Raw genomic sequence first — 115,343 nt, forward strand, 5'->3', positions numbered from 1 at the left:
TATCTGCCGTGGACGTTTGAGATTTGAGAGGGGCTGCTCCTAGTACGAGAGGACCGGAGTGGACGAACCTCTGGTGTTCCGGTTGTCACGCCAGTGGCATTGCCGGGTAGCTATGTTCGGAAGAGATAACCGCTGAAAGCATCTAAGCGGGAAACTTGCCTCAAGATGAGATCTCACTGGGATCTTGAATCCCCTAAAGGGCCGTCGAAGACTACGACGTTGATAGGTTGGGTGTGTAAGCGCTGTGAGGCGTTGAGCTAACCAATACTAATTGCCCGTGAGGCTTGACCATATAACACCCAAGCAATTTGCTAGCGCAGATTGCGGTGGTGAAGATGACATGAACCGAAAGTTCGCAACGCATCACAAACATCACATATCCGAATTCGCTGGGCTGTCCATCTGGACATTCTGGCTACAGAATTTCTTGACGACCATAGAGCATTGGAACCACCTGATCCCATCCCGAACTCAGTAGTGAAACGATGCATCGCCGATGGTAGTGTGGGGTTTCCCCATGTGAGAGTAGGTCATCGTCAAGATTCATTTCGCAAAACCCCTATCTGCACATGCAGGTAGGGGTTTTGTCTTTGTGCTCCAAAAAAGTCCCCTGGCCTCACAACAATCCCTGTGGGAGCGGGCGCGCCCGCGAACACCGGCGCAGCCGGTGCCATTCACCGCGTCGTGCGCTTCACCGGCACGCCGGCTCCCACAATTCGAGCCAGAACACTAGAATAGGCCCACGCACCTACTCAGAAGTACTCCATGTCCAATCCCGTCGAACCTGAATCGCTGGCCCGGTTGCCGCTGGAAGAGCTTGTGGCCTGCCACGAATGTGACCTGCTGCTGCGCAAGCCCGTGCTACAACACGGTGAAAAGGCCCTCTGCCCGCGCTGCGGTTACGAGCTGTATGCTCACCGGCACAATGTGGTCAATCGCAGCCTGGCCCTGGTACTGACGGCCTTGTTGCTGTTCGTGCCAGCCAATTTTCTGCCCATCATGCAGCTGCACCTGCTTGGCCAAACGTCTGACGATACTGTCTGGAGTGGTGTGCTAGGCCTGTACAACTCGGAAATGCGTGGCGTGGCGGTGGTGGTTTTCCTTTGCAGCATGGCCATTCCATTAACCAAGTTGCTGTGCCAACTGGCTGTATTGCTGAGTATTCGCCTGAACGTGGGGCGCAGTTTGGGCCTGCTGTTCTACCGTATCTATCACCACCTGCGCGATTGGGGCATGCTCGAGGTCTATTTCATGGGTGTACTGGTGGCCATCGTCAAGCTGGTCGACCTGGCTGAATTGACCGTAGGGTTGGGGTTGTTCTGTTTTATCAGCCTGTTGTTGATCCAGGTTTGGCTGGAAGTGGTGATGTCACCGCACCAGATCTGGAGTGCGCTATCGGGGGAGGACCTGCATGCGGGCGATTGATGCGGGCATTCTGGTCTGCAATGAATGCCATGAGCTGAACCGGCAGGCGCCGGACAGTAAATCGCAAAGCTGCACACGTTGTGGCGCTGTAGTGCATGCGCGGCGTCCGAACAGCATCGTGCGCACCTGGGCGCTGCTGATTGCCGCGTCGATTCTGTACATTCCGGCCAACGTGTTGCCCATCATGACCGTGAGTACCCTCGGCCAAGGCAGCCCGGACACGATCATGTCCGGGGTCATTACCTTGCTCAAGCACGGCATGGTGCCGATCGCTGCAGTGGTGTTCATTGCCAGCATCCTGGTGCCGACCTTCAAGCTGGTAGGCATCGGTTTGCTGCTGTACTCCGTACAACGGCGGCAGCCGCTTTCGGCCCGGCAACGGATATTCATGTACCGCTTCATCGAATTCATCGGGCGCTGGTCCATGCTGGATATCTTCGTCATTGCCATTCTCGTGGCAGTGGTGAATTTCGGCCGAATAGCCAGTGTCGAAGCCAATTTGGGCGCCGTCGCCTTCGCAACTGTGGTGATCCTGACAATGTTTGCTGCTTTAACTTTCGATCCCCGACTGATTTGGGATAACACGGAGTCGGATGACGACCATGAGTGACCTGCCAACGGCTAAAACCCGCCCAGCCTCGAACTGGTCGGCCATCTGGATCCTGCCTTTGATCGCCTTGATGATCGGTGGTTGGCTCGCTTGGCAGGCTTACCGCCAGGCCGGTGTGGAGATTGAAGTGCGCTTCGAGTCGGGCGACGGCATCGTCGCCAACAAGACCGAGGTGATCTACAAAGGGATGCCGGTTGGCAAGGTGAAGAGCCTAGTGCTCGATGCCGAGGGTGAGAACCAAGGTGTTATCGCCACGATCGAAATGAACAAGGATGCCGAGCCGCATCTGACCAAGGGGACGCGCTTCTGGCTGGTGAAGCCCAGTGTCACCCTGGCGGGCATTTCAGGCCTGGAAACCCTGGTGTCTGGTAACTACATCGCAGTCAGCCCGGGCGAAGGTGAGCCTACCAAGCGCTTCACCGCGCTTAAGGTGGCGCCGCCGCTGTCGGACAGCGAACCTGGCCTGCATCTTGTGCTAAAGGCTGAACGGTTAGGTTCGCTCAACCGTGACAGCCCAGTGTTCTATAAACAGATCCAGGTCGGCCGGGTGAAGAGTTATCGCCTGTCCGAAGACCAGAGCACGGTGGAGGTAAAAGTATTCATCGAGCCGGCTTACGCCAGCCTGGTGCGCAAACACACGCGCTTTTGGAATGCCAGCGGGGTAAGCATCGACGCTTCGCTTTCGGGTGTGAAAGTGCGTAGCGAGTCGCTGTCGAGCATCGTTGCCGGTGGTATTGCCTTTGCAACCCCGGAGTATCGCAAGGACAGCCCGCCAACCGACCCCAGCCTGCCGTTCCGCCTGTATGAAGACTTCGATGCAGCTCAGGCGGGGATCCGGGTCAAGGTCAAGCTCACCGATTACGAAGGCCTGCAGGCGGGCCGTACCCCGGTCATGTACAAAGGCATCCAGGTTGGCTCGCTGAAAACGCTGAAGATGGAAGACAACCTGGCCAGCGCTTCGGCCGAGCTGACACTGGACCCGCTCACCGAGGACTACCTGGTGGAAGGGACCCAGTTCTGGGTGGTCAAGCCTTCGATTTCCCTGGCGGGTATCACGGGGCTGGAGGCGCTGGTAAAAGGTAACTACATCGCCATTCGCCCCGGCGAAAAGGGCGCGCGGCCAGAGCGCGAGTTCGAGGCGCGTGCCAAGGCGCCGCCGCTGGACCTCAAGGCGCCTGGCCTGCACATGGTGCTGTTTGCCGACACCCTCGGTTCGCTGGAGGTCGGCAGCCCGGTGATGTATCGCCAGGTCAAAGTGGGGAGCGTGCAAAGCTATCAGTTCGCCCGCAACAGTAACCGCATCCTCATTGGTGTGCACATCGAGAAAGAATACGAAAAACTGGTCAACGGTTCGTCGCGCTTCTGGAACGCCAGCGGTATTACCCTGACTGGCGGCTTGTCGGGCATCAAGGTGAAAAGTGAGTCGCTGCAAACGCTGATGGCCGGTGGCATTGCCTTCGACACGCCGCGTGCGGATGTTCCGCTGAAGCGGCACATTCCGCGCTTCCGGCTGCACGAAAGCCAAGAGGCGGTGAACCGTGCGGGCACCTTGATCACCATCCGTGTCGACCGCGCGGATGGCCTGAAGCCAGGCACAGCGATTCGCTTCCGGGGCCTGGATGTGGGCAGCATCGAGAGCGTCGACTTGACCAATGACCTGCAGGCGGTGCTGCTGCGGGCGCGTATCACCGAAGCGGCGAATCGCATCGCCCGGGCCGGGACGCAGTTCTGGGTGGTCAAACCTGCGTTTGGCCTGGTGCGCACTGAGAACCTGGATACCCTGGTGACCGGCCAGTACCTGGAGGTGCAGCCGGCTACCAAAGACCGCGGGCCGCAGAGTGACTTCATTGCGCTGACCGAGGCGCCGCAGGTGGCAGGGCCAGAGGTCGGCCTGCCGTTGACCCTCAGTGCACCACGCCGTGGCTCGATCAAGCCTGGGGTACCGGTTACTTACCGCGAGGTAGCCGTGGGTAAGGTGACAGGCTTCGAGCTTGGGCAGAGTGCTGACCGCGTGCTGATCCATATCCTGATCGAGCCGCGTTATGCCGCGCTGGTGCGCAGTGGCAGCCGCTTCTGGAACACCAGCGGCTTCGGCTTCGACTGGGGGCTGTTCAAAGGCGCGACCGTGCGCACCGAGTCGCTGGAAACCGTGATCGATGGTGGCATCGCCTTCGCGACGCCGGATGCCGAGCGGATGGGTAACCCGGCCAGGCCGCAGCAGACCTTCGCCTTGTTCGACAAGGCCGAGGACGAGTGGCTGCAATGGGCGCCGAAGATTCAGATAGGCAAGTAACAGCAGGCAAACACAGTCACTGGGGCTGCTTTGCAGCCCGGTGGCGACCAAAGCCGCCCCTGCAAAATTGCGGTTACACCTTGGCGCATGCCCAAATCGCAGGCAACAAAAAGCCGACCCTAGGGTCGGCTTTTCGACTTTAACGTCGCTTAGGCAGCTGCAGCTTCTTTCAGCGCCTTGATGTGGCCATTCAGACGGCCTTTGTGACGAGCAGCCTTGTTCTTGTGGATGATACCTTTGTCGGCCATACGGTCGATTACAGGTACAGCCAGAACATAAGCGGCTTGTGCTTTTTCAGCGTCTTTTGCGTCAATGGCTTTAACTACATTCTTGATGTAGGTGCGGACCATGGAACGCAGGCTGGCGTTGTGGCTGCGACGCTTCTCAGCCTGTTTTGCACGTTTCTTGGCGGAAGGTGTGTTGGCCACCGTCGAGCTCCTCGAAAGACTTTAGGTAAATAGCAAACAAAATAGGCCGCGAATCATGCCGATCAGTCGAGCGGATGTCAAGGCCACCTGCAAGGTTCCGCCGAGCGGTGCGCCAACAAGCTGGAAAGATTCCTTTCTGCTGCGCGACCTGTACACTCGGGAATTTTTGGCTCCCCTGCGAAGGCGCGGGAGTATCGCACATTCGGATGCTGTCTGGCAGCGTCCTCTGTCATTGGCGTGAATCTTTTCGATGAACCTGCTCAAATCCCTGGCTGCAGTAAGCTCGATCACCATGATTTCGCGGGTGCTGGGCTTCATTCGCGACACCATTCTGGCGCGTATCTTCGGTGCAGGCATTGCCACCGACGCTTTCTTCATCGCTTTCAAGTTGCCCAACCTGCTGCGGCGCATTTTCGCCGAAGGTGCATTCTCCCAGGCCTTCGTGCCGATCCTGGCCGAATACAAGACGCAGCAAGGCGAGGAGGCGACCCGCACTTTCGTTGCCTATATCACCGGTTTGCTCACCCTGGTCCTGGCCCTGGTGACCGCCATCGGCATCCTGGCGGCACCCTGGGTGGTGTGGGCCACGGCCCCGGGGTTTGTCGACAGCACGGAAAAGTACGAACTGACCACGGCCCTGTTGCGGGTGACCTTTCCTTATATATTGCTGATCTCCCTGTCGTCCCTGGCCGGGGCGATCCTCAATACCTGGAACCGTTTCTCGGTACCGGCCTTTACCCCGACCCTGCTCAACGTGGCGATGATCGCCTTCGCGGTGCTGCTCACGCCGTACTTCAACCCGCCGATCATGGCCCTGGCCTGGGGCGTACTCGCCGGTGGCCTGGCGCAACTGTTGTACCAGTTGCCGGCGCTGAAGAAGATCGGCATGCTCGTGCTGCCCCGCCTGAACCTGCGCGATACCGGCGTGTGGCGGGTGCTCAAGCAGATGCTGCCGGCCATTCTCGGGGTGTCGGTGAGCCAGATCTCGCTGATCATCAACACCATCTTCGCCTCGTTCCTGGTGGCTGGCTCGGTATCCTGGATGTATTACGCCGACCGCCTGATGGAGCTGCCTTCCGGCGTGCTGGGCGTGGCCTTGGGTACCATCCTGCTGCCGACCCTGGCCAAAACCTACGCCAACAAGGACCGCGAGGAGTATTCGCGGATCCTCGACTGGGGCCTGCGCCTGTGCTTCCTGCTGGTGTTGCCGTGCACCCTGGCACTGGCCATTCTGGCCGAGCCGCTGACCGTGGCGCTGTTTCAGTATGGCAAGTTCAGCGCGTTCGATGCCGCCATGACCCAGCGGGCGCTGATGGCCTACTCGGTGGGCTTGCTGGCGATCATTCTGGTCAAGGTACTGGCACCCGGCTTTTATGCGCAGCAGAATATCCGCACGCCGGTGAAGATCGCGGTCTTCACCCTGGTCTGCACCCAGCTGTTCAACCTGGCCCTGGTCGGCCCGCTGGCGCATGCCGGGCTGGCCTTGGCCATCAGCCTGGGTGCCTGCCTGAATGCCGGCTTGCTGTTCTGGAAGCTGCGCAGTCAGCGCCTGTTCGAGCCGCAGCCGGGCTGGGCGATGTTCCTGGCCAAGCTGGTGCTGGCCGTGGCGCTGATGTCGGCAGTGCTGCTGGTGGGCATGCACTACATGCCGGCCTGGGAGCAGGGCATCATGCTGCAGCGCTTCATGCGCCTCGGCGTGCTGATCGTGGCGGGGGTCGTGACCTATTTCGGCTGTTTGTTCCTGTGCGGTTTCCGCCCCCGGCATTTCGCTCGCAAGGCCTTGCACTAGGACTACCTGCGGGTCAGGCGTCGGTTTTTCGCATTCCACGCCGCCCCTGGGCGCTGCTGCCTGTCACCGGCGCCCGGGTGTGGTTATAATCGGCCACTTTATGAGCAAGAAGCGCGTTATGCAGCTGGTTCGAGGTCTTCACAACCTGCGCCCCGAGCACCGGGGCTGTGTCGCCACCATTGGCAACTTCGACGGGGTTCACCGTGGCCACCAGGCAATCCTGGCGCGCCTGCGCGAGCGCGGCCAGGCCTTGGGCCTGCCGACCTGCGTGGTGGTCTTCGAACCGCAACCGCGCGAGTACTTCGCGCCCGATACCGCACCTGCGCGCCTGGCCCGCCTGCGCGACAAGCTCGAGCTGCTGGCCGCCGAAGGCATCGACCGGGTGCTGTGCCTGGCCTTCAACCAGCGCCTGAGCAAGCTCGGCGCCGATGCGTTCGTCAAGACCATCCTGGTCGATGGCCTGAGCGTGCGTCACCTCGAAGTGGGCGACGATTTCCGCTTTGGCTGCGACCGCGCCGGCGACTTCGCTTTCCTGGTCGAGGCCGGCAAGCAATATGGCTTTACCGTCGAAGCTGCCAACACCGTGATTCAGGACGGCCTGCGGGTCAGCAGTACCGAAGTGCGCCAGGCCTTGGCCGACGGCAACTTCGAGCTGGCCGAGCACCTGCTGGGCCGCCCGTACCGCATTACCGGCCGTGTGTTGCACGGCCAGAAGCTGGCTCGCCAGCTTGGCACGCCCACTGCCAACATCCAGCTCAAGCGCCGCCGCGTACCGCTGTCCGGGGTCTACCTGGCCAGCATCGAAATCGACGGCAAGGCCTGGCCGGGTGTCGGCAACATTGGCGTGCGCCCCACCGTTGCCGGTGATGGGCGCCCGCACCTGGAAATTCATCTGCTGGACTATGCCGGCGACCTTTACGGCCGGCGCCTTACGGTGGAGTTCCACCACAAGCTGCGTGAAGAGCAGCGATTCGCCTCCCTGGAGGCGCTGAAGTCGGCGATCGATGCGGATATCGCCGCCGCACGTGCACATTGGCACGCTCAACCGCTAACGAAGAGCCTGAAATGACCGACTACAAAGCCACGCTTAACCTTCCGGACACCGCCTTCCCCATGAAGGCCGGCCTGCCTCAGCGCGAACCGCAGATCCTGCAGCGCTGGGACAGCATTGGCCTGTACCAGAAGCTGCGCGAAATTGGCAAGGATCGTCCAAAGTTCGTCCTGCACGACGGCCCGCCCTATGCCAACGGCAAGATTCACATCGGTCATGCGCTGAACAAAATCCTCAAGGACATGATCGTCCGTTCCAAGACCCTGGCCGGTTTCGACGCGCCGTACGTGCCGGGTTGGGACTGCCATGGCCTGCCGATCGAGCACAAGGTCGAGGTTACCCACGGCAAGCACCTGTCGGCCGACCGCACCCGTGAGCTGTGCCGCGAGTATGCTGCCGAGCAGATCGAAGGGCAGAAGACCGAGTTCATTCGCCTGGGCGTGCTGGGTGACTGGGACAACCCGTACAAGACCATGAACTTCGCCAACGAGGCGGGTGAAATCCGTGCCCTGGCCGAAATGGTCAAGCAAGGTTTCGTGTTCAAGGGCCTGAAACCGGTGAACTGGTGCTTCGACTGCGGTTCGGCGCTGGCTGAGGCGGAAGTCGAGTACGCCGATAAAAAATCCCAGACCATCGACGTGGCCTTCCCGGTTGCCGATGAAGCCAAGCTGGCTGCCGCTTTCGGCCTGGCGTCGCTGGCCAAGCCTGCCGCCATCGTGATCTGGACCACCACCCCGTGGACCATTCCAGCCAACCAGGCGTTGAACATCCATCCCGAGTTCACCTACGCCCTGGTCGACACCGGTGAGCGCCTGCTGGTGCTGGCTGAAGAACTGGTCGAGTCGTGCCTCAAGCGTTACAACCTGGAAGGCTCGGTCATCGCTACCGCCCAAGGCGCGGCGCTGGAGCTGGTCAACTTCCGTCACCCGCTCTACGACCGCCTGTCGCCGGTGTACCTGGCCGACTACGTCGAGCTGGGCGCCGGTACCGGGGTGGTGCACTCCGCGCCAGCCTACGGTGAAGACGACTTCGTCACCTGCAAGCGTTACGGCATGGTCAACGATGACATCCTTACCCCGGTGCAGAGCAACGGTGTGTATGTCGAGTCGCTGCCATTCTTCGGCGGCCAGTTCATCTGGAAGGCCAACCCGGCCATCGTCGAGAAACTCGGTGAAGTCGGTGCGCTGATGCACACCGAAACCATCAGCCACAGCTATATGCACTGCTGGCGCCATAAAACCCCGCTGATCTACCGCGCGACCGCGCAGTGGTTCGTGGGTATGGACAAGCAGCCGACTACCGGCGAGCCGCTGCGTGAGCGCGCGCTGAAAGCCATCGAGCAAACCAAGTTCGTTCCGGCCTGGGGCCAGGCACGCCTGCACGCGATGATCGCCAACCGCCCAGACTGGTGCATTTCGCGTCAGCGCAACTGGGGCGTACCGATTCCGTTCTTCCTGCACAAGCAGACCGGCGAGCTGCACCCGCGCACCGTCGAACTGATGGAAGAAGTGGCCAAGCGCGTCGAGCAGCAGGGCATCGAAGCCTGGTTCAAGCTGGACGCTGCCGAACTGCTGGGCGCTGAAGCCGAGCAGTACGACAAGATCGCCGACACCCTCGACGTGTGGTTCGATTCGGGCACCACCCACTGGCACGTGCTGCGTGGCTCCCACAACATCGGCCACGACACCGGCCCGCGCGCCGACCTGTACCTGGAAGGCTCCGACCAGCACCGCGGCTGGTTCCACTCGTCCTTGCTGACCGGTTGCGCCATCGACAACCATGCGCCGTACCGCGAGCTGCTGACCCACGGCTTCACCGTGGACGAAAACGGCCGCAAGATGTCCAAGTCGCTGGGCAACACCATCGAGCCGGAGAAAGTCAACAACACCTTGGGCGCCGACATCCTGCGCCTGTGGGTTTCGGCTACCGACTATTCCGGTGAAATGGCCGTTTCCGAGCAGATCCTGCAGCGCAGCGCCGACGCCTACCGGCGTATCCGCAATACCGCACGCTTCCTGCTCTCGAACCTGTCCGGTTTCGACCCGGCCCGCGACCTGCTGGCCCCGCAAGACATGCTGGCGCTGGACCGCTGGGCCGTGGACCGCACCTTGTTGCTGCAACGCGAACTCGAAGAGCACTACAGCGAGTACCGTTTCTGGAACGTGTACTCCAAGGTGCACAACTTCTGCGTGCAGGAGCTGGGCGGCTTCTACCTCGACATCATCAAGGACCGCCAGTACACCACCGGCGCCAACAGTGTCGCCCGCCGTTCCTGCCAGACTGCGCTGTATCACATCAGCGAAGCGCTGGTGCGCTGGATCGCACCGATCCTGGCGTTCACCGCCGACGAAATCTGGCAGTACCTGCCGGGCGAGCGCAACGAGTCGGTCATGCTCAATGGCTGGTACCAGGGCCTGAGCGAACTGCCGGAAGGCACCGAGCTTGACCGTGGCTACTGGGACCGCGTCATGGCGGTTAAGGCCTCGGTCAACAAGGAGCTGGAAAACCAGCGTACCGCCAAAGTCATCGGCGGCAACCTGCAGGCTGAAGTGACCCTGTACGCCGATGAGGGCCTGAGCGCCGACCTGGGCAAGCTGGGCGACGAGCTGCGCTTTGTGCTGATCACCTCCGCTGCCAGCGTGGTGCCATTTGCCCAGGCGCCTGCCGAAGCGGTTGCCACCGAAGTCGAGGGCCTGAAACTGCAGGTGGTCAAGTCCGGCCACGCCAAGTGCGGCCGTTGCTGGCACTTCCGTGCCGACGTTGGCAGCCACCCGGAGCACCCGGAAATCTGCAGCCGTTGCGTCGACAACCTGACCGGCTCGGGTGAGGTGCGCCACTATGCCTAACCCTGCAGCGGGCCGCTTCGGGCGCCTCGCATGGCTGTGGCTGAGCTTGCTGGTCCTGGTCATCGACCAGGCCACCAAGCTGTATTTCAACAACGCCCTGACCATGTACCAGCAGATCGTCGTCATACCTGACTACTTCAGCTGGACCCTGGCCTACAACACCGGCGCCGCGTTCAGCTTCCTGGCCGACGGCGCCGGCTGGCAGCGCTGGTTGTTCGCCCTGATCGCCGTGGTGGTCAGCGCAGTGCTGGTGGTGTGGCTCAAGCGCCTGGGGCGCAATGAAACCTGGCTGGCCGTGGCGCTGGCGTTGGTGCTCGGTGGGGCGATCGGCAACCTGTACGATCGCATCGTGCTGGGCCATGTGGTCGACTTCATCCTGGTGCACTGGCAGAACCGCCACTACTTCCCGGCTTTCAACGTGGCCGACAGCGCCATCACCGTTGGTGCGGTAATGCTGGCGCTGGATATGTTCAAGAGCAAGAAGTCCGAGGATCCGGTCCATGACTGACACCCGTATCGGCCAGAACACCGAAGTCACCCTGCACTTCGCGCTGCACCTGGAAAACGGCGACACCGTAGACAGCACGTTCGACAAGGCCCCGGCAACCTTCAAGGTAGGCGATGGCAACCTGTTGCCGGGCTTCGAGAACGCCCTGTTCGGCTTCAAGGCCGGTGACAAGCGTACGCTGCAGGTTGCGCCAGAAAATGCCTTCGGCCAGCCCAACCCGCAAAACGTGCAAGTCATGCCGCGGTCCAACTTCGAAGGCATGGAGCTGTCCGACGGGCTGTTGATCATCTTCAACGACGCCGCCAACGCCGAACTGCCAGGTGTTGTCAAAGCGTTCGACGACGACCAGGTGACCATCGATTTCAATCACCCACTGGCTGGCAAGACCCTGACTTTCGAGGTGGAGATCCTCGAGGTGAAGGCCCTGTAAGCCTGGAGCCGAGCATGCAAATCAAACTCGCCAACCCTCGCGGCTTCTGCGCGGGGGTCGACCGGGCGATCGAGATCGTCAACCGCGCGCTGGAAGTCTTCGGCCCGCCGATCTACGTGCGCCATGAAGTGGTGCACAACAAGTTCGTCGTCGAAGACCTGCGCAACCGTGGCGCTGTCTTCGTCGAGGAGCTGGACCAGGTGCCGGATGATGTCATCGTCATCTTCAGTGCCCACGGTGTTTCCCAGGCTGTGCGCCAGGAAGCTGCTGGCCGTGGCCTGAAAGTGTTCGATGCCACTTGCCCACTGGTGACCAAGGTGCATATCGAAGTCGCCAAGTACAGCCGCGATGGCCGTGAGTGCATTCTCATCGGCCACGAAGGGCACCCGGAAGTCGAAGGCACCATGGGCCAGTACGACCCCAGCAACGGTGGCGCCATTTACCTTGTCGAAGACGAGGAAGACGTGGCCAAACTGCAGGTGCGCGACCCGGACCACCTGGCTTTCGTCACCCAGACCACCCTGTCGATGGATGACACCAGCCGTGTGATCGACGCCCTGCGTGCGCGCTTCCCGAACATTGGTGGCCCGCGCAAGGACGACATTTGCTACGCCACGCAAAACCGCCAGGACGCCGTCAAGCAACTAGCCGATGAAAGTGACGTAGTGCTGGTGGTTGGCAGCCCGAACAGCTCCAACTCCAACCGGCTGCGCGAGCTGGCCGAGCGCATGGGCACCCCGGCCTACCTGATCGATGGCGCCGAGGACCTGCAACGCGGCTGGTTCGACCAGGCTGCGCGTATCGGCATCACCGCCGGTGCGTCGGCCCCGGAAGTGCTGGTGCGTGGTGTGATCGAACAGCTCAAGGCCTGGGGTGCTACCGGCGCTGAAGAGCTGGATGGGCGGGAAGAGAACATCACGTTCTCGATGCCCAAAGAGCTGCGGGTTCGCTCGCTGATCTGACCGGCCAGGGCTTAGGTGCACGAGCGGCCTTGCGCGACGCAAGGCTGCTCGATAAGCGCGTTAGCCGGGGCAGCGCTGATTGTCGCGGTGCTCAGCCAGCAAGTTGACCCTCCCTGAAGAGGCCATCACCACTTGGTGGCGGCTGCTGGCCGCCGAGCGCTCGCACACCTCCAGGGTGATGGCGAACCAGCCGTTGCCCAGCTTCATTGGCACACCCAGGGCACTGAACTTGAACTGTTCGTCGCTGTTGCCCACGATTACCAGCGGCCTGGCCAGGCGCTGCTCACGCAGTACCTGCCGGTTGTGCTCCAGGGCTACACGCCAACCATTTCCCCAATTGCCATCCAGCGCCTGCACCAGCACCGGTTGCCCCTGCAACAGCGCGTGGCTACGGGCGCTACGCAGTGCCTGGGCCAAGTCGCGCGCCACCGCCGCCCGCTGCAGGTCATCGCTCATCCTGGCGTAGGCCGGTAGGCCGATCTGTGTCAGCAATGTCGCCACAGCCAAGGCCGACAACATCTGTATCAGTGTTACCCCACGTTGCTTCACCGTGCATTCCTCCCAGGAAGTGCTTCGCTAATAGCTTCTCGGTGGCTGGCCAGGAGGTCCAGTCGCTCAAGTTGAAGGCTATAGCGGGAAAAATCGCAGGAGGTGCAGGGATGCACGCATGGCAAAAGGGCATGACGCTGCTGGAGGTGTTGTTGGCGGTGGTGGTCGTGGCCGTGGGCATGTTCGCCGCTGCGGGGCTGCAACTGCAGGCCTTGCAAGCCACAGACAGTGCGCGCCGCGATGGGCAGGCGGCAATGGCGGCACACAGTGAGTTTGAAAGGGCACGGCGATGAGGCGCCGGCAAACGGGTGCTGGTTTGCTTGAGTTGCTGCTGGCGCTGACCATCGGGTTGATGGTGCTGGTGGCGGCCAGCCAGCTATTCGCCTCTGTGCACCAAGCATGGCGGCTGCAAGGCGCCGCGCTGCGCATGCAAGGGGAGGCGCGCCAGGCGCTGCTGCGCATGGCCCAGGATATTCGCATGGCGGGCATGTTTGGCTGTTTGCGCCTGAAACCTGGCGACTTTCCGGCCCAGGCTGTGCCGCCTGGCTTCGCCCGGCCAATGGAGCTGGGGCCGTCCAGCTTGAGCCTGATGGTCGCCGAGTTGCCGGGGCATACCGGCGACCCGGACTGGACCTTGCTGACCAACTGTATCGACGAGGTCAAGGTGCTGAGCCGCCGGGCACAGGCTAGCGCCACACAGATGGCGGTGCCCATCAGCCATCACCATTATGCGCACAGCGGCGGCAGGCTGTATTTCAAGCGCCGGGGCAACAATCAGCCGCTGGTCGAGCATGTGCGGGAGCTGCGCATCGTGCAGGTTGCCGGTGAGCGGGTGGATATTCAGCTGACCTTGTATGAGCCCACGCTGCAACTTGAGCAGCACCACGCGTTGAGCGTGGCATTGCGCAACCCGGTACCGGCTTCATGAGCCGCCAGCGGGGTGTGGTGCTGCTGTTGGCCTTGGTCCTGAGCCTCCTGCTCGGCCTGCTGGCCGCATCGGCGCTGCGCGACGCGCTGGTCGAAACGCGTATGAATGGTTACCTGAGCGATGGCCTGCACGCACTGGAAGAGGCCGAGGCCGCCTTGCAGGCCGGGGTGCGCAAGCTGGAACAGGGCCCGCCGCCGCCCTCGTGCAATGCCTGCCTGCCGCCACCACAGCCACACGACCTGGCTGGCCAGTGGCAAGCCACCCCGACCGGCTATTTCCAGCTACAAAACCTGGGCATCAGCCAGCGCGCTGCCCACGTGCCCGAAGGGCAGGCGGTCACCCTGTTGCGCATTACTGCCGTCAGCAAGCGAAGCCAATCCCGGCATGTACTGGAGGCGGTCTACGCCGCAGCCGACGGCACAGTCCAGCGCATCACCTGGCGACAGAGACTGAGAGGAGACTGACATGCAGCAAGGTTTGAGCCTGATGGAGTTGTTGATTGTCCTGGCCGTGACCGGCATTCTGGCAGCCATTGCCTACCCCAGTTACAGCGACCAGCTTCGGCGAGCCGCGCGCAGCGAAGTGGTTGGCCTGCTGCACGATGCCGCCCTGCGCCTGGAGCGCCACCGCGTACGCACCGGCCAATACGCCGAGGGCGACCCGGCGCTGCCCGGCGGCACCCGCCATTACAGCCTGCAGGCGCAACGCGACAGCGACACCTTCACGCTGCGGGCCCGGCGCTTGCCGCATGGGCTGATGGCGCAGGATGGCTGTGGCGACTTCCAGCTGGACCAGGCAGGGGTGCAGCGCAACCCGGGTGCCGTTGAGCCCAGCGCGCACTGCTGGGGGAGCTGAAGGTTGAATGGTGCCCGGCGCATCGCGGTTTTACTTCAGGTGTTGGATCGACAGATGAGCAAGCAAGTAGTGGTGGTTGGCGGCGGGGTGATCGGCCTGTTGACGGCGTTCAACCTGGCGGCCAAGGTCGGCCATGTGGTGGTGTGCGATCAGGGCGAGGTCGGCCGTGAGTCGTCGTGGGCCGGTGGCGGCATCGTTTCGCCGCTGTACCCGTGGCGCTACAGCCCGGCAGTGACTGCCCTGGCGCACTGGTCACAGGACTTTTATCCGCAGTTGGGCGAACGCTTGTTCGCCAGCACTGGTGTCGACCCCGAAGTGCACACCACTGGCCTGTACTGGCTGGACCTGGATGACGAAGCTCAAGCGCTGGCCTGGGCCGAGCGCGAACAGCGGCCGTTGAGTGCGGTGGATATCTCGGCAGCCTATGACGCGGTGCCGGTACTGGGCCCGGGTTTCAAGCGCGCCATCTACATGGCGGGCGTGGCCAATGTGCGCAACCCGCGCCTGGTGAAATCGCTGAAGGCGGCGTTGCTGGCAATGCCGAACGTGACTTTGCGCGAGCACTGCCAGATCACCGGTTTCGCCCAGCAAGGCGGGCGTGTGGTCGGGGTGCAGACGGCCGACGGTGTGCTGGCGGCGGATGAGGTGGTGCTCAGTGCTGGCGCCTGGAGTGGCGACCTGTTGGCTACGCTTGGCCTGGCGCTGCCGGTGGAGCCAGTGAAGGGCCAGATGATTCTGTTCAAATGTGCCGAAGCCTTCCTGCCGAGCATGGTGCTGGCCAAGGGGCGCTATGCGATCCCGCGGCGTGATGGGCACATTCTGGTGGGCAGTACGCTTGAGCATGCCGGGTATGACAAGACCCCGACCGGGGATGCACTGCAGAGCCTGAAGGCTTCGGCGGTGGAGTTGTTGCCTGAGCTGGAAGGGGCCACCGTGGTGGCGCACTGGGCCGGGCTGCGGCCGGGGTCGCCTGAGGGCATTCCGTATATCGGGCCGGTGCCGGGGCATGCGGGGTTGTGGTTGAACTGCGGGCACTACCGGAACGGGTTAGTGCTGGCGCCGGCTTCGTGCCAGCTGTTTACCGATTTGCTGACCGGTGCCGAACCGATCATCGACCCGGCGCCCTATGCCCCAGCGGGGCGGTTGGGCTGAGAATGCCGGGGCCGCTGTGCGGCCCTATCGCAGGCAAGCCAGCTCCCACAGGTATTGCACAAGGCTCAAGGCCTGTGAGGGACCTGTGGGAGATTCTATGGTTCCTGGCAAGGGTAGCCGCAGCATCTTCAGCGCCTGTGAGATCGAGCGCCGCCCGCGCGGCGCTCGATCTCACAGGCGCTGCATATCTTCTGACAAACACCTGTCAGCGCTGATGCGATCCCTGTGGCTTGCCTGCGATGAGGCAGGGGAGGCCAGTAGCGATATCAGCCTGTAATCGGCGCCTGTAAATGCCGGCTCGGGTAATGCTGCTCATACGCCTTGCACACCCGCAGCACCTGATCATCGGCAAAGCGCCCGGCCACGACCTGAAGCCCCACCGGCAAGCCTTCGCGGGTGAACCCGCAAGGCACCGATGCTGCTGGTTGTTGGGTCAGGTTGAAGGGGTAGCTGAACGGCGTCCATTCCATCCATTGCCCCATCCCCGACCCAGGCGGCACGTTGTGCCCGGCCTCGAACGCCACCAGCGGCAGCATCGGCGAAACCAGCACGTCATAGCGCTGGTGGAAGGCATTCATCTTCGCAATCAACTCCGCCCGTGCCTCCAGCGCCTGGGTGTACTGGCTCAAGCTGATGCGAGCCCCCTGTTCGGCAATCCAGCGCAGCCCAGGGTCAAGCAGCGCTCGCTGTTCATCACTCAACGCACCGGCCAGCCGCGCTGCACCGGCAAACCACAGGGTATTGAACGTTTCCAGCGGGTCGCTGAAGCCGGGGTCCACTTCTTCGACCTGCGCTCCCAGCCGGGCCAGGCGCTGTACCGCTTGCGCCACCAGCGCCTCGATCTGCGGGTCGACCTGCACGTAACCAAAATTGGCACTGTAGGCGATGCGCAGACCATTCAGGTCTTGCAGCTGGCCCAGCCACGGAGCCTGTCGTGGCGCACCGGCCAGCCCGTCACGTGGATCGGGGCGGGCGACACAGTCGAGCATCAGCACCGCGTCGTCCACCGTGCGCGTCATCGGCCCCAGGTGCGACAGTACGGTCATGGCACTGGCCGGCCATTGCGGCACATAGCCAAACGTTGGCTTGATGCCGAAGGTGCCGGTAAAGGCGCAGGGTATGCGGATAGAGCCCCCGGCATCGCTGCCCTGGTGCAGTACGCCCAGGTTCAATGCGGCAGCGGCGGCGGCACCACCCGACGAGCCACCGGCAGTCAGCCGTGTGTTCCAGGGGTTACGGGTGATGCCGTACAGCGGGTTGTCGGTTACGCCCTTCCAGCCGAACTCGGGGGTAGTGGTCTTGCCCACCAGGACTGCACCGGCCTCACGCATGAAGGCGCTGAACGGGGCATCGACCTCCCATGGCCCGGCCGCAGACGTGGTGCGCGACCCTTTGCGGGTAGGCATGCCACGGGTCAGGGTCAGGTCCTTGATCGAGGCGGGTAGGCCATCGAGCCGGCCACAAGGCTCGCCCCGTTGCCAGCGCTGTTCGCTGGCCCGGGCAGCGGCGCGGGCGCCTTCGCCGTCGACGTGGCAATAGGCGTTGACCGCCGGGTTGTGCTGGTCAATGCGCGCCAGCACATCGTCGACCACCTCCACAGGCGACAACTGGCGGCGCTGGTACAGTTCGAGCAGTTCGGCAGCGGTGAACTCGCCAATCGCGGTTTTCTGAGGCATTTCAGCAGGCTCCTGGGTTGGCGGCCTGGAACATGGCGCGCAGCAACACGTCGCAACCATCGGCCAGGTCCTGCGGCGCGGCATTTTCGATTTCGTTGTGGCTGATGCCGCCTTCGCACGGTACGAATATCATCCCGGCCGGGCCCAGCTCGGCGAGGAAAATCGCATCGTGGCCGGCACCACTGACAATATCCATGTGGCTCAGGCCCAGCGCATGCGCCCCTTGGCGCACGGCATCCACGCACTGCTCGGCGAAGTACAACGGCGGGAAGTCGGCCGTCGGGGTGAGCTGCCAGGCAAGGCCGTGTGCCGTTGCGCTGGTTTCGATGGCCGTGCGCACTTCACTGACCATTGCAGCGAGGTGCCCAGGGTCGAGGTGGCGCAGGTCGATGGTCATGTGCACCTGGCCGGGGATGACGTTGCGCGAGCCCGGGTGCAGGGTCAGGCAGCCTACCGTGCCGCAGGCATGCGGCTGGTGGGCGTGGGCAACACGGTTGACCGCAGCCACGACCTCGGCGGCACCGACCAGCGCATCCTTGCGCAAGTGCATGGGGGTAGGGCCTGCATGTGCTTCTACACCGGTCAGCACCAGGTCGAACCATTTCTGCCCCAGGCAGCCCTGGACCACGCCGATGGTCGTGCGCTGGTCTTCCAGTATCGGGCCTTGCTCGATATGCGCTTCGAAGTAGGCACCCACGGCATGCCCGGTAGGTACGCGCGGGCCGGCATAGCCGATGCGCTGCAGCTCGGCCCCCACCGACAGGCCCTGGTCATCGACCTTGTCCAGGGTCTGCTGCAGGTCGAACTTACCGGCGAATACCCCAGAACCCATCATGCACGGTGGAAAGCGCGAGCCTTCTTCATTGGTCCACACCACCACTTCCAGTGGGGCTTCGGTGGTCAGCTTCAAGTCGTTGAGGGTGCGCATGACTTCGAGGCCGGCCATGACCCCGTAGCAGCCATCGAACTTGCCACCGGTGGGCTGGGTGTCGATGTGGCTGCCAGTCATGACCGGCGGCAGGGCCGGGTTGCGACCGGGGCGGCGGGCAAAGATGTTGCCGATGGCGTCGACGCTGACGGTGCAGCCGGCTTCTTCGCACCAGCGTACGAACAGGTCGCGGGCCTGGCGGTCAAGGTCGGTCAGGGCCAGGCGGCACACACCGCCCTTGGCGGTGGCGCCGAGTTGAGCCAGGTCCATCAGCGATTGCCAGAGGCGTTCGCGGCTGACCAGTGGGCCTTGGGCAAGCAGGTGCTGCGGGGGATCGATGCGGGTGTTCATGGTTCATCTCTCCTGAAAGTATCGGGTTGCTGGTACCGGCCTCTTCGCGGGCTTGCCCGCTCCCACAGGTCCTGCGTAGTCCTCAGAAGAGGCCGGTACAGAAAAGCAGGTATGGGTCAGGCACTCAGGGCCAGATAGCGGTTCTTGATACTCGGGTCCTCACGGAACTGCGCCGCACTGCCCTGGTAGGCAACCCGACCCTGCTCCAGCACGTAGTGGCGGTCTGCAAGGGCATCGCAGACCATCAGGTTCTGCTCCACCAGCAGGATCGACAGCCCTTCGTCCTTGATGCGCCGTAGAATCTTCACCAGCTCGTCGACAATCACCGGCGCCAGACCTTCAGTCGGTTCATCAAGGATCAGCAGCTTGGGCCCGTTGAGCAGGGCGCGGGCGATGGCCAGCATCTGCTGCTCGCCACCGGACAACGCGAAGCCACCGTTACGGCGCCGCTCCTTCAGCCGCGGAAACATGCTGTACACGTCCTCCAGCTGCCAGCGGCTGGTCTTGCGCACGGCGATCTTCAGGTTCTCCTCGACACTGAGCTGGCGGAAAATGCCGCGGTGCTCTGGCACCAGGGCAATGCCCAGCCGGGCAATGTCGAAGATTTCGCGGCCGACCAACTGTTGGCCGTTGAAGCTGATCTGCCCCTGCCGAGGGCGAACGATGCCAAGAATGCTGCGCAAGGTGGTGGTCTTGCCGGCACCGTTGCGCCCAAGCAGTGTGACCAGTTCGCCAGCCTCGACCTTGAGCGAGACGCCTTCGAGCACATGGCTCTTGTCGTAGTAGGAATGGATCGAATCGACGTTGAGCATCAGGCGGCCTCACCAAGGTAGGCAGTGCGCACGCGTTCGTCGTTGCGCACCTGTTCAGGGGTACCCTCGACCAGGATCTGGCCGTGGCTCATTACCGTGATGCGCTGGCTGATCGACATGACGATGCTCATGTTGTGCTCGATCAACAGCACGGTATGGTCACGGCCCAGGTCGCTGATCAGGTCGGTCATGACCGGGATGTCATCAATGCCCATGCCCGAAGTGGGTTCGTCGAGCATCAGCAGGGTAGGCTTGGCGCAGATGGACATGCCCACTTCCAGCACCCGCTGCTGGCCGTGCGAAAGCTCGCCCGCGAGGGTGTTGGCGCGGCCAGTCAGCTGCAGGCGCTCCAGTACCTGGTCGGCGGTGTCCCAGTGGCTGCGCTTGTGCTCGACGCTACGCCAGAAGTTCAGCGCGCCCAGGCCATCGCGGCCCTGGGCCGCCAGGCGCAGGTTCTCGCGTACCGACAGGTTCTGGAACAGGCTGGTGAGCTGAAAAGAACGCGCCATGCCCAGTGCCACACGGCCGTGGGACGGCTTGCGGACGATGTCCTGGCCATTGAACAGGATCTTGCCCGCGGTGGCCTGGCGCTCACCGGTCAGGCAGTGGAACAGGCTGGTCTTGCCGGCGCCGTTGGGCCCGATAACGGTGTGAATGGTGCCGGCGCGCACGTTGAGGTCCACGCCCGCGACCGCCTTGAACGGCCCGTATGCCAGCTCCAGCTGGCAGGTTTGCAGGAGGTAGTCGCTCATCACAAGGTCTCCTTGGTCTTGGCCTGGGGTTTGTCATGGGGGGCACGGCTAGCCAGCAGGCGCTTGGCCAGTTCGGCCAGGCCGCCCCACAGGCCACCGCGCATGAACACCACGACCAGGATCAGGATCACCCCCAGCAGCATCAGCCAGCGTGGCCACAGTTCGGACAGCACATCGCCCAACAGCACGATGGCACCGGCCCCCAGCAGCGAGCCGAACAGCGAGCCGGTACCGCCGACGATGGTCATGATCAGAATGTTCTCGCTCATCATCAGGTCGATGTTCGACAGCGGCGCAAAATGCAGCAGCATGGCGTACAGCGCCCCGGCAATCCCGGTGATGGCGCCCGACAGCATGAACACCAGGATCTTGAAATGGCGGGTGTCATAGCCGATGGCAGCAGCGCGGGTCTCGTTCTCGCGGATGGCCAGCAGGGTGCTGCCGAACGGCGAGCGAATGACCCGCAGGGCGCCGGCGAAGATCAGCAGGAACAGCACGGCGACAAACACATAGAAGTGCCGCGGGTCGGCCAGGTCGACCAGCACATGGCCGGCGATCTCGATGTTCGGCCGTGGTACGTCGAGCAGGCCGTTGTCGCCGCCGGTCCAGCCACTGAGGGTATAGGCCAGGAAGTAGGCCATCTGGCTGAAGGCCAAGGTCAGCATGACGAAGTAGATGCCCGTGCGGCGTATGGCCAGGGCCCCCACCAGCAGCGCGAGGAAGGCGCCGAATACAGCGGCGCCAAGCAGCGCGGCGAACATGCCCCACTGCAGGTGGATCATCAGCAATGCCGCACCATAGGCGCCCACACCAAAGAAGATGCCTTGGCCGAACGACAGCAGGCCGGTATAGCCCAGCAACAGGTTGCAGGCCAGCGCGGCCAGGGCAAAGATCAGGATTTCAGTGGCCAGGGTGGCCGATGGCAGCAGCAACGGCAGCGCCACCAGGCTGGCGACTACCAGCAACAGCAGTGCCGGGGCACGGCCCCTGGCGACTGGCAAAGGGTTTTTTTCACTCATCTCAGGCTCTCCCGAACAGGCCATACGGACGCACCAGGATCACCGCCGCCATGGCGCCGTAGATCATCAGGCTGGCGCCTTGTGGCCACAGGCTGGTCATCATGCTTTGCACCACACCCACCAACAGGCCGCCGACCAGCGCACCGCCAAACGAGCCCATGCCGCCGATCACCACCACCACGAAGGCGATGCCGAGGATTTCCGGGCCGACGAAGGGCTGGGCCCCGCGCAGCGGCGCGAACAGCACACCGGCCACGCCGGCCAGGCCTACGCCCAGGGCGAATGTCAGGGAGAACAGGCGGAAGATATTGGTACCCAGCAGCGACACGGTTTCGGTGCTCTCGCTGCCGGCCCGCACCAGGGCGCCGAAGCGGGTGCGCTCCAGTAGCAGCCATAGGCCAACGCCGATCAGTGCGGCAAAACCGATCAGGAACAGGCGGTAGTACGGGTAGATGAAGTCACCCAGGATCAACACCCCGCGCAGCTCGGGCGGCACGGCGATGTTCTTGCCCACCGGGCCCCAGATCAGCACCGAGGCTTCCTGGATGATCAGGGCGATGCCAAGGGTGACGAGGATCTGGAAGGTGTGTGGCAGGTGATAGATGCGTTTGATCAACAGGCGCTCGACCGCCCAGGCCAGGGCCGCCACCACCAGGGGCGCGATCAGCAGCGCCAGCCAGAAGCTGCCGGTGATGGCCACGGCGGTGTAGCACAGGTAGGCGCCAAGCAGAAAGAACGCACCATGGGCGAAGTTGACGAAGTTGAGCAAGCCGAAAATGATCGTCAGGCCTACGGCGATGAGGAAGTAGATCATCCCCAGGCCCAGGCCGTTGAGCAGTTGGAACAGGTACAAATCGAGCATGAGCGTGCCCTCGACAGCGCGCGGCGCGGCTGCCTGTACGAGTGTGAGTGACTAACGCCGCGGCTTCAGGCCAAGGCGCAACCGGTGTGGTCGGGCTCGACGAACGAGCGGCCCGAGCTGATGACTTCGGCCAGGTCGTCTTCGTCGCGCATCTGCCCTTGGGGCTTGCCGCGCAGCAGGTAGTAATCCTTGAGCACCTGGTGGTCGCCCGGGCGGATCAGCTCGTCGCCGGTCGGCCCCTGGAAACGCATGCCCTGCAGTGCTGCAGAGACGGCGGCCCCGTCCAGGCTGCCGGCCTTGACGATGGCTTCGAGCATGACCTTGGTGCCGATATAGTCGGCGGCCAGCGGGTAGTTGGGGTTGATGCCGTAGGCCTTGCGGGTGGCAGCAACCAGTTGCTGGTTCAGCGGCGTATCCACCTGGTGCCAGTACTGCGCGCCCAGGTACACGCCTTCGAGCACGTCGCTGCCCAGCTCCTGGAACTGGTCGAGGCCGGCTGACCACACCATCAGCACTTTCATACGGTCCTTGATGCCGAAGTTGACCGCCTGGCGCAGCGCGTTGGAGGCCTGGCTGCCGAAGTTGAGCAGCACCAGCACGTCGGGTTTGGCCGCGATGGCATTGGTGAGGTAACCCGAGAATTCCTGCTCTTGCAGCGAGTGATAGCTGTTGCCGATATGTTCCACGCCTTGCTCGGCGAAGACTTTGCGGGCGTTGTCCAGCAGCGCGTCGCCGAACACGTATTGTGGGGTGATGGTGTACCAGCGCTTGGCCTGCGGGAGTTGGCGAATCATCGGCACCAGGGTTTCGCGGATGGCGCCGTAGGTCGGCACCGACCAGCGAAAGGTCGAGGCGTTGCAGTCCTTGCCGGTGATTTCGTCGGCGCCCACCGGGGTCATGAACACGCCACCGGCCTTGTGTATTTCCTTGGAAACCGCCAGCGCCGAAGACGACAAGGTGCAGCCTTGGAAGAAGCGGGCGCCATCCTGGCCAATGGCTTCCTGGACCTTGCGCACGGCCTTGCCGGCGTTGCCTTCGGTGTCGATGACTTTGTACTTGAGCGGGCGCCCCAGCAACTGCGGGTATTCGGCGATGGCCAGGCGCGAGCCCATGTCGGCGTACTTGCCGTAGCTGGCGAAGGCACCCGACATGGACTTGAGCCCATAGAAGGTCAACGGTTGATCGGCGAATGCCCGGTGTGCTCCCAAGGGGAGGCTACCGAAGGCACCCAGGGCAAGGCCTGCCTTGAGCAGGGTACGTCTTTGCATGGGTAACTCCTTGGTTGTGGTTATTAGGCAGGAGTGGCAATGACAAAGCGGGTACGGCCGGGCCTGTGAGCAGGCCTCTTTCCAGGCGGATCAGTGGTGGTGGTTGAACTCCAGCAGGAAGTGGCGGGCGACCTCGCCCTCCAGTGCGGTCATGTGGTGTTCGGCGTCGCACATGTGCTCGTGCATCAGCCGGCGTACGCTGGGCTCGTCACTGGCGCGCAGGGCGCTGAGCAGTTGTTTGTGGTAGTCGATGTTGGCTGCGGCGAACTGCTGGCGCTTGGGCAGGTAGGCCTTTTTCAGCACCACCAGGTCGCGCAGCAGGTCGTTGAGGAACACCGCCATGAAGCGCAGCAACGGGTTGGGGCAGCGGTGGGCCAGCAGGGTGTGGAACTCCAGCTCCGCCAGGCGCTGTTCGCGCTGGCCCTCTTCGCTGTCTTCCGGCGCACTGCAGAAATCGATGTTGGCCTCAAGCGCGGCATAGTCCGCTTCGCTCAGCTGACCCATTACCGACACTGCCAACTCGACCTCGATGACTTTGCGCAGCTGGTACACCTGCTCGCCGTCCAGGTGCTGAAAGTGCAGGTAGTTGCGCAGCGCTCGGCTGGCGGGCTCGGTGCCGACCTCGGCCAGGTAGGCACCACCGGCAGGGCCGGTGCGGGTGCTGACCAGGCCTTCTACCTCAAGTGCCTTGAGTGCCTCGCGGGCAGTGCCCTTGGAGCATTCGAAGTGTTCCATCAGCTCACGCTCGGTGGGCAGGCGGTCGCCGGGGTGCAGCGCTTCGGTGACGATCGAGCGCTTGACCGATTCGACGATCACATCCGACAGCTTTTGGCGCTTGCGTTTGGGTTTGAGCATTTCGCTATTTTTCATATTTATGCGGATAAATAGGATTTAGCGAATTTTGCCGGGGTGGGTCAATGCTGGGGGAGGGGGAGGGGTCGTATTTGGTGTGAAAGGGTCGGGGAGGGATATGTGAAGAGGTGTATGGACTGCAGACCCTGTGGGTGCGGGTAAACCTGCTCCCACAGGGCTCTTTGTTCAGCCTTGGCGGCCAGGACCTTGCTGCAGGTGGGCCTGGCTGCAATACCACTCGTTGCCCTGCCGCAGCGCCCGATCATTGGGCAGGTGCACGCCGCAATGGGCGCAGCGCACCATCGTCAGTGGCGCATCGAGCTTGGCTTCGGGGCGCGACTGCTGGCTGATTTTGAATTTGCGCCACAGCCAGAACGCGGCGGCGATCAGGGCGATCCAGAAAAGTAGGCGAACCATGGTGTCCAGCTTGTTGATGGAAGAAGCCGACAGTCTAGGATGCAGCCGACAAAAAAGGGAGGCCCGAGGGCTAATGCCAGTCAGTTAAGCGTTACTGGGGCTGCTTTGCAGCCCTTCGCGGGCACGCCCGCTCCCACACGTTTGGCGCTGAACTCAAGAAATGCGCAATGCCCTGTGGGAGCGGGCGTGCCCGCGAAGGGTCGCAAAGCGGCCCCAAATTACTTAACTGACGGGTATTGGCCCAAGGCCTCCCTTTCATTTACCGCGGTCGGTCAATCGAACAGACCAAAGGTCATGTAGCTGAACCAGGAGCGGTCTTTCTCGGCCTCTTTCGGGCCCTCGGGCACGATCGGGTTGCCGTTTTCATCCTTGGGCAGCAGCTCTTGCGGCATCTCGTCGCGCGCGTCCTGGAACTGCTTGACCACGTCCTGGTTGGCGCGGGTTTCACCCGGCGGCAGCGGCGTGTCGGTCTCGATCAGGCCCAGGGTGGCCTTGGACAGCCAGCCGCGGCCGTCAGACTCGGTCTGCTTGGGCTGGAACTCGCCATCGACCAGGCTTGGGTGGTCTGGGTAGTTGAGCTTGAGGGTTTCCAGGCTGGTGGCGGCCAGTTCGTCCAGGTGCATCTTCTGGTACGACTCGACCATTACCGCCAGGCCGTCGCCGACCGAAGGGGTTTCCTGGAAGTTCTCGACCACGTAGCGGCCACGGTTGGCGGCAGCCACGTAAGCCTGGCGGCTCAGGTAGTAGTCGGCCACGTGGATTTCGTACGACGCCAGCAGGTTGCGCAGGTAGATCATGCGCTGCTTGGCATCGGGCGCGTAGCGGCTGTTGGGGAAGCGGCTGGTCAGCTGGGCGAACTCGTTGTACGAGTCGCGGGCAGCACCCGGGTCACGCTTGGTCATGTCCAGCGGCAGGAAGCGCGCCAGCAGGCCACGGTCCTGGTCGAACGAGGTCAGGCCTTTGAGGTAGTAGGCGTAGTCCACGTTCGGGTGCTGCGGGTGCAGGCGAATGAAGCGCTCGGCAGCCGACTTGGCAGCCTCGGGCTCGGCGTTCTTGTAGTTGGCGTAGATCAGCTCGAGCTGCGCCTGGTCGGCATAACGGCCGAACGGGTAGCGCGACTCCAGGGCCTTGAGCTTGTTCACGGCGCTGGTGTAGCTGGAGTTGTCCAGATCAGCCTGGGCCTGCTGGTACAGCTCGGCCTCGCTGAGGTTCTCGTCGATGACTTCCTTATTCGAGGAACAGGCCGCGGTGAGCCCAAGGATGGCGATCAGCAGCAGGTGTTTCACTTGCATGGCGGCTTGCGTCCCTTTGACGGCCGCTGTTTTGGGCGGTGCCGTCCTGTTATGATGAGCGCCCCGGCCAACCCCGGGACAAAAGAAGCCGTATTTAACCACAAGCTCGCAGCCGAAACCAAAGGCTGTGCGCCCGCCGAATCGAGCATGTCCGAGATCATTCAACTTAGCGCAGAGGTCCCGTCCGAATTGGGCGGCCAACGCCTCGACCAGGTCGCCGCCCAATTGTTCGCCGAGTACTCGCGTTCGCGGCTAACTTCGTGGATCAAAGAGGGCCGCCTGACGGTCGATGGTGCCGTCGTGCGCCCTCGCGACCTCGTTCACGGTGGCTCCCAGCTTGCCCTGCAGGCCGAACAGGAAGCCCAGGGTGAGTGGGTAGCAGAAGATATCGAACTGGATATCGTCTACGAAGACGACCACATCATGGTCATCAACAAGCCCGCCGGGCTGGTCGTGCACCCGGCTGCCGGGCACGCCAGCGGCACCCTGCTCAATGCGCTGCTGCACCACGTGCCAGACATCGTCAACGTACCGCGTGCCGGTATCGTTCACCGCCTGGACAAGGACACCACCGGGCTGATGGTGGTGGCCAAGACCCTGCAGGCGCAGACCAAGCTGGTCGAGCAGATGCAGGCGCGCAAGGTCAGCCGCATTTATGAGTGCATCGTCATCGGCGTGGTCACCGCCGGTGGCAAGATCGACGCCCCGATCGGTCGCCACGGCGGCATGCGCCAGCGCATGGCGGTAACCGACGGCGGCAAGCCAGCCGTCAGCCACTACCGGGTGCTCAAGCGCTTCCGCTCGCACACCCATGTACGGGTCAAGCTGGAAACCGGCCGCACCCACCAGATCCGCGTGCACATGGCCCATGTGGGCTTTCCGCTGGTCGGCGACCAGACCTACGGTGGCCGCTTCCGCATTCCGCCGGCTGCCAGCCCAACCATGGTCGAGGCAGTGAAAAGCTTCCCGCGCCAGGCGCTGCACGCGCGGTTCCTTGCCCTGGCCCACCCGATCACCGGTGAAGTCATGAAGTGGGAGTCGCCACTGCCCGACGACTTCGTCTGGTTGCTGTCGCTGCTCAACCAGGACCGTGAGAGCTTCATCGGATGAGTGACCTGGCGCAGACGCTGCTGTTTCCCGACTGGCCGGCCCCGGCCTCGGTACGCGCCTGTGTCACCACCCGTCTGGGCGGTGTGAGCCTGCCGCCCTACGCCACGTTCAACCTGGGTGACCATGTGGGGGACGACCCTGCCGCGGTTGCCGAAAACCGTCGCCGCCTGCGCGAGCAGTTCGCCATCCAGCCAGCCTGGCTCAAGCAGGTGCATGGGCTGGAGGTGGCGGATGCCAACCCGGCCGTGGTAGCCGAGGCCGATGCCAGTTGCACCAGCCAGCCCGGCATTGCCTGCACCGTGATGACGGCCGACTGCCTGCCTGTACTGTTCTGTGACCGTGCGGGCACCCGCGTGGCGGCGGCGCATGCGGGCTGGCGCGGGCTGGCGGGGGGCGTGCTGGAAGCCACCCTCGACCGCCTGGCGCTGGCGCCCCAAGAGGTGCTGGTGTGGCTGGGACCGGCGATCGGGCCCCAGGCCTTCGAAGTGGGGCTGGAAGTGCGCGATGCCTTTACTGCCGTGCACCCTGAGGCCGCCCGGGCTTTTGTCGAGGGCGAGCGGCCAGGCAAGCTGATGGCAGACATCTACGAATTGGCGCGCATTCGCCTGGCGGCCCGTGGGGTATCGGCTGTTTATGGCGGTGGCTGGTGCACGGTCAGTGACGAGCGGTTTTTCTCCTACCGCCGTACGCCGCAGGGTGGCCGCTTCGCTTCGCTGGTGTGGTTGCAGCCGCTCTAGCCTTGATGGGCACCGCCTGCCCCAAGCGCTAATCCAACCCGTTGATCCCGGTCAACCCCGCTACGCTTGAATCTTCCAGAATCAGCCTTATCTATAAAGGCATCTCAGGCAGGTTTCTTTATAAACAGGCGCTGTCCATCGCTCCGACCTGCCCTTTAAAGGAAGGTACACCATGCGAATAGACCGTTTGACCAGCAAGCTGCAACTTGCAATATCCGATGCCCAATCCCTGGCCGTAGGCATGGACCACCCTGCCATCGAGCCCGTGCACCTGTTGCAGGCATTGCTCGAACAGCAGGGCGGCTCGATCAAGCCACTGCTGATGCAAGTGGGCTTCGATATCAATAGCCTGCGCCAGGCTCTGGTGAAAGAACTCGACCAGCTGCCGAAAATCCAGAACCCCACCGGCGACGTGAACATGTCGCAGGACCTGGCGCGCCTGCTCAACCAGGCCGACCGCCTGGCCCAGCAAAAGGGCGACCAGTTCATTTCCAGCGAGCTGGTGTTGCTGGCCGCCATGGACGAGAACAGCAAGCTGGGCAAGTTGCTGCTCAGCCAGGGTGTCAGCAAAAAGGCCCTGGAAAATGCCATCAACAACCTGCGCGGTGGCGCGGCGGTGAATGACGCCAACGCCGAAGAGTCGCGCCAGGCGCTGGACAAGTACACCGTCGACCTCACCAAGCGTGCCGAAGAAGGCAAGCTGGACCCGGTCATTGGCCGCGACGACGAAATCCGCCGTACGGTGCAGGTGCTGCAACGCCGTACCAAGAACAACCCGGTGCTGATCGGCGAACCCGGCGTGGGCAAGACCGCCATCGCCGAGGGCCTGGCCCAGCGCATCATCAATGGCGAAGTGCCCGACGGCCTGAAAGGCAAACGCCTGCTGGCGCTGGACATGGGCGCGCTGATTGCGGGTGCCAAGTACCGCGGTGAGTTCGAGGAGCGCCTGAAAGGGCTGCTGAACGAGCTGTCCAAGCAGGAAGGCCAGATCATTCTGTTCATCGACGAACTGCACACCATGGTTGGCGCCGGCAAGGGCGAGGGTGCCATGGACGCAGGCAACATGCTCAAGCCGGCCCTGGCCCGTGGCGAACTGCACTGCGTGGGCGCCACTACGCTGAACGAGTACCGCCAGTTCATCGAGAAAGATGCCGCCCTGGAGCGCCGCTTCCAGAAAGTGCTGGTAGAGGAACCGAGCGAAGAAGACACCATCGCCATCCTGCGTGGCCTGAAAGAACGCTATGAAGTGCACCATAAGGTGGCCATCACCGACGGTGCCATTATCGCTGCGGCCAAACTCAGCCACCGCTACATCACCGACCGTCAGTTGCCGGACAAGGCCATTGACCTGATCGACGAAGCGGCCAGCCGCATCCGCATGGAGATCGACTCCAAGCCGGAAGTGCTCGACCGCCTCGATCGCCGGCTGATCCAGTTGAAAGTGGAATCGCAGGCGCTGAAGAAGGAAGAAGACGAGGCAGCGAAGAAGCGCCTGGAGAAGCTGACCGAAGAAATCGAACGGCTGGAGCGCGAGTACTCCGACCTGGAAGAAATCTGGGCTTCGGAGAAAGCCGAAGTACAGGGCTCGGCGCAGATTCAGCAAAAGATCGAGCAGGCCCGCCAGGAGCTGGAGGCTGCCCGCCGCAAGGGCGACCTGAGCCGCATGGCCGAGCTGCAGTACGGGGTAATCCCGGACCTGGAGCGCAGCCTGCAGATGGTCGACCAGCACGGCAAGACCGAGAACCAGTTGCTGCGCAACAAGGTGACCGAGGAAGAGATTGCCGAGGTGGTGTCGAAGTGGACCGGTATTCCAGTATCCAAGATGCTGGAGGGCGAGCGCGAAAAACTGCTGAAAATGGAAGCGTTGCTGCACCAGCGCGTGATCGGGCAGGGCGAAGCGGTAACCGCCGTGGCCAACGCTGTGCGCCGCTCACGTGCCGGGTTGTCCGACCCTAACCGGCCAAGTGGTTCGTTCCTGTTCCTGGGCCCTACCGGTGTGGGCAAGACCGAGCTGTGCAAGGCACTGGCCGAGTTCCTGTTCGACACCGAAGAGGCTATGGTCCGCATCGACATGTCCGAGTTCATGGAGAAACACTCCGTGGCTCGCCTGATAGGTGCGCCACCCGGATACGTAGGGTACGAAGAGGGCGGTTACCTGACCGAGGCGGTACGGCGCAAGCCCTACTCGGTGGTGCTGCTGGACGAGGTGGAGAAGGCCCACCCGGATGTGTTCAACGTGTTGCTGCAGGTGCTGGAAGACGGCCGCCTGACCGACAGCCACGGGCGCACCGTGGACTTCCGCAATACGGTGATCGTGATGACCTCCAACCTGGGCTCGGCACAGATCCAGGAGCTGGTCGGCGACCGCGAGGCCCAGCGTGCGGCAGTGATGGATGCAGTAGGGGCGCACTTCCGCCCGGAGTTCATCAACCGTATCGACGAAGTGGTGGTGTTCGAGCCGCTGGGCCGCGAGCAAATTGCCGGCATTACCGAGATACAGCTGGGCCGCCTGCGCAGCCGCCTGCTGGAGCGCGAATTGTCGCTGAGCCTGAGCCCGGAAGCGTTGGACAAGCTGATCGCCGTGGGTTACGACCCTGTCTACGGTGCCCGCCCGCTGAAACGGGCGATCCAGCGCTGGATCGAAAACCCGCTGGCGCAGTTGATCCTGGCAGGCAAGTTCATGCCGGGTACCGCGATCACTGCCAAGGTGGAAGGCGACGAAATCGTCTTTGGCTGACCTGCTTCACCATGAGCCCCGCATTTGCGGGGCTTTTTTTTGCCTGGCTGCCTGCGCTGGCCTGTTAGCGGGTCATACGTTTACCTGCAGCTTTGAAGCCTGCGCATAACTCTGTAGGAGCGGGTTCACCCGCGAAGAAGCCGGCACTGCCCCAGCAAATTCGGGCTTTCCCAGCCTGTCTGGATAACCCGCTGAAATTTTTGAAATTTTTGCTTGCATCAAAAAACGAGTGCCCCTAATATACGCCGCGTTGTCAGGCACTAAGCGAATCATCAGCAGTAACGATGGCCGCAAAACAACTTACAAATCAGTAAGTTGAATGAAAAAAAGTGGTTGACAAGCAAAACGAAGAATGTAGAATAGCCGGCCTCAGCAGCTAAAACGCGAAAGCAGCGAAGCTCAAGAGTCCGAAGCGAACACAGTCTTCGGAGTAGCAAATCGGAAAGTAGTACCGAAGTTCAGTTCCGCGATAGCTCAGTCGGTAGAGCAAATGACTGTTAATCATTGGGTCCCTGGTTCGAGTCCAGGTCGCGGAGCCATCTCGGGGTGTAGCGCAGTCCGGTAGCGCGCCTGCTTTGGGAGCAGGATGTCAGGAGTTCGAATCCCCTCACCCCGACCATTTTCCGGGTCGTTAGCTCAGTTGGTAGAGCAGTTGGCTTTTAACCAATTGGTCGTAGGTTCGAATCCTACACGACCCACCATGTAAAGAAGGGCATCTCAAAGAGATGCCCTTTTTTTTGAAAGACCTCGGGGTGTAGCGCAGTCCGGTAGCGCGCCTGCTTTGGGAGCAGGATGTCAGGAGTTCGAATCCCCTCACCCCGACCATTTTTGGGTCGTTAGCTCAGTTGGTAGAGCAGTTGGCTTTTAACCAATTGGTCGTAGGTTCGAATCCTACACGACCCACCATCTACGATAAGCCCGCCTATTCAAGGCGGGCTTTTTCGTTTGCGCGGCCAAACACCGTAAGACAGTGATCGCCCACGTTTAACAGGCGCGCCTACTTCCAGCAGGACAAAAACATTGATAGCATTCGGCCATTGCGCTGCGCAATTTTTGTGATGCTTTTCACAGTCCCCAACATTCCCGGCTATACAGCTCCTCATTTCCTGCCTTTGACGCTTCTGTTGTATCCCAACGGCCAATGACGCCCGGTGGGCGACCGACGGTGGATCAAGTTCGGGGCAAATCGGCTGATAACCCCTTTGCAAGCGTAAAGATTCATACAAGGACGTAGCGACATGAAGCAGTGGCTGGGCTGTGCGGTACTGGTTGTTTGGGGCGTTGTGGCGCAAGCCGCCACTGAGGGCGATCCGTTGCTGGATGCACCTGCAGCCACTGCCAGCGAAATACGCGGGGTCTTGCGTGCACGTTCGCAGGCGGTCCTGGCCAGTGAGTTGCCCGGCCGGGTGGTGGAGATGCCGTTTGCCGAAGGCCAGGCCTTCAGCAAGGGCGATGTGCTGGTGCGCTTCGATTGCAGTGCTTATCAGGCCCAGGCCAATGCCTCCGGTGCTGCTGTGCGGGCTGCCCGGGAAGAGCTGCGCAACAAGCAACAACTGGCCGCGTTGAATTCGGTCGGCCGTTTCGAGGTAAGCCTGGCCGAGGCTCGCCAGGCGCAAGCCCAGGCCGAAGCCCAGGTTTATCAGGTGCAAGTGCAGCGTTGCCAGGTCAAGGCACCGTTCGACGGGCAAGTGGTGACACGCCGGGTGCAGGCTCACGAAAGCGTGGCCAGCGGCGCGCCGTTGCTGGAAATCGTCGACAACCGCTCGCTGGAAATCCATTTGCTGGTGCCCTCGCGCTGGCTCGGCAAACTCAAGCCTGAGCAGACCTTCAGTTTTGTCCCCGATGAAACCGGCCAACCCATTGATGCAGTGGTCAAGCGCCTGGGGGCGCGTATCGATGAGGGCAGCCAGACGCTGCTGCTGATCGCCAGCGTGCCGGCCAAGACACCAGGCCTGCTGGCCGGGATGAGCGGTACCGCCCACTTCGCCCAGCCACAATGAACGCGCCCGTTCCCGGCCCGCTGGAGCAACTGCTGGCCCATTACCTGAAGCTGGAGCGTCAGGCGCGAGCGGCTGCCTCCATCGAGGTGCTGTCGTTCAGCATGGTCAATGACAGCCAGCCGTTGTTTGGCTATCGCCACGGCGCCTTGCTGATTGCCGGCAAGGTCCGCGCCTTGACCGGCATCAGTGTGGTCGAGCCAAACGCGCCCTTCGTGGTGTTCATCGAGCGCGTGGCCGCGCAGCTGGCCAACGGCGAGCGCTTGGGCTTGCCAGGTGCAGTGCCGCAGGACAGCGTGGACTCGAACAGCCGCGATGACTGGCAGGCGCTGTCGGCACCCCATGCGTTCTGGCTACCGCTGAAAGACCGCCGTGGTGACGTTTTTGGCGGGTTGTGGCTGGCCCGGGACAACCCGTGGAGCGAGGCCGAGCAGGCGCTGCTGGCGCAGTTGGGCGATTGCTACAGCCATGCCTGGCGGGCCCTGCAACCGAGCAAGCCCTGGCGCCTGCGCTGGCCGGCCCGCACCCGCTGGGCCGTGGCCGGCGCGCTTTTGCTGTTGCTGCTGCTGCCTGTCCGGCAGTCGGTACTGGCGCCTGCCGAAGTGGTACCGCGCAATGGCCAGATCGTCGCCGCGCCGCTGGACGGTGTAATCGCCGAGTTTCTGGTCAAGCCTAACCAGCCGGTCCGTGCCGGTGAACCGCTGGTGCGCTTCGATGCCACGGTTCTCAAGGCGCAGGCCGATGTGGCCGAGCGTACCCTTGGGGTCGCCGAGGCTGAACTGAAAGCCAATACCCAACGGGCGTTTTCCGATGCCGACTCCAGTGCGCGCCTGGACATGCTGGCCGCACGCGTGGAGCAGAAGCGCGCCGAGCGCGACTACGCCCGCGACTTGCTGGCGCGCAGTGAGGTAAAGGCAGAACGCGATGGCATCGCGGTATTCGCCGATGCCCAGCGTATGCTCGGCAAGCCGATCCGTACCGGTGAAAGGCTGATGGAAATTGCCGACCCGGCGCAGGCCGATTTGCGTATCGAGCTGCCAGTTGCCGACGCCATTGGCCTGGAAACAGGAGCCGAAGTGGCGTTGTTCCTCGACAGCGATCCATTGCACCGCCATGCGGCCAAGCTTGACCGTGCGGCCTACGAAGCGCAGAGCACGCCTGCCGGCCAGTTGGCTTACCGGCTGGACGCCAGCTTCGACAACGCCCCGCCGCGTATCGGTTTGCGCGGCACCGCCAAGTTGTTCGGCGATCGCGCGCCACTGGCGCTGTATTTGCTGCGTAGGCCGTTGGCAGCGTTGCGTCAGGCGGTGGGGCTATGATGCTGCCGCCGCTACGCCCAGACTTGCAGCTCTCGGCGGCAACGCCAGGGCTGGACGGTTCGCCGCAGTGGACACTGGCCGACCCGTTGCGGGGCAAGTATTTCAAGCTCGGTGCACCTGCCATGCGCCTGCTGCGCCACTGGGCCCTGGCGGACGGACTGCAAGTGCTGAAAGCGGCCAACGCCGAGCCTGGGGTGCCGTTGACCCCGCAGTCGCTGGACGAGTTGTTGAAGTTCCTGCGTGGCCACGACCTGATCAGCGGCGGCGACCCGGAGCAGGGCGCCAGCTATGCGGCCAAGGCCGCCAGCCAGCGCCAGGGCATCTGGACCCAGGTGCTGCACAAGTACCTGTTCTTTCGGATCCCGCTGTGGCGCCCGGACGCTTTTCTCAACCGTACCTGGCCATGGCTGGAGCGCCATGGGCCCAGCCTGCTGCGGGTGGGGTTGCCAGTAGTGGTGCTGTTGGGCGCCTTCCTGGTGATGCGCGACTGGGAGCGGTTTCTGGCGACATTTCCCCAGTTGTTGAGCTTTGGCGGCATGGCGGCCTTCGCCATTGCCTTGGGGTTCGCCAAGCTTTGCCACGAATTCGGGCATGCCTACATGGCCAAGCGCGCCGGTTGCAGGGTGCCGAGCATGGGCGTGGCGTTCATGGTGCTTTTGCCCATGCTGTACACCGACGTCAGCGATGCCTGGCGCGTGCAAGACCGCCGTACCCGTTTGCTGATCGGTGCCGGTGGCGTGCTGGCGGAATTGCTGCTGGCAGGCATCGCCCTGCTGGCCTGGTCGCTGCTGCCGGACGGGGCAGGGCGCACGGCGGCGTTCATGCTTGCCAGTGCGACCTGGATCACCACCCTGGTGATCAACGTCAACCCGCTGATGCGCTTTGATGGTTACTTCCTGCTCAGCGACCTGTGGGGTGTGGATAACCTGCAAGGGCGAGGCTACGCCCTGTGCCGCTGGCACCTGCGTGAAACCTTGTTCGGGTACGGCGAAGCGCCGCCTGAACACTGGTCGCCAAGCCTGCGCAAGCGGCTGCTGTGCTGGGGGTACGCGTCGTGGCTGTGGCGCGCCGTGCTGTTCTTCGGAATTGCGCTGGCGGTCTACCACTTGTTCTTCAAGGTGCTCGGCATCTTCCTGATGGTGGTCGAACTGGTGTGGTTCATCGCCCTGCCGGTGTGGAAGGAAATGCGCCACTGGTGGCAGCACCGCGACCGTGCGCAGCCACGCAAGGTGCTATGGCTGGCGGGCGGCCTGATGGCATTGCTGGCGCTGCTGCTGGTGCCCTGGCGCAGTGGGGTGGAGGTGCCAGCGATGCTTGAGGCCTCGCGGGCCAGTACCTTGCATGCACCGGTAGCGGCGCAGGTCGTGGCTGTGCAGGTACGCGACGGACAACAGGTGAGCGAGAACCAGGTGCTGGCTGTGCTGGCCTCGCCGGACCTGGAATCGCGCATGGCGATCAACCGGCGTGAAATCAGCATTCTGCAGCTGCAGTTGCGCCGCCAGTCCAGCCGCAGTACCACGGCGGTGGACAGTGGCATTCTCGAACAGCGCCTGGCCGAGGCGGTGGCGGAGTACCGCGGCCTGGCGGCACAGCGTGCGCGCTTGAGCCTGCGTGCGCCGCACGCCGGTACCGTGCGTGACCTGGCCGACAGCCTGCAGCCGGGCCGTTGGGTCAGCGCCGACCTGCCGCTGGCGCGGGTGACCGAACATGGCCTGCGCCTGCGTGGCTACCTCACAGAGGCCGACCTGTGGCGGGTAGCGCCTGGCAGCACGGGGCAATTCATAGCCGATGATGTTCTACGCAGCGCCCTGGCGGTGAGCTTGGTGGCGGTGGATGCCACCGGTGTGAGCCACATCGACCAGGAGGCGCTGGTTTCCGACCACAAAGGCCCAATCGCCGTGCGCCGTGACGAAGACAAGAAAGCCCAGCCACTGCAGGCGCAGTACGGGGCGCAATTTGCCTTGCAAGACCCGGATCAACCACCCCTTGCGCATCCGCAGCGGGGCGTCGTGGTACTGAACGGTGCCGGCGAATCGCTGGTGGCGGCAGCGTGGCGACGCATGGCCGCGATCGGGGTGCGAGAAAGTGGGTTTTAAGTAGTGCGATTGTAGGACAATTGGGATATGGTGCTATCAATTGGCCATATCTCAACGTGCGATGTCCATCGCACGGCTACATTGCTCCAGCAGTTATCGATTACAGGGAAGTTTGCTTTGATGACTAAGTACGCTGTGACGCTGCGTGCCCTGGAGACAGGCGACATGGGCTTTATCGAGCACCTGTACGCCACCAGCCGCGCTTTTGAAATGTCCCATAGCGGCTGGCCTGCGGACGAAATCCAACGGTTCCTCAGTCAGCAGTTCAACTTTCAGCACGCCTACTACCAGCAACACTATCCCGCTGCTGACTTCTGCGTGATCGAAGCCGGCGGGCAGCCTATCGGCCGGCTTTACCTCAATTGGGGCAGCGCCCGGTTGAATATCATCGATATTGCCCTGCTGCCCGAATTCCAGGGCCAAGGTATCGGCACCGACCTGATCCACCAGCAGCTGTACCGGGCCGACCAACTCGGCCTGGCGGTCGAGCTGTTCGTGGAGAACTACAACCCGGCGCAGCGCTTGTACACCCGCGCTGGCTTTGAAATCACCGATCAAAGCGGGGTTTACCTGCGCATGCGCCGTGAAGCTGCCAAACCCGCTGCGAGGATTGCCTGATGAGTGCAGTAGACGAGTTTCCAATGCCCAGCCGTGCGCAGCTCATGGCGGCCGACCCTGGTGGCTTCAAGCTGCAGGTGGGGCCTGGCGAGCATATCGCGGTCGAGCTGGTCGATCTGCGCGACGGCCTGGGCATGAGCGATGAGTATGAGTGCTTCGCCGCCATATTCGCTTTGCCCCAGGGTGTGCGGCTACCCCAGGCAGTTTTCCGCCTGACTGCCTCCGACGCTTGCCAATGGCTTGTGTTGATGACCCCGATGATGCCTTTGCGAGATGGTCGGCATGCTCTGCAGATGGTTATCCACGCCCTGCGAACGGCACACCCTTGACTTGAATCCCAACCACGCAACAAAGGAAGTGTTCGATGAGTGATCCCTTTATCGGTGAGATCAAGATGTTTGCAGGGAGCTACGCCCCGCAGGACTACGCAATGTGCCAGGGACAGTTGTTGCCGATTTCGCAAAACGCCGCATTGTTCTCGTTGCTGGGCACGACGTACGGCGGGAACGGGCAGGCGACCTTCGGGCTACCGCATTTTGGTGGCCGTGCCCCGATCGGGCAGGGGGCCAAGGCCCCAGACGTAGCCGCGCCATTTGCGCTTGGGCAAGCCGGTGGTGTGGAGAATGTCACCCTGCTCAACAGCAACATGCCGATGCATACCCATCTGCAAGTGGCCTCCCAGGCAATGGCGACCACCGACAAGCCTGGACCCAACACCTACCTGGCAGCAGCGGTGGACGGCAGCGGCAACGCGGTGAACGTCTACGGTGAAAGCCTGGTGGAGCCCACCAGCATGGCGCCGCAGTCGATCCAGGTGACAGGGGGGTCCACACCGTTCGCTGTTCGCAACCCATACCTGGCGGTCAGCTTCATCATTGCCCTGCAGGGTATCTATCCACCCCACCCGTGGTAGTGATAACCGATGGTGACCGCGGGTCACCATCACTCTTTCAGCCGGGTTGCCAGGCAGGCAACCCAGCGTCACCAGGAGGTGCTGCATGAAATTCATCGAACGTTTCTCGCGCAAACGGGCATCGAAGCCAGTGGTTGGAGGCGGCGCGCAGCCGCCATTGCTGATGGCCCTGGAGCCGCGGATCATGTTCGATGCCTCTGTGGGGGTGGTTGCCCAGGATGCTGCGGCGACCACCGAGGCGGCAACCACGCCGGCCAAGGACAGCACGGTAGCCAATGACCAGCAGGCTGCCACGCCGCCCAGTGAACAGGGTAACCAACGCAACGAGGTCGTGTTCGTCGACGGCCAGGTGGCCGATGTCGCAGGCTTGCTGCAAGGGCTGGCGGGTAACGCCGAAGTGGTCATCCTCGACCCGGCCAAGGATGGCCTGCAACAGATGGCCGACTACCTCAATGGCCGCGAAGGGCTGGATGCCATTCATCTGCTGTCTCACGGTGCCGATGGCAGCGTGCAGATGGGCAACGTATGGCTGGCAAGCAACAACCTGGCCGAGCATCGGGCGGCACTGCAGAGCATTGGCTCGGCATTGAAGGCCGACGGTGATTTGCTGCTGTACGGTTGCAATGTCGGTGAAACGGCCAAGGGCCAGGCCTTCATCGATGAGCTGTCGGCCATTACCGGTGCCGATGTGGCGGCCTCGGCCGACGATACGGGTGCCGTGGACTTGGGTGGCAACTGGAGCCTCGAGCGTACCAGCGGGCTGATTGAAAGCACCGCGCTCGGGGCGCAGCTGGGCGGCTATCAAGGCTTGTTGGCTGCCAGCTTCACCGGTGGTGCCAACCCCACTGCACCGGTGCTGGCGTCGGGCAACCTGCCGAAGATGGTCATCGGCGACTTCAACGGTGACGGCCGTGATGACATCCTGTACCAGGTTGGCAGTGCCGGCAGTGCATGGAAGTTCGCGGCCGGCAACACCGACGGTAGCTTCACCGTGGTCGACCAGGCGCAGTCGCCTTTTGCTGGCGTCGTGCTGCTCGATGCCGCCACCAACGGTACCAACTATTACACCGCCGACTTCGACAACGATGGCGACCTCGATGTGCTGGGTGTCAGCAACACGACCGGCCCGGCCTATTTGTATCGCAACAACAACGGGGTGTTCACCGGCGAAACCGCCAGCGGCTTCAATGGCACGCAATTCGGCGTGCGCCTGGTGGTGGGCGATTTCAACGGCGATGGCGCGGCCGACATCCTCTATCAGCCTGGTACCGTAGACTCCGCCAACCCCTGGCGATATGCCCAGAACAACGGCAACGGCACTTTCACCGACATGGTTCAGGCCGCCTCGCCCTTTGCCTCCTTCAGCCTGTCGCCGTACAGCACTTTCAATTATCGGGTGGTAGATTTCGAAGGGGATGGTGACCTCGACATCCTCTATGTGGCGAACAACTCAAGCCCCATTCTGTACCGCAACACTGGCGGCGTATTCACGCAGGTGGCGACCAACGCGCCTGCGGCGACGTTCGGCGGGCGTACCATCTGGGGCGATTTTGACGGGGACGGTGATGCCGACCTGTTCTGGCAGGTTGGCGCGAACGGCACCGATTGGAACTACGCCACCAACAATGGCGATGGCACCTTCAGCACGGTTGCCCGCTCTGCTTCGCCGTTCGCCGGCTTGACCATGGTCGACTTCGGCTTCACCAACTTCCGTACCGGCGACTTCGACGGCGACGGCGATAGCGACCTGATCGGTTCTGCAGCAGGGGTCTCTGCCAGCGTCTACTTCCAGAGCGGCTCCGCGCCCAGGCTGATCAGCGCCAGCCCGGCAGACGACGCGCTGAACGTTTCACCTGGCGCCAACATCACCTTGACGTTCAACGAGAGTGTCACCAAGGGCAGCGGCAACATCTACATCGTGCGCACCTCGGACAACACCATCGTCCAGACCATCGATGTAACCTCTGCCAGCATCATCGGCAGCGGCAACACCTGGATCATCGACCCTTCCGATCTGGCCCAGGGTACCGCTTACGCCGTGCGTATCGACCCGAAGACGTTCGTCAATGCCGATGGCAAGGTGTACCTGGGCATCAGCAGGAACACCACGCTCAACTTCGTCACCGCCACCAGCGCCGCGCCGGTAATCGCCAACCTCAATGGCGATACCGTCACCTATGTGGAAAAAAGCTCCGGGGTGCTGCTCGACCAGAGCGGCAACGCCGTGGTCACCGATGCCGACTCCGCCCAGTTCGGCGGCGGCAACGTGCGCGTGGCGCTCACCTCGGGTGGTATAGACAACCAGGATGTGCTGTCGATCTTCAGTACTGGCACGGCTGCCGGGCAGATCTCGACATCAGCCAACAGCGTGCTGTACAGCGGCGTGATCATCGGGACCTTCACCGGCGGCACCAGCGGCAACCCGCTGGTCGTTGCCCTCAACGCCAATGCCAGCCCCGCCGCCGTATCGGCGTTGCTGCAGAGCCTGGTGTACAACAACAGCAACACCACTGACCCGAGCAGTGGCGCGCGCACTGTCAGCGTCACCGTCACCGACGAGACCGGCACTACCAGCACAGCCGCGTCGGTTACCGTCAACGTGCTGGCGGTCGACGATGCGCCTGTCGTCACTGGCGCCGGCAGCAACCCGACATTTGTCGAACATGGCGCTGCCGTCACCGTGTTCAGTGGTATCGCGATAGACACCGTCGAGCCTGGGCAGAGCATCATAGGCCTGCAGGTGACTGTGGCCGGTGTGGCCGACGGGGCATCCGAGAAGCTGATCATCGACGGTACGGCCGTGGCCCTGGTCAGTGGCACCGCATTCACCAGCAACAACGGCCTGATTGTGCTGGTTTCAGGTACAGGTACAGTCACCCTCGACATCCTCGGCAACAATTACTCCACCGCCACCGCGCAGAGCATCATCAACAGCATTGCCTACCATAATGAGAGCAGCGCCCCGAGTGGTGCTGCGCGGGTAGTGACGTTGACCCAGGTGCGCGACAGCGGTGGGGCCACTAACGGTGGCAATAACACCTCCACGCCGAATATCGCCAGTGTGATCACCGTGCAAGCGGTCAACGACGCCCCCACCCTCAGCGGTGGCCCTTACGTGATCGCCCCGTCCACCGAAGACACCTCGAGCACCGCCGTGGGCGTTGCCAGTATCCTCGCCAGCGCGGCCTCCAATGACGTGGACACGGGCGGCGCGGCGTTTGGCATCGCCATCACTGCCACCACCGGCCGTGGCACTTGGCAGTACTCCACTGACGGCATGGCCTGGACCGATTTCGGCAGTGTTTCGGGCAGCAGTGCCTTGCTGCTGAGCGCCAGCAGCCAGGTGCGTTACATCCCCGACGGCGCCAACGGCGAGAACGTCGATTTCACCTACCGCGCCTGGGACAACACCATTGGTGGGGCGTCGGCGAACGGCATGCGCAGCACCGCCGACACCACGAGCAATGGCGGCGCCAGCGCATTTTCCACAGGCACCGCCCAGGCCACCTTGGTGGTCACATCGGTCAACGATGCACCAGTACTGACCTCGGTCAACCCGACCCTGACCGGTCTGACCGACACCGCCACCAGCAATACCGGCGACCCGGTCAGCTCGCTGCTCGGTGGTGTCACCGATGTGGACAATGGCGCGCTCCAGGGTATCGCCGTCACGGGCATGACCAGCACCTACGGCAGGTGGCAGTACAGCACCAACGCCGGTGCCAGCTGGAACGATATCGGCAGCGCATCCGACACCGCCGCACTGCTGCTGCGCCCGGTCGATCGTGTGCGTTTCGTGCCCGATGGTGTGCATGGCGAGACCGCCACCATCGCTTACCGCGCCTGGGACCAGACCGAAGCCCAGGGCCTGCAGGGCTTGCACACGAACATCAGCAGCCTTGGCGGCAGCGGTGCGTTCTCCAGCGCCACCGATACCGCCAGTGTGCTGGTAACGGCGGTAAACGACGCACCTGTGCTTACTGGCAGCGGCGGCACTGTGAACTGGACCGAGGGCAACAATGTTACGTCTACCCCGGTAGCGATCGACAGCGGTATCGTCATCACTGACCCGGATGGCCCGGGCATCAGCTCGGCGACCGTGAGCCTGGGTGGCAACTACATCCTCGGTGAGGATACCCTGGGTTTCACCGCCAACCCGGCCACCATGGGCGACATCACCGGCAGTTTCGATGCCATGACAGGCGTGCTTACCCTGACCTCCGCTGGGGCCGCAACCCAGGCGCAGTTCCAGGAAGCATTGCGTTCGGTCACCTACAGCAACAGCTCCGACACCCCAACCCTCAGTACCCGCACGGCATTGATCACGGTTAACGACGGCGGCCTGGACTCCAACGTGGTGACCCGCAGCATCACCCTCACCGCAGTCAACGACGCACCGCTGATCAGCGCACCCAGCAATGTCACGGTAACCGAGGACAGTGCGTCGCCGATCACCGGCATCATCCTGAATGATGTCGACTCCAGCAGTGGCACGCTGACCTTGACCGTGGCCTCCGGCGCGCTCAGCGCCACCAGCGGTAGCGGTGTTACCGTTGCCGGCAGCGGGTCGGCATTGACGCTGAGCGGTAGCCTGGCGGCAATCAACAACTTCATTGCAGCCGGCAGCCTCAAGTACACAACGGCGTTGAACGCCAACACCAGCGTTACCCTTGGCCTGAGCGTGGACACCGCCAGCGTCGGCACCGACACGCGCAGCCTGACCCTCGACGTGGCACCGGTGAACGACTCGCCGACCATCAGTGGTCCGGTCAGCATCAATGTCACCGAGGACGTGCCCAAATCCCTGGCCGGTGTCACCTTTGGCGATGTCGACGCCGGCACCGGCAGCGTCCGGGTGGTGTTCAGCGTGGCCAGCGGCAATGGCACCTTCACGGCTACCAGCAGCAGCGGGGTCACCGTCAGCGCCAATGGCAGCAACGCCATCACACTGGAAGGTACCGTCGCCGACATCAATACCCTGGTCAGCAACGGTCGACTGACCTTCCTGGGCGCGCCGAACGCGACCGGGGTCAAGACCATGTCGATCTCGATCAACGATAACGGCAACACCGGAAGTGGTGGTGCACTGCAGGTCAACGCCAACATCGCGCTGGTGATTGCGGCGGTCAACGATGCGCCAGTCAACAACCTCCCCGTCGCCCAGACCGTGCAGCAGGACGGCGCGCTGGTGTTCAACAACGCCAATGGCAACCTGATCAGCATTACCGACGTGGATATCGGCGGCAACGTCATGCAGCTGGCCCTGACGGCCAGCAACGGGCTGATGACCCTTGGTTCGCTCGCAGGGCTGACCTTCAGCCTCGGCGACGGCGCCAGCGACAGTGCAATGACGTTCAGCGGTACCCTGGCGGCCATCAATGCCGCCTTGAACGGCCTGACGTTCACGCCGCAGCCCGGCTTCAACGGCGTCGGCTCCATCACTTTCGAAAGCAACGACCAGGGATACAGCGGCAGTGGCGGTATCAAGAGCGACGTAGACACGCTGTCGATCACCATTGCGCCAGCCAACCCGGCGGTCACGAGCGTGGCGGCGGGGTTTGGCGACGGCACATACAAAGTTGGCGACCAGATCGACATCCTGGTCAACTTCGACAGCGCAGTGGTGGTCGACCAGAGCGGCGGAAGCCCGACCCTGCTGCTGGAAACCGGTGCCATCGATCGCCAGGCGGCGTATATCGGTGGCTCGGGCAGCAACCAACTGGTGTTCCGCTACACCGTACAAGCCGGGGACGTCAGCGCCGACCTCGACTACGCCAGCACTGCCGCGCTGGCGCTGAACGGCTCGACCCTGCAGGGCACCAGCGGTCATGTGGCGATACTGACCCTGCCGGCCGTCGGTGGCGCCGATTCGCTGGCTGGTCAGCAGGCCATCATCGTCGACGGTGTGGCCCCGAGTATCACCAACGTGGTGCTGCCAGCAGATGCCACCTATCGTCTGGGGGATGCCCTGAGGTTCACGGTCAACTTCAGCGAGGCGGTGGTCGTGAACACTGCTGGCGGCACCCCACGCATTCAAGTGACCCTGGATACGGGCGGTATTGCATACGCCGATTACCTGGCTGGCAGCGGCACCAGCGCCCTGGAGTTTGCCCTGGTGGTCGCCGCCGGCCAGCTGGATGCCAATGGCATTACCGTGGCTGGCGGCATCGAGCTCAATGGCGGCAGCTTGACCGACCTGGCTGGTAATGCCAGCGATACGGCCTTTACCGCTGGCAACAGCAGCGGCGTACTGGTAGATGGCGTGGTGCCGGGCGTGGCCAGTGTGCTGGTGCCGGCAAGCGGCAGCTACAAGGCCGGCGATGTGCTGAGCTTTACCGTCAACACCAGCGAAGTGGTGTTCGTCGGCGGTTCACCGCGCTTGGCCCTGGAGGTGGGTGGGGTTGCCCAGTACGCCACGCTGGTAGCGGGCAACGGTAGTTCCAGCCTGGTGTTCCAGTACACGGTGCAGGCGGGTGATACCGACGCCAACGGCATCAGCATCACCAGCCTGGACTCTGCCGGCGGCAGCATCACCGATGCGGCTGGCAATGCCATGCAACTGGCGTTGAATAACGTCGGCAGTACGGCGGGCGTGTGGATCGATACCCAGGCGCCGGCTGTAGTCGCCATGCTGCGCAGCACGCCCTCGCCAACAGGTGGCGAAGTGGTGCAGTTTGCCGTCACATTCAGTGAAGAGGTTTCCGGGGTAGACCTGGCTGACTTCGCGCTGGTACTGACCGGCAGCGCCAATGGCACCATCACCGACATCTACAACCTGAACAACGCCAGCTACATCGTGACGGTCAGCGGTGTGACGGGTGCTGGCACCCTTGGGTTGGGCATGAATGCAGCCGGCACCGGGATTGTCGATGGGGCTGGGAATGCCATCTCGGGCGGGTTTGTCGGGGAAGCCTACACGGTCGACCGCGTGGCACCTGCGGTGATCAGTGTCGATGTGCCTGCCGATGGCAGCTACGTGGCCGGCCAGAATCTGGACTTCACCGTCAACCTGGGCGAGGCCACGGTGGTCGACACCGCGGGTGGCACGCCGCGTATCGAAGTGATGCTGGATAATGGTGAAGTTGCCTACGCAACGTACTTGTCGGGCTCCGGCAGCACTGCGCTGGTATTCCGCCTGAGCGTGGTCACCGGCCAGGTCGATAGCGACGGCATCACCCTGGGCAACGCCATTCAACTGAACGGCGGCACCTTGCGCGATGCAATCGGCAACAACGCCGATCTGGCCTTGAACAACGTCGGCGACACCAGGGGCGTGCAGGTGGATGCTGTAGTGCCGGTGGTCGACAGCGTGGGCTTGCCGCAAGACGGTAGCTACAAGGCGGGTGACGTCCTGACGTTCACCGTCAATGCCAGCGAAAGCGTGGTGGTCGATATCACGGGCGGCACGCCGCGCCTGGCGCTGACCGTGGGCGGTGTCACCCGTTATGCCAGCTATGTATCTGGTGCGGGCAATGGCGCGCTGGTGTTCGAGTACACCGTGCAAGCTGGTGACAACGATGCCGACGGCATCGCAGTGGCCGGCAGCATCGATCTCAACGGCGGCAGCATCAAGGACCCTGCGGGTAACGACCTGGCCCTGTCGCTGGGCGCAGTCGGCAGTACCGCTGGCGTATTGGTGGACAGCGTGGTGCCGGGCGTGACCAGCATCGTGCGCGCCGATGCCACGCCCACCAATGGCAGCTCGATCAGCTACACCGTTACCTTCAGCGAAGATGTCAGCGGTGTGGACGCCAGCGACTTCACCGTCAGCTATGACGGAACTGCGGGCGGTAGCCTCGCCAGCGTGACCCAGGTCGACGGCAGGACCTACACCGTAGTGATCGACAACCTCACGGGTGAGGGCGATGTCACGCTGGCCCTGAACGGCAGCGGGACGGGCATCGTTGATGCAGCGGGCAATGCCGTGGGTGCGGGCCTGACCGGTGAAACCTACTCAGTGGACCGCACTTCACCGTCGGTTACCAGCGTCAGCGTACCGGCCAACGGCAGTTATGTGGCCGGGCAAAACCTGGACTTCACCGTCAACTTGAGTGAAGCGACCCTGGTCGATACCAGCGCTGGTACGCCGCGTCTCGAGGTCACACTCGATAATGGCGAAGTCGCCTATGCAACGTACTTGTCCGGCTCCGGCAGCACTGCGCTGGTATTCCGCCTGAGCGTAGTCACCGGCCAGGTCGATAGCGACGGCATCACCCTGGGCAACGTCATTCAACTGAACGGCGGCACCTTGCGCGATGCGGTCGGAAACGACACTACCCTGGTATTGAACAACGTCGGCGACACCAGTGGCGTGCAGGTGGATGCTGTAGTACCGGTGGTCGGCAGCGTGGGCTTGCCGCAAGACGGCAGCTACAAGGTGGGTGACGTCCTGAGCTTCACCGTCAATGCCAGCGAAAGCGTGGTGGTCGATACTACGGGCGGCACGCCGCGCCTGGCGCTGACCGTGGGCGGTGTCACCCGTTATGCCAGCTATGTGTCTGGTGCGGGCAATGGCGCGCTGGTGTTCGAGTACACCGTGCAAGCTGGTGACAACGATGCCGACGGCATCGCAGTGGCTGGCAGCATCGATCTCAACGGCGGCAGCATCAAGGACCCTGCGGGTAACGACCTGGCCCTGTCGCTGGGCGCAGTCGGCAGTACCGCTGGCGTATTGGTGGACAGTGTGGTGCCGGGCGTGACCAGCATCGTACGCGCCGATGCCACGCCCACCAATGGCAGCTCGATCAGCTACACCGTTACCTTCAGCGAAGATGTGAGCGGCGTGGACGCCAGTGACTTTACCGTCAGCTATGGCGGGACTGCGGCAGGTAGCCTGGCCAGCGTGACCCAGGTCGACGGCCGGACCTACACCGTAGTGATCGACAACCTCACGGGTGAGGGCGATGTCACGCTGGCCCTGAACGGCAGCGGGACCGGTATCGCTGATGCAGCAGGCAATGCCGTGGGTGCGGGCCTGAGCGGTGAAACCTATGCAGTGGACCGGACTGCACCGTCGGTTATCAGCGTCAGCGTGCCGGCCAACGGCAGTTATGTGGCCGGGCAAAACCTGGACTTCACCGTCAACTTGAGCGAAGCGACCCTGGTCGATACCAGCGCTGGTACGCCGCGTATCGAGGTCACACTCGATAATGGCGAAGTCGCCTACGCAACGTACGTGTCCGGTTCCGGCAGCACCGCGCTGGTGTTCCGCCTGAGCGTGGTCACCGGCCAGGTCGATAGCGACGGCATCACCCTGGGCAACGCCATTCAACTGAACGGCGGCACCTTGCGCGATGCGGTCGGCAACGACACCACCCTGGTACTGAACAACGTCGGCGACACCAGTGGCGTGCAGGTGGACGCTGTAATGCCGGTGGTCAACAGCGTGGGCTTGCCGCAAGACGGCAGCTACAAGGTGGGTGACGTCCTGAGCTTCACCGTCAATGCCAGTGAAGGTGTTGTGGTCGATACTACGGGCGGCACGCCGCGCCTGGCGCTGACCGTGGGCGGTGTCACCCGTTATGCCAGCTATGTATCTGGTGCGGGCAATGGCGCGCTGGTGTTCGAGTACACCGTGCAAGCCGGTGACAACGATGCCGACGGCATCGCATTGGCCGGCAGCATCGATCTCAACGGCGGCAGCATGAAGGACCCTGCGGGTAACGACCTGGCCCTGTCGCTGGGCGCAATCGGCAGTACCGCTGGCGTATTGGTGGACAGCGTGGTGCCGGGCGTGACCAGCATCGTGCGCGCCGATGCCACGCCCACCAATGGCAGCTCGATCAGCTACACCGTTACCTTCAGCGAAGATGTCAGCGGTGTGGACGCCAGCGACTTCACCGTCAGCTATGACGGAACTGCGGGCGGTAGCCTCGCCAGCGTGACCCAGGTCGACGGCAGGACCTACACCGTAGTGATCGACAACCTCACGGGTGAGGGCGATGTCACGCTGGCCCTGAACGGCAGCGGGACGGGCATCGTTGATGCAGCGGGCAATGCCGTGGGTGCGGGCCTGACCGGTGAAACCTACTCAGTGGACCGCACTTCACCGTCGGTTACCAGCGTCAGCGTACCGGCCAACGGCAGTTATGTGGCCGGGCAAAACCTGGACTTCACCGTCAACTTGAGTGAAGCGACCCTGGTCGATACCAGCGCTGGTACGCCGCGTCTCGAGGTCACACTCGATAATGGCGAAGTCGCCTACGCAACGTACTTGTCCGGCTCCGGCAGCACTGCGCTGGTATTCCGCCTGAGCGTGGTCACCGGCCAGGTCGATAGCGACGGCATCACCCTGGGCAACGTCATTCAACTGAACGGCGGCACCTTGCGCGATGCGGTCGGCAACGACACCACCCTGGTACTGAACAACGTCGGCGACACCAGTGGCGTGCAGGTGGACGCTGTAATGCCGGTGGTCAACAGCGTGGGCTTGCCGCAAGACGGCAGCTACAAGGTGGGTGACGTCCTGAGCTTCACCGTCAATGCCAGTGAAGGTGTTGTGGTCGATACTACGGGCGGCACGCCGCGCCTGGCGCTGACCGTGGGCGGTGTCACCCGTTATGCCAGCTATGTATCTGGTGCGGGCAATGGCGCGCTGGTGTTCGAGTACACCGTGCAAGCTGGTGACAACGATGCCGACGGCATCGCAGTGGCCGGCAGCATCGATCTCAACGGCGGCAGCATCAAGGACCCTGCGGGTAACGACCTGGCCCTGTCGCTGGGCGCTGTCGGCAGTGCAGGCGTGCTGGTAGATACCGTGATACCCAGCGTGACCAGCATCGTACGCGCCGATGCCACGCCCACCAATGGCAGCTCGATCAGCTACACCGTTACCTTTAGCGAAGATGTGAGCGGCGTGGACGCCAGCGACTTCACCGTCAGCTATGGTGGGACTGCGGCAGGTAGCCTGGCCAGCGTGACCCAGGTCGACGGCCGGACCTACACCGTGGTCATAGCGGGCCTCACCGGCACTGGTGGTGTCACCTTGGCCCTCAACAGCAGCGGTACGAGCATCGCTGATGCGGCAGGCAACGCTATCAACACCGGCCTGGTCGGTGAAACCTATGCAGTGGACCGCACTGCGCCGTTGGTCACCAGTGTCAGCGTGCCGGCCAGTGGCAGCTATGTAGCGGGGCAGAACCTGGACTTCACCGTAAACCTCGGCGAAGCGACCCTGGTCGATACCCGCAATGGCACCCCGCGCATCAAGGTTACCCTCGATAATGGCGAAATCGCCTACGCCACATACCTGTCCGGCTCGGGTAGCACGGCCTTGGTGTTCCGGCTGACAATCGCCAGCGGCCAGCAGGACAGCGATGGCATCACCCTTGGCAGTGCCATCGAACTGAACGGCGGCACGCTACGCGATGCGCTCGGCAATAACGCTGATCCAGCGCTTAACGGCATTGCCGATAGCAGTGGCGTTCAGGTAGACGCGATCGTCCCGGTGATCGACCGGGTCAGCTTGCCGGCTAATGGCAACTACAAGGCCGGCGATGTGCTGACCTTCACCGTCAGTACCAGCGAGCCCGTGCTGGTCGATACCAGCAGCGGCACCCCACGCCTGGCGTTGGTGCTGGGCGGGGTGACCCGCTATGCACAGTACGTTTCCGGCTCTGGTAGCGCGCAGTTGGTGTTCGCCTACACCATTGAGCCCGGCAACAACGCCAGCGGGGGGGTGGCCTTGGGCGCAAGCATGGACCTGAACGGCGCCACGCTCGGTGACGCGGCTGGCAATGCCCTGAACCTGGCGCTTGGCAACCCTGGCACGGGCAGCGGCATCATCATCGATACCACCGCACCGCAGGTCAGCGACATCGTGCGCGTCGACACGACGCCTACCAACGCTGGCACGCTGCGTTACACGGTGACCTTCGACGAAAGCGTGTCCGGCGTGGACAGTGCCGACTTCACCCTGGCCTTTACCGGCAGCGCGAGCGGCCGCATCGCAGGGGTGCAACAGGTGGATGGTCGCACGTACATCGTCACCGTCGACAGCCTGGCCGGTGCCGGTAACGTGCGCCTGGACCTGAACCCCAGCAGTACCGGCATTGAGGATGCATCCGGCAACCCAGTCAGGGGTGGCCTGGCCGGTAGTGTCTACAGTGTCGATCGTGTGGCGCCGTCTGTCACCGACGTGGCTGTGCCGGTTAGCGGCACTTATGTCGCTGGCCAGTACCTGGACTTTATCGTCAGCACCGATGAAGCGGTGCTGGTGGACACAGGTGACGGTGCACCGCGCCTGGCTATCACCCTGGATGACGGGCGCGTGGCATACGCCGACTACCTGGCCGGGTCGGGTAGCAACAGCCTGGTGTTCCGCCTCAATGTCACCAGCGGCATGGCGGGCAACAACAGCCTCAGTGTCGGCACTGCCATCGACCTCAATGGCGGCAGCATTCGCGATGCCCGCGGCAACCAGGCACAAGCCACCCTGAACAACGTCGACGATACCCGAGGCATTCTGGTCGATGCCCGCGCACCGCGAGCCAGCAGTATCGTGGTAGACGGGCCGGTACTGCCAACTGATCGGAGCATCAGCTTCACCCTGACCTTCGACGAGGCGGTATCGGGCGTAGATGCCAGCGATTTCAGCGTGCTGGGCACCAGCAGTGCCAGCGGGGACGTGCAGACCGTGCAGCGCATCGATGCCACCACCTACCGCATCGTGGTGGGTAACTTGCGCGGCCAGGGCGCCTTGGCCTTGAGCCTCAATGCCTTGGGCAGTGGTATCCAGGACAGCGCCGGCAATACCCTGGCGACCAGCTTGGTGAGCCCGGCACAGAGCACGCAGGCGCAAGACGTGGGTGACCTGCAATACCGCCTGAACCCGCCGCAGCCGGTTGACGTACCGCAAGCTGTGCAGTTGCAGCCGCAAGTGCCTGGCATGCCGGCCAATGCAGGGGTTTCCCCGTTGCTGCCGGCATCGTTGTTCGAGGTGCGCAGTGTGGGCGGCGACTTGCAGCCGTTGGGCACGATCTTCCTCGCCAATGGGGGCAGTGCCCCAAGCTTCATCGCCCAGGTATTCGGCAGCAGCGACAGCAGTGCCGGGCAGAGTGGTTTTGCAGGCTTTGGCAATGGCGGCAACAGCGTGTTTGGCAGTAGTACGCTGGCGGCCATCTTCAACCACGATGTACCCGGCGTCAGCGCACTGAATGTGTTCAACGGCACCCAGTGGCGCCCGGCCGAACTCGAGCAAGGGTTGCGCGGGGTGTTTGGCGCGCCGAGCTTCAGCCAGCAGTTGCAGCAACTCAACGAAAGCGAACTGCGCCAGGTGCGCGACCTGGCTCAGGCCTTGGCCCAACCGGCGCAGATCGGACGGCAGGTATGAAATACAGCACAACACATGATCAACATGCCGTACCAGGGGGCGGCCCAAGGATGAATAAAAGTCATAAACTGTTCGGTGCCAGCTTGCTGGCGCTGGCCATCAGCGGGTGTGCTGTAACCAGTCAGCCCATCGACCGCAGTGCTAGCGAAGCCCGTGCGCGTACCGACCTGGCCACCATGTTCAAGGGGCAGGAGCCCCTGAGCGGCCCCCTGACCCTGCACCAGGCCATGGCCCGCGCGGTCAAGTACAACCTCGAAGCGCGGCTGAAAGTCATGGAAGAGGCACTGGCCAAGCGCCAGGTCGACCTCGCCCAGTTCGACATGCTGCCACGCATGGCGCTGGATGCCGGTTACGTCGGGCGCAACAACGTGGGGGCGTCCAGCAGCCAGAGCATCCGCACTGGCACGCAGTCCCTGGAGCCGTCCACTTCGCAAGACCGTGACCGTGAAGTGGCCGACCTGACCATGGTGTGGAACGTACTGGACTTCGGCGTCAGTTACGTCAGCGCCAAGCAGCAGGCAGACCAGCGCCTGATTCTTCAGGAACGCAAGCGCAAGGTGATTCACACCATCACCCAGGACGTGCGTTCGGCCTATTGGCGCGCGGTGGCGGCGCAGCGCTTGCTAAGCCAGATCGACGCCTTGATGGGGCGTATCCAGCAGGCCCGCGACAACAGCCAGCGCATGGCCACCCAGCGCATCGGCGACCCGGTGCAGACCCTGAGCTACCAGCGCGCGCTGATCGAAGCCACGCGCCAGCTGGAAGAGCAGCGCCGCGCCTTGTCGTTGGCCAAGACCGAGCTGGCCGCACTGATCAACCTGCCGCTGAACACCGACTTCACCCTGGCCCCCGAACAAGGCTATGCAGTGCCACAGTTCACCGGCGACCTGGCCAAGCTCGAAGAGCAGGCCCTGGCCAGCCGCCCGGAACTGCGCGAGCAGGACTACCAGGCGCGCATCAGCGCCGCAGAAACCCGTAAGGCCATGCTGCGTATGCTGCCGGGGCTGGAGTTTTCCGCTGGCGGGCACTACGACAGCAACTCGTTCCTGACCAACCAGAGTTGGGCCGACTACGGCGTGAAAGTGACCTGGAACCTGTTCAACGTGCTTTCGGCCCCCACAGCCATCAAGGTTGCCGAAGCCGGTGAAGACGTGGCCGCCGCGCGGCGCCAGGCGATGTCGATGGCGGTGCTTGCGCAGTTGTATGTGGCCAACGCCAACTACCAGGAGTCGGTGCGGCAGTTCCGTACCAGTGAGGAGCTGGCCACGCTCGATGGCGAGATTGCCGGCCAGTTGCGCAACCGCTTCCAGACCCAGAACATCGGTGAGCTGGAGCTGATCCAGGGCGAGTTGAACAACCTGCAGACGCAGTTGAAGCGCGACCTTGCCTACGCAGAACTACGCAACGCCTACGCGCAACTGTATGTAAGTTCGGGCACCGACCTGCTGCCGGATACCTTGCCGGACAGCAACCTGCAGACCATCGCCACGGCGTTGCAGAACGGCGAGGCGAACTGGAACCACTGATCGCTGTAGGAGCGGCCTTGTGTCGCGATGGGCTGCACAGCAGCCCCGGGGATACCGGCCAAAATCCGGCCCCCGGGGCCACTGCACCAAGCAAGGGCTACACCTGCAAATCGCCCATTCAGTGCAATTTCAACCGCGGCTCGGTACCCCGGCCAATCTTGCTGCCCAACATCATCAATGCCGTACGGAAGAACCCGTACAACGCCATCTGGTGCATGCGGTACAGCGACACATAGAACATCCGCGCCAGCCAGCCTTCCAGCTTCACGCTGCCCATCAGGTTACCCATCAGGTTGCCCACCGCCGAGAAGCGCGACAGTGAAACCAGCGAGCCGTAGTCCTTGTAGGCATAAGTGGGCAGCGGCTTGTTCTCCAGCCGTGCTTTAAGGCTTTGCGCCAGCATCGACGCCTGCTGGTGCGCTGCTTGCGCGCGTGGCGGTACATTGCGGTCGCTGTCTGGCTGCGGGCACGCCGCACAGTCGCCAAAGGCGAAAATGTTGTCGTCGCGGGTGGTTTGCAGGGTAGGGCGTACCACCAGCTGGTTGATGCGGTTGGTTTCCAGGCCATCGATGTCCTTGAGGAAACCGGGCGCACGGATACCCGCCGCCCACACCTTCAAACTGGCCTGGATCACCTCGCCGTCCTTGGTTTTCAGGCCGTCTTCGGTGACTTCGCTGACAGCGGCGTTGGTCATGACCTTGACCCCGAGTTTTTCCAGGGTCTTGTGCACCGGTACGCTGATGCGCTCAGGTAGCGCCGGCAGAACGCGCGGGCCTGCCTCGATGATGGTGATGTGCATGTCCTTGGGCTGGATGCGGTCCAGGCCATAGGCCGCCAGCTCGTGGGCCGCGTGGTGCAGCTCGGCCGCCAGCTCTACACCGGTGGCGCCCGCACCCACAATGGCTACGCTGATTTTCTCGCTGGCCACGTCGCCGGCGTGGGCACGCAGGTAGTGGTTGAGCAGTTGCTGGTGGAAGCGCTCGGCTTGCTTGCGGGTGTCCAGGAACAGGCAGTGCTGCGCCGCGCCCAGGGTGCCGAAGTCGTTGGTATTGGAGCCCACGGCAATGACCAGGGTGTCGTAACCCAGGGTACGTGCAGGCAACAGCTCGCGCCCCTCTTCGTCCAGGGTGGCGGCCAGTTGGATCTGCTTGCCTTCACGGTCCAGGCCGCTCATGCGCCCCAGCTGGAAGTTGAAGTGGTTCCACTTGGCCTGGGCCACGTAGTTCAGTTCGTCTTCCGAGGAGTTCAGCGAGCCGGCGGCCACTTCGTGCAGCAGTGGCTTCCAGATATGCGTGAGGTTGGTGTCGACCAGGGTGACGTCGGCCTGCTTGCGCTTGCCCAGGGTTTTACCCAGGCGGGTCGCCAGTTCCAGGCCGCCGGCGCCGCCGCCGACAATCACGATGCGATGACTCATGGGGATATCTCATAAGGTTTACGGAATGCTTGCCCTTTGGGGGCGGCCGCAAACTGCACGAGGGGAGGGCGAGCGCAAGGCAGCTCATAGCACCAGTCCACTCAGCAGGCGGCTGACAAGGCCCAACCCGATGGTCACGGCCACCACCAGCACAAGGAGCAGCCATGGCCGGAAGGGCCGGCGCTCGACTTGGTGCTGAGGGGCTCGCAGATACTCATCGACACGACGCTGATCTTCCGGGTTCAGGCGGCTGGTCATGGTAGGGCCTCGTCAGGTAGACGTAAGAGACTGCACAAACGCTACAGCGTTCGTGCAAGCGCTTGAAACAAATGATAATGCTTTCTATCCCTGGCGCCGAGTGTACGCCATCGCAAACACTCGCTGCACGGGATCAAAGACTGATGCCAACGTCGAAGACGATGCTGCGCCCCAGGTTGCTGCGCAGGAAATCTGGCGCATCGGGGTGGGCGAACAGCACGCGGGCAAAGGTTGGACCGACCAGCGACAGCGAGCGCCAGCCCTGGCGCAGGTATTCGGTGGGCGGCGGGAAGTGGGTGTTCAGGTCCAGCACCTCGCGTTTGAGGCTGGAAAACGCAATGATGTCCAGCTCGTTCAGCTCCAGCCCGCGCTCGCGATAATTGCGCGCCTTCTTGCGCAAGGTGGGCGCCAGCCGCCCGAGTAGTTCGGTGGCACTGATGCGCCGTGGGCGGGCTTCGCGGCGCACCAGTTGCGCCAGGGAAAATGCACTGCGCCGGCGCTGCAGCTCTTCGCGCCATTCATCATTCAGCCGGCGGCCCTCGTCGAGCACGAAAAACACCTCGAAGGCGGCGTCGCGAAACAGCACGTCGGGCGGCTCTTGCCCGGCCGGAGTGAAATCTTCGCTGCGGTAGGGAATGTTCAGCCCCTGCAACAGGCGCTGGCACACCCACCGCTCCCGCTCCCACTTGCGGGCGTTGGAGAGGAAGGCGTTGGCCTGTTCGGCCTGAATGGTCAGCAGGCGCAGGTAGTCGGAGTCATCCATGCACACAAGCTTAGCCGTTAATCGATGGCAGCAAGAGGCACGCATGCGGCCGCAGGCCATCCGCCGCAAAGGGGCCGGGAAGTTTGCGTGTACACTGCCCTTATCCACTGGCCGGCAAGGGGCATTATTCAGGTGATCAGCGCACAGGTGTTGTCTGGCACCACCCTGAGCCTTGGCTGGCTGGGTTACGTGCCGCTGCTGGCCTGGGCCGCCAGCCAGGTTCGCTGGGTGGAACTGCTTGCCGACCGGCGCCGCCAGCACCTGCTGTTTGGTACGGTGTTCTGCCTGTTCGCGTTGTGGCTGGTAAGGCGCGATTTTGATACCGGCGTGGCGTACCACTTCATCGGCATGACGGCGGTTACCCTGTTGCTGGACTGGCCACTGGCCGTGCTGGGCGGTTTCATGGCCCAGCTGGGCCTGCTGGTGCTGGGGCGCCAGGACCTGGCGGCGTTGGGGGTCAATGGTCTGTTGCTGGTGGGTTTGCCGGTGCTGATCACCGAGGTGTGCGCCCTTGTAGTGGAGCGGGCACAACCGCGGAACCTGTTCGTTTACATCTTCTGCTCAGGGTTTTTCCCTGCCGCACTCACGGTGCTGGTCTGCGTGCCGGTGGCGCTGGGGCTATTGTGGCTGGACGGGCGCTTTGCGCTGCCAGAGTGGCTTGGCGACTTTGTTGGTTACCTGTGGCTGATGATGTTCCCCGAAGCGTTCATCAACGGCATGGTGATCAGTGCGCTGGTGGTGTTTTGCCCGGACTGGCTGGAAACCTTCAACCGCACCCGGTATTTGCAGGCGCCGTGGAAGGACGATGAGCACTGAGCCCGCAGGCTAGGCCGGTGCATCACCGCCTGCCCGGCAGGTGGATCAGTTCAATGCCGCGACTCCAGGTCGCCTGAATACAGCTCGTCTTCGGACTCCTGCGCCCCAGGAATCTTGTGCTCCTCCGCTGCCCAGGCACCCAGGTCGATCAGCTTGCAGCGGTCCGAGCAGAACGGCCGGAACGCGCTTTTCTCGGTCCATTCCACAGGTGCGCCACAGGTCGGGCAATCGACGGTCATCGGCTGGCTCATGGCTGGCCTCCTTTCAAAGTCAGGTAAAAGTGGTGCAGGCGGTCAATCTGCTCATGCAGCGCGGCGAGGTCGCCGTCATTGACCACCACATCGTCGGCATGGCGCAAGCGTTCCTCACGGGCCAGTTGGGCCTTCAGGATAGCCTGCACCTGCTTGGTACTGGTGTTGTCCCGGGCCAGGGTACGCGCCACTTGCAACGCCTGCGGCGCATCGATCACCAGCACGCGCTGGGTCTTGTGGTGCTGCCCCGACTCGATCAGCAGCGGCGACACGTAGATCGCATACGGCGACTCTGCCTTGGCCAGGTAGCTGAAAATCTCTTGCCCGATCAGCGGGTGCAGCAGTTGCTCCAACCATTTGCGCTGCGCGGGGTCGGCGAAAATCAGCTGGCGCAGCGCGGCACGGTCGAGCTGGCCATCGGCCTGCAGCACCCCCGCGCCAAAGCGCTCGACAATGCTGGCCAGGGCCGGGCGGCCAGGCTCGACCACCCAGCGCGCAGCCTGGTCGGCGTCGACCAGGTGCACGCCAAGCTCGACGAAGCGCTCGGCGGCGGCGCTTTTGCCGCTGCCAATGCCGCCAGTCAGGCCGAGAATCCAGGGGGTAAACGCCGCAGTGGTCATCAGTATCCCAGCAGTTGCAGGTAAGAGGCGTATATTTCATCACCCCAGAGCACGGCAATCCACCCCGCAATGGCCAGATAAGGGCCAAACGGCATCGCCGTGCCTAGTGCGTGCCGGTGCAAACGCAACAAGCTCAGGCCCACCAGTGCCCCGACCACCGACGACAACAGCAGCGTCAACGGCAGCACCTGCCAGCCACCCCAGGCGCCGATCAGCGCCATCAGCTTGAAGTCGCCATAACCCATGCCTTCCTTGCCGGTGACCAGCTTGAACAGCCAATACACCGACCACAGGCTGAGGTAACCCGCCACCGCCCCCCATACCGCACTGCCCAGCGGCACATACACGGCAAAGGCGTTGACGATCAGCCCCAGCCACAGCATCGGCAGCACCAGTACGTCCGGCAGCAGTTGGTGATCGGCATCGATCAGGCTCAGGGCCAGCAGGCACCAGGTCAACGGCAATGCCAGCAATGCCTCGGCTGACGCACCAAAACGCCAGGCCACCAGCAGCGACAGCAGCGCACTGGCCACTTCCACCAGTGGGTAACGCGGGCTGATGCAGGCCTTGCAGGCAGAGCAGCGCCCACGCAAGGCCAGGTAGCTGAGCACTGGAATGTTTTGCCACGGGCGAATCGGGTGTGCGCACTGCGGGCAGCGCGAAGCAGGCAGGCACAGGTCGAAGCGCGGGTGCTGCGTAGTCGGCAGCCCCAGAACCTGCTGCGCTTCACGCTGCCATTGGCGCTCCAGCATGATCGGCAGGCGGTACACCAGCACATTCAGAAAGCTGCCTACCAGCAGGCCGAGCACGCTCGCCAGGGTGTAGAAGTACGCCGGCTGTTCAGCCAGCAAGGTCCATAAAGTCATGTTCAGATCAAGCTACCCAACTGGAAGATCGGCAGGTACATCGCCACTACCAGGCCACCCACCAGCAAGCCCAGGACCAGCACGATGGCCGGCTCCAGCAAGCTGGTCAACTGGTCCAGCGCCTGGCTGACCTGTTCCTCATAATGGCTGGCGGCTTTGTCAAGCATCGTGTCCAGCGTGCCGCTGGCTTCACCGATGGCCGTCAGTTGCACCAGCAAGGGTGGAAACAGCGGCTCACCCGCCATCGCCTGGTTCAGCCCCTGCCCATTGGCCATATCCTGGCGCAAGCGCAGCACCGCCTGTTCATGCAACTGGCCCCCGGTCACCCGCGCCACCGTACCCAAGGCATCCAGCAAGGGCACCCCGGCCCCATAAGCGGTTGCCAGGCTACGCGCAAAGCGCGCCAACGCCGCCTGCCCCAGCAGCGTGCCGAATACCGGCAAGCCCAACACCAGGCGCCCGAGCCACAACCGCGCAGGCGCATGCCGGCGGCACAGCTGGCGCCCGGCAAACCCTAGCACCAGGCCCAGCGCCAGCAACATCGGCGCAAACTGGCCGAACCCTGTGGACAAGTCGATTACCCACTGGGTAAATGCCGGCAATTGCGCGCCCATGCCTGCGAACATGTCCTCGAACCTGGGTATTACCTCCAGCAACAGCACCGCCGACACGCCCAGCCCGGTCAGCAACAGCAGCAACGGGTAGACCATCGCCTTGCGCACCTTCTTCTGCAGCGCCCGCCGCTGTTCCAGCATGCCTGCCAGCTGCTCCAGCTGCCGGTCCAGCGTGCCCGACTGTTCGCCCACCCGTACCAGGTTGCAGTACAGCGCATCGAACCAGCCCGGGTGGCGTTGCAACGCATTTGCCAGCCCCAGGCCCGCAGCTCCATCCTGTTTCAATCTAACCAGCAGCGCAGCCAGGGCGGCACCACAGCCACTGCGCCCCATCACTTCGAACGCCTGTAACAGCGGCACCCCGGCCTTGAGCAAGGTCGCCAACTGCCGGCTGAAACCTGCCGGGTCGGCCTTTTCCCGGCGCTTTGGCAGCTTGAGGCCAAGCCCGCTGGCCGGCCGCAGACTGGCCACGTTGATGCCTTGGCGAATCAACCCGGCACGTACATGGGCCGGGCTGGGCCCAGGCGTTTGGCCACTGACCGGCGCGCCATTGGCGTCGGTACCGTGCCAGCTGTAGAGGGGGGTGGAAGTGGTCATGCGAAGGTCCTTTTGTTGCCCGTGCGACAAGCCTGGAAACAGCTTGCCGCGCCTATGCCAGGGCGCGCGTCCATGATGCTCACTAGAGTAGTTCAGCGATGATGAAGCCCAAGCAGGCAGGGGTGACAAAAGGTGACTGTTCAGGCCTACTGCGCCGCTGTCGCTTGGGGCGAGATTGACCCTAACGAGTACGCGTATCAAAAAGGAAACTGTTCATGAAAGGGCAACGCGGTATCACCCTGATCGAACTGATGATCGTTGTGGCGATCATCGGCATTCTGGCGACCATCGCCTTACCGATGTACACCAACCACCAGGCCCGCTCCAAGGCCGCGGCCGGCTTGCTGGAAATCAGCGCCCTGAAAACGGCGATGGACCTGCGCCTGAACGACGGCAAGGATGTAGCCGGCGTAGCCGAACTGGGCGGCCAGCCGGCAACGGCCCATTGCGCGATCACCGCCAACGGCAAGGCGGCGGATAGCAGCGGCAGCCTGGTTTGCACCCTGGTGGACGCACCGGCCACCGTGCTGGGCAAGGCCCTGACGTTGACCCGCTCGGCGACGGGCTGGGCGTGCACCACTGACATCGAAGAAGACCTGGCGCCGAAGGGCTGCAAGGGGGCCTGAGGGCAGGGCAATAAAGTAGTGGAAACAGGGGTTTGCGTAACGGGTGCGAGCAGTGGTACGTTGCGCTACACGCCGGTGTAGCTCAGTCGGTAGAGCAGCGCACTCGTAACGCGAAGGTCGCAGGTTCGATTCCTGTCTCCGGCACCAGTCTTTAATCCGCGATGGTTCGCCACCATACGTGGATCCCAATGAAACCGCCGCCTAGGCGGTTTTTTTGCGCCGACTCCATGGGCGTTGAAACGCCACATTCTGCGGCATTTATGTACATTCGTTAGTACATCCTAGTTTCGGTTAGCAAGCGATCTACTCACGCGTCGTGCCGGTTGCCTGAGGTTGGGTCTGACGATTCGCAGGCCGCTTTCCTACCTTGTACTGTTCGCCCAGCCCCTCGCCCAATCGACTTATCGCCCCGCCTTTTTTGACTTAATCTTGCAGGGGATTTGAGATAATGCTTTTCTTTGATATGCCTTTAGCCCAGTGTTTACAGGCGTAAGAGCAAAAAAATTTGAGATAATGCATTCGCCTCCTAGAGATGATTCCGAGATGCCTCAATTTTCCCACCACGATCTCCAGCTGTTGAACCCATCATTTGACTCGCCCTTGGTCGACGTGCTGAGCGAGCTTGAGTTTCTGCGTCGTCTGAGGCTGGAGGGCGATACCCCGGCATCGATCTTCTTCCAGCTCAAGGACATCTTCCACACCCTCGAGAGCTTGGGTTCTGCGCGAATCGAGGGTAACCACACAACCTTGGCGGACTACATCGACAGCAAGGTCGAAGGCACGGCCGATAGCACCGATCAATTGCTGGAGGTTGCCAATATCGAAAGAGCGATGGACTACATCGAAGAGGTGATGCAGCCCGGTGTGCCCCTGACGGAGCACATGATCCGCGAACTGCATGCCATGACTGTGGTCGATCTCAATCGCGAGGGTGACCGCACGCCTGGGGCCTACCGTGAAGGGGGTGTGCAGATTTCGCAGTCGGACCATCTTCCCCCGGAGGGCCTGCTGGTGCCGCAGTACATGCAGGAGCTGGTCTGCTTCATCAACCGCGACGATTCACCTAAATACGCGTTGATGAAAGTGGCGCTGGCGCACCATCGCTTTGGCTGGATCCACCCATTCGGTAATGGCAATGGGCGGGTGGTGAGGTTGCTTACTTACGCGTTGCTGATGAAGTATGGTTTCAACGTGAACGTTGGCGGCAGGGTGCTGAATCCCACGGCGGTGTTTTGCAACGACCGGGAGAAGTATTACAGCATGCTGGGGGTAGCCGACACCGGCACGCCGACAGGATTGGAAGCGTGGTGCGTTTATGTCCTCGAAGGCATTCGGGATGAGCTGGAGAAGGTGGACAGGCTCACTCAGTATGATTACCTCACGAAATCGATCTTATCCCCTGCAGTAAGCTATGCGCGCAGCCGGAAGTGGATTACCCCGGTTGAAGAGCAAATCTTGGACTGTGCCATACGCATGAAGGTGGTGAAGTCTAGCGACATCGGGCAGGCGGTCCCGAAGCTCACTGCGCCACAGCGTACCTATCAGATCAAAAATCTGGTGGACCAAGGGATGCTGCTGCCGCTTAGCCCAGGTTCAAGGCAGTACACGATCGGTTTCTCGAACAACTACTTGATACGTGGCGTGATCAAGGCATTGAGAGAGCAAGGCTTCATCCCCGAGCCACTCGATAGCCCCTGACCCGCACAGTCAGGTTCATCCATCCGTAATGCGGATTTCTGTGATCGCCAAATCAATGAATTGAGCCGCGCTTGCCGCGATACCTGTCTCGGCTTTCTCGCAGGCCTGCGCATAGGTTTCAATCAGCGCTCTCTTTTAGCTAGAGTGGACGCGCCTCGAAAGCCTCCCATCAGCTCTCGGAGTACCAAATCGCGCATCCGCTGCCACGCCCTTCGCGCCTTAGACCCAGAGCGTCGCAGGCACGCGCTCACCTCAAGCTACATCGTGAACTATCCAAAAAGCTGAGCGATTAATATACGATTAGATGTATAGCCACCGTTATCCCTGGTTTTGTAATTAGCTGGAACCAAAGGCTATATATTATGACTTTCCAGACTAAGGAAGCGGATGTGATATTCGTTGCGGGAATTCATGGATCGGGCAAAACGACTTTTTGCTCTGGCCTATCAAAGGCTTTAGGGGTACCTACCTACTCCGCGAGCACCCTCATAAAGGCATGGAGTAAGGATCAGTCATGGAGCGAGGACAAGAGAGCACGTCAAATTAGAGAAAACCAACACGCTCTGATTTCGGCTGTGAACGCAGTAAAACGCCACACCCCATTTTTCATACTGGACGGTCATTTCGTACTACTCAGCAGTGATGGAACAGCCACTAACATAGACTCAAAAGTTTTTGACGAACTGCAAATCACCGGCACCATCCTAGTTCAGTCGGCACCTGAGATTGTGGCCGAACGACTGACTTTGCGAGACAGGGCAACCTGGAAAATCCCTCTAATAGTTGAGCTAATGAACGCGGAGAGGGGGCAGGCAATCAAATACTGCCTATCCAGAGAAATCCCTTACGTAATTCGTAGTGGCGATAAGCCACTTGACATAGGCGATGTTTTTCTGTACGAAGTATCAGCATGGTCAAAAAACGTCAATCCAAGGAGCTAGGGATTGAAAAGTCTAAAATATGAAAAATTCAGCAATATTGATATTTCTGATGACTTCTTCTCTTCGTTGAAGTCAGATTACGCCGAATTTGAAGAGTGGTTCAAAAGAAAGGCCCAAGACGACGCCGAAGCGTACGTTTTCTTCAACTCTCGCAACCGTCTTGATGGTTTCCTCTATCTCAAAAGAGAGGATCAGCCCGACGATAAGATTTCGCCGCCACTGCCAGGCGGACTTAGCGTAAAAGTCGGGACGTTAAAAATTAACGCACATGGCACCAAGCTTGGAGAACGTTTTCTAAAAAAAGCCTTCGACCATGCGATGATTGAACGTGCCGACTATATGTACGTTACCATTTTTGAAAAACATCGCGGCTTAATTTCATTGATTGAGCGCTATGGCTTTGTTTTACACGGAAGCAAAATTGGGAAAAACGGCATTGAAAACGTTTATGTCCGAGAGCTCAAAACACTAACTGGTGATGTGGCCAAGGACTTTCCCCACTTCAGCATTGCTGGCCGCAAACACTATCTGCTAGCCATCTACCCGGAGTACCATTCATCTTTCCTCCCTGATTCAATCTTAAACAACGAAAACCACGACATTGTTCAGGATGTGTCACACACCAACAGCATTCACAAGGTTTACATCTCAGGGATCTCACGGACCAAGGTAATGAAACCAGGCGATACGGTCGCCATTTATCGAACATCCGACGGAAAGGGAAAGGCGTTTTATCGATCTGTGGTTTCTTCAATTGGAGTGGTAGAGGAAGTTCGACAGATAAAATCCTTCGCCACTGAGTCGCAATTCATTAAATACACCAAGCCCTACAGCATATTCACTACTGAGCAATTAAAAGAATATTTTACTAACAAGCAAAGATCGTATATAATCCGCTTTACATATAGTGCCGCCCTGAAAAAAAGAATCATTCGCGGCCGCCTCATTGAGGAATGCAATATTAGCACCCGGACTAGGTGGGATTTTATTGCTCTCAACGAAACTCAAATTAGGTGGATCGCGGAAAAGGGCGAAATTAATGAAAGTATTATTATCGATTAAACCTGAATACGCACGAAAAATTTTAAGCGGCGAGAAGAAATTCGAATTCAGAAAGGTCGGATTTAACGATAGTAGCGTTAGCACAGTTATTATTTACGCCACCAAACCTGTTGGAAAACTTGTTGGCGAGTTTGAAATTCTTCGAATCCTCGTTGACTCGCCCTCTAAAATATGGGAGTGCACTAAGAAGCACGCAGGTATCGATAGGCATTTCTTCGACTCGTATTACCATGGCAAAGAACAAGCTGTGGCGATTGCCGTTGGAGAGGTTAAACAATATCCAGAGCCAAAATGCCTTTCCGAACTAGGAGTTGGCACTACTCCTCCTCAGTCTTTTCGATATATTAAGAGTGATGAATTTGCCAGGTATAAACAGCGAGAGCTCGAGGTGTAGCATGGCCAATAAGTCATTACTTAATACTAACTCGGATTTTCGCCTGCTTTTGAATTCGACCAAAGTTATTGATCGAGATTTCATAATTGCGAATCCGGAGTCTTTCCCTCAAATAGTGGATTTTATAAGAACTTCTCTCTTTGGGTTATCCGGATACTATCCGCTTTTCGATCAGTGGCTGGAATCTAAAGTACTGCCAGGAATGCTGTCCGGCGAAAGATGCATATTAATGGAATATTATCGGCGCCGCTTTTCGGGCTTGGCGATAATAAAGGATGACGGGATAGAGCAGAAGCTTTGTTGCTTGCGAGTCATGCCCGAGTTCCAAGGCTCTGGCACCGGGCTTCGACTATTTGAGCGAGCATTTGAACACCTAGAAAACGATATGCCACTTCTCTCCATCGCAGAAGAGCAAAGAGGCACTTTCAAAAAGCTTTTTTCTCACTATGGCTTTGAATTGGCCAAGGAATACAAAAGCTACTACAGGCCATTGAAAGACGAACTCAGCTTCAATGGCCTAATTGAGCCAAAATTTATCCCCCTGCCCTCCAGCTCCAGAATTACCCCTAACGGGTTAATTCTTCCAACGAAGCGGCAAGCTTAGGCCGAACAGAGGTCCAAAGATAACGTAGAAATGGCATGACACCGATAATTACAACACCAAAGATAATATATGTTGCTAGGAGACTGTATTTGCGCGAACAGTCGACAGTCTCAGGCGGATGATCGACAAACGCACAAACTGTACCAATGTCCCATATGCCACTTCCGGCCGCCCCGAAGAGAATTACTAGGAAAATAAACCTGGCTATCGACCAATAATTTGAGCGCAGCTTCGTAAATCTTCCTAAAACCACCAGATCTTTCGCGTAAGAACCTGCCTCCTTTCCAGCCGAAGCGGTCCACTGATACCCCAAATAATTCCTTACATTGTTCGAGTCGGATATAGCGACGGAGCTATCCAGGCGAATGTATTCGTTCCAGACGTCTTCATCCATCAGGGACCTATATCCCTTATAATGATTGGTTACCGACGCGCATTCTTCATCTCTCAACGTGGTAAGAAAGCAGTGAATTCTTTCAAATTTCGGGAACGACAGCGGCACATTTGTGCTTATTAGCTCTTCAGGCACACCACGCAAAACATTAATGCGAAAATCAATGATTCTTGTCTCATTCGTCGAGCTAATAAGTGCTCGATCTTTTTGATTGAACTTAACCGAATAAACTGATGGGGGTATATTTCTTATACGAAATCGAATATATGCAGATTTTCGCCTATCTTCATTCTTTACCGTATCTTCATTCATCTCGGGAAGCTTGACCACCAGCCGACTGCAGCTTCCACCTTCACTCCAGTAGGTTCGCTCAATATTAAACGAGTTCGAATTTAGCCTCAAAAGCGAAAATGGCTTGTGATCGAGACCATCTTTCCTAAAGCTAATATTTGCAAAATTGCCTTCCGCAAAACCATCGTAATGAACAACCTCGTTGAAGATGGCTGCGACGCTTTTCTCGCCATTCAGCCGCGACCCAAGGTCACTGACATGCTTTTCATCAAGCAGCCATGGAAGATCGACCACAACGGCCTCAACGTCAGCACGTATCCCGACCATAACGCCGATATCGAGAAAAGGCGAAAAGTGCCCTTGACCAGTCTCCCAAAGGTTGACATGCAACTCGTCTTTTCGGGCTGCGTGTAAATGAAGCGGTAGTGGCGCAGGGGCCGCGTCTTTTGAGTCCGCAGTTCCAACTTCGGTAGTAACCGCTGTCCCAGTTGCGCTCTGGGCCTCAGCTACCACTGCCGTGCCGTCCTTTTTTTTAAGGAGATAGCGAACCAAAATACCGGAAAATGAATGGTTCAAAGGGTCCTTCCTGAGATTGCGCAAGGTTCTAAAGGATACATCATATCGGGCCCGTCTTCACAGGACGAAAACAGCCCTGCGCTGGCACCATTCTGTCAGATTAGAAGAAGCCTCTAGGTCCGCGCCATATCTGTAGGAGCCGCGCTTGCCGGCGATTGGCCGCGAAGCGGTTCCAACATCCACGCGTTCGCCATGGCTCGATTGCAGTCTGTAGGGCAGACGTGGCTTCAATTGGTTGAATGAACGTCCGCGATGGGTCGATAGCTGCCTTTCGCCTAATGAGCTTGACCCTGGATTTGGCGAATTGGTAGACGTTTTCCATCATCCTGTCATGCCTTTCTCGCAGTGGTCCGGATCCTGAAAATAGCCTGGGGATCATTTTAGGGATAAAGAGTTGTACCCTTAAGAATAATACCCACTGAATTCAGACACTTTCGTGTTGGTACGATTCCTGTCAACGCAACAGACCAACTTCACATTCATAACCCTGCCTCGCCCATCGGGCGACTATCTACCCACACATTTCCGCGATTTCTCCCACAGCAAACAGCCTTGCTTTTAAGCCCCCGCAGCGATACCTTCCCCCGGTCGCGGCCAATTCCGCGGCCGGGTTTGGCGACCCGAACGAAAAGGCGCATCGGCGCCCCCGACCACGATTGCAGGCGCTTTTTTTGCGTCCGCAGTTTCGTGTAATGGCGGCTGTGCGTGGGAGACCTTCGGGTCTGCCGAGTTCCTTTTCCTCGGTTCGCCAACCTGCGTACAGCTGCCACCCTAACCGTTTGGCGACGGTGAGGGCGGTGCTTCAATCGAAAAGGAAAGCATGCATGCACACTTCAAATCTATTCAGAATCCCCGCATTCGTTCCCCACCGTCGTTTCTCGAAGGCTTTCAGCGACATCACTGTCAATGCAGCAGGCCTTAGCTTCCTCCACCAGGGGGTGCGCCATGTCTGACCAAGAACGCCTCTCCACCCTCCAAAGCTACGCCTGGACCCTCGAACTGCTAGGCGAAGCCTTGGTCCAGCACGACGAAATGCTGGAATGCGAACACAACCCGCGCCTGAGCTTTCGCAATACGGCCGGCATCCACCAGGCGATCCGGATCATCAGCCGGTTGGCCAGCGAGCAGTGTGGCAAGGTAATGGAGCAAGCCGGGCGCGCCTCGACCGATTAGCAGAGTCATGGCTTGCTGGAGGGCGTCGTGGTCGTTTTCACGACCTCGGGCGCCCCGGCGAGAGAGTGCCGTAGCGTGCACATCGTTGATCCGGACGTTTCCACAGCGTCAAGTCTGGTCAAGGAAGGCATGAACACCTGCATTGCGCTTGCTGTCGTGGCCAATGGATTTTCGATCCATACCGCTTGCGTGGTGGGGCAGGGCGACAAATGGAATCCGTAGTACGCTCCAATGACTAGGTATTTCCAATACATCTGGCTTGTTCCCTGAATCGCCAGGTTTGCCTTTCGAACGGGAGAAACGCCATGACGGATGAAAACAACGATAAACGCCCTGCTTACCAAGCAGCGTGCCATTGCGGCACCGTGCGTTTCTCACTGCGGTTGACGGATGGTCTGCGTACTGCACGCAGGTGCAACTGCTCGCTGTGCCGTATGCGCGGGGCGGTAGCGGTGTCGGTTAATCTGGGCGATATCACGGTCACCCAAGGTGAAGAGGCGCTGACGCTCTATCAGTTCCACACCCGGGAAGCCAAGCACTACTTCTGCTCGAAGTGCGGCATCTACACCTTTCACCAGCGGCGTTCCTCGCCGGACCAGTATGGGGTGAACGTTGCTTGTATCGACGGGATGAGCCCGTTCGATTTTGCAGAGGTGGCGGTCAGTGAAGGGCGTGTTCATCCCAAGGATCGGGTGGGGGGTGGCGCGGAGGTTGCGGGGTGGGTGCGGTATACAGCTAACCCGGCGTGTGATCAGGGCTGAGGGCATCGCCCATGTTCGCGTGGGTCTTCGGGATCTGGCTTTAGCCAACGGGGTAGGTGTAGGTCTTAAACCGCCACAGCCCAGCCCGTGCAGGCCAGCTCGAACAGCACCAGACTGACGCCATAGCGGGTAATGAACTGCGCGTCCGAGGCTGGCAGTGGGGCCGCTTTGCGGCCCATCGCGACGCAAGGCCGCTCCTACAGGGTGAGGTGGCGACGCAAGGGAATAGCAAATGGCTCAAGTTGAGTGGAACGCTTGCGCCGCTCTCGGGCATGGTAATCAGGCAAGGCGCGCTGCCAGCACTTTGCAGTAACCATTCACTGGCCAATGCCAACTGCCGAGGATTTTGCATGGATCAGAACAGAGACAGCCTGAAAACAACCAACCCTATCGCCGGGCTGCCGGGGGCAGTATTCGAGAAAGCCTGGGAGGTGCGTTGGGCCCTGAAACTCACCTACGTGTGCCTGTTCATGGATATGGCTTTCATGACAGCCCTGGGGACCACTCTGCTGGATTTCTCGGGGGACATGGCTACGGTCTGGGGGAATATCGGGCGGATCTTTGTGAGTGTCGTGGTGTTTTGCCTGGCCGTGTCGGTGTGCGTTCCAGTGCTTGCGCAGGTCGCGGTCATGCTTGGTTCCTACATCCCTTGGCACTGGCTACAGAGCCGGCGCGATTACTCCCTGCTGCACAATCACGTGACCTATAGCGCCTTGAAAGAGCACAGCCTTCGTGAAGGCAATGAGTTCCTGTTCAACTACTGGCGCAGCAAGAGCCAGCAACGGGAGGTGTGGCGTCAGCAGCGCTACCAGGCCGGTGTTCTGGTATTCGGGCTGGTAGTGATGGCCATTGCCAACGCCAATGTCGGGGCGCATTACCAGTTGCCTGGCTTGATGCATCAGGTCACCGCGCTGATTGGCTGGGAGGGCTATCTGGTGCTGGGGGGCATTACGCTCTGCCTGTTGCACTGGGCGTGGTGGGCTGCGGATGAGATTGGCCAGGTCTACTACCCGCCCTTGGCAGAAAAGCTGAGGGAGCGCGACTACTGACGCCGGGGCATGTGAGCCAGGATAACTGGCTCACCCGCTCATCCGGCTCAACCCACCGCAACCGCCGCATTCAGCACCAACACCACGATCAACCCCACCACCGCCACAATCGACTGCACCACCGAGATGGTCTTGGTCGCTTCCCCCATGGTCATGCCAAACGACTCTTTCACCATCCAGAAACCGGCATGGTTGGCGTAGTTGAAGAACAGCGAGCCACAGCCGATGGACAGGGCAAGCAAGGGCAGGTTCAGGCTGGGGTCAGCACCTGCCAAGGGGGCCAGCAGGCCGGCTGCGCCGACGATGCCAACTGTGGCCGAGCCGGTAGACACAGACAGCAGCATGGCGATCAGCCACCCCAGAATCAACGGCGGGAATGCCGATTGCTGGGTCAGGTGCACGATGGCATCGCCAACCTTGGCGCTGGTCAGCATCTCCTGGAAAGCGCCGCCGCCGGCAATGATCATGATGATCGAGGCAATCGGCTTCAGGCTTTTGCCCAGCGCATCGCGCAACTGCTCGGCGTTGCCACCGCGCGCCAGTATCAGGCTGAAGCCTGCGAACAGCACGCCCAGCAGCATGGCGATCAGTGGGTTGCCAAGGAAGCTGGCCAATTCCAGCAGCGCATTGCCCTTGGGCAGCAGCATTTCGGCAACGGCGTGCACCAGCATCAGGATCGCCGGCAGCAGCGCGGCCAGCATGCCGATCAATACACCAGGGCGGGGTTGGCCGTCGGCCTGCTCAGCCAGTGTGAACTGGTCCAGCAGTGCCTGATCGGGGCGGGTGCTCATGCGCCGGGAAATGAACATGCCGTACAACGGGCCGCCCAGGACCATGGCAGGGATCGCGGCAAGGAAGCCGTAAAGCATGGTCGGCCCGACCGAGGTCTTGAGCACGGCAATGGCGGTCAGTGGGCCAGGGTGCGGAGGGACCATGCCATGCATGGCCGCCAAGGCGGAAATCACTGGCACACCTACGTACACATAGGCAGAGCCCTTGAAGCGCGCCTTGGCCTCCAGCTTGCGTGCCACGCTGAAAATCAACGGCAGCATGATCACGAGGCCCACCTCGAAGAACATCGGGATGCCGATGACGAAGGCCACCAGCATCATCGCCCAGGGGATCAGGCGGTCGGGGGTGCGTTTGAGGATGACATCGGCGACCTGTTCGGTAACGCCAGCATCCGCCAGGATCTTGCCCAGCATGGCGCCAAGGGCAATCACCACCCCGACCGCACCCAGTGTCTTGCCGGCACCGGTGAGCAGGTGCGAAACGATACTGCCGGGTTGCATATGGGTCGCGAAGCCCACGCCAATGGACACCACCAGCAACGCCAGAAGCGGGTGCATCTTCAGGCGCGACACGATCAGCGCCACCAGCACCAGAACACTGACCAGGGCGGTCAGCAACAGCTGAATATCTAAGGGAGTCATGCAAGGAGTCTCGGTTGGGCAGGCGCGTCAGCGGCAAACAGAAGGTGCAGGCAGGGCAATCAAATGTGCGGGCTGGCCAGCATGCAAAGGCATCGGGACGGGGAGTGCGGTCATGGAACGATTCACCTTGTTATTTGGTCATCTATATGAATCTGCCCAGAGTATTTGCGGTCAACCGGGATACTGTCAAGGGTGGGCCCTGGCAGCCGCGGCGCCAAGCCCAGCCGTGAACAACCCATCAGGTGCTGAACAAACGCCGTTCCCGCGCCCACACGATCGCTTCACTGCGGCTGTGCACATCGAGTTTGGAATAAACCGTTGCCACGTGGTTGCGCACCGTGTTCAGCGCCAGGTTCAGGCGCGCCGCAATCTCCTTGTCGGCCAGCCCTTCGCAGATAAGCGCCAGCACATCCCGCTCGCGGCGGGTAAGGTCGGTGAACGAGGCATCGGGCAACCGGCCGGTGTTGATACGTTTGGCATTGGCCAGCTTCTCGATCAAGGTCTGGCTGAACCACGATGCATCCTGCATGACGGTCTCGATCGCCTCGACCAGTTCCAGCTCCGAGCGCTTGCGCTCGGTGATGTCCATCAGCACCAGCAGGTAGCACGGGGTGTCCAGCAGGCTCACGGTGTCGGCTTGCAGCATGCAGTCGAGCGGGTCGTCACCTTTCTTGCGCAGTTTCACATCCAGCGCCTCGATACGCCCGCTCTTTTCCAGCGCATCGAACACCTGCGCTGCCACCCCGCGGTCGGCAAAGAAGTCGATTTCGGCCACGGTTTTCCCGATCAGCTCCTGGGCGGTGTAGCCCAGGCTGTCGAGGAACGCTTCGTTGGCATCGATCAGTTGCTGCTTGTCGGCGCTGCACAGCAAGGTCGGCACCGGGCTCAGGCGAAACGCCTTGGCAAAGCGCTCTTCACTCTGGCGCAGGGCGTTCTCCGCCTTACGCCGGGGCTCCAGGTCGGTGAACGAAAACAGCATGCAATCCTCTTCGTGCATGTCCAGCGGCTGCCCGGCCACGATCACCAGCTTGGTGCCACCTTCTGGCAAGCGCAGCTCGGCCTGCATCTGCGGGATGGTCGCGCCTTCTATCAGGCGCTCGATCGCCAACTCCTTGCGCTCGGCGTTTTCCAGCACGTCCACTTCATACACCGAGCGGCCAATGACGTTTTCCCGCACATGCCCGGTCATTTCCAGAAAGCCCTGGTTCACCTTGATGAACCGCAAGTCGCTGAGGCGGCAGATAACGGCGGGGGCAGGGTTGGCGTTGAAGGTTTTTTCAAAGCGCTGCTCTGCGCTGGCCCACTCGGTAGCGTCGGCCAGTATCAGCACCAACGATTCGGCCTCGCCCTTGCTGTCTTCCAGCACCATGCTGCGCACCCGGTGTACCCGGCTGCGCGCCTCCTCATCGCCAACCGGCGAAACCTCGACCACGACATCGCTGAACACCTGCCCCGCCGCCACGCGGGCAATGGGGTACTGGTCGGCTTCCAGTGGATGGTTGTTGCGGTAGCGCAGGGCAAAGCGCTGGCGATAACCCTCGGCGTCCCCGCCCAGCTGTTCCAGGCTGTCGACCCCGTGCATGCGCAGGGCGGCTTCGTTGGCCCAGATGATCGTCTGGTCCACTTCCAGCAGCATCACGCCATCCGAAAGCCCGGCAATTATCTGCTGCAGCTGGCGGCGGTTGGTTTCACGGGCAAGCACGGCGTCGCTCATGGGCGTCCCCCGGTCGGTAATGGCTGGTGTGGTGACTGGCGTTGAGCATAAACGCAGCAGGCACCGGCAGATTGGTGCCAATGCACTAGTGCGGGTGGGGCAGATGCATCAATACACCCTTGTATGGGACCTGCAAACTGGCCATGACGTTGCATCAGGCACCCGTGGCCGGTGCAGCCAGTTCCCATTGACGAGGATGCATAGATGACTGAAGCCTATGTAAGCACCCCGGCAAATGCCGTGAGCCCGCTGCGGGTGTCGTGGAGTGCAGTTTTCGCCGGGGGGGCCATTGCCTTGGCTACCTACCTGGTACTCAGTGTGCTGGGCACCGCCATCGGGGCCGGGGCCGTTGACGCGATGGCCGATGGCAACCCGCTGCGTGGCTTTGGCACCGGTGCGGGGGTGTGGTTGTTCGTCAGCACCCTGGTTTCGGTCGCCGCCGGTGCCTGGGTTGCCGGCCGCACGGCGCCGGGCCGCGGTGGTCTGCATGGCCTGTTGAGCTGGACGGTGACCACATTGCTGGCGACCTGGCTGCTGGCTTCGCTGGCCGGGGGCGTGGTCGGCACTGCCGGCAATATCGCCGGTAAAGGCCTGTCGCTTGCCGCGGATGGTGTGGCTGCCGCCGCACCGGCAGTCGGCCAAGGCATCAAAGAGCGCCTGGGTAAGCAGGGCATTTCGCTCGACTGGGACAGCCTGGAAGCGGAGCTGAACAAGACCCTGCAGCAGTCCGGCAAGGCCGAACTGAACCCGTCGAACCTGGAGCAGCAGGCCGATCAGGCGCAGGCGCAGGGTGAGTCGGCGGGCCGTATTGCCGCCGAGGACCCGACCCAGGCCGTTGACCAGCTCAAGCAATGGTTCGACCGGGTACGCAAGGCCGGTGAGCCTGCGCTGAGCGCGGCAGACAAGCAGGCCCTGGTCAACATCGTGGCGGCGCGCACAGGCAAGAGCCAGCAGGAGGCCCAGCAGATCGTGGATAACTATGCCCGTGCCTATCAGCAAGCCGCCGAGCAGGTGCAAGTGCTGAAAGACCAGGCAGAGCAACAGGCGCGTGAAGCTGCCCAGGTAGCGGCCAGCAATGTGTCCAAAGCCGCCTGGGGCACGCTGGTAACCCTGCTGCTTGGCGCTGCCTTGAGCGTTGTGGCAGGCCGCTTCGCCCTGTCGTCACGCAAGACCCGGGTCGTGAATGTGTGATCACCCGCCCAGGTCTGCCCGTTTCACTGTAACCCCAACCCACATGTACGGATGTCGTTGAAGGAGAAAAACCATGAGCAGCACGTCTGACAAAGTCAAAGGCATGGCCAACGAAGTGGTTGGCAAGGTCAAGCAAGCCGTCGGTAAAGTGACTGGCAATACCGAGCTGGAGGTAAAGGGCAAGGTGCAGGAGAAAAAGGGTGAAGCCCAACAAGTGGTGGGCGATGTGAAGGACGCCGTCAGCAAGGACTAGCCGACTGTCGCCCCACCCACCAGCGGTCGCCCTCGGGCGACCGTTCTTGCATGTGCCCGCTGCGCCCAGGCACTGCTCAGCGCTGGTACGCCTTGCCGAAGTGCCGTTCCAGGCGCGCTTGCACCAGCTCCAGCAGAATCGAGAGTACCCAGTAGATGATTGCCGCGGTAGTCAGCATTTCCAGGTAACGGTAGCTGGAGCGCCCGTACGACTGGGCCAGGAACATCACTTCCCACACCCCCATCACCGAAATCAGCGATGAATCCTTGAGCATCGAGATGAACTGGTTGGCCGTGGGCGGAATGATCACCCGCATGGCCTGGGGCAGCACGATGTAGCAGAACGTCTGCGGCGGGCGCATGCCCAGCGCCAGCGCCGCTTCGCGCTGGCCGCGCGCCACGCCGAGAATGCCGGCGCGGAAGATTTCACTGAGGTACGCGCCGTAGTTCAGCGACAACGCAATGATGCCTGCGCTGATTGCGCCGGGCACCAGGCCGACCTGTGGCAGGCCCAGGTAAATCAGCAGAATCTGGATAAGCAGCGGCGTACCGCGGAAGAACGACGTGTAGAAACTGGCGATACCGACCAGCACCGCACTGCCGGACAAGCGCGCCAGGGCTGCGGCAAAGCCCAGCAGCACCGAGACCACCATCGAGCACAGGCACAGGAACAGGGTCAGCGCTGCGCCTTGCAAAAAGCCGTTAGGGCCCAGTTTGAAGCCGGCGAGGTTGGGGAACTTCTCCACAATGATCGCGAACTTCAGGTCGAAGCTGAGGAAGAACGCCACGAACAGACCGAACAGCGCCAGCCAGGTCAGCAGCAGCCGGGTGCGAAAGCCGAACAGGCTGGCGCCCGTGGCTTTGGCCGCGGGCTTGGGGGAAGAAGGGAAGGTGCTCATTTGCTGATATCGGCGCCAATCCATTTCTGCGACAGCTTGGCCAGCGTGCCATCGGCTTTCAGTTCGGCAAACACCTGGCGCACCTTGGCATCCCATTCAGGGTCGCCTTTCTCGATGGCCACCGAGTTGGGCTCTTCATACAGTGGGGCGCCGGCCAGCTTGAAGCGCTTATCCTGGGTCAGGCGCGGCTGCGCGGTCACCAGGTTGGTAAGAATGGCATCCAGACGCACGCCGGCGCCCAGGCCCAGGTCCTGGAAGGCGACGTTGTCAGTGTCGTAAGGCGCAATCTGCACAAAGTCGAAGGGGTAGTCGATCTTCTGGTCTTCCTTGCCTTCGATCACCAGGTTCTTGTTCAGGTAGCTCTCGTAGCTGGAGGCGCTGGTCAAGCCTACCTTGCGCCCATCCAGGTCCTTGGCCCCATGAATGCGCTCATCCTTGGCATTGACCACGATCACCGCCGGCGATGCGTAGTACTCCACCGGGAAGTCGAACACTTCGGCGCGCGCCTTGCTGGGCGTCATCGAGCAGATGCAGATGTCGTAGCGGCCGCTCCAGCGGCCGGCGGCGATCACGTCCCACGACGGGGTTTCCAGGCGCAGCTTCACGCCAAGCTTGTCGGCCACAGCCTTGGCCACATCCACGTCGAAGCCGTCGAGTTGGTTCTGATCATTGAGGAAGGAGAACGGCGGGTAGCTCTCCATCAACACGTTGACCATTTCCTTGCGCGATTCAACCCGCTCCAGCGTGGTACCCGCCAGGGCCTGGGACGCAGTGGCGAGCAACACGAGGCCCGCGCCGAGCACAGTAGAAAAGCGCATGTACATACCTGAAAAGTTTGCCAAAAAAGAGAAAGTGTATTTAATAGTTATAAACCTTTCTCTCATAATGAATTTTATTCATAAGCACCTTCAGAGTAGTTATATGACACAGCGCGCGATGGTTATTCTCGACGGGGGCATGGGCCGTGAACTGCAGCGCAGCGGCGCACCGTTTCGCCAGCCCGAATGGTCGGCGCTGGCGCTGACCGAGGCGCCCGAGGCCGTGGTAGGCGTGCATGCGGCGTTCATTGCCGCGGGTGCCCAGGTCATTACCAGCAACAGCTATGCGGTCGTGCCGTTCCACATTGGCGAGCAACGTTTTGCTACAGAAGGCCAGCAGCTGGCCAATACCGCCGGCCAGCTGGCGCGTCATGCCGCCGATAACGCTGCACACCCGGTCAAGGTAGCGGGTTCGCTGCCACCGCTGTTCGGCTCTTATCGCCCTGACCTGTTCCAGCCTGAGCGGGTCGAAGAAGTATTGAAGCCGCTGCTCGCCGGCCTGGCGCCACACGTTGACCTGTGGCTGGCCGAAACCCAGAGCGCCATCGCCGAAGTACGTGCCATCCACGCGCAACTGCCCAAAGACGGCCGCCCGTTCTGGGTGTCGTTCACTTTGCAGGACGAGGACGTGGATACGGTGCCGCGCCTGCGTTCCGGTGAGCCGGTGGCTGATGCCGTGCAAGCGGTAGTCGGGCTGGGCGCCGCAGCGGTGCTGTTCAACTGCAGCCAGCCGGAAGTAATCGGCGCGGCCATTGACGTCGCCCGTGCCGTTATCGGCCAGCAAGGCGCAGAGGTGGCCATCGGTGCCTACGCCAACGCCTTCCCCCCGCAGCCCAAAGAGGCTACCGCCAACGACGGGCTGGACGAGCTGCGAGAAGACCTGGACCCACCGGGCTACCTCGCCTGGGCCAAGGACTGGCGTGAACGCGGCGCCAGCATGGTGGGCGGCTGCTGCGGCATTGGCCCCGAGCACATTGCCGAGCTAAAGCGTCACCTCGGCTGACAGGTTCAAAGCCTTCTGTACGGCAAGCGAAGCGGCTAAGTTTTGGAATTGCTGGAACTGACGGTAAGGTTTCAGCATCTTCCATGCATCATGCGCCACGGGCAGTCGTGTTCGGACTGCCCAATGATGGAGCGCAGCGCTGAACGCCCGAAGGAGTAACGCCTATGCCTGAAAACCAGAAACGCAGGAGCACCATCAACCCACCTGTCTTTTTCACCAGTGCAGTACTGGTGCTGTTACTGGTGTTGTACGCCACAGTGTTCCAGGCGCATGCCCAAAGCGTGTTCGAGCATGTTCAGCAGTGGATCGTCACCAATGCAGCCTGGTTCTACATCCTCACCGTCGCACTGGTGCTGATCAGCGTCGTTTTCCTGGCCGTAAGCCGCTATGGCGACATCAAGCTGGGCCCGGACCATAGCGAGCCCGACTACCCCAACAAAAGCTGGTTCGCCATGCTGTTCTCTGCCGGTATGGGCATCGGCTTGATGTTCTTCGGTGTAGCCGAACCGGTGATGCACTTCATCAACCCGCCGGTGGGTGACCCCAATACCGTAGCCGCCGCCCGCGAAGCCATGAACATCACCTTCTTCCACTGGGGCCTGCATGCCTGGGCGATCTACGCCATCGTGGCGTTGATCCTGGCCTACTTCAGTTTCCGCAACGGGCTGCCGCTTACCCTGCGCTCGGCGCTGTACCCCTTGATCGGCGAGCGTATCTACGGCCCTATCGGCCATGCAGTGGACATCTTCGCCATCCTGGGCACGGTATTTGGCGTCGCCACCTCGCTGGGCTACGGCGTGCTGCAGATCAACAGCGGGCTGAACCAGTTGTTCGGCCTTCCGATCAGCACCTCGGTGCAGGTCATTCTGATTGCGGTTACCTGTGCACTGGCCACGCTGTCGGTGGCCAGCGGCCTGGACAAGGGCATCCGTATCCTGTCGGAGCTCAACCTGGGCCTCGCTGTGATCCTGATGCTTTTCGTGCTGGCGGTAGGCCCTACGGTATTCCTGCTGCAGGCCTATGTGCAGAACACAGGGGCCTACCTGTCCGATATCGTCAACAAGACGTTCAACCTGTTTGCCTACGAACCCACCGACTGGATTGGCGGCTGGACCTTGCTCTACTGGGGCTGGTGGTTGTCCTGGTCGCCGTTCGTGGGGCTGTTCATTGCGCGCATTTCCCGTGGCCGCACCATTCGCGAGTTCGTGTGTGGCGTGCTGTTCGTCCCGGCCGGCTTCACGTTACTGTGGATGACCGTATTTGGCGATTCGGCCATCCACATGATCCTGCACGGCGGTATCAAGGACCTGGCCACGGTGGTGGATCAGGACAGCTCGCTGGCTTTGTTCGCGTTCCTCGAACACTTCCCCTGGTCTACGGCCATCTCGATGCTGGCAGTGCTGATGGTGGTCGTGTTCTTCGTTACCTCGGCCGACTCGGGTGCGCTTGTCGTGGATATGCTGGCGTCCTCCGGCAGGGGCCATTCACCGCTCTGGCAGCGCGTGTTCTGGTCGGTCAGCATGGGCGCGGTGGCCATTGCCCTGCTGCTGGCCAACGGCCTCAAAGCACTGCAGGCGGCCACTATTGCCAGCGCGTTGCCGTTCGCGATCATCCTGCTGTTCTCCATCTGGGGGTTGTTCAAGGCCCTGGGGCTCGACGCCACACGGCGTGGGCTGCGCACCCAGGCATTGCCAGGTCAGCGGCAGGGCCGTCAGAACCACGGCGGCTGGCAGCGCCGTTTGCGCAACATCGCCATGATGCCGCGCAGGGCGCACGTCACCCGCTTCATCGCCGACGTGGTCAAGCCCGCATGCGAAGAAGTGGCCCAGGAACTGCGCAAACAAGGCTATGAGGTGACCGTGGACGAGCGTGACGACGGCCGCATCACGCTCGAGCTTTCCCATGCCGGTGAAGGGCGCTTCAAGTACGAGGTTCGCCCCCGGGCATTCAATACGCCGAGCTTCGTCATGCGCGACGCCGATGACAACAGCGATGCGCGCAAATACTTCCGGGCAGAGGTGTATCTGCGCGAAGGCGGGCAGGACTACGATGTCATGGGCTGGAGCCGCGAGGATGTGATCGGCGACATCCTCGACCAGTACGAGCGCCACCTGCATTACCTGCACGTGGTCAGCTGATGCCGTTTACGTGCGGGCGATCGCTGGAATCGCCCGCACGTAGACCAGCTCGCAGATCAGTTCTATCAGTGTCTGGGTAATCACCGCCGCTGCCGCCAGCGTGCGCCACTGCTCTGGCAAGGCAAGCGCCAACGGCAGTACCACCAGCGAATTGCGCGTCGCCGCACTGAACATCACGGCGCGCTTCTGTTGTGCCGGCAAGCCCAGCAGCCTCGCTGTTGCCCAGCCGATGGCCGGTGCCACCAGCGCAAAGCCCAGGTAAACCGGCACTACGGGCAACAGTTGCGGCAGGTCGTGCAACACGACCCGGATCTGTGAAGCGATCACCACGAACAGCACCAGCGCCATCGCCGGTACAGGCATCCAGGCCCAGGCATCGTTCCACCGGCTCACCCCACGCCACTTGCCGACCAGGGCACTGGTCCACACGGCCAAGGCCAACGGCACGACGATCATCGCTACGAACGCCTGTACGAAAGGCCCTATCACCAGGTTCAACGGCTGGCCATCGTTGAGCATGAGCGCCAGGTAAAACGGCAACAGCAGCAGTTGCAGCAGCAACAGCACGGGCGTGGCGGCCAGCATGAGCCGCGCATCGCCTTTGCCCATGTGTGTAAACACCACCACGTAGTCGATGCAGGGTGCCAGCAGTACCAGCAAGGCGCCTGCCAACAATGCCGGCTGGCCCGTCAGCCCGCGGGTCAGGGCCCACACCAGCAAGGGCACCAGCACGAAATTGGCCAGCAGCAAGGCAACCATGAACCGTCGATTGGCCAAGCTCGCGCGCAGGTCCAGAAAGGGTATCTGCAAGAACATGGCGTACATCAGCATGGCGATGGCGGGTGTGATCAGCACTTCCAGCACTGAAGCCCCCCCACTGGTGAAAAGGCCGAAAGCGCAGGCCGCCAGCACGGTGGCGAAATAGATCAGCGTTTGCCGGGTTTCGAGTTGGTCTCTGGTCAAGAAATTACCTGCTGAAAAAAGTGCGGGCCATGCGGTGCCGGGCACTGCAGCCAGTGGTTGTTTTAAGACTCGTCTGAGTTATCCGCCAGCGCCGTCGCTGCATTCTATGTGCAGCCTACACAACAACCACAGGACGTCGTAATGAACATTCGTGCCATCGCTATCGCCGTAGCTGCAACCATGACTGCCCCTGGCCTGGCCAGCGCGGCCAATACCATTACGTTCAGCGGGGAGGTCACTGACCAGACTTGCTCGGCTGTCGTCGATGGCAACACCGAGCCAACCGTCGTCATGCAAAGTGTGCCAGCCAGTGCGCTGATCGGCGGCTCCGGCAAGAACACCGGGGAAACCAAATTCACGCTGCGCCTGACCGGTTGCGCTGCGCCAGCCGACGCCAACGAGCAATTCACGACGCTGTTTCAAGCTACCAACCCTACAACGCTGGGCAACCTGACCAACACGGCCACCAACGGCGCCACAGGCGTTGCGTTGCAGTTGCTCGATGCACCCGGCGGCAGCCCGGTAAACCTGGCAGGTGGGGCGGCAGTCAGCGCGGGGCAAATCGTCCTGAGCGCCGGCCAGACGTCTACAAGCCATGACTATGCCGTGCGTTATGTCTCCGAGGCAGCCACCGTCACCGCAGGCCCTGTCCTGGGCGCCGTCACTTACACCCTGCGTTACGAGTGATGCGTGCACGCCAAGCTTTCTGACTGCCGCCATTGGACAGTACTCATGGCGGCAGGCCTTCGAGGTAAATGCATGAGAACTTCGTCAGCAGGCCGGCTTCGTTCGGTCGCCATTGCGCTTGCGCTGGTGCTGGGCATGACGGGTACCGCATTCGTCCAGGCCAGCGTAGTGGTGACCGGTACCCGGGTCATCTACCCCGGGGATGCAAAGGAAAAAACGCTGCAACTCACCAATCAGGATGCCTTCGCCAATGTCGTGCAAGCCTGGGTGGATTCCGGTGACCCGGCCTCCACGCCCGAAACTGCCAGGGCCCCGTTCATGGTCAACCCGGCCGTGTCGCGTCTGGCCCCGGGTAGCGGGCAGTCCCTCAGGCTCATCTATACCGGCTCGGCATTACCCGGCGACCGGGAATCGGTCTTTTATCTGAACGTGCTGCAGATCCCGCCACGCAATACCGCGCACGCCGACAGCAACCAGATGTTGCTCATCCTGCGTAATCGCCTGAAGCTGTTCTACCGCCCTGCTGCCATTGCCGGAACGGTTGAGCAATTGCCTGAAAAACTGCGTTTTAGCCTCGTGGGCCAGGGCGCCAGCTGGCAGGTGCTTGTGGATAACCCAACGGGGTTCTATGCCTCATTCGGGGCTGCGACGCTCACCGCGGGTAACCGCCAGGTAAAGCTGCATGCCACCATGGTGCCGCCCTACGGCTCGGTGCGTTGGGCGCCGGAGAGGGGCGGCCTGCTCGAGGGCAAAGCCCCCGAGCTCAGGGCGCAGTTGATCAACGACTATGGCGCACGCGTGGGCATCACTCATGTGTTGCAGCGCTAATCTGCGGCGCAACACGGCCCTGCTAGGTGGTGTTGCCTTACTGATGGCGCGGTTAGCCCACGGCGAAGGCGATTACCGCTTCGATGACAGCCTGCTACTCGGCTCGGGTCTGGCCGGCGGCAATCTGGAGCGTTTCAACCAGGCGCAGCAGGTCGATCCAGGTACTTACCTTGTCGACGTGTATGTGAACACGCAATACGTCAACCGAAGTGAAGTGAGCTTTCGGCCGCAAAACGATGTGGTCGAACCCTGTTTGTCCGAGCAGTTCCTGCACCAGCACATGAACGCGCGCAAGGTCGAGACGCCCATCGTCGATTCGACCCAATGCATGGCCCTGAGCAAGCGGCTGCCGGGATCAATGTTTCAATACGACTCCGCCCGCTTGCGCCTGGACCTTTCAGTACCCCAGGCATTGCTCTACATCAAGCCGCGCGGCTACGTCGACCCGCAGGACTGGGACGCGGGCAGTGCCATGGGCTTCGTCAACTATGACGCCAGCCTTTACAACTCTCGCTATCAAGCGTCAGAAAGCGAAGCTGCCAATTATGGTTACCTGGGGCTGAACACGGGCTTGAACGTCGGGCTGTGGCGTTTGCGGCATCAGTCCAACTACAGCTACTCAAGTTTCGGTGGCACCGCGGTCAGCCGCTGGAACAGCATTCGCACCTATGCACAGCGCGCAATCGCGCCCTGGCAAAGCGAGCTGACGGTGGGCGACAGCTTCACCGAAGGCAACTTGTTTGGCAGCATCGGCTTTCGCGGCGTGCGCCTGGCCAGCGACGACCGCATGCTGCCGGACTCTCAGCGTCAGTATGCTCCGCAGGTACGCGGCACGGCGGCGGGCAATGCACGCGTGGTGATCAGCCAGAATGGCCGCAAGGTTCAAGAAACCACCGTAGCGGCTGGGCCATTCGTTATCGACGACCTGTACGGCACGGCTTACAACGGTGACCTGGACGTGCAGGTGATCGAAGCTGACGGCAGTATCACGCGCTTCACCGTGCCCTATGCGGCAGTGCCCGACTCAATCCGCCCGGGCATCTCGCGCTATAGCGCAACCTTAGGCCAGGTCCGCCAGACTGATACCAACCAGGGCGTCTTTGCCGAGGCCACTTACCAACGGGGCCTGACCAACGCAGTGTCCGCCAACCTCGGGGCTCGGGTAGCGCAGGACTATTTGGCTGTGCTGGGCGGCGGCGTGCTGGCAACGCCTTATGGCGCGTTCGGGCTCAACAGCACCTTTTCCAGTGCCACGGTAGAAAACCGTCAGCACAGGCAAGGCTGGCGCATGGGGCTGAGCTACAGCCGCACCTTCCAGCCTACCAACACCACGCTCAATCTTGCCGGGTACAGATACTCAACTCAGGGTTATCGGGATTTGGCCGACGCACTGGGTGCCCGGCAGGCCACCGTGCGCGGTGAGCGTTGGGACTCGACCAGCTTCAAGCAGCGGAATCAGCTGACCGTGCTGGTCAGTCAAGGGCTGGGCGGGTATGGCAACCTGTATCTGTCCGGGTCGCGAAGCGATTATTACGACGGCAAGAGCCGTGATACGCAGGTGCAGTTCGGTTACTCGAACACCTGGCGACAGCTTAACTACAGCCTGGCCTATTCACGTCAGCGCACCACCTGGTACCGCGATAAGGCGGAAAGTTCAGAACTCAGTTTCACGAACCCGGCGGACGTGTACGACACCAGCAATAGCAGCAATACCCTGACGCTGACCTTCTCCATGCCCTTGGGCAGCTCAAGCCGGGCACCGACCATCAGCTCAATGGTGACCCGGCGCTCAGGTGATACGAAAGGCAGCAGTTTCCAGACAGGTATCAACGGTACGATGGGCGCACAGCGTGACATGAGCTACGCGATCGCGGCCAGCCGTGACAGCGCCGGGCGCGGGACGAACTGGACCAGCAACCTGCAGGCGCAGAGTGCCGTTGCCACCTTCAATGGCGGCTTTTCGCAAAGCGCCGACTATCGGCAGATCAATGGCGGCATTCGCGGAGCGGCCGTGGTGCATGAGGGTGGTCTCACGTTGGGTCCCTACGTCGGGGATACCTTCGCGCTGGTGCGGGCCAAGGGCGCGGGCGGCGCGATCATCCGGGGTGGGCAGGGGGCACGTGTGAACGCTGATGGGTATGCGGTGGTGCCCTCTTTGTCACCTTACCGATACAACCCTGTGGGGCTTGACCCCAGTGGAATGGGTGAACAGGCCGAGTTGATCGAAACCGAGCGAAAGGTGGCCCCTTATGCCGGTGCTTCCGTGCTGGTCGACTTCAAGACCTTGCTTGGGCATGCCTTGTTGATCCAGGCCAGCTTGCCGGGCGGTAGGGCAATCCCCCTGGGAGCCGACGTGGTCGACGAACAGGGCACGACCCTTGGCATGGTAGGCCAGGGCGGGCAAGTGTATGCACGTGCCCAGGCCGACAGCGGGCGCTTGCTGGTGCGTTGGGGCGCCGGCCCTAGCCAGCGATGTCAGCTGCCCTACGACGTCAACAGCGCCACAGCCGCCAACAGTCAGGGCTTCATTCACCTGAAAAGCATATGCACGCTCAATGAGGAACCATCATGACGCTCAGGTCCTGGCTGCTGACGGCCATCCTGCTCATCCCTGCTCAACACGCCTGGGCGACCTGCTACAGAGTGACCTCCGTGGGCGCCGCCAACACCACGGCCAACGCTGCGATCAGGCCCGGGGAGGGTACTGCCGGCGCCTGGGCCGGTGCATGCGACACGTGCAATGGGTCATTGGGCATACCGAGTGTGATCAACGTCAGTGACCCAAGCTTTCAACCTTATGGCACGTTGATCGCGAGCTCCGTGGTCCCCTTCACCCAGTATGGCGCTACGGCTGGCTACAATCCGGAGTACGTATTTTTTCGCTGCGAGGGGCAAGATGCGGTTTACGAAATGTGGTCTACCAATGGCGATGATGTCTACAGTGGCTGGTTCCAAGGGGGCGACAGCGTCGGCCTGAGCCTGGGTTTGCAGGACGCCTACAGAACGGCCTGGCCGAATGTGCTGTTGCGCTTGACCCATCTTGCAAGCGGCGAGCCGTTCACTCACATCTGGCGTGAGCGCAGGCTCACTGGCCTGGACATCGATTCTCGCGGCTATCAGCTGGTCAAGGCCAAGAACCTCAGCGCCGTGCGTGCTGAGGTTTTCAGCGCACCGAGGGACCCTACTTACAACTATTACAGCGACACGGTCTCGTCGCAGCTCTATGCCTATGCCCAACCGGCGGCCTACATCGCGATCAAGGGGCCGGGCCTTGCTTATCCGACGGTAGGGCAAACCCACTACGGTAACTGGAGTGGCTGGTATGGGAACTGGCCTGGTGCATTGGGCCTGTACAACCAGGTCACGCTAAAGCGTTACCCCACCTGCAGCGTGTCGAGCGTTACACCCTATGTGGTGTTTCCCTCGATCAGCGTGAGCGAGATCAACGCCGGGGGCAGCCGCGAGGTGCCTTTTCAGATCAATTTCCGCTGCCAGAGCACTGTTCTCAACAGCGCCAGCGCCAACGGTACAGCCATTGGCATCAAGGTTTCTTCCGGTGCCCTGGCTGCGTCCTCTTCCTTGGGCCTGATCAACGCCCAAGGTGGTCTGGCCTACTTGCTGTCGGACCGTTATGGCCAGGCGGGAATGGCGCAGGGGGTGGGCATTCGCGTGCTGCGCGGCGGCGCTCCCATCAACTTGCTGGCCAATGAAGACTCTGCCAATGGCAGTGGTGCAGCGGGTCGAGGGTGGTACCCGGTTGTCAGCAATACCGCCAACCTCACAGGCACTATCAATGGTATCGGCCAGTACACCGAGACGTTCAGAGCTCGATTGGAAAAGCTCTCCATCGGCACCATGCCGACGGTAAGGCCTGGTCGAGTCGAGGCCACTGCGCAAGTGGTGATACGTGTCCAGTAGCTACGCGCAGGGCCTGCTGCTGGTCGTCGTCGCGCTGGTCAGTACGGTCACCTGCGCGGGTGTCACTGCTGAGCGTACCCGGGTCATCGTGCGTGAAGGTCAGCGTGACACTTCCTTGGCACTGGTCAATCAAAATGCCTATCCAGTCGTGGTTCAGGCCTGGGTCGACAACGGGGAGCTGAATGTTACGCCGGACACCGCAACTGCACCCATCATGCCGCTTCCGCCAATGTTCAGGCTCGAGCCCCGGCAACAGCGAAGCCTACGCCTGGTGACTACCGGGCAGGCGTTCGCACAGGATCGAGAGTCCCTGTACTGGCTGAATGTGTACGAGATTCCACCCCGGCCGCGCGAGGCGCTGGGCGAGGGCTCGACCCGGCTGACGATCACGCTGCGCACCCAGCTGAAAGTCATCTATCGCCCCCAAGGCTTGTCGAAGAAGGCCGAGACAGCGCCTTTGCAACTGGTGGTCAAAGCCCAGGGCCGCACTGTGCAGTTGCATAACCCGACGCCGTTTTACATATCCCTGGCGCAGGCGCAGATCGGCGATGGCAAACGCTCGATCGTGCTTGATGCGCCGTTGTTGACGCCATTCAGTACGCAGCGCCAGACAGTGGGCGGTAACGTGCCCAGCGACGCGACGTTCCACTACACATGGCTGGACGATGATGGCAATGCGCAGACCGGCGAGCGCCCTGTCCTGGGCGCGATGCCCCACAGCGTCGAACCAACGCCAGAGGCCGCTGCAGCAGATTGAGATTCGTCCTATTCAGCAATGGCATTGGTGCCCCTAGGCTGGCTGCATGAAGCTAGCCAACCTGTTACCTGCCGCTCAGTGGAACCTGTCGACGCCTATTGCCGCACGCAATTTGTTGCGCCTGTTCGCGATCACCCTCGTCGCGGGGTTCTACATTGGCGCCTACGGTTACATGCGCATGACCTTGAACGAGGAAATCTCGTCTCGGCGCAGGTACATGAACGAGGCCATTTTCAACGCCCAGGATTTCTTTGTCAGCCGTCAGACCTTGCTTAAATCGCTAGGGCTGTCGACGGTCAGGCATGCTGGCTCCTCGGGTGGCGAGGCGTACATTCCAGGCGAGGAAGTCCATGTTTTCCTGCGCCAGCCCAGCGGTACATGGAGCTTGTGGCTGACGCCGCGCATGCTGGATTTCCTGCGAACCAAGCAGACCAGCCTGTTGTATGTCCCTCACGCCCTTGATGGGCCGGTGCAATGGCTTTTCAGTCAGCCTCAGCGTCCTCCTCTGGTCCCCAACACTGTGTTGCAACGGCTGCGCGGCTCGACTGGCGAGCCTGGCCAGGAGCAGATCTTGCTGGCAGACGCTGGAGATGGAAAATCGCCTCCGCTCTATATTTTCATTGCCATGGATGAGCGCGACCGGGCTTCAGGGTGGCTGGGCCTTGAGGTGGAAGGCTCGCAACTGCTCGCAGCGCTGTCGCATGAGCAGGCCGGCGACTTCCAGCTCGTGGACAGCGCAAGCCAGATCATCGCCAGCAACGATCGGGAGCAACAACTGAGCGCTCGGCGCTATACGGCAACGCCTATCGATGACGGCTTTGGTTGGGAAGGCGGACATTGGCTTCCGGATCGGCTGACCATCCGCAAACAACTTGATCATTCGGACTGGCAGATCGTCTACAGCATGCCCTTGGCGTCGTTGGTCCCCGTGCTGATTCTGCCGTTCGGGTTGGCAGTGCTGATCAGCGTCGCTGTTACGCTGTTAATGCTGTGGTTGGTTCGTCGGGTCGACGTGCGACTGATCAGCCCGGCAGCGGCGCGAATCGATGCATTGGTCGAAAGTGAAGCGTTCAGCAGTGCTGTCATCCGCACCGCCCCGGTAGCGCTGTGTGTGCTGCGTCGTAGTGACGGCGAAGTGGTTTTGGCCAATCGGCTGAGCGAGCAATGGCTGGTCATGGGCGATGAACGCACCAAAGCCTGCCAGGACTGGATCACCCGTGCCTTCAGCAAGCCTGCGCAGACCAGTTGTACAGAAGAGCTGCAAATGGCCGACGGCCGTCATCTGTGTCTGAGCTATGCCCCCACTCGCTACAGGCGTGAAGACGTTCTGATCTGCGCCTTCAGCGACATTACCGAGCGCAAAACCGCCGAGCTGTCGTTGCAGCAGGCCAGGGCCCTGGCCGATGCCGCCAATGAAGCGAAGACACTGTTCCTGGCGACGATGAGCCATGAAATCCGTACGCCCCTGTACGGCATGCTGGCCACGCTTGAATTGCTCTCCCGTACCCACCTCGACAGCCAGCAGCGAGGGTATCTCAATGCCATCGAAGGTTCATCTGCCACTTTGCTGCAACTGATCTGCGACGTGCTGGATGTGTCCAAGATCGAGGCAGGCCAACTGGCGTTGGAAACAAGTGCGTTTTCCCCGATCGAACTGACGCAGGAAGTGATGAAGGGCTATATGGGCGCCGCCCATACAAAAGGGTTGCAGTTGCTCAGTTGCATGGACCCGCAGCTTCCTGAACAGGTCCTGGGCGACAAAATGCGCACCCGTCAGATCCTTGGCAACCTGCTCAGTAACGCGGTGAAGTTCACCAGCAGTGGCCGGATCATGGTCAGGCTCCACATGGTTGGGGTCGAAGGTGAGCGCATGATGTTGCGCTGGCAAGTGGTCGATACCGGGCAGGGCATACCTGAACAGGACCAGCAGTACTTGTTCGAGCCGTTCTTCCAGAGTGGCCCGAGTACGAACACTGTTGCAGGAACGGGCCTTGGCCTTTCCATCTGCAAGCGACTGGTCGAATTGATGAGCGGCTCTATACGGGTGTTCAGTGAGCCGGGCTTGGGCAGCAGCTTCTCGTTCACACTGCCGCTTGGCCAATTGGCGCTTGATGAAGACCAGTACTGGGCACAGCCATTGCTCAATCAGGAAGTAGCTGTCTATTCCGGTGTTCCCGAACTGGCCGAGCACGCCGCAGGCTGGCTGCGTCGCTGGGGGGCGCGAGCGCAAGTAACGACCGCGCGGGACGTGCCTCATGAGCCAGGCACCGTGCTGGTCGAGATATGCCCCGGGCCGGCCAGCTCGGCAGCCATCGAGCATTGGCCAGGTCCGGTGATACGCGCATGCGCCGATGGTCATGGCCTATCGCGTCCTGCGGCTCAATGTTGGCAGGTGGCGTTGAATGATCTTCAGTTGCTCAACCGGGCTGTGAGCCAAGCCCAGGGTATAGAGGCGCGTCACAATGCAACTGCCCGCCAGGCCATGATCGAAACCAAGCTGTGCATTCATGTACTGGTGGCTGAGGACAATGTCATCAACCAGCTCATATTGCGTGACCAGCTGGAAAAACTGGGCTGCACCGTTACCCTGGCCAGTGATGGCGAGGAAGCACTCGCCCTCTGTCAGATGCACGTTTTCGATCTGGTGCTGACCGACGTGAACATGCCAAGGATCAATGGGTACCAACTGGCGCAGCGCCTTCGCCAGCTAGGCCACGCCATACCCATCGTGGGCGCCACCGCGAACGCGATGCTCGATGAGGCAGAGCGTTGCCTGGGCGCCGGGATGGATCAATTTCTGGTCAAACCGTTCACGTTGCATGCGCTCTATCAGTGCCTGTTGCCGTACCGAAAGGTCTCGCCCTGATGCTCTACCGCGTCTTGATCGTCGAGGATCATCCGTTTCAACTCCAGCACCTGGCACAGCTGTTCCGATCCGTCGGCGGGTTTGATGTCGAGCTGCAAGGGAATGCCAGTATGGCGATCGAAAGCTTGCGCAACCAGGCTTACCACCTGGTCGTGACGGACCTCATGATGCCCCAGCTGGACGGTGTACAGTTCATTCAGAAGATGAGCCTGTTACCTACGCCACCGGCCCTGGGGCTGATGACAGCCGCTTCTACGCGCATGCTCGCCGGCGTCGCCAAGGTTGCCGAGAATCTCGGTATGCGCGTCGCAGGCATGATCAGTAAACCTTTGCAGATTCATCACGTTCTTGCACTGCGCCATTACCTGGACCGCGGGCGCACCCAAGCCAACCGCCAACCTGTTGCCTGCCCTGGCGTGCATTCGGCGCGAGTGCTGACCCATGCGCTCCAGTCAGGCGAAATACAGGCCTGGTTCCAGCCCAAGAAGTCTCTGCTCGACGGCCGCATCGTCGGTGCGGAGGCGCTAGCCAGGTGGCTGCATCCGGTCGAAGGTATCCTGATGCCTCGGGCATTTCTGGCCGAGCTGGAGTCAGCGGGGCTCGACCTGCAGCTGCTGTACAGCATGCTTGAGCAAACGCTTGCCGTTCAGGCGCTGTGGGCGGCTCAGGGGCACAGGTTACCGGTCTCGATCAACCTTCCCACGCATCTGCTTGACCAGCCCGACCTGGTCGACACGTTGCACAGGGCAGTGCGAGCGCGAGGCGCTGATCCCAAAACCATCACCTTCGAGTTGACAGAGACGTCTACCACTCGCCATTTCAGTGACTATCTAGCGGGCACGTGCCGGTTGCGCATGATGGGTTTCGGTCTGGCCCAGGATGATTTTGGCAAGGGGTACAGCTCCTATTCCAACTTGATAACTACGCCTTTTACCGAAATGAAGATAGATCGTTCCTTGGTCAATGGGTGTGCAAAAAGTCCTGACATGGCTATCGCCCTGGCCAGTGCGGCTGAACTCGGGCGAGCACTGGGAATGGTCACGGTAGCAGAGGGCGTCGAAACCCGAGAGGACCTTGAAGTTGTCCGCAAGGCACGGTGTAACCAAGTGCAGGGGTTCATTATTTCCCCGGCGGTAGACGGTACAAGGATGCCTGCGCTGCTGAACGGGCAGAGCTATGAGTGAAACGTATGAAAAACCAGGATGAAACGTTTCAGCTTTAAGATAATGAAGCCATTTGGCATGAATTTTGTGTCCAGGAGAGCACTCCTACCTTCATAGAGTGATGTCGACGATCAACACCATGAAAAATGCAAGCTTGCGCATGGATAAACTTGCGCGCAGCTCTCAACGTCTGAACAAAGCCATCCTGCTGCTCAGCGGGCTTTTACTGTTGTTGTCCAGTACATGTTATTGGGCGGTATCGCGTCTTCTGGAATCGGAACAGCAAAGACTCGAACTGCACTTTGCCAGGGTGATCGAAATCATCCATGAGCATGAGCTGTTTCTGCGTAACCTGACCAATAGCCTGCCACCCAATGGTGAGCTTCCCCCGCCTGTGAGGCAGGGCGTCATGTTGCTCGATTCGGTCAGCACTGACGGCAGAACGTTGACCAAGGCTAAAGGCTTCGAACTTTCATTACCCTTCACAATTGCCTACACGGGGGACTTCAGACCCGAGGAAGTAAGCGGCGCTCTGGGGCTTGGGCTGCGTCTGACCGACTACTACGGCGGGTTCTGGGCTCGCTCCTTCTACGCATCGCCGCAACTGTTCGTGCTCGAGCAGGGAACGGGCGCGAGTATCGCCGTGCCTGCTGCCGGTGACCAGCGTCAGCATCAGCCGCTGCTGCCTCGCCACTATGTAACCGTGGTAGATCGCCTGGTGAAGTTGCTGGCCCAGCCCGATCTACCGCTCGATCAGCGTGTTCATTGGGTGCGAGCGCCTGCCCGTCTGTACAACGACAACCTGCGTATGGTCGCGCTCATGGGGCTAGGGCCAGCGCATACCCTCAAGCCGAGCGCAACGGGTGAACACTTGATGGCCTTGGCCGCAGTGATGGACACCGAGCAGGTGGACGAATTCGAGCGCGTGCTCAGGTTGTCGGTCTACAACCAGTTCACCCTCATCTCGCCGGACGGCAAGGTGTTGATGGGCGAGCGCAGTGATGGGGACCCGGCGCCGCTTGGGTTGAGCTTCAACCGCAACGGCTTGCGTTTCAAGATGATCTCGTCGTCGGGCGACTCATGGACGGGGCTGTATGCCATCAGCTACAGGGATTTCCTGCGCTATGCCAAGTGGCCGCTTCTTGGTCTTGGCCTGACGATCATCGCCGCCGTCCTGTTGGGGCTGTGGGTCAATCACTGGTACAAATCGCGCATCGTCCGGCCTGCTCAGCGAGCACAGGTCCGGCTTGCCGAAAGCGAAGCCTTCAGCCGCATCATCCTGCACAACGTGCCGGTAGGTTTGTGCGTTGTTCGTCGTCACGACCACCGCGTGCTGTTGGAAAATGAGCGTGCAGCGCAGTTGGGCGTTACCGCAGCGGTACTGCAACTGCTGCGGGACAACCATGGTGACGAGGCCCCCGGTGAACTGTGCTTGCTGGTGGATGAGCGTTATGTACAGGTCGTGGCTGTGGCTACGCGTTACGACGGCGAAGACGTGTTTCTATGCGGTTGTAATGACATCACTCGCCACGTTGACGAGCAACTTCAACTCAACCAGGCCCATCAACGTGCAACGGCTGCCAATGAGGCCAAGACGGTCTTCCTGGCTACCATGAGCCATGAAATCAGAACCCCGCTGTACGGCGTGCTGGGCAACCTCGAATTGCTGTCGCTGACCGAGCTCAATGAGCGGCAGAGGCATTACCTGCAGATCATCGAGAATTCATCTGCCGTGCTGTTTCAGTTGATCAGTAACGTGTTGGATGTGACCAAAATTGAATCTGGGCAGATGGCCTTCGAGCATGCGGCCTTCGATCCGCGGCAACTGGTAGACGACGCGCAGGCCAGTTTCAAAGCCACGGCTCAGGGGAAAGGGTTGCAGCTTGACGCTGAAATCGATGCACAGGTACCCGCGCAGGTCCAGGGCGACGCCGGGCGGATCAGGCAGATCTTGCACAACTTGCTGGGCAACGCAATCAAGTTTACCCCCTCCGGGCGGGTACGCCTGCGGCTGATCGTTCACGAACGCCATGCCCAGGATGTGCTGCTGCAGTGGCAAGTCACAGACACCGGAAAGGGAATCCCCGAGAAAGCCCTCGAACACCTGTTCAAACCGTTCTATCAGGTTTCCGCAGGGCAGGAAGGAGGAGCCGGGCTCGGGCTTTCCATATGCTCGCGGTTGAGTGAGTCGATGGGCGGCACGATGCGAGTGGTCAGTGAGCCTGGTTTGGGTAGCAGCTTTTCGCTGTTCATCCGTTTGCCCGTCGTTATCGCGCTATCCCAGGCCGTGAAGGCTGTCCCACGGGTGGTCTCGCAGGCGGCGTCTGCCCCATTGAAGTTGTGTGTGTTGGTGGCAGAGGACAACCCGGTCAGCCAGGCTGTGCTGCGTGAGCAGCTTGAAGCCATCGGGGTTTCCCCTACCGTAGCAGCTGACGGTCAGCAGGCTTTGCAACTGTGGCAATCCAAGACGTTTGACCTGGTCATCACCGACATCAACATGCCGAAGGTGAACGGTTACGAGCTGGCCCGCCAGTTGCGAGAGGCAGGCGTCCAGGCGCCCATCATTGGCATCACTGCCAATGCGTTGCGCGAAGAAGGCGAGCGCTGCCTGCTGGCGGGGATGAACGCCTGGGTAGTCAAGCCTTTGAGCCTCGGTGCTTTGCGTCAGGTGCTGATGAGCCATTGCCATGGCTTGAGCGAACCCTACGTTGCGAACGATTCAGGCAAGGAGGATTTCTCGGGCTGGCTGTCATTATCCCAGCCCATGCGCAAACTGCTTGCCCAAACGTTGGCGAGCGATATTGCGCAGTTGGAAGGGGGGGTGACCGAGCACGATGCCGTTCTGGTGCAACAGCGGTTGCATAGCCTGGGCGGTGCTTTGGCCAGCGTTAACGCCACTGCCTTGTGCAGCGAGTGCCTACGCCTGGAGAACATGTTGCAGGAGCTGCCGCTGGACGTACGCGTGAGCGAGCAAGTCATTGCCCTGTGCGGGCGCCTTGCCAAGGTCGCGCAGCGTTTGTCAGACGAGATTCCCGGATGAGCCTTGTCCCCTATTGGAGTATTTCTGCATGCCTCATCACAAGGTTGTCCTCGCCGACGACCATCCCATTGTTCTGCTAGGGGTGCGTGAAGTCATTCAACGCATCGGGCGCTATAAGGTCGTCGGCCAAGCCACCAACTCTTCCGAATTGATTGAACAACTGCGCCTGCACAATCCTCGCACCCTGATCACTGACTTCAATATGCCGGGCGATTGCACCTACGGTGATGGCTTCAAACTCATCGAGTACATTCTGCGCCACTTCCCGGATACTCAAGTGCTCATTCTGACCATGATCTCCAACGACCTGATCCTCTCCCGCCTCCAGGAGTTGGGGGTTGCCGGGGTCATTCAGAAAAATCACCTGCATGATGAAATCGAAAAAGCGCTCAGTGCAATCCGCAAGCGGCGTCGATACCGAAGCCCGCTATCGGCGCCCACTTCCGTGGTGCGTGAAGCGGTCAGGGTCGAGGAGCGGTTCAATCAACTGTCGCCCAGGGAGCTTGAAGTCGTTCGGCTCTTTGTTACCGGTATGACCGTAGGCGATATTGCCCGGCAATTGTCGCGCAGCAACAAGACAGTCAGTGCGCAGAAAATCTCGGCGATGCGCAAGCTCAACGTTGACAGTGATCAGGATCTGCTGACCTATTGCATCGAAGCCAGGCAATTCCAGTAATTCACCGCGCTGGGCGGCAAACCCTGTGAGAAGTGGGCGGGCATAAAAAAACCGGCATTGAGCCTAATGCCGGTCAGTTAAGTAATTTGGGGCCGCTTTGCGACCCTTCGCGGGCACGCCCGCTCCCACAACGTGTGGGAGCGGGCGTGCCCGCGAAGGGCTGCAAAGCAGCCCCAGTAACGCTTAACTGACAGTCATTAGGCCTTGAGCCGGCTTTTCTTCTGGCGATCAGCGATCAGTTGCCGTAAACCGGCAGCTTCTTGCAGATGGCCTTGACCTTTTCACGCACGGCATCGATCACCGCTTCGTTGTTCAGGTCGGCCAGGATGTCGCAGATCCAGCCAGCCAGTTCCTTGCACTCGGCTTCCTTGAAGCCACGGGTGGTGACGGCTGGGGTGCCGAAACGCAGGCCCGAGGTGACGAACGGCGAACGTGGGTCGTTGGGTACCGAGTTCTTGTTGACGGTGATGTAGGCTTTGCCCAGGGCAGCGTCCGCATCTTTACCGGAGATTTCCTGCTTGATCAGCGACAGCAGGAACAGGTGGTTCTGGGTACCGCCAGACACCACGTCGAAACCACGCTCGATGAACACTTCGGCCATAGCCTGGGCGTTTTTCACGACCTGCTGCTGGTAAGCCTTGAACTCAGGCTGCAGGGCTTCCTTGAAGCAGATGGCCTTGGCGGCGATGACGTGCTCCAGCGGGCCGCCCTGGGCGCCAGGGAACACGGCGGAGTTCAGCTTCTTCTCGATTTCTTCGTTCTTGCGCGCCAGGATCAGGCCGCCGCGTGGGCCGCGCAGGGTCTTGTGCGTGGTGGTGGTGACCACGTCGGCGAACGGTACCGGGTTCGGGTACACGCCAGCGGCAACCAGGCCGGCAACGTGAGCCATGTCGACGAACAGGTAGGCACCCACCTTGTCGGCGATGGCACGGAAGCGGGCGAAGTCCAGCACTTGCGAGTAGGCGGAGAAGCCGGCAACGATCATCTTCGGCTTGTGCTCGACAGCCAGGCGCTCGACTTCGTCGTAGTCGATCAGGCCGTTGCCGTCGATGCCGTACTGGATGGCGTTGTACAGTTTGCCCGAGGAGCTTACCGAAGCACCGTGGGTCAGGTGGCCACCGTGGGCCAGGCTCATGCCCAGGATGGTGTCACCGGCCGACAGCAGGGCCAGGTAGACAGCAGCGTTGGCCTGGGAGCCAGCGTGCGGCTGAACGTTGGCGTAATCGGCACCGAACAGCTCTTTGGCACGGTCGATGGCCAGTTGCTCGACGACGTCGACGTACTCGCAACCACCGTAGTAGCGCTTGCCCGGGTAGCCTTCGGCGTACTTGTTGGTCAGCACCGAGCCCTGGGCTTCCATGACAGCCGGGCTGGTGTAGTTTTCCGAGGCGATCAGCTCGATATGCTCTTCCTGGCGCAGGGCTTCTTGCTGCATGGCTTCGAAGAGCTCGGCGTCGTACTTGGCAATGGTCAAATCACGGCTGAACATGGCGGTCCTCAAGGATCGGGGTAGTTTGGGGGGGCATTCTAACCGATTGATTCGCGGCTGGCATATGAAGTGGCGTCAAGTCGCGGACCAATGGGTCTCATGTTGCATCCCGCGCCGTGTCTGGGCTGGGCGGGGATTGGAGTTGACTTTGAAGTCCGGTTTCTGGGGGGCTTTGCGCCCCAACGCCGGCAAGCCGGCTCCCACAGGTTGGCACATGGCTGGAAGTTGGAGCGGTCGGTGTGGGAGCGGGCCCGCCCGCGAAGAATCCAGCGTGGTGGCTGGCACCGGCTACGCCGGTGTTCGCGGGCACGCCCGCTCCCACAAGGTCCTGCTGAATCAATAATTCATGTGTTGCGATGAGGGCAGTGCAGGCAGCGTCAATGGAACATGAACAACGTCTCGTTGGCGAACTGTGCCTCGAACTGATGCGCCGGCATCGGGCGCCCGAACAGGTAGCCCTGCACCTCGTCGCACCCGTGCTCGCGCAGGAACTCCAGTTGCTCGTGGGTTTCCACGCCCTCGGCGATGACCGCCAGGTTGAGGCTGTGGGCCATGGCGATGATCGCCCGGGCAATCTGTGCGTCCTGCTCGCCTTCGGGCAGGCCGTCGACGAAGGTGCGGTCGATCTTCAGCACATCAATGGGGAACTGCTTGAGGTAGTTCAGCGACGAGTAGCCGGTGCCGAAGTCGTCCACCGCAATGCTCAGGCCAAGGTTCTTCAGGCTGGCCAGTATCTGCAGCGCCTCGTTCACCTCACGCATCAGGATACTCTCGGTCAGTTCCAGCTCCAGGCACGCCGGCGGTAGCCCGCATTCCTCGAGGATGGTGGCAATCCGGGTGCCCAGCTGGCCATCGGAGAACTGCCGCGCCGAGATGTTCACCGAGACTTTCGGCACCCGCACCTTGGCCTTGTGCCAGGCCTTGAGCTGGCGGCTGGCCTCGCGCAGCACCCAGTCCCCCACATCCACCACCAGGCCCAGTTCCTCGATCACCGGGATGAAGTCGCCGGGCGGTACCAGGCCGCGGGTCGGGTGCCGCCAGCGCAGCAGCGCCTCGGCACCGGTCAGGCGTTTGCCATCGCCACTGAACTGCGGCTGGTAGTACAGGATGAACTCGTTCTGCTCCATGGCGTGGCGCAAGTCGCTTTCCAGCTCCAGGCGCTCCAGGGCGCTGGCGTTCATCTCGGCCTGGTAGAACTGGAAGTTGTTCTTGCCGCGTTCCTTGGCGTGGTACATGGCGGTGTCGGCGTTTTTCATCAGCTGGCTCAGCTCGCTGCCATCCTGCGGGCTGAGGGCGATGCCGATACTGGCGGTGACGAAGAACTCGCGGTTTTCCAGCACGAACGGCCGCACCAGGCTGGCAAGGATGTTCTCGGCCACATGGATGGCACGGTTCAAGGCCATTTCCCGGGTCGCGCGCGGTTGCAGCAGCAAGGTGAATTCGTCGCCGCCCATGCGTGCCACGGTGTCGTCGTCGTCCACGCAGGCCAGCAGGCGCAAGGCCATGTCCTTGAGCATGCGGTCGCCGGCGGCATGGCCAAGCGAGTCGTTGATCGGCTTGAAGCGGTCGAGGTCGAGGAACATCAGCACCACCCAGGCCTTTTGCCGCTCGGCCTGTTGCAGGGCGTTGTACAGGCGGTCCTGGAACAGCGTGCGGTTGGGCAGGTGGGTGAGGGCGTCGTAGTAGGCCAGGCGGTGAATGCGTTGCTCGCTGGCCTTGCGCTCGCTGATGTCGGTAAAGAAGCACACGTAGCTGGCCAGGTCGCCCTCATCGTCCAGCACTGCGGTGATGCCGACCCAGGCCGGGTAGTGGTCGCCGTCACGGCGCTTGAGCCACACCTCGCCCTCCCAGCTGCCGCGCTGGTGCAGTTGCTTGACCACGTAGCGCAGGTGGCTTTCCTGCTGTTCGTCGACCGTGAGCATGCTGGGCAATTGGTCGAGCACGTCGCTGACGGCGTAGCCGCTGACCCGGCTGAACGCTTCGTTGGCCTGGACGATATAGCCGGCCGGGTCGGTGATGAGAATCGCCGAGGTCGAGTGCTCGAATACCGTCGCGGCCATGCGCAGGTCTTTTTCTGCGCGGCGCTGCTGGCTGATGTCGCGGCCGACCCCCAGCACACCTTCGAAGCGCTGGTCGTCGTCCCACACCAGCACCAGGCGCAGTTCGATCGGGATCTTGCGGCCATCGGCGCGCAGGCAGTCGAACAGGAACAGCTGGGTCGGCAGCTGGCTGCGCAGCTGGGCCAACTGCTCGGCGTCGCCCATGGCCTTGCTGACCCGCTCCATCAGGCTGTAGATGCCGGTGAGCTGGGCCGGGTTGGCGATGATCGACTGCCAGCCGTTGGTGAAGATCCACTCGGCCTGGTAACCCAGCACGCTCTGCACCGACGGGCTGACGTAGTTGAGCTGGAGCAGGCTGTCGGTGGAGAAGATCACGTCGCTGATGCTTTCGGCCAGCATGCGGTAGCGCTGCTCGCTGTCACGCAGCGACTGGCTGGCCTCGATCTGTACGGTGACATCCTTGCCAACGCCGATGATGCGCGTTATCAGGCCTTCGGCGTTGCGGGTCAGTACCTGCTCACGGATGTCGTAGCAGCGCCAACTGCCGTCCCGGTGGCGGAAGCGCAACTGACAGTGCAATTGCTGGTCGTGGCCATTGTTCCGCTGTTGCTGGCGCAAGGCCTGGTAGTGCGCAGCGTCTTCGGGGTGCAGCAGCAGTTCCCAGAAGCGCTCGCCCATGTGTGCCAGCTCGGTACGGTCGTAGCCCAGTGTCTGGCCGAGGTGGCGGTTGCTGAAGATCATCCGCTGGCTGAGAACATCCTGCACGTACAGCTGGTCGGGTACGGTGCGCACCACGTCGGACCAGAAGCTTTCGCGCTCCAGCAGCGACAGTTCGACCTGCTTGCGGCTGGTGATGTCGCTGATGCTCAGGATCACCGCCTGGTAGTCACGCCGTTGTTGCGGCAGGCGCGCCATCAACCACAGGTGCAACTCGCCACCCAGCGGTGACGGCAGGCGTACTTCCAGCTCCAGCACCTGGCGCTGTTCGATCAGCGCGTCGATCAGTTGCATGCCGATGCTGTCGCGGCCATCGCCGGTGCCGTCGATCAACCGCTGCCAGGCGCCTTCATGGCAGTCGATGTTCAGTAACTGGCGGGCCACCTGGTTGACTTCGGTGATCTTCAGTTCCAGCAGCAGGGACCGGCGCAGGCCTGGGTCCAGGGCCAGGCTGTGCTTGAGTGCGGCGCGGTTGCGCAGGTGGTAGCGGTCCAGCTGGCCCGGCAGGCTCGACAAGTCGAGCACGCACAGGGCCACGCCGGTGCCTTCGAAAATTTCCTGGTAGCGCCGGCGGTCTTCCTGCAGCGCACGCTGGCGCCGGCGCATGTTGATCAGGGCCAGCACCGGCAGCAGGGCGCAAAACAACACCAGCAGGCATTTGCCGATCAGCGCCGGCAGCAGCTTCTGTTGCATCAGCTTGGCGTCGAACAGGCCGCGCAGTTGCCAGGTGCTGTTGTCGATGAAGGCCAGCATCACGCTTTGCAGCGGTTCATCGCTGGTAGCGGTGGGGGCATGGCGCTGCAGCACTTCGCCGGTGCGGCTGTTTTCCAGCAGCCACAATGGGTGGGTGCCGCTGTCCAGGTGCAGGGTGAGCTCGCGGTAGTAGTCTGGCGACAGGCGCAGCAGCCAGTAGCCGCGGTCCTGCTCGGTGGCCTGGCGCAGCAGCATGTACAGCGTGTGGTTGTCGGGCGAATTGGAGAAGAAGTACGCACGCCCCTGGTTCAGCGCCAGTAACTCGTCCAGCCACTGCCGGTCCGGGCTGCCGGCCAGGCTGTCGGCGCGCAGCTGCCCGGTGCTGTCCAGCCAGGCCAGGCTTTGCAGGTCGGGCAGGCGCTGGCGCAGGGTATCCACCAGGCTGGGCATGGCTGCGGGCGTCGGCGGGTTGATGTAGGGCTGTACCACATTCACCGCCTGCTGGGCCTTGAACGCCATGTTCAGGTTCAGGTGGTCGGCCATTTCCACGCTGGCATCCAGGCTCTGCGCGCGCAGGTCGGCCTGGGTGTGGTTGAACTGGGCGAACAGTTGCCACAGCAGCAGGCCCAGCAGGATCAGGGCCAGCAGCGCCAACGTGCCCTTGATCGACCCGCGCAGGGTAGAGGCGGGTGCTTCAGGCGCGGAACGCAGTGACGACGGGTGAGTAAGATTGATCAAGCGCTGATCCTGCGATTGGGCTGGCGATGGCAGGGACGAAACGTGCACGGCATGTACCGATGTCCGGCAGTCACACCGTGGTGGCGCACTATAAGGCCGGACACCCGAAACCGGCTAGCATGCCTACGATTATGGCAAAGTGCCAGCTATCTGGACCGATGGCGACTGCCCGCCGGTTCGGCAAGCCCCTGCAACCTGTGCGAGAATGCCGCCCGCTTTACATGACAACGCATCGGAGATGTTCGCTTTTGGTTACTCACTTTTCCTCCAATGGCCTCGATTCCGCCTGTGGGCGTAGCAGTCAGACCCTTGTCAGCACTGCCGTGACCGAGGACGTATCCTGCAAGTCTTGCCAGCGTTCGCTGAGCAAACCTGAAGCGGCCAGTTCGGCCAAGCCCAAGGCCCCGTCGCTGGCTGAACTGCGCAAGACCGCCAAGGCGGCAGCGCCGGCAGTGGCTGCGGCCCACAAGCCTGCAGCCAAGGTGGTCAGCACTGCCGCTGCGGCAGCCAAACCCGCGAATGTTGCCGAGCAGCAGCCTGCCCGTACCAGTGGCTTCAGCGTGAAGTCTGCCTGGGCCGCGCGCCTGGCCGAGCAGGGTGACCGTTGCCGGTTGCCGCGTGGCAAGGCCCGGCAGCGTCACGTCTGAGCCATCTCGGCAGCTGTGCTGCCTCTTTCGCGGCTAAAGTCGCGAAAGGGGCGGCACAGGCAACACATTTCCCAATAGATCACACCGTTCCCTGCCCACCATCGCCCCGCCTATGAAACGCCGTGCGATGGCGTAGAATGGTCGCCTTTGTTCAATTACACCCAAACACACATCTCCCTGGCCAGCGCGTCGGGGCGATCGTCGATGTCTTTACTTACCTGATTAGAGGGCTTGGTTTTGGCTCAATACACCAATCTGCGCTATTAGCTTTTAGTTGCGTTTTCTGATTGAGCGTTTTTCCCTCTAGAATTCTGGGCTCCAGCCTGTCGGCAACGGCAAAAAATCTAAAAAACGTTGCTTTATATAATTTTTAGTAAAGTTTTGGCGCTTGTCGGGCCAGATGTAGCTTCGAAGCTTAACTTTTTCATCAGGCAGAAAGCGCGCTTCGCCGGTCATCGCATGTGTAGCGCAACTCTAATCTCTACAATTGCAGGTCTTAAGCACCCTACAGGCTGAACAGACAGCTGAGAAGTTTGATAACTGTATAAGATTGCAGAATTTGTAGGTGTTCTGGTGTACGCATGGATCATGCTTAGTTTTTCGACTTTCTAGTTTTAGCGAAAGTTATCTAGTTGTAGATGCTTGCAGGTTCTCCCGGCAAGCATGCTGGGTGTGCGGGTATCTGACTATCCTTGGAGTGGCGTTTTTACAGAGGGCGGCTCATCGTCCTCGCAAGCAAAGCCGCTCGTCGACTGTCATTGAAAATCCGAGCTGAGGCTTTGGAAATACTGGACAAATAGCCACCCTAGGCGATACTCTTGCAGTAGGCTTAGTGTAAGAGCTTTTAGAGTTTGCACTATAGTGATTATTGAAAAGGAGTCCGTTCATGTTAGCTCTCATTGATTCAGCCTGTTAGTTGTACTGCTTAGGGCAAGAATTGGTTTCATGAGTTGACTACTCTGAGAAACAACCTAATTGCAGGACCTATCAAATGGCTAACGGAAAAATACTACGGCAGCTCTTCAAGGCCGGAACACTCGGAGATCAGGCGGCCTTCCGTCGTGCTTCGGAAGCTATTATCGAAGAAGAGCGGCAAAAACAGCACCACCTTCTGGCCAATGATCTGGAACAAATTCTTTACGGCGGCGACATGCATGTTCAGTCCGCACGTAAACCGCAATTTACCGCTGACATTCCTGTAGATAAAGAGCGTGGGCTTCCGCTTCTCGATATTAGGCCGCCCAAGCGATCGCTCGAAGAGATCATCCTCCCTGAAAGCAGTGCCGTCATGATCGAGGAGATGCTTGAGGAGCATCGCCGCTCTGAGGTCCTTCGCAGCTACGGTATGAAGCCCTCAGGCAAGGTAATTTTTTTCGGTCCACCAGGTTGCGGTAAGACTCTTGCGGCCGAAGTGATTGCCTTCGAGCTGGACCGGCCATTGGCTATCGTCCGGCTCGACGCACTGGTGTCGTCGTTCCTCGGGGAAACTGCCGCCAACCTGCGAAAGGTGTTTGAGTTCATTTCGAAGCATCAGTTGGTTGTTTTGTTTGACGAGTTTGATGCGATTGGCAAAGAGCGTGGTGATAGTTCTGATCACGGTGAGCTCCGCCGTGTGGTCAATGCTGTATTGCAGATGATGGATGCTTACGATGGCCAGAGCCTCATTTTGGCAGCGACCAACCACGAAAGTATTCTTGATTCAGCAATTTGGCGCCGGTTTGATGACGCCATTGAATTTCCACTTCCTGATAGGAAACAGCTTACCGCATTGTTGCAGCTAAAGTTGCGGGGTATTCGCCGACAATTTGAGCTAGATGACGGCGAGTTGCTGTCAGAGCTTGAAGGGAAAAGTGGTGCCGATGTCGAACGAGTTGTTCGGCGTGCCATTAAGCGTATGATATTGCGAAACCAAGAGTTCCTCACCATCAAAGAGCTTCGTAGTGCATTGGTGCGAGAGGGTCTTCGAAAACACTGATCCGCTGCAGTCAAGGACGATGAATGGCAACGTATAAGCACCTGAGCTTTGAGCGCGAAAATCTTGACAATGCCCGCCGGACAAAAAGTCCGCCAAAGTTCGCCAAACGAGGTGACTTGCGCGGGCATGGTCAAAAGCTGAACGGCTACTTCGCCACTGCCGCAGGCATTGCGCGCCAGCAAATCAAATCCGCAGAAAACTCCCCTTTCGTGCTTAAGTTGCAGTATGACGGCGCGATGACCTTCGAAAATCTCCAAAAGCATGGCTTGGAGTTCATCAGTCAGGAAGGCAAGCAGGTGTGCGTCGTGTTCGCCACCGAGCAGGGCTTAGCGGTTTTCCAAGACCACCTGAACAAGCTCGGCGTCCTGGGTCAAACCGTAAGCTATAAGCAGATTCTCGAAGCCATCGAGGGTATTGATGCCTGGTCTGCCGAGGATAGGAAGAGCTGGGCGCTGCGCAATCTTGGCCTTCCAGATGGGGAGAACTTTAAGCTGGATGTTGAGCTATGGCCTCACTACGTCATGAATCATCCAGCGCGGATTCGCCTCGTCACGGGTTTTGAGAAATGGTTGGAAGAGTCTGGTATCCAGACTGTGCACAAGCTGAATTACGACAGCTTGGTCATGTATCGTGTTGAAGCTACGCAGGCGCAGGCTGACCTGCTTTTGAATCACAGCGATGTGCGTCTGGTCGATCGGATACCGCAGACCGGCATCACTTATGCCCAGCTGAACCGAGATATAGCTGAGCTTCCAGGCAACATTCCGCAACCTGCCCTCGAAGCAGCACGAGTATGCATTCTCGACAGTGGGATCAATACCAACCATCCACTTCTTAGATCCGCAATTGCCGAGAGTGAATCATTCGTTGAAGGCCAAGACGAATTCGATGAAGTGGGGCACGGTACCGCTGTAGCCGGCATCGCTCTGTATGGTGACGTTGAAGCTTGTGACCGCAGTAACTACTGGCGGCCGGAGTTTTGGCTCTATAACGGCAAGGTCATGCGGAAATGCCCAGATACCGAGAGTCCTATTTACGACGAGCACACCGTTGAGGCCACTCTGACGGAGGCTGTTGAGCACTTCGTAGGTTTAGGGTGCAGAATTTTCAACCTTTCATTGGGGAACAGTAATGCTCCCTATGACGGCAGCCACGTTCGCGGGTTGGCTTACATCTTGGATGTGCTTGCGCGTAAGCACAACGTCCTGTTCGTAGTCTCGACCGGTAATTTCATGGGGTCATCTGACCCAGCTGTACCTATCATTAGCTGGCGCGAAGAGTACCCCGAGTACCTGTTGCACGAGACCAGCGTCATCATTGATCCGGCACCGGCAATGAACGTGCTAACGGTAGGGAGTATTGCTCGACACGATGCTACCGTGGACAGTCAGCGTTATCCTGAAATTTATCAGCTATCTCCGTCCTGTGAGAATCAGCCATCGCCATTCACGCGTCATGGCCCGTCGGTTAAAGGCGCGTTGAAGCCGGAGCTGGTGGCTCATGGAGGAAACCTGGCGTGCCCGGTGCATTTCAGGAATAGCCAGTGGAAGACGGAAATGCGCGGCCTGGGTGTTCTGACCTTGAACTACCAGTTTCAGGGCAATACGCTGTTCAAAGAAATCTGCGGTACGAGCTTCTCTGCCCCCTACATCACCTACCTTTCCGGCCGTTTACTCAATGAATATCCGGACGCCTCGGCCAACTTGCTTCGAGCGATGCTGGTGAATCATGCCTCGCTGCCGAGCGAGATTGAGACCACTTTCTCTGACGAAATGAGGAAGGGATACAAGGTCAACAAAGCCACCTATAACCGTGAGATTTCTCGCGACGTTGCCGGCTATGGGCAGGTGAACGAAAGCGATTTGTTCCGATCCTCGGATCACTGCGTCGTGCTAATGTGCGAGGAGACGATTGAAAAAGACGCCTGCCAGTTCTTCGAGTTGCCACTGCCAGCGTCTTATCTGCGCAAAGCGAGAGGGCTGAGGGAATTGAGTGTGACTCTCGCTTATTCGCCAGCTGTGAGAACCACGCGGTTGGATTATCTCGCCACGCAGATTAGCTACAGGTTGGTCAAAGGTAAGTCGCTTGATGAAGTGCAGGCTCACTTCAACAAGGAAAACCAGGACGAAGCAGAGACACGGAATGACGATGCAGCGACCAATCGGGATATCTCTGCGCAGCTGAGAAGCAGAGGCACTGTGCAGTCCTCAAAATGGACCTTTAAGCAGCGCAATCCGGACGAGAAGTGGTTCGTGGTGGTAATTCGCCAGGATCGGGAGTGGAATCATCCGGATGTGCTGGTTGAAGAGCCCTACGCGCTTGTAGTGACGGTTTCAGACCGCGATAACGAGCAGGCACAATTATACACCGAGATTCAAGCCACTCTGGCTCTGCAGTTGCAGACAAGAGAGGAGGCACGTCAGCGGGCCGCGATATAGTTTGCAGAGCGAGAGCGTCTAGCCAGAGCTCTGTTGTTTATGCTTAGTTGACGGGGCCACCACACCAACTGAAGTACGCATTATGGTGGCTCCTTCTAGTTGCTAGTCGGAGAGTAAAGGTTGCCCAATGCCGGTAGGGCACCCGTGCTCTGCCCGCTTGTTCTCACCAGTTCTATCACATCTAATGGGCTATTACTATGATTGTTGGCTATATGTCGCGAATAGCATGAGGAAGTTTAAATGGCGGGGTTGTGGGAACCAGTCAACGGTGTGTTTACAGCCTCTGCATCGTGGGGGGCGAGATCGGATTTTTGGGATAAATTCGAATGGTTCCCGTTCATCATGACAGCTACGGCAGCCCTCATTACAGCGTTGATCGGTGCGTGGCTTGGTGCTTGGGCAGCTCAGCGAATTGCGGGTAGGAGCAAACTTCGCGACGAATTACAGAAAGAGCTGCGGAGCACCAATACTGGAATTATGCTGGCGCACACGATTGCTAATCTTGCTTACGCACTCAAGAAGCAGCATATTAAGGCACTGAAAGAATCGTACGATGAAGACTGCAAAGCCTTCGAGCTTTACAAGCAAAAAGTGGCTATGGGCAACGGACCAGCTGCTTTTCAGATGGCGCCTAATCTTAATCGGCTGGATGAGATCACGCCACCAATCTCAGCCCTTCAAGATATCGTAATGGGAAAAATATCCACTACAGGACGAGCTATTGCGTCGGTTACAGCATTAGCTGATGCTGTGAAAAATTTGAATGACGCCCTAAAGGGGCGGAACGAGCTTATCTTAATAATCAAAGAGGATAGGCTGCCAGCGGGAGCAGAAATACATCACTTTTACTTTGGCATTCCTTATGCGAAAGGTAAGGCAAATCTAGAGTATGGATGCTATGTTCAGGCGCTATCATTGTATACAAATGATGCAATTTTTTTCAGCATGAAGCTTTGTGACGACCTTCGAGAACACGGCATTCACGTAGCCAAGAAATACAAAAAAGAGTTTCGGGAAGAGTCTCAAGGTGTTAGCAGCTTCGTCTGGGACAAGGCGGAACAGGAAGGTTTGTTACCGAAGGACGAGGACTACGAAAGCTGGTTGTTAGGATTCCAGTCCGCGCCGGAGAAGAAAACATTTAATAAATGGCAGCGGCTTAAAGATTTTTTCAACTTTTCATCGCCAGCGTGAAAGATGAGAAGCATCTGTTTCCGAACACTTGAGAATTTCGGTGTGCGCTTCCTGACTTCTTGTAGATTATTAGGAATTTTATGGGGTGCGACTAATATGAATGAAGAGGAGCAGGTGCGCGATGTTTATGCTTACTATGGGTTGGCCATGTACTGGTCTCAATGTGTAGAACAGTCCATGTTTATTCATCTCATGTTTTTGGAGTTTTTCCCTAAAAAGCTGAAGGAGTTTAGTAACGCGGCTGAGTGGGCTTCGGATTTCGACAGGTATGAGGAAGTCGAACTCGGTAAAACTATGGGGAGACTGCTTCAAAAGCTCAGAAACGAAGGGCAGCCCACTGAAGAAGTTTCGACTCTACTTGCGACGGTGTTGCAAAGGCGGAACTGGCTTGCACATAGTTATTTTTCTAGTAGAGCTATCGAATTCATGCATGAGTCGGGTCGCTCCGACATGATAGAGGAATTGCAAGAGGCGACTGAGCTGTTTCGTGAGGCTGCAGCTAAACTTGATTCGATCACAATGCCAATAGCCCGACGATATGGCTATACTGAGGAAATGGAGGCTAAAGCCAAGAGCGAAATGTTCGCAGAGTTTCGCGCTAGATCATAATCCTTGGTGTTGTTCCAAGTTGGCTGCATAAGTGGTGATCTTGGTGGATCATAACGCCTTTGCGATTTAGTACATGCTCACAGGTTAAGCTAGGGCGTAGCTTTTGCAATTCCCGGTTATAAGTGACGGTTACGTCATTCTGCGCGATATATTATCCGCTGATCGGGAAGTGACGTCTGCATCCTGACCGGTTCCTCGTAGTGCATGTCGTTGGCAAGCTTGATCATGAACATTGGTCGTTCATCTTGCTCACTCAATTCGATTGCCTGAACAGGCACCATGGACCACATTCCGGAGCCATCCTGGCTGGGCATAACGCTCATGATGCGCGTCACGGTTGCGCTGGCCGGAAGCCCTTCCAGCAGCTGACGAAAATGCTCCACGCACGAAACCAGCATCATGCGCTGAAAATCAAAGCTGTTATCTAACTGGGTTATGCACACATACAGCCAAGGTACGGCCAGCTCCTGCTCGACGATCGCCCATTGCCTGCTGCCATCAGCGAATCGCAGGTTACCGCGTAGCTCAGCGCCTGGATGGGTCACGAACATACGGGCTACCTCGAACCAGAAATGAACACTATAGATTGTAGTCCTTTAGTGTTCAATGACGCTTCATCGTTCCTTTTGCAGGAGTCGCAAATGGAACTGAATGATGCTGTAGGTCAGGCATTACGCAATGCTCGCCTCCGCAAGGGCTTTACCCAAGAGGACTTCGGCAGCATCAGCAGTCGAACCTACATTAGCTCCCTGGAGCGAGGTATGAAAGCTGTAACGGTCAACAAACTGACCTCAATTGCAGAAATGATCGGCGTGCACCCACTTAGCATCTTGGCCGAAAGTTTTTTGCTGCAATCTGGAGGCAATTTGGACGAGCTATTGGCTCGCGTTAGGGGGGAAATTCTTGATGAGGGCTGAAGCTTCGCCAGCTTAGCGGTACCTGAGTCATGACGAACTACAATCTGAGCCTGGGCCTATCCCAGCGGTCACGGCACCGTCATGGCCGGTAGGAAGGATGTCGAACAGGCGGTGTAGGTTCACAAAATAGGTGATAGACCAGACCCCGTGAAATGGGAAATCTGGCCATCTTTTTGTGAATTGAGGGGTGCTTTTCACAGAAAAGCCGAGAAAACCCTACTTACCTCTCATAAAAGTTGATTGGGCTAGTAAGGGTCAATGTGTTCTCCCTTCAAGACCGACGCGTGCTTTTTCGGTAAGAGATGAGGAGTAGTCGCAGCGATCCTTTAGCTCCCAGTCTGGCGACCTTGGGTTCAGAATCCGACCGGCAATGCCCGCCGTCACTACCTCAGAGGAACCAGTTCCTCTGCTGCCAAAATTTCGGGGGGGCTTATGCTGGTACCCAGGCCCGACAAATGCGCAGTTGCAGCCCTCAATTGCAAGACGATCCAAGGCGGCACGCGTGTCAATCAAGATCTGATAGATGGCTGTGGCCGGCCTCACAGTGAATCGCACCTGGTGTCGTAGACACCTCGAACGGTTGCTTTGGGTCGACAGCGGCCATACCCGAACGGCTGCAATCGACCCTTTGCAGCCGTTCGAGGTGTCTACGTGACCAGGGGCGATTTATCAAGCGAATCCGTCGCGGGTAGTTGACCAAGCTGTGACTTAGATTCATAGATGGTATGAATTTCTGAGTATTCTCCTGCAGATCGGCATCTCCTAATCTGACTCAGCGATTGAAATCCCAGCTGCCTCGGCAGCCATACGTTGAGAGAAACTGTAATGAATACGCCCCTTAAACCTGATGAGCTTGCGATTCCCTATGCGTTACCGCAGGTTCCATTCATGTCTCCAGATATGGTTCATCCAGGTGTTATGACTACTTGGCTCGAAGATGACAATCTCTGGGTTCCCGTTACTAAGTCGGTATCTTTTAAACCTCTGTTGCTGAGTGTTAGTGGCGGTTATTACATCAATCTGCTACGTGTACGGCAGAGTGGAGTATTGTCGCGTCACCGCCACTCCGGAGCGGTACATGCAATTGTGTTAAAAGGACGCTGGTACTACCTTGAGCACGATTGGGTTGCTGACGAAGGCTCCTTCGCATTTGAGCCGCCAGGAGAGACCCACACTCTCTTTGTTCCTGAAGATGTAGAAGAAATGATCACTTGGTTCCATGTCCAGGGCGGCTATACTTACGTGGACCCGCAAGGCGTCGCCGTGGGTTATGAAGACGTTTTCACCAAGCTAGAGGCCGCGCGCAGTCATTACAAGAGCCTAGGTTTGCCGGACGATTACATCGAGCAGTTCATCCGCTGATATCATCTGGTTTTCCTGCGGTAGAAAAACGCGCCCCGGTGCGTTTTTCGTGCAGGAAAACGGGAAAATTTGTCATGGTGGGAGAAAAACTGTGGATCAATACTCTCAAATGCTGGCTTTCATCTGGTCGACGGAGTGCGGAAGCTTTTCTGCTGCAGCCAGAGCGCACGACATGACGCCCTCGGCCATCAGCAAGCTGATCGCGCGACTGGAGAACAGACTTCGGGTACGTCTGTTTCAGAGGGGGTCCCGAGTCTTGACGCTGACGGCGGAGGGTGCTGCTTATCTTCGCAGTGCCAGAGCAGTGGTTGAGGCCATGAGCGAGGCTGATTCGTTGGCAGAAGGGCTTCCTTCAAGGGTCAGCGGTACGCTTCGCATTCACACCATGACGTCATTTGCAAAGCAGCAAATCGTGCCATGGTTGCCAGAGTTCCTGGATTTATATCCGGGCCTTGATGTGGAGATTCAGTTAGGCGCTCAATTCATAGACCAGTTCGAACAAGGATTGGATATCGCTATTCATAGCGGGATTCTTCCAAGCTCTTCCAGAATCGCAAAAAAAATTGGCGAGTGTGAGTGGTTGTTGTGTGCCGCTCCTGATTATCTGGAAAAATATGGTACACCTCAGCGACCAGAAGACCTGATGACCCATCGTTGTTTTAATTTTAGCTTTGCCAGTCCTTGGAATAAATGGGTCTTTGTCCAAGATGGCTTAGGATTGACAACCCCTGTGAAACCTCGTGGATCATTCACTCAAGGGGAGTTGCTGCGAGATCTGGCTAAATCAGGAGCAGGGATAGTAAGACTTGCTGATTTTCACATTGGAAAGGATATTCAAGACGGTTCGCTTGTGTTGCTACTCGATCAGTATAAAACGGAAATTCGGGAGCCAATCTACCTATTATATTCAGATAGAAAGCATCTAAGTCCTCGTATCAGAGTGTTTATCGAATTCTTCCAACATAAGTGGATGCTGCATCCGTGGAAAATCGTACGATAGTTCTGCTGATCCAGCAAGCTGTCATTGACTCATATTAGGATCCACTCTCAATTTTCCCAGTAATCTGGTGCTAGGCAGAGACAAGAGAATTGTCGGCCGAAAGCGCCCCGCTCGCCCACCGCTTCTTTACATCATTTCTTAATGGTGGTGAAGCCAGTCCGGAACGAGCTATGAAACACGTTCACCGCACTGCAAAGCAGGCCCCTCTGATGCGGCACCTGACTACATCCGTGCCTCAATCAACAAGAATGATCGAGATCCGACATCAAGAGAACCGTTGGCTTTTTTAGATTTCAGGATCTGTTTCCAGGCGCTTGATTTCGGCTTGCAGATGCTGGAGTTCTCGCGGTCGTCGCTGATCGCCCAGGTATCAGTTACTGGCTAGCCTTCTTGACACTCTCCGCGAACCTGGTGAACCCACTGACGCAGGCGCCTAGGGCCGGAGTTCACATAGACGCAGACATGGGGAGTCGAGCAGTTATCGCCAGGAACGATGCTGGTAGCAGGTTTTGGGCTTTCGGCTGCAGGCTTTCGTTTTTGGATGGAAACCTCCTTATTGGGCAAATCATATCCACCTTAAGGGGCGGGACTATTGGACCATTGGACCAGTGACGATGGCTTCTGAAGGCGGAGCAGACCAAGAGAAAGCTTCTACCACCTGCATTTCAGCCCTTTTTGCCATCTGTTGAGGACCAGGATGCCCTTTGAGAGATTCATGCCAATCGATCTGTGCCGAGCGTTCATAGCAGGTGTGCTTGGCCAGATATATTCAAAGCTAGACCGGCCCCATAACCTCCTTTCATGGTGAGCGGTGCGACACGTACTGATTCACTCGGAAGTTGAGGTCGCCGTTCGTGAAAGGCCGATCATCAGCCGGAGAACAAAAATAAGTAACCGGAGATATCCCCATGGGATTAGCTCAAGAAAGAATTGACGTCATACCTTCTGTCACCCGTATACCGAGAGGGGCAGGTGCTGCCTCTTGGGGGGCGATGGTTCTCTTGTGGCTCGTGTACGCAATGGATGCCAACTCGCGTCAGATGTTCTTTATGGTCTTGCCATCCATCACAAGCGAGTTCAAGACCAGCGCCGAACTGACTGGACTGCTTGCCGCGATCATTACAATCGCGACATCCTTGATCGCAGTGCCTTGCATGATTTGGGCTGACAAAGGTGGTCAGGGGTGGAGGCGTAAATACCGCCATCTGCCGATCGTGATCGCTTATACGCTGTTCACCTTTATGACCGGCTTCAACTTCTTGACGGGCTCGCTGGGTGTGCTCGTGGCTCTCCAGATCCTGTCTCACGCATTTGGTGGTGCCGGCGAGGCTATCGAGGTCACCTCACTATCCGAATGGTGGTCCAAGGAGCGAAGAGGTTTTGCGCTGGGTCTCCATCACACCGGATACCCTTGGGGAACGCTGATCGGCGGCTTGGCTGTAAGTGCATTGCTCAACGCGTATGGTCCGGAAAACTGGCGCCTGGCTTTCTTGGTCTTCCCAGTACCAATGATCATCATCTTCTCCATCTACTGGTGGTTTAGTACAAAGAAGCGGTATGAGTCGTTCGTAAAGCATGCACAAGCGGTTAATGAAACCCCGCCTTCAATGGAGGCAGTGCAAGATGTGCGCGAAGTGCCTAAAGGTGCTTTAAAAGCTTCGCTAAAAAATCCAAACATTTCCGCGGTCGCGTTGATCTCGATGTTTGCGATCGTTGGCTATTTCGGCATTAGTTTCTGGCTGCCTCAATACCTGGCCTTCGTAGCGCATTATAACTTTGCAGAGGCGGCTGCATATTCAGTGCTCTTTACCATAACTGGCGGTATTGGTCAGATCGTGTGGGGATGGGTTTCAGATCGAGCAGGTAGAAAACTCTGCTTAGTGCTAGTTTTCGTCTGGCTCGCAGTGGGGATGTACCTATTCAAGTTCTCAGCAGTAAGTCTCACCTGGCTTATCGCGATCCAATTATTTGCGGGCTTTGCGATGAACGCCCCTTACACACTGCTCTATGCAATTGCGTTCGACTCAGCAAAGCAAGGCACTACAGGACTTGCAGGTTCGATCGTCAACGTCGGTATCTATGCAGGTGGTTTCGGACCATTTGTGATTGGAATGTTCATTGGAGCGGGTGGCGGCTTTAATCAAGTTGCTGGCTATAACTACGCACTTTATTTTATTTCTGGCCTCATGGTGGCTGCCGCCATTACTACTATTATCTTCACGCGTGAAACTACCGGCTGGTTCCTTAAGTATGATAAGGCGCTGGTGTCAAAGCACTCTTGCAACATAGGGTTGTAAAGCCTGTTGCAGTAACACAAAAAAATCCTTCGCGGATACTTAAAGCTAGGAGAACGTCATGACCCTTATCAATAATGCCGAGTGGCTGAACCAATTTGTCGAAGTGCTCAACAATGATTCAGACTGGAGCACCGCAGCTCGCTATTTCGACGGCCGGATTCAATTCAAACACAGTGCCGGGTTCACTACGCTTGTAGTTTTTTCCGGCAAAGTGGTGGCAGTTTACCCCGAAGGCAACCCGCTTGGCGCTGATATCATCGTCTCGGGTCCAGATGAAGAGTGGCAGCGCGTATTAGATGGAAAAATTGACTGGTTCGAAGCGCTTTCTCCTGGGCTTGGCAAGCTTGAGCTTGAGGGAAATGTGGTGGCCGCCTGGCAGTACGTCGATGTGATGGCCCGTGCGTTTGACGCCATGAAGCGTGTTGGGAAAGTTGATGCTGTGTCATCGGTCTCTTATTCTCCAGGGCCCAAGCCTTCAGGTAAGGAAACAATCGGACGGTACATTACCGTTGACGGTATCCGTGTTTACTACGAAGAAGCCGGGGAGGGGCGTCCGCTTGTCTGCTTCCACGCAGCGTCCCAGGATTCCCTTATGTACAGGCACGTATTGGACGGTCTGTCAGACGAGTTCCGCGTAATTGCAATCGATGCCCCCGGGCATAGCAAATCGGAATTGCCGGAATCTGGGCCCTTCCACAGTCTCACCCGGCATGCGGAATTCAACGAGCATTTAATGGAAGCACTGGGACTCGAAAAGCCAGCTATCATGGGATGCTCCATGGGTGGCAATCTCGTCTTGGAACTGGGCGCACGTCGGCCCGACGCATACAGTGCCATCATTTCGGCAGAAGGGGCAGACTTCACCCCAACCGTTTCTGAGTTCTTCCTCGATATGCTGGTCATGAACGGACCTGAGATTATCGGGGCTTGGTCTCGTTCTATGACGGGCCATCGTACTCCGCCTGATCGCGCCAGGGAGGTAGTATGGCAGATCTCTCGCACGACTCCCCAGGTGATGAAAGGAGATCTGACTGGCTATGCGAATTTTGATCAGCGACAACAAGTTGGCAAGATCAAAGCTCCCGTCTTGCTGATTCGTGGTGATGCAGACTGGTTGGTGTATCAGGAGAAGGTTGAAGAAACAGCTTCTCGCATCCCGGGTAGCAAGATCGCCGTACTCGCGGGTACTGGCCACTATCCTATGACTGAAAATCCACTGGAATACTGCGACACGGTGCGTGCATTTCTCCGTGAAGCTGGCCACGGTAAATAAATGACCTTAATGGAATAGCCTAAGATCGTTCCAGTCGGCACGCCCGAAAGAGATGCCTAGTTCTATTATTCGTCTTCCCAGGCAACCTGCAATTTGGAGTTTTAGCTTGTAAGAAGCTAATGCCCGTAAAGCAGTCAATAACCGCTTTGGGATATGTCAAACAAGAGAGAAAAACATGTCGCAAACTACTGCTACTAAAGGCAAAAACGTTGAAGTCAACGGGACCACCCTGTGGGTGGAGGATACCGGCGAGAACGATCTGCCGGTCGTGCTTTGCCTGCACTCTTGCTTTCTCGATGGCTCGATGTTCGATGGCTTGGTTCGCGCGGCCTCCGGTAAGTTTCGCGTGGTACGACCAGACTTCAGAGGGCAGGGCAAGAGTGCCCTGGATGATGTCGACATCATAACCATGGACCAGTGTGCCGATGACATGGAGGCCCTGATCGAAAAAATGGAGCTCAAGTCTATTAACGTTATGGCTCAATCCATGGGCGGCGACGTTGCTTTCCGGCTGATCGCACGGCGTCAGGAACTATTCCGCTCATTGGTTGTGGCCGGTTCTTCCGCCTGCGGAGAACCACCGGAGCAAGGTGCGCGTTTCGCACAATGGGTGGTAGACGCGGGCGAGAAGGGTTTTACCGGTGACATCCTTGAAATGACCATGGAAGTAATGTTCGGCAAAACAACCCGCGAGGATCCTGAGAAGCAACCGATGGTGGCTTACTGGCGTGATCGAATCCGCGCTCTGCCCAAAGAGTTGCGTCCTGCCATGAAAGGCGTTATGCACCGGGAAACCTCGGTACCGCTGCTCTCCTCAATTAAGATACCGGTGCTGATCATCAATGGCGAGGAGGACATGCCGCGCCCGCCTGCTTGGTCTGATGAAATGAAACGAGAACTGCCGAATGCGAAGCTCATCCGGCTGAGCAAGATAGGCCACAGTCCAACCCTGGAAGCACCTGAGCAAGTGCTCCCAGCGATTATCGATTTCTACTCAAATCCGCGTGTTTGATGAACAAAAGTCGCTCAACTCATAGCCAATTGTGTTAAGGTTTCGCGGCTCATTGATAGATGTGGAAGTTCTTTTTTCTTTTCCTAATATCCTTTGCCAGCCTGAGACACCTGCAATTGCGGGTGTTTCAGGACTGGATCGCCCAGGCCGCAGAGCCTAGAAATCGAAGTTGTCGTCCGAGATAGTACGACGCCACGGCCTTAGAGCGTTTCCAGGAAGGGGCTAAATTCTTGGTGCATCATTGGCGTTGAACCAGCCCGGGCGGTACTCGCTCCAGGTCAGTTGCCAGAATCCCTCATGCTTGCGACGAAGCCGCATCCTGTAATGCGCACCATAGAGAGGCGTGCCATCTTGCGTGTGTGAGTTTCCAGGAATGACTCTGCCGACAATCATTTCCGCTACACCCTTTTCCTCGTCAGACTTGATCTCCAACACGTCTGCAAAATGCTGCATCCACGGCCAGGGCCTGCGAAACTCTTTGAAGGATCCGATGATCGCGTGGCGTCCTTCAATAAGGCCCATCGGTTGAAAATCACCAGCGGCGTCGTTGGTAAAGCAATGAGCAAGCTGCTGGATGTCACCCTGATCCAGCGCCCACGAGTAACGAGCGTAGGTTTCAGCAATACACTCCGCACTGCTCACCGAAGCCGTTGAGTTAGGGAAAGCAAGCCATGGCGAATTCAGCTCGCTAACGATGGTCGGGGCTGGGTCGCCAATCCTCCATCCGTCATCACCTGGTGGGAGCTGCCAGTGAATTGCAAGCGAGTAGTCCCCGGTTACCCAATTCAGGGCAATCAGCACGCTGTCGAGGCGCCAAGTACCAGCTGTCTTTTTCAAAGAGCCTGTGACTGTCATACCAAATCTGAGCGTGGCCGACATTGTGGCTTTGCTGATGTGGCCATAGACGTAAAAACTGAAATTAGCGTTGGTTTTTCCACCACCCACATAGTGATTAGTTGCATTCACTGAAAAGCTATCAGCCCTGACTCGATCTTGCTGGAAAACTCTGACAATGTTGCGTCCACCCTCGTGTGCGGACATGTAGCTTGTTACCAACTGGCAGTTGTCAGTGAAGATATCCCCAGCAGATTCCCAATTACCGCTCTCCCAGGCTTCCAGAAAGGTGGCTATAACACCCTTTATGTCGATGCGATCACTTGAATCGGTCATTGGGTCACCTCCGATGCAGCTTGGCCTATGGGAAAGTGTGGCAGGACATACTCAGCCATCTCCTCCAGGACATCAGCGGCTGGTCGCTGGAGAGGTTTGATATTCAGTGCGACGTGTGAAACACCTTCATCTTGTTGACGCTTCCAGAGCTCCACGAGAGCATTACGCCCTATCCTTATTCCGTTGTAGCCGCGTTCTAGCGGCGTGCTCGGATCCTTCGCCAGATCGAAAAAGGTCGCATAGCCGTATGGTTTGGCATTGCCGTTCTGACTGGCAGAACGGAACTCGCGGATAAGGTCGGGCAAACGATTGAAGTCGCTCAGATGCCAAATCCAGGCATCCGCATTATTGGCTATCCACTCAAGCGTCTGACGGGCCCGACCCACGACAATCATGGGGAGTCGAGGGCCAACTGGCTTGGGTACCATGTCTAGCAAGCCTTCCAAATGACCGAAAAGTTTGGTCGAGACGCTTGGGAAGCCATTTTCAGTGACTGTCTTAATCAGCTCGAAGCCTTCCCTGTACCGTTCTTCTCTAGCATCGAAATCAATCCCAAATGCTGGATATTCAATCGGGCGATCTCCGCTGGAGAGCCCTAACAAGAATCGTCCACCGGTGAGTTGGTCAACCGACACGGATTGTTTAGCAACGATCAGCGGTTCGCGCAGTGGAAGAACGATTCCTGTCGTTCCCAAAGCAATTTTTTTAGTTACGGCTGCCAAATATCCGAGGTATACGAAGGGATCGATCATCTGTCCGGTGTCACCAAAGTTTGGATCGTAGAAGGGCACGTCCCTCATCCATAAACTTGCAAAACCAGCCTCGTCAGCGATTCGAGCAAGGAGCTGATGATCCTGCAAAGTAGGAAACGGCGAATTTGGGTAGCCTTCCAGAGGCATGATGTATCCGAAGGTGAGGCCTTCTGGCTGGAACACTCGCGAATAGGCTTGGTGAGCTGCAAGGTCGGGACTGAGCTCAAGGGAAGGGCTGAGAGAAGTCATTGCTAAACCTCATTATTTCAAACCGATTACTACTGAGTACGCGGCTCTCAGATGAACAGGTCTGCATGGTAGTCAATGTATTGGGGAAAATGTGTCCCCTCTGAGGGGCCGTGGATTCATTGTTCAACCAATTACTTGGCGTGAGAGGAGATCTAGCGCTACCGCCAGATAAAACCATACTTCATAGGTGAGGATGTAAGTC

General features: G+C 60.1%; 89 protein-coding genes, 6 tRNA genes, 2 rRNA genes and 1 pseudogene (2 of these 98 cut by a window edge). 67 read left to right on the forward strand and 31 right to left on the reverse strand.

Translation table 11 applies throughout. The annotated features are described in order from the left end of the window. The 5 genes from K4A76_RS02930 to K4A76_RS02950 all read left to right on the forward strand — a co-directional run. A 23S ribosomal RNA gene (locus K4A76_RS02930) occupies positions 1-292 on the forward strand; it begins 2,601 nt to the left of the window's first position. A 134-nt stretch (positions 293-426) separates the two neighbouring features. Continuing rightward, positions 427-542: ribosomal RNA gene (gene rrf / locus K4A76_RS02935) — 5S ribosomal RNA — on the forward strand. 223 nt (positions 543-765) lie between these two features. Next, a complete protein-coding gene (locus tag K4A76_RS02940; RefSeq protein ID WP_173887507.1) occupies positions 766-1,425 on the forward strand; it encodes a paraquat-inducible protein A in 660 nt (219 codons plus the stop codon). Beyond that, entirely contained in the window at positions 1,412-2,035 is a 624-nt protein-coding gene (locus K4A76_RS02945; RefSeq protein ID WP_054913778.1) for a paraquat-inducible protein A, read from the forward strand. The genes K4A76_RS02940 and K4A76_RS02945 overlap by 14 nt, the downstream gene beginning before the upstream one ends. After that, positions 2,028-4,328 carry a PqiB family protein gene (locus tag K4A76_RS02950; protein WP_274411499.1) on the forward strand — a complete coding sequence of 767 codons (2,301 nt, stop codon included), beginning with the start codon at positions 2,028-2,030 and terminating at the stop codon, positions 4,326-4,328. The genes K4A76_RS02945 and K4A76_RS02950 overlap by 8 nt, the downstream gene beginning before the upstream one ends. Before the next feature lie 149 nt (positions 4,329-4,477). On the opposite strand, the gene rpsT is transcribed toward K4A76_RS02950, so the two are convergent. Further along, positions 4,478-4,756 (reverse strand): 30S ribosomal protein S20, encoded by a 279-nt coding sequence (gene rpsT / locus K4A76_RS02955; RefSeq protein ID WP_003247625.1) that lies wholly within the window; start codon positions 4,754-4,756, stop codon positions 4,478-4,480. Between the two features lie 250 nt (positions 4,757-5,006). Here rpsT and murJ point away from each other — a divergent pair, with 250 nt between their 5' ends. The 6 genes from murJ (at position 5,007) to ispH (ending at position 12,342) form a co-directional block, all read left to right on the forward strand. Then, positions 5,007-6,545: a murein biosynthesis integral membrane protein MurJ gene (gene murJ / locus K4A76_RS02960; RefSeq protein ID WP_009682080.1), complete on the forward strand. Its 1,539-nt coding sequence runs from the start codon at positions 5,007-5,009 to the stop codon at positions 6,543-6,545. 118 nt (positions 6,546-6,663) lie between these two features. After that, positions 6,664-7,614, forward strand: coding sequence for a bifunctional riboflavin kinase/FAD synthetase (gene ribF / locus K4A76_RS02965; RefSeq protein WP_274411500.1), 951 nt, complete (start codon positions 6,664-6,666; stop codon positions 7,612-7,614). Beyond that, positions 7,611-10,442 carry an isoleucine--tRNA ligase gene (gene ileS / locus K4A76_RS02970; RefSeq protein ID WP_274411501.1) on the forward strand — a complete coding sequence of 944 codons (2,832 nt, stop codon included), beginning with the start codon at positions 7,611-7,613 and terminating at the stop codon, positions 10,440-10,442. The genes ribF and ileS overlap by 4 nt, the downstream gene beginning before the upstream one ends. Then, complete coding sequence (lspA, locus tag K4A76_RS02975; protein ID WP_003247609.1) at positions 10,435-10,950, forward strand: signal peptidase II; 516 nt, start codon at positions 10,435-10,437, stop codon at positions 10,948-10,950. The genes ileS and lspA overlap by 8 nt, the downstream gene beginning before the upstream one ends. Continuing rightward, entirely contained in the window at positions 10,943-11,380 is a 438-nt protein-coding gene (gene fkpB, locus K4A76_RS02980; protein ID WP_009682083.1) for an FKBP-type peptidyl-prolyl cis-trans isomerase, read from the forward strand. Before lspA ends, fkpB begins: the two co-directional genes overlap by 8 nt. A 14-nt stretch (positions 11,381-11,394) precedes the next feature. Then, positions 11,395-12,342: a 4-hydroxy-3-methylbut-2-enyl diphosphate reductase gene (gene ispH / locus K4A76_RS02985; RefSeq protein ID WP_029886696.1), complete on the forward strand. Its 948-nt coding sequence runs from the start codon at positions 11,395-11,397 to the stop codon at positions 12,340-12,342. 60 nt (positions 12,343-12,402) lie between these two features. Here ispH and K4A76_RS02990 read toward each other — a convergent pair whose 3' ends face one another. After that, on the reverse strand, positions 12,403-12,891 hold the full coding sequence (locus tag K4A76_RS02990) for a GspH/FimT family pseudopilin (protein ID WP_029886697.1): 489 nt from the start codon (positions 12,889-12,891) through the stop codon (positions 12,403-12,405). Between the two features lie 110 nt (positions 12,892-13,001). Between K4A76_RS02990 and K4A76_RS02995 the strand changes: the two genes are divergently transcribed. From K4A76_RS02995 to thiO, 5 genes are read left to right on the forward strand one after another with little or no spacing between them, the layout of a single operon-like run. Further along, a complete protein-coding gene (locus K4A76_RS02995) occupies positions 13,002-13,184 on the forward strand; it encodes a prepilin-type N-terminal cleavage/methylation domain-containing protein (protein WP_274411503.1) in 183 nt (60 codons plus the stop codon). Continuing rightward, positions 13,181-13,819, forward strand: coding sequence for a PilW family protein (locus K4A76_RS03000; RefSeq protein ID WP_110679453.1), 639 nt, complete (start codon positions 13,181-13,183; stop codon positions 13,817-13,819). Before K4A76_RS02995 ends, K4A76_RS03000 begins: the two co-directional genes overlap by 4 nt. Further along, complete coding sequence (locus tag K4A76_RS03005; RefSeq protein WP_054913579.1) at positions 13,816-14,283, forward strand: hypothetical protein; 468 nt, start codon at positions 13,816-13,818, stop codon at positions 14,281-14,283. Before K4A76_RS03000 ends, K4A76_RS03005 begins: the two co-directional genes overlap by 4 nt. A 1-nt stretch (position 14,284) precedes the next feature. Further along, on the forward strand, positions 14,285-14,674 hold the full coding sequence (locus tag K4A76_RS03010; protein WP_274411504.1) for a type IV pilin protein: 390 nt from the start codon (positions 14,285-14,287) through the stop codon (positions 14,672-14,674). 54 nt (positions 14,675-14,728) lie between these two features. After that, positions 14,729-15,826 (forward strand): glycine oxidase ThiO, encoded by a 1,098-nt coding sequence (gene thiO / locus K4A76_RS03015; protein ID WP_274411505.1) that lies wholly within the window; start codon positions 14,729-14,731, stop codon positions 15,824-15,826. 266 nt (positions 15,827-16,092) lie between these two features. Here the strand turns inward: thiO and K4A76_RS03020 are convergent, their stop codons facing one another. From K4A76_RS03020 to K4A76_RS03065, 10 genes are all read right to left on the reverse strand, one after another. Next, positions 16,093-17,502, reverse strand: a complete 1,410-nt coding sequence (locus K4A76_RS03020; RefSeq protein ID WP_274411506.1) for an amidase — start codon at positions 17,500-17,502, stop codon at positions 16,093-16,095. Between the two features lies 1 nt (position 17,503). Beyond that, positions 17,504-18,781: a Zn-dependent hydrolase gene (locus tag K4A76_RS03025; RefSeq protein WP_274411507.1), complete on the reverse strand. Its 1,278-nt coding sequence runs from the start codon at positions 18,779-18,781 to the stop codon at positions 17,504-17,506. Positions 18,782-18,897: 116 nt separating this feature from the next. Next, positions 18,898-19,593 (reverse strand): ABC transporter ATP-binding protein, encoded by a 696-nt coding sequence (locus K4A76_RS03030; RefSeq protein WP_009683015.1) that lies wholly within the window; start codon positions 19,591-19,593, stop codon positions 18,898-18,900. After that, positions 19,593-20,345, reverse strand: coding sequence for an ABC transporter ATP-binding protein (locus K4A76_RS03035; protein WP_054913584.1), 753 nt, complete (start codon positions 20,343-20,345; stop codon positions 19,593-19,595). The genes K4A76_RS03030 and K4A76_RS03035 overlap by 1 nt, the downstream gene beginning before the upstream one ends. Further along, positions 20,345-21,364 (reverse strand): branched-chain amino acid ABC transporter permease, encoded by a 1,020-nt coding sequence (locus K4A76_RS03040; RefSeq protein ID WP_274411509.1) that lies wholly within the window; start codon positions 21,362-21,364, stop codon positions 20,345-20,347. The genes K4A76_RS03035 and K4A76_RS03040 overlap by 1 nt, the downstream gene beginning before the upstream one ends. Position 21,365: 1 nt before the next feature. Further along, on the reverse strand, positions 21,366-22,226 hold the full coding sequence (locus tag K4A76_RS03045) for a branched-chain amino acid ABC transporter permease (RefSeq protein WP_029887332.1): 861 nt from the start codon (positions 22,224-22,226) through the stop codon (positions 21,366-21,368). A gap of 65 nt (positions 22,227-22,291) precedes the next feature. Continuing rightward, positions 22,292-23,494 carry an ABC transporter substrate-binding protein gene (locus tag K4A76_RS03050; RefSeq protein WP_009683011.1) on the reverse strand — a complete coding sequence of 401 codons (1,203 nt, stop codon included), beginning with the start codon at positions 23,492-23,494 and terminating at the stop codon, positions 22,292-22,294. 90 nt (positions 23,495-23,584) lie between these two features. After that, positions 23,585-24,349, reverse strand: coding sequence for a FadR/GntR family transcriptional regulator (locus K4A76_RS03055; protein WP_029887330.1), 765 nt, complete (start codon positions 24,347-24,349; stop codon positions 23,585-23,587). A gap of 183 nt (positions 24,350-24,532) precedes the next feature. Continuing rightward, positions 24,533-24,763 carry a PP0621 family protein gene (locus K4A76_RS03060; RefSeq protein WP_274411511.1) on the reverse strand — a complete coding sequence of 77 codons (231 nt, stop codon included), beginning with the start codon at positions 24,761-24,763 and terminating at the stop codon, positions 24,533-24,535. A 272-nt stretch (positions 24,764-25,035) separates the two neighbouring features. Next, positions 25,036-26,055 (reverse strand): outer membrane protein assembly factor BamD, encoded by a 1,020-nt coding sequence (locus K4A76_RS03065; RefSeq protein ID WP_029887579.1) that lies wholly within the window; start codon positions 26,053-26,055, stop codon positions 25,036-25,038. Between the two features lie 147 nt (positions 26,056-26,202). Between K4A76_RS03065 and rluD the strand changes: the two genes are divergently transcribed. The 16 genes from rluD (at position 26,203) to K4A76_RS03145 (ending at position 52,438) form a co-directional block, all read left to right on the forward strand. Further along, positions 26,203-27,165 carry a 23S rRNA pseudouridine(1911/1915/1917) synthase RluD gene (gene rluD, locus K4A76_RS03070; protein ID WP_009683007.1) on the forward strand — a complete coding sequence of 321 codons (963 nt, stop codon included), beginning with the start codon at positions 26,203-26,205 and terminating at the stop codon, positions 27,163-27,165. Beyond that, positions 27,162-27,902 carry a peptidoglycan editing factor PgeF gene (gene pgeF / locus K4A76_RS03075; RefSeq protein WP_274411512.1) on the forward strand — a complete coding sequence of 247 codons (741 nt, stop codon included), beginning with the start codon at positions 27,162-27,164 and terminating at the stop codon, positions 27,900-27,902. The genes rluD and pgeF overlap by 4 nt, the downstream gene beginning before the upstream one ends. Before the next feature lie 172 nt (positions 27,903-28,074). Continuing rightward, positions 28,075-30,639, forward strand: a complete 2,565-nt coding sequence (gene clpB, locus K4A76_RS03080) for an ATP-dependent chaperone ClpB (protein ID WP_009683005.1) — start codon at positions 28,075-28,077, stop codon at positions 30,637-30,639. Positions 30,640-31,102: 463 nt separating this feature from the next. Further along, positions 31,103-31,178: transfer RNA gene (locus tag K4A76_RS03085), tRNA-Asn, on the forward strand. A 3-nt stretch (positions 31,179-31,181) separates the two neighbouring features. Next, positions 31,182-31,258: transfer RNA gene (locus K4A76_RS03090), tRNA-Pro, on the forward strand. Between the two features lie 6 nt (positions 31,259-31,264). After that, positions 31,265-31,340, forward strand: a tRNA-Lys gene (locus K4A76_RS03095). 47 nt (positions 31,341-31,387) lie between these two features. Next, a tRNA-Pro gene (locus K4A76_RS03100) sits at positions 31,388-31,464 on the forward strand. Between the two features lie 5 nt (positions 31,465-31,469). Next, positions 31,470-31,545, forward strand: a tRNA-Lys gene (locus K4A76_RS03105). A gap of 332 nt (positions 31,546-31,877) precedes the next feature. Next, positions 31,878-32,639 carry an efflux RND transporter periplasmic adaptor subunit gene (locus tag K4A76_RS03110; RefSeq protein WP_054913981.1) on the forward strand — a complete coding sequence of 254 codons (762 nt, stop codon included), beginning with the start codon at positions 31,878-31,880 and terminating at the stop codon, positions 32,637-32,639. Continuing rightward, positions 32,636-33,955 (forward strand): efflux RND transporter periplasmic adaptor subunit, encoded by a 1,320-nt coding sequence (locus K4A76_RS03115; protein ID WP_110679441.1) that lies wholly within the window; start codon positions 32,636-32,638, stop codon positions 33,953-33,955. The genes K4A76_RS03110 and K4A76_RS03115 overlap by 4 nt, the downstream gene beginning before the upstream one ends. After that, the gene (locus tag K4A76_RS03120) at positions 33,952-36,051 is read left to right on the forward strand and encodes an HlyD family efflux transporter periplasmic adaptor subunit (RefSeq protein ID WP_274411513.1); all 2,100 of its coding nucleotides are present in this window, start codon (positions 33,952-33,954) and stop codon (positions 36,049-36,051) included. Before K4A76_RS03115 ends, K4A76_RS03120 begins: the two co-directional genes overlap by 4 nt. A 120-nt stretch (positions 36,052-36,171) precedes the next feature. Beyond that, complete coding sequence (locus K4A76_RS03125) at positions 36,172-36,669, forward strand: GNAT family N-acetyltransferase (protein ID WP_274411514.1); 498 nt, start codon at positions 36,172-36,174, stop codon at positions 36,667-36,669. Beyond that, positions 36,669-36,998, forward strand: coding sequence for a DUF6916 family protein (locus tag K4A76_RS03130; RefSeq protein WP_161892010.1), 330 nt, complete (start codon positions 36,669-36,671; stop codon positions 36,996-36,998). The genes K4A76_RS03125 and K4A76_RS03130 overlap by 1 nt, the downstream gene beginning before the upstream one ends. Positions 36,999-37,033: 35 nt before the next feature. Beyond that, positions 37,034-37,582: a phage tail protein gene (locus K4A76_RS03135; RefSeq protein WP_110679439.1), complete on the forward strand. Its 549-nt coding sequence runs from the start codon at positions 37,034-37,036 to the stop codon at positions 37,580-37,582. 85 nt (positions 37,583-37,667) lie between these two features. Continuing rightward, positions 37,668-50,912 carry a DUF4347 domain-containing protein gene (locus K4A76_RS03140; protein ID WP_274411515.1) on the forward strand — a complete coding sequence of 4,415 codons (13,245 nt, stop codon included), beginning with the start codon at positions 37,668-37,670 and terminating at the stop codon, positions 50,910-50,912. A gap of 50 nt (positions 50,913-50,962) precedes the next feature. Further along, on the forward strand, positions 50,963-52,438 hold the full coding sequence (locus K4A76_RS03145; protein WP_054913683.1) for a TolC family protein: 1,476 nt from the start codon (positions 50,963-50,965) through the stop codon (positions 52,436-52,438). 118 nt (positions 52,439-52,556) lie between these two features. On the opposite strand, the gene K4A76_RS03150 is transcribed toward K4A76_RS03145, so the two are convergent. The 3 genes from K4A76_RS03150 to K4A76_RS03160 form a co-directional block, all read right to left on the reverse strand. Then, the gene (locus tag K4A76_RS03150) at positions 52,557-53,852 is read right to left on the reverse strand and encodes an NAD(P)/FAD-dependent oxidoreductase (RefSeq protein ID WP_274411516.1); all 1,296 of its coding nucleotides are present in this window, start codon (positions 53,850-53,852) and stop codon (positions 52,557-52,559) included. 84 nt (positions 53,853-53,936) lie between these two features. Further along, positions 53,937-54,110, reverse strand: coding sequence for a DUF3094 family protein (locus K4A76_RS03155; protein ID WP_033744188.1), 174 nt, complete (start codon positions 54,108-54,110; stop codon positions 53,937-53,939). Between the two features lie 133 nt (positions 54,111-54,243). Beyond that, positions 54,244-54,873, reverse strand: a complete 630-nt coding sequence (locus K4A76_RS03160) for a DUF1780 domain-containing protein (protein ID WP_009683003.1) — start codon at positions 54,871-54,873, stop codon at positions 54,244-54,246. A gap of 132 nt (positions 54,874-55,005) precedes the next feature. On the opposite strand from K4A76_RS03160, the gene K4A76_RS03165 reads away from it, so the two are divergent. Then, positions 55,006-55,689, forward strand: coding sequence for an energy-coupling factor ABC transporter permease (locus tag K4A76_RS03165; protein WP_054903879.1), 684 nt, complete (start codon positions 55,006-55,008; stop codon positions 55,687-55,689). A gap of 50 nt (positions 55,690-55,739) precedes the next feature. On the opposite strand, the gene yacG is transcribed toward K4A76_RS03165, so the two are convergent. From yacG to K4A76_RS03185, 4 genes are read right to left on the reverse strand one after another with little or no spacing between them, the layout of a single operon-like run. After that, complete coding sequence (gene yacG, locus K4A76_RS03170; protein WP_212624224.1) at positions 55,740-55,940, reverse strand: DNA gyrase inhibitor YacG; 201 nt, start codon at positions 55,938-55,940, stop codon at positions 55,740-55,742. Beyond that, positions 55,937-56,560, reverse strand: coding sequence for a dephospho-CoA kinase (gene coaE / locus K4A76_RS03175; protein WP_274411518.1), 624 nt, complete (start codon positions 56,558-56,560; stop codon positions 55,937-55,939). The genes yacG and coaE overlap by 4 nt, the downstream gene beginning before the upstream one ends. Further along, positions 56,560-57,426 (reverse strand): prepilin peptidase, encoded by an 867-nt coding sequence (locus tag K4A76_RS03180; RefSeq protein WP_274411519.1) that lies wholly within the window; start codon positions 57,424-57,426, stop codon positions 56,560-56,562. The genes coaE and K4A76_RS03180 overlap by 1 nt, the downstream gene beginning before the upstream one ends. Positions 57,427-57,428: 2 nt before the next feature. Then, positions 57,429-58,637 carry a type II secretion system F family protein gene (locus K4A76_RS03185; RefSeq protein ID WP_274411520.1) on the reverse strand — a complete coding sequence of 403 codons (1,209 nt, stop codon included), beginning with the start codon at positions 58,635-58,637 and terminating at the stop codon, positions 57,429-57,431. A 215-nt stretch (positions 58,638-58,852) separates the two neighbouring features. Here K4A76_RS03185 and K4A76_RS03190 point away from each other — a divergent pair, with 215 nt between their 5' ends. The 7 genes from K4A76_RS03190 (at position 58,853) to K4A76_RS03220 (ending at position 63,962) form a co-directional block, all read left to right on the forward strand. Continuing rightward, positions 58,853-59,263, forward strand: coding sequence for a pilin (locus K4A76_RS03190; RefSeq protein WP_029884908.1), 411 nt, complete (start codon positions 58,853-58,855; stop codon positions 59,261-59,263). A gap of 71 nt (positions 59,264-59,334) precedes the next feature. Next, a tRNA-Thr gene (locus K4A76_RS03195) sits at positions 59,335-59,410 on the forward strand. 396 nt (positions 59,411-59,806) lie between these two features. Next, a complete protein-coding gene (locus K4A76_RS03200) occupies positions 59,807-60,961 on the forward strand; it encodes a Fic family protein (RefSeq protein ID WP_274411521.1) in 1,155 nt (384 codons plus the stop codon). Between the two features lie 362 nt (positions 60,962-61,323). After that, positions 61,324-61,902, forward strand: a complete 579-nt coding sequence (locus K4A76_RS03205) for an ATP-binding protein (protein ID WP_274411522.1) — start codon at positions 61,324-61,326, stop codon at positions 61,900-61,902. Positions 61,903-61,905: 3 nt separating this feature from the next. Further along, a complete protein-coding gene (locus K4A76_RS03210; protein ID WP_274411523.1) occupies positions 61,906-62,964 on the forward strand; it encodes an N-acetyltransferase in 1,059 nt (352 codons plus the stop codon). Further along, complete coding sequence (locus K4A76_RS03215) at positions 62,942-63,358, forward strand: ASCH domain-containing protein (RefSeq protein WP_274411524.1); 417 nt, start codon at positions 62,942-62,944, stop codon at positions 63,356-63,358. The genes K4A76_RS03210 and K4A76_RS03215 overlap by 23 nt, the downstream gene beginning before the upstream one ends. 1 nt (position 63,359) lies before the next feature. Further along, a complete protein-coding gene (locus K4A76_RS03220) occupies positions 63,360-63,962 on the forward strand; it encodes a GNAT family N-acetyltransferase (RefSeq protein ID WP_274411525.1) in 603 nt (200 codons plus the stop codon). Here K4A76_RS03220 and K4A76_RS03225 read toward each other — a convergent pair. Next, positions 63,925-65,223, reverse strand: coding sequence for a hypothetical protein (locus K4A76_RS03225; RefSeq protein WP_274411527.1), 1,299 nt, complete (start codon positions 65,221-65,223; stop codon positions 63,925-63,927). The two genes, K4A76_RS03220 and K4A76_RS03225, sit on opposite strands and share 38 nt — an antisense overlap. A 945-nt stretch (positions 65,224-66,168) precedes the next feature. Between K4A76_RS03225 and K4A76_RS03230 the strand changes: the two genes are divergently transcribed. From K4A76_RS03230 to K4A76_RS03240, 3 genes are all read left to right on the forward strand, one after another. Beyond that, entirely contained in the window at positions 66,169-66,396 is a 228-nt protein-coding gene (locus K4A76_RS03230) for a hypothetical protein (protein ID WP_054903892.1), read from the forward strand. Positions 66,397-66,701: 305 nt separating this feature from the next. Further along, positions 66,702-67,157 carry a GFA family protein gene (locus tag K4A76_RS03235; protein ID WP_274411528.1) on the forward strand — a complete coding sequence of 152 codons (456 nt, stop codon included), beginning with the start codon at positions 66,702-66,704 and terminating at the stop codon, positions 67,155-67,157. 350 nt (positions 67,158-67,507) lie between these two features. Then, positions 67,508-68,206 carry a hypothetical protein gene (locus K4A76_RS03240; protein WP_274411530.1) on the forward strand — a complete coding sequence of 233 codons (699 nt, stop codon included), beginning with the start codon at positions 67,508-67,510 and terminating at the stop codon, positions 68,204-68,206. A gap of 47 nt (positions 68,207-68,253) precedes the next feature. Here the strand turns inward: K4A76_RS03240 and K4A76_RS03245 are convergent, their stop codons facing one another. Both K4A76_RS03245 and K4A76_RS03250 read right to left on the reverse strand, forming a co-directional pair. After that, on the reverse strand, positions 68,254-69,639 hold the full coding sequence (locus tag K4A76_RS03245; protein WP_274411531.1) for a GntP family permease: 1,386 nt from the start codon (positions 69,637-69,639) through the stop codon (positions 68,254-68,256). Between the two features lie 238 nt (positions 69,640-69,877). Continuing rightward, positions 69,878-71,353, reverse strand: coding sequence for a PAS domain S-box protein (locus K4A76_RS03250; RefSeq protein WP_009686078.1), 1,476 nt, complete (start codon positions 71,351-71,353; stop codon positions 69,878-69,880). A gap of 204 nt (positions 71,354-71,557) precedes the next feature. On the opposite strand from K4A76_RS03250, the gene K4A76_RS03255 reads away from it, so the two are divergent. Together K4A76_RS03255 and K4A76_RS03260 are read left to right on the forward strand one after the other, a co-directional pair. After that, positions 71,558-72,544 carry a hypothetical protein gene (locus K4A76_RS03255; protein WP_009686079.1) on the forward strand — a complete coding sequence of 329 codons (987 nt, stop codon included), beginning with the start codon at positions 71,558-71,560 and terminating at the stop codon, positions 72,542-72,544. A gap of 73 nt (positions 72,545-72,617) precedes the next feature. After that, complete coding sequence (locus tag K4A76_RS03260; RefSeq protein ID WP_274411532.1) at positions 72,618-72,797, forward strand: CsbD family protein; 180 nt, start codon at positions 72,618-72,620, stop codon at positions 72,795-72,797. A 76-nt stretch (positions 72,798-72,873) separates the two neighbouring features. Here the strand turns inward: K4A76_RS03260 and K4A76_RS03265 are convergent, their stop codons facing one another. Both K4A76_RS03265 and K4A76_RS03270 read right to left on the reverse strand, forming a co-directional pair. Next, positions 72,874-73,695 (reverse strand): amino acid ABC transporter permease, encoded by an 822-nt coding sequence (locus K4A76_RS03265; protein WP_029884901.1) that lies wholly within the window; start codon positions 73,693-73,695, stop codon positions 72,874-72,876. Then, positions 73,692-74,513, reverse strand: coding sequence for an ABC transporter substrate-binding protein (locus tag K4A76_RS03270; protein WP_009686082.1), 822 nt, complete (start codon positions 74,511-74,513; stop codon positions 73,692-73,694). Before K4A76_RS03270 ends, K4A76_RS03265 begins: the two co-directional genes overlap by 4 nt. A gap of 118 nt (positions 74,514-74,631) precedes the next feature. Between K4A76_RS03270 and K4A76_RS03275 the strand changes: the two genes are divergently transcribed. Both K4A76_RS03275 and betT read left to right on the forward strand, forming a co-directional pair. Continuing rightward, positions 74,632-75,516, forward strand: coding sequence for a homocysteine S-methyltransferase family protein (locus tag K4A76_RS03275; protein ID WP_274412259.1), 885 nt, complete (start codon positions 74,632-74,634; stop codon positions 75,514-75,516). Positions 75,517-75,680: 164 nt separating this feature from the next. Further along, the gene (gene betT / locus K4A76_RS03280; RefSeq protein ID WP_274411533.1) at positions 75,681-77,654 is read left to right on the forward strand and encodes a choline BCCT transporter BetT; all 1,974 of its coding nucleotides are present in this window, start codon (positions 75,681-75,683) and stop codon (positions 77,652-77,654) included. 6 nt (positions 77,655-77,660) lie between these two features. Here the strand turns inward: betT and K4A76_RS03285 are convergent, their stop codons facing one another. Continuing rightward, a complete protein-coding gene (locus K4A76_RS03285) occupies positions 77,661-78,617 on the reverse strand; it encodes an arsenic resistance protein (RefSeq protein WP_274411534.1) in 957 nt (318 codons plus the stop codon). A gap of 141 nt (positions 78,618-78,758) precedes the next feature. Here K4A76_RS03285 and K4A76_RS03290 point away from each other — a divergent pair, with 141 nt between their 5' ends. The 9 genes from K4A76_RS03290 (at position 78,759) to K4A76_RS03330 (ending at position 92,552) form a co-directional block, all read left to right on the forward strand. After that, positions 78,759-79,304, forward strand: a complete 546-nt coding sequence (locus K4A76_RS03290) for a fimbrial protein (RefSeq protein ID WP_064314581.1) — start codon at positions 78,759-78,761, stop codon at positions 79,302-79,304. Between the two features lie 72 nt (positions 79,305-79,376). Beyond that, entirely contained in the window at positions 79,377-80,132 is a 756-nt protein-coding gene (locus K4A76_RS03295) for a fimbrial biogenesis chaperone (RefSeq protein ID WP_443218411.1), read from the forward strand. Next, entirely contained in the window at positions 80,116-82,704 is a 2,589-nt protein-coding gene (locus K4A76_RS03300; RefSeq protein WP_029884896.1) for a fimbria/pilus outer membrane usher protein, read from the forward strand. Before K4A76_RS03295 ends, K4A76_RS03300 begins: the two co-directional genes overlap by 17 nt. After that, positions 82,701-84,050: a fimbrial protein gene (locus tag K4A76_RS03305; RefSeq protein WP_274411536.1), complete on the forward strand. Its 1,350-nt coding sequence runs from the start codon at positions 82,701-82,703 to the stop codon at positions 84,048-84,050. The genes K4A76_RS03300 and K4A76_RS03305 overlap by 4 nt, the downstream gene beginning before the upstream one ends. Continuing rightward, a complete protein-coding gene (locus K4A76_RS03310; protein ID WP_064314582.1) occupies positions 84,040-84,807 on the forward strand; it encodes a fimbrial biogenesis chaperone in 768 nt (255 codons plus the stop codon). The genes K4A76_RS03305 and K4A76_RS03310 overlap by 11 nt, the downstream gene beginning before the upstream one ends. Positions 84,808-84,985: 178 nt before the next feature. Beyond that, positions 84,986-87,673, forward strand: coding sequence for an ATP-binding protein (locus K4A76_RS03315; protein WP_443218418.1), 2,688 nt, complete (start codon positions 84,986-84,988; stop codon positions 87,671-87,673). Further along, entirely contained in the window at positions 87,673-88,857 is a 1,185-nt protein-coding gene (locus tag K4A76_RS03320) for an EAL domain-containing response regulator (RefSeq protein ID WP_305955430.1), read from the forward strand. The genes K4A76_RS03315 and K4A76_RS03320 overlap by 1 nt, the downstream gene beginning before the upstream one ends. Before the next feature lie 100 nt (positions 88,858-88,957). Then, positions 88,958-91,876, forward strand: coding sequence for a hybrid sensor histidine kinase/response regulator (locus K4A76_RS03325; protein ID WP_274411538.1), 2,919 nt, complete (start codon positions 88,958-88,960; stop codon positions 91,874-91,876). A 28-nt stretch (positions 91,877-91,904) separates the two neighbouring features. Beyond that, entirely contained in the window at positions 91,905-92,552 is a 648-nt protein-coding gene (locus K4A76_RS03330; RefSeq protein ID WP_029884890.1) for a response regulator, read from the forward strand. A 235-nt stretch (positions 92,553-92,787) separates the two neighbouring features. Here the strand turns inward: K4A76_RS03330 and glyA are convergent, their stop codons facing one another. Further along, entirely contained in the window at positions 92,788-94,041 is a 1,254-nt protein-coding gene (gene glyA, locus K4A76_RS03335) for a serine hydroxymethyltransferase (RefSeq protein WP_009686086.1), read from the reverse strand. A gap of 377 nt (positions 94,042-94,418) precedes the next feature. Next, positions 94,419-98,249, reverse strand: a complete 3,831-nt coding sequence (locus tag K4A76_RS03340; protein ID WP_274411539.1) for a sensor domain-containing protein — start codon at positions 98,247-98,249, stop codon at positions 94,419-94,421. Positions 98,250-98,497: 248 nt separating this feature from the next. On the opposite strand from K4A76_RS03340, the gene K4A76_RS03345 reads away from it, so the two are divergent. The 5 genes from K4A76_RS03345 (at position 98,498) to K4A76_RS03365 (ending at position 105,109) form a co-directional block, all read left to right on the forward strand. Then, a complete protein-coding gene (locus tag K4A76_RS03345; protein WP_182368351.1) occupies positions 98,498-98,896 on the forward strand; it encodes a hypothetical protein in 399 nt (132 codons plus the stop codon). Positions 98,897-99,887: 991 nt separating this feature from the next. Further along, positions 99,888-100,871 (forward strand): AAA family ATPase, encoded by a 984-nt coding sequence (locus tag K4A76_RS03350; RefSeq protein WP_274411540.1) that lies wholly within the window; start codon positions 99,888-99,890, stop codon positions 100,869-100,871. Positions 100,872-100,894: 23 nt separating this feature from the next. After that, positions 100,895-103,309 (forward strand): S8 family peptidase, encoded by a 2,415-nt coding sequence (locus K4A76_RS03355; protein ID WP_274411541.1) that lies wholly within the window; start codon positions 100,895-100,897, stop codon positions 103,307-103,309. 240 nt (positions 103,310-103,549) lie between these two features. Next, positions 103,550-104,500, forward strand: a complete 951-nt coding sequence (locus K4A76_RS03360) for a hypothetical protein (protein ID WP_274411542.1) — start codon at positions 103,550-103,552, stop codon at positions 104,498-104,500. Positions 104,501-104,596: 96 nt separating this feature from the next. Next, positions 104,597-105,109: a hypothetical protein gene (locus K4A76_RS03365; RefSeq protein WP_274411543.1), complete on the forward strand. Its 513-nt coding sequence runs from the start codon at positions 104,597-104,599 to the stop codon at positions 105,107-105,109. Between the two features lie 134 nt (positions 105,110-105,243). Here the strand turns inward: K4A76_RS03365 and K4A76_RS03370 are convergent, their stop codons facing one another. Next, the gene (locus tag K4A76_RS03370) at positions 105,244-105,660 is read right to left on the reverse strand and encodes a hypothetical protein (protein ID WP_274411544.1); all 417 of its coding nucleotides are present in this window, start codon (positions 105,658-105,660) and stop codon (positions 105,244-105,246) included. 90 nt (positions 105,661-105,750) lie between these two features. On the opposite strand from K4A76_RS03370, the gene K4A76_RS03375 reads away from it, so the two are divergent. The 6 genes from K4A76_RS03375 to K4A76_RS03400 all read left to right on the forward strand — a co-directional run bounded on the left by K4A76_RS03375 (position 105,751) and on the right by K4A76_RS03400 (position 112,970). After that, the gene (locus tag K4A76_RS03375; RefSeq protein WP_274411545.1) at positions 105,751-106,026 is read left to right on the forward strand and encodes a helix-turn-helix domain-containing protein; all 276 of its coding nucleotides are present in this window, start codon (positions 105,751-105,753) and stop codon (positions 106,024-106,026) included. A gap of 825 nt (positions 106,027-106,851) precedes the next feature. Continuing rightward, positions 106,852-107,388 (forward strand): 2,4'-dihydroxyacetophenone dioxygenase family protein, encoded by a 537-nt coding sequence (locus tag K4A76_RS03380; RefSeq protein ID WP_274411546.1) that lies wholly within the window; start codon positions 106,852-106,854, stop codon positions 107,386-107,388. Positions 107,389-107,479: 91 nt separating this feature from the next. Continuing rightward, entirely contained in the window at positions 107,480-108,388 is a 909-nt protein-coding gene (locus tag K4A76_RS03385; RefSeq protein ID WP_274412261.1) for a LysR family transcriptional regulator, read from the forward strand. A 1,019-nt stretch (positions 108,389-109,407) separates the two neighbouring features. After that, positions 109,408-110,685: an MFS transporter gene (locus K4A76_RS03390; protein ID WP_274411547.1), complete on the forward strand. Its 1,278-nt coding sequence runs from the start codon at positions 109,408-109,410 to the stop codon at positions 110,683-110,685. 58 nt (positions 110,686-110,743) lie between these two features. After that, a complete protein-coding gene (locus K4A76_RS03395; RefSeq protein WP_274411548.1) occupies positions 110,744-111,958 on the forward strand; it encodes an alpha/beta fold hydrolase in 1,215 nt (404 codons plus the stop codon). Positions 111,959-112,133: 175 nt separating this feature from the next. Further along, positions 112,134-112,970 (forward strand): alpha/beta fold hydrolase, encoded by an 837-nt coding sequence (locus K4A76_RS03400; RefSeq protein WP_274411549.1) that lies wholly within the window; start codon positions 112,134-112,136, stop codon positions 112,968-112,970. Positions 112,971-113,192: 222 nt separating this feature from the next. Here K4A76_RS03400 and K4A76_RS03405 read toward each other — a convergent pair whose 3' ends face one another. From K4A76_RS03405 to K4A76_RS03415, 3 genes and pseudogenes are all read right to left on the reverse strand, one after another. Continuing rightward, positions 113,193-114,140 (reverse strand): nuclear transport factor 2 family protein, encoded by a 948-nt coding sequence (locus tag K4A76_RS03405; RefSeq protein ID WP_274411550.1) that lies wholly within the window; start codon positions 114,138-114,140, stop codon positions 113,193-113,195. Then, complete coding sequence (locus K4A76_RS03410) at positions 114,137-115,141, reverse strand: LLM class oxidoreductase (RefSeq protein ID WP_274411551.1); 1,005 nt, start codon at positions 115,139-115,141, stop codon at positions 114,137-114,139. The genes K4A76_RS03405 and K4A76_RS03410 overlap by 4 nt, the downstream gene beginning before the upstream one ends. 126 nt (positions 115,142-115,267) lie before the next feature. After that, positions 115,268-115,343, reverse strand: a pseudogene (locus K4A76_RS03415) (IS3 family transposase) (its annotated part continues 604 nt past the right edge of the window); the annotation flags it as partial.

It is taken from the genome of Pseudomonas sp. NEEL19, from assembly GCF_028751975.1.
GTDB classification, from domain to species: domain Bacteria; phylum Pseudomonadota; class Gammaproteobacteria; order Pseudomonadales; family Pseudomonadaceae; genus Aquipseudomonas; species Aquipseudomonas juntendi.

Coding starts and splice junctions, on each gene's coding strand:
- K4A76_RS03060 (WP_274411511.1), bottom strand. CDS start 24,763: ATGGTTCGCCTACTTTTCTGGATCGCCCTGATCGCCGCCGCGTTCTGG.
- K4A76_RS03405 (WP_274411550.1), bottom strand. CDS start 114,140: ATGACCGATTCAAGTGATCGCATCGACATAAAGGGTGTTATAGCCACC.
- K4A76_RS03295 (WP_443218411.1), top strand. CDS start 79,377: ATGAGAACTTCGTCAGCAGGCCGGCTTCGTTCGGTCGCCATTGCGCTT.
- K4A76_RS03245 (WP_274411531.1), bottom strand. CDS start 69,639: ATGACTCCCTTAGATATTCAGCTGTTGCTGACCGCCCTGGTCAGTGTT.
- K4A76_RS03030 (WP_009683015.1), bottom strand. CDS start 19,593: ATGCTCAACGTCGATTCGATCCATTCCTACTACGACAAGAGCCATGTG.
- pgeF (WP_274411512.1), top strand. CDS start 27,162: ATGAGTGACCTGGCGCAGACGCTGCTGTTTCCCGACTGGCCGGCCCCG.
- K4A76_RS03230 (WP_054903892.1), top strand. CDS start 66,169: ATGTCTGACCAAGAACGCCTCTCCACCCTCCAAAGCTACGCCTGGACC.
- K4A76_RS03370 (WP_274411544.1), bottom strand. CDS start 105,660: ATGTTCGTGACCCATCCAGGCGCTGAGCTACGCGGTAACCTGCGATTC.
- K4A76_RS03330 (WP_029884890.1), top strand. CDS start 91,905: ATGCCTCATCACAAGGTTGTCCTCGCCGACGACCATCCCATTGTTCTG.
- yacG (WP_212624224.1), bottom strand. CDS start 55,940: ATGAGCCAGCCGATGACCGTCGATTGCCCGACCTGTGGCGCACCTGTG.
- K4A76_RS03055 (WP_029887330.1), bottom strand. CDS start 24,349: ATGCTCAAACCCAAACGCAAGCGCCAAAAGCTGTCGGATGTGATCGTC.
- K4A76_RS03125 (WP_274411514.1), top strand. CDS start 36,172: ATGACTAAGTACGCTGTGACGCTGCGTGCCCTGGAGACAGGCGACATG.
- K4A76_RS03010 (WP_274411504.1), top strand. CDS start 14,285: ATGCAGCAAGGTTTGAGCCTGATGGAGTTGTTGATTGTCCTGGCCGTG.
- K4A76_RS03380 (WP_274411546.1), top strand. CDS start 106,852: ATGAATACGCCCCTTAAACCTGATGAGCTTGCGATTCCCTATGCGTTA.
- K4A76_RS03135 (WP_110679439.1), top strand. CDS start 37,034: ATGAGTGATCCCTTTATCGGTGAGATCAAGATGTTTGCAGGGAGCTAC.
- K4A76_RS03035 (WP_054913584.1), bottom strand. CDS start 20,345: ATGAGCGACTACCTCCTGCAAACCTGCCAGCTGGAGCTGGCATACGGG.
- K4A76_RS03145 (WP_054913683.1), top strand. CDS start 50,963: ATGAATAAAAGTCATAAACTGTTCGGTGCCAGCTTGCTGGCGCTGGCC.
- K4A76_RS03355 (WP_274411541.1), top strand. CDS start 100,895: ATGGCAACGTATAAGCACCTGAGCTTTGAGCGCGAAAATCTTGACAAT.
- K4A76_RS03065 (WP_029887579.1), bottom strand. CDS start 26,055: ATGCAAGTGAAACACCTGCTGCTGATCGCCATCCTTGGGCTCACCGCG.
- K4A76_RS03250 (WP_009686078.1), bottom strand. CDS start 71,353: ATGAGCGACGCCGTGCTTGCCCGTGAAACCAACCGCCGCCAGCTGCAG.
- K4A76_RS03350 (WP_274411540.1), top strand. CDS start 99,888: ATGGCTAACGGAAAAATACTACGGCAGCTCTTCAAGGCCGGAACACTC.
- K4A76_RS03180 (WP_274411519.1), bottom strand. CDS start 57,426: ATGACTTTATGGACCTTGCTGGCTGAACAGCCGGCGTACTTCTACACC.
- K4A76_RS03300 (WP_029884896.1), top strand. CDS start 80,116: ATGTGTTGCAGCGCTAATCTGCGGCGCAACACGGCCCTGCTAGGTGGT.
- K4A76_RS03115 (WP_110679441.1), top strand. CDS start 32,636: ATGAACGCGCCCGTTCCCGGCCCGCTGGAGCAACTGCTGGCCCATTAC.
- K4A76_RS03395 (WP_274411548.1), top strand. CDS start 110,744: ATGACCCTTATCAATAATGCCGAGTGGCTGAACCAATTTGTCGAAGTG.
- K4A76_RS03020 (WP_274411506.1), bottom strand. CDS start 17,502: ATGCCTCAGAAAACCGCGATTGGCGAGTTCACCGCTGCCGAACTGCTC.
- K4A76_RS03140 (WP_274411515.1), top strand. CDS start 37,668: ATGAAATTCATCGAACGTTTCTCGCGCAAACGGGCATCGAAGCCAGTG.
- lspA (WP_003247609.1), top strand. CDS start 10,435: ATGCCTAACCCTGCAGCGGGCCGCTTCGGGCGCCTCGCATGGCTGTGG.
- murJ (WP_009682080.1), top strand. CDS start 5,007: ATGAACCTGCTCAAATCCCTGGCTGCAGTAAGCTCGATCACCATGATT.
- K4A76_RS03255 (WP_009686079.1), top strand. CDS start 71,558: ATGACTGAAGCCTATGTAAGCACCCCGGCAAATGCCGTGAGCCCGCTG.
- K4A76_RS03110 (WP_054913981.1), top strand. CDS start 31,878: ATGAAGCAGTGGCTGGGCTGTGCGGTACTGGTTGTTTGGGGCGTTGTG.
- ileS (WP_274411501.1), top strand. CDS start 7,611: ATGACCGACTACAAAGCCACGCTTAACCTTCCGGACACCGCCTTCCCC.
- K4A76_RS03265 (WP_029884901.1), bottom strand. CDS start 73,695: ATGAGCACCTTCCCTTCTTCCCCCAAGCCCGCGGCCAAAGCCACGGGC.
- K4A76_RS03275 (WP_274412259.1), top strand. CDS start 74,632: ATGGTTATTCTCGACGGGGGCATGGGCCGTGAACTGCAGCGCAGCGGC.
- K4A76_RS02940 (WP_173887507.1), top strand. CDS start 766: ATGTCCAATCCCGTCGAACCTGAATCGCTGGCCCGGTTGCCGCTGGAA.
- K4A76_RS03320 (WP_305955430.1), top strand. CDS start 87,673: ATGCTCTACCGCGTCTTGATCGTCGAGGATCATCCGTTTCAACTCCAG.
- K4A76_RS03160 (WP_009683003.1), bottom strand. CDS start 54,873: ATGGATGACTCCGACTACCTGCGCCTGCTGACCATTCAGGCCGAACAG.
- K4A76_RS03150 (WP_274411516.1), bottom strand. CDS start 53,852: ATGAGTCATCGCATCGTGATTGTCGGCGGCGGCGCCGGCGGCCTGGAA.
- rluD (WP_009683007.1), top strand. CDS start 26,203: ATGTCCGAGATCATTCAACTTAGCGCAGAGGTCCCGTCCGAATTGGGC.
- K4A76_RS03000 (WP_110679453.1), top strand. CDS start 13,181: ATGAGGCGCCGGCAAACGGGTGCTGGTTTGCTTGAGTTGCTGCTGGCG.
- K4A76_RS03240 (WP_274411530.1), top strand. CDS start 67,508: ATGGATCAGAACAGAGACAGCCTGAAAACAACCAACCCTATCGCCGGG.
- K4A76_RS03400 (WP_274411549.1), top strand. CDS start 112,134: ATGTCGCAAACTACTGCTACTAAAGGCAAAAACGTTGAAGTCAACGGG.
- thiO (WP_274411505.1), top strand. CDS start 14,729: ATGAGCAAGCAAGTAGTGGTGGTTGGCGGCGGGGTGATCGGCCTGTTG.
- K4A76_RS03190 (WP_029884908.1), top strand. CDS start 58,853: ATGAAAGGGCAACGCGGTATCACCCTGATCGAACTGATGATCGTTGTG.
- ribF (WP_274411500.1), top strand. CDS start 6,664: ATGCAGCTGGTTCGAGGTCTTCACAACCTGCGCCCCGAGCACCGGGGC.
- K4A76_RS02995 (WP_274411503.1), top strand. CDS start 13,002: ATGCACGCATGGCAAAAGGGCATGACGCTGCTGGAGGTGTTGTTGGCG.
- K4A76_RS03315 (WP_443218418.1), top strand. CDS start 84,986: ATGACCTTGAACGAGGAAATCTCGTCTCGGCGCAGGTACATGAACGAG.
- K4A76_RS03235 (WP_274411528.1), top strand. CDS start 66,702: ATGACGGATGAAAACAACGATAAACGCCCTGCTTACCAAGCAGCGTGC.
- K4A76_RS03375 (WP_274411545.1), top strand. CDS start 105,751: ATGGAACTGAATGATGCTGTAGGTCAGGCATTACGCAATGCTCGCCTC.
- K4A76_RS03040 (WP_274411509.1), bottom strand. CDS start 21,364: ATGAGTGAAAAAAACCCTTTGCCAGTCGCCAGGGGCCGTGCCCCGGCA.
- K4A76_RS03220 (WP_274411525.1), top strand. CDS start 63,360: ATGGCCAATAAGTCATTACTTAATACTAACTCGGATTTTCGCCTGCTT.
- K4A76_RS03025 (WP_274411507.1), bottom strand. CDS start 18,781: ATGAACACCCGCATCGATCCCCCGCAGCACCTGCTTGCCCAAGGCCCA.
- K4A76_RS03200 (WP_274411521.1), top strand. CDS start 59,807: ATGCCTCAATTTTCCCACCACGATCTCCAGCTGTTGAACCCATCATTT.
- K4A76_RS03205 (WP_274411522.1), top strand. CDS start 61,324: ATGACTTTCCAGACTAAGGAAGCGGATGTGATATTCGTTGCGGGAATT.
- K4A76_RS03410 (WP_274411551.1), bottom strand. CDS start 115,141: ATGACTTCTCTCAGCCCTTCCCTTGAGCTCAGTCCCGACCTTGCAGCT.
- fkpB (WP_009682083.1), top strand. CDS start 10,943: ATGACTGACACCCGTATCGGCCAGAACACCGAAGTCACCCTGCACTTC.
- K4A76_RS03270 (WP_009686082.1), bottom strand. CDS start 74,513: ATGCGCTTTTCTACTGTGCTCGGCGCGGGCCTCGTGTTGCTCGCCACT.
- K4A76_RS02950 (WP_274411499.1), top strand. CDS start 2,028: ATGAGTGACCTGCCAACGGCTAAAACCCGCCCAGCCTCGAACTGGTCG.
- K4A76_RS03360 (WP_274411542.1), top strand. CDS start 103,550: ATGGCGGGGTTGTGGGAACCAGTCAACGGTGTGTTTACAGCCTCTGCA.
- K4A76_RS03050 (WP_009683011.1), bottom strand. CDS start 23,494: ATGCAAAGACGTACCCTGCTCAAGGCAGGCCTTGCCCTGGGTGCCTTC.
- K4A76_RS03215 (WP_274411524.1), top strand. CDS start 62,942: ATGAAAGTATTATTATCGATTAAACCTGAATACGCACGAAAAATTTTA.
- K4A76_RS03365 (WP_274411543.1), top strand. CDS start 104,597: ATGAATGAAGAGGAGCAGGTGCGCGATGTTTATGCTTACTATGGGTTG.
- glyA (WP_009686086.1), bottom strand. CDS start 94,041: ATGTTCAGCCGTGATTTGACCATTGCCAAGTACGACGCCGAGCTCTTC.
- clpB (WP_009683005.1), top strand. CDS start 28,075: ATGCGAATAGACCGTTTGACCAGCAAGCTGCAACTTGCAATATCCGAT.
- K4A76_RS03260 (WP_274411532.1), top strand. CDS start 72,618: ATGAGCAGCACGTCTGACAAAGTCAAAGGCATGGCCAACGAAGTGGTT.
- coaE (WP_274411518.1), bottom strand. CDS start 56,560: ATGACCACTGCGGCGTTTACCCCCTGGATTCTCGGCCTGACTGGCGGC.
- K4A76_RS03155 (WP_033744188.1), bottom strand. CDS start 54,110: ATGACCAGCCGCCTGAACCCGGAAGATCAGCGTCGTGTCGATGAGTAT.
- betT (WP_274411533.1), top strand. CDS start 75,681: ATGCCTGAAAACCAGAAACGCAGGAGCACCATCAACCCACCTGTCTTT.
- K4A76_RS03325 (WP_274411538.1), top strand. CDS start 88,958: ATGTCGACGATCAACACCATGAAAAATGCAAGCTTGCGCATGGATAAA.
- K4A76_RS03290 (WP_064314581.1), top strand. CDS start 78,759: ATGAACATTCGTGCCATCGCTATCGCCGTAGCTGCAACCATGACTGCC.
- K4A76_RS03185 (WP_274411520.1), bottom strand. CDS start 58,637: ATGACCACTTCCACCCCCCTCTACAGCTGGCACGGTACCGACGCCAAT.
- K4A76_RS03120 (WP_274411513.1), top strand. CDS start 33,952: ATGATGCTGCCGCCGCTACGCCCAGACTTGCAGCTCTCGGCGGCAACG.
- K4A76_RS03045 (WP_029887332.1), bottom strand. CDS start 22,226: ATGCTCGATTTGTACCTGTTCCAACTGCTCAACGGCCTGGGCCTGGGG.
- K4A76_RS03130 (WP_161892010.1), top strand. CDS start 36,669: ATGAGTGCAGTAGACGAGTTTCCAATGCCCAGCCGTGCGCAGCTCATG.
- ispH (WP_029886696.1), top strand. CDS start 11,395: ATGCAAATCAAACTCGCCAACCCTCGCGGCTTCTGCGCGGGGGTCGAC.
- K4A76_RS02945 (WP_054913778.1), top strand. CDS start 1,412: ATGCGGGCGATTGATGCGGGCATTCTGGTCTGCAATGAATGCCATGAG.
- K4A76_RS03305 (WP_274411536.1), top strand. CDS start 82,701: ATGACGCTCAGGTCCTGGCTGCTGACGGCCATCCTGCTCATCCCTGCT.
- K4A76_RS03005 (WP_054913579.1), top strand. CDS start 13,816: ATGAGCCGCCAGCGGGGTGTGGTGCTGCTGTTGGCCTTGGTCCTGAGC.
- K4A76_RS03390 (WP_274411547.1), top strand. CDS start 109,408: ATGGATGCCAACTCGCGTCAGATGTTCTTTATGGTCTTGCCATCCATC.